This window comes from Phycisphaerales bacterium (assembly GCA_020852515.1).
Lineage (GTDB): Bacteria > Planctomycetota > Phycisphaerae > Phycisphaerales > UBA5793 > UBA5793.
On the sequence record JADZAS010000035.1, the window covers coordinates 1 to 100991 of the forward strand.

Consider the following 100991-nt stretch of genomic DNA (forward strand, 5'->3'; position numbering starts at 1 on the left):
CCCGATTCGGCCTGGCGTGGCGGTTTCGGTCGCGCGGCCTGAATCGCCCGTAAGTCTCGCCCTGCCGCGTTCTTGCGCGTTGTTGCGCCTTCTTGCAGGTTGTGGCGGTTTCGGTGGTCCGGTTACGCGTTGCCTCGCCTGTTGATGCCGTGGCAGTGCTCGACCTGGCGGATGCGCGGTTGCGCGGGCTGGCGATGTCCTTTGCCAGGTCGGCCGGCTGCACGCCAGTCGCATCTCTTCCCGAGGACTGTCAGCGGGCGGCTGTCTGGATCACCGACGGAGCTGACGATCTCGCGGCGAGGGTGGAAGCATTCGTCGCCGAGCGAGGCAACCGCCGCGTCTTTCTGCTGGCCGATGACGATCCCGGCGTCGAGGGCGTGTGCACGTGCAAACTGACCGGGCCGCGCGGATTGGCAACCCAGATTCGGCGATTCATTTCCGAACTGGGCGCCGCGCCGGAGGTGCTCGCCCCGTCGGCGTAGCGAGGCGCCGTCACTCCGGTCCCGACTTGCCCGTGCGAAGATCCATCATCTGAACCCTCGTCTGAGGCAGTGCCTGCGGGTGCTCGCGCTGGAGATATTCGATCAGCCTCTCGCGCACATCCACGCGGAGATCCCATGCGCGCGAGGCGCTCGACGCGCTGACGAGCGCTCTCATCTCGACGGCGGATTCAGTGGCATCGGTCACCTGCAGCACGCAGACCCGCTTGTCCCACTTGGGGTGCTGCTCCACGATCCGCTTCAGTTCGTCGCGCACGGCGGCGAAAGGCACGCTGTAGTCGGCGTAGATGAACACGGTGCCGAGAATGTCGGCAGTGCGACGGGTCCAGTTCTGGAACGACTCCGAAATGAATTTCGTAAACGGGCAAATGAGCCGGCGATCGTCCCAGATGCGCACGACCACATAGGTGGTGGTGATCTCCTCGATGCGCCCCCACTCCCCGTCCACGATGACTACGTCATCGATGTTGATGGGCTGAGTGAGGGCGAGTTGCACGCCCGCGATGATGTTCTCCAGCACGGGCCGGGCGGCGAAGCCGACGATGATCCCCGCAATGCCCGCCGACGCCAGCAGGCTGGTGCCCAGTTCGCGCACGCGAGGGAAGGTCATCAGAGCGAGGCCGATCCCGATGATGGCAATCAGCACGACCAGCACGCGCGAGATGACGTTGATCTGCGTGTGCATCCGCCGGGCGGTGTAGTTGTCCGGGACCGTGACATCGTAGTGGCTGTTGATGAGTTCCGCCGAGGCGCGCACGAGTGCGATCACGAGCCACGCTACGTTGAGAATGAGCAGAAGACTCATGATGTGGCGCAGAAGCACGCTCTCGGACAGCACCACGACGCTGGGCAGCACGAACTGAGTCGCGAGCAGCGGAAACAGTACGCGCGAAGGCCGGCTCAGCCGCCGCACGAATGACTGATCCATCGCGGTGTCGGTGCGCCTGGCCACGCGCCGCAGGATCCAGAACAGCACGAGATGGATCATCAGACCGATCGCCACGGCGACGACGATCTTGAGCCACTCCTCCCACGGCACGTCCTCGAGGCGGCCAAGAAAGTCCGTCATTGGCTCCGCTTTCACTGTCACTGTGCCGATCACTGCAAACCTCCCCCTTCCTGAATGGACCTTCGGGCAAGCCCGACGGCTGCAGCCATGGCGATGGACGCGGTGCAGCCGGCAGCCGCGGGCGTTCACCGCTGCCCACTGAGATCCAGCGCCGTGTTGATCAGTGCGAGGTGCGAGTAGGCCTGAGGCGTGTTGCCCAGCGCGCGACCGGTGCGCGGATCGTACTGCTCGCTGAGCATTCCCGTCGGCCCGGCGAGTTCGCACAACTCGTTGAACAATGCCTCCGCCTCGTCGCGCCGGTCCACGCGGATCAGCGACTGAATGTACCACGCGAGGCAGATGTGAAACCCGCCTTCAAACCCCGGCAAGCCGTCATCGGCCCTGTAGCGGTAGATCGTCGGACCTTCTTTGAGCCCTGATCCGACGGCCTCGATCGTCGAGAGAAACCGTTCATCGCCGGGCGCGAGCAGACCGGACAGTCCGACGAAGAGAGACGCGGCGTCGAGGTCGCAGTCGTCATACGCTGCCGTAAACGCCTTCACCGAAGGCTTGTAGCCGTGCTCGAGTACGTCGGCGGCGATCCAGTCGCGCAGTTGCCTCCACTCGGGCATGTCGCGTTCGAGCAACTGGTCGGCGATGGCGATAGCGCGGTCGACCGTCAGCCAGCACATGACTTTTGAGTGCACGTGGTGTCGCCGCGGACGGCGGATTTCCCAGATGCCGTGGTCCGGCGCATCCCAGCGGCGCTGCACGGCCGTGACCATCGCTTCGACCAGCCTCCAGTGCTCGATTGAGAGAGGCGCTTCGGCTTCCATGAGCATGGCGACCAGTTCGACGATCGGACCGAAGACGTCCAACTGCACCTGCCGCGAAGCCGCGTTACCCACGCGCACCGGGCGGCTGCCCAGGTAGCCTGAGAGTTCGGCGATCTCGGCTTCGGCGCCGAGTTCCTGTCCGTTGAGAGAATACAGCGGTTGCAATCGCTCGGGCGACTCGCGTTCGTGCACCACGCCGCACATCCAGTTGAGAAAGCCCATTGCCTCGTCGAGGCTGCCCAATCGCACCAGCGCGGCCGCGGACATCGCTGCATCGCGAATCCAGCAGTAGCGATAGTCCCAGTTGCGCACTCCGCCGATGTGCTCGGGCAGACTCGTGGTGGCGGCGGCGAGAATGGCGCCCGTCGGGCCGTGACACAGCGCCTTGAGCACCAGCGCGCTGCGCTGCACCATGTCGGTTCGCTCCGGCGGAAGCCGCAGCCGATCGGCCCATGCCGACCAGAAACGGTGCGTGAGCTGCAGCCGATCGATCACCTGGATGCGATCATCGCGCAGGCGCCCTGAGCCGTGGCGCAATTCGAGGACGAGCGGCTGGCCGGCGACGAGCGTTACGCGGGCCGTGGCCGTCTGATGAATGCCCTCTCGCTCGATCTGCCACTGAACGTTGTGTGAGCGAAGCACGATAGGATCGAGCGTACCTTCGACCTCGAGTCCGCCATCGCGCCGGCGCAGTTGCGTGTCGATGCGGCCGAAGTCGAGCCGGGGCGAGAAGGTGATGACCGCTTCTCCCTCTCCTTCGAGGATGCGAACGAGATCGGCGCGGCCGGGTCGCTGGTTGGGCCGGCCCGCAGAGCAGTCGAACCAGTCGGTCACTCGCATGTGTTTCCAGCGGGTCTGGAGGACCATGGACGCGCCGTCGTATTCCTGTTCGACCGGCGCGCTGCTGTCGCCCGGTTCGACGCTGAAGTAGCCGGCGGTGGGTCCGCCGAGCAGCTCGGCGAAGATCGGCGATGCATCGGCGCGCGGGGCGCAGAGCCAGGTGATTCGGGCGCACCTGGTGACCAGCGCGATGGCGCGCTGGTCGGAAAGCAGCGAGTGCTCTTCGATGGGCGCGGCCTGCGCGCCTTCCAGCCACTTGGCGCGCAACTCCCCCAGATGCGCCAGAATGCGCGCTACCTCTTCAGGTCCCTCCACGCGAAACGGCGCGATGGACTCACCCGGGCCCACCTTGATCGCCAGATCCGGGCCGCGCAGGCGCGAGAAGGCGTCCTCGTCCGTCAGGTCATCGCCGAAAAAGACCGTCGCCGAGGCGCCGCAGCGATGTCGCACGACATCGAGCGCATCGCCCTTGTTCGTCGTCACGACACTCAACTCCACGACTTTCTTGCCGTGCCGCGTCACGACGCCCTCGATCGAGCCGGGCCCGGAGCGCACAGCCGAGAGGGCGCGTTCGGCGTCTTCGGCGGTGGCCTGGCGGTAGTGCAGAGCGACTCCGGCGGGCTTCTGCTCGATCATGAGCCCGCTGGCCGAACTGGCGATGTCCGACAGATCGCGCGCGATCCGATCGCGCAGGGCAATGGCTTCACCGGGCAGCGCGGTGGCGTAATTGAGATCAAATTCGCTGCCGTGGCTGCCGACGAGATGAACATCTTCAGGCGGGCCGGTGAGCGAGGCCAGATCGGCCAACGCGCGGCCGGAGATCACGGCCACGTGGGTCTGCGCCAGGCCCGAGAGCAGCCGCAGCGCGACAATCGCTTCGCGATACGGCCGAGCCTGTCCCGGATCATCCACGATCGGTGCGATCGTGCCATCGTAATCACTGGCCACGAGGAGGATGGGCACCGTGGCGATCTCGGCGAGTCGATCGTCAAGCGTCGTCATACGGTCAGTGCCTCGAAGAACTCCCGGGCCCATGCATAGACGTCGTGCCGCCGGACGGTGCGGCGCAGCGCCCGGATGCGCTGCCGCTGCCTTGCGGGCGGCATATTCAGTGCGGTTTCGAGCGCCAACTGCATCCCGACGTCGTCATGCGGATTGACGAGCAGCGCCGACTGCAGCTCGCGCGCCGCCCCGGTGAATTCGCTGAGCAGCAGCACGCCAGTGTCGTTGATGCGCGTGGCTATGTACTCCTTGGCCACGAGGTTCATGCCGTCGCGCAGCGGCGTGACCACCATCACGTCAGCGGCGACGTAGAGCGAGGCCAGTTCCTCAACCGGCAGGCTCCGGTAGAGGTAGTGGACCGGCGTCAGGCCGAGTTCGCCGAACTCCCCGTTGATCTGGCCGATGACTTCCTCAATGCGCGCCCGGATATCGCGGTAGGCCTCCACCCGTTCGCGGCTCGGCACGCCGACCTGGACGAAGACGCATTGGGCGGGATCGGCGCGCTTGGACCGCAGCAGTTCCTGGAAAGCGCGCAGGCGCAACTCGATGCCCTTGGTGTAATCCATGCGATCGACGCCGAGGATGATGCGCCGCGCGCCGCCGAGTTTGGCCCGAAACTGGCTCGCCCGGTCCTGCACTGCCGGCTGGCGGGCCAGCGATTCGAAGCGATTGAAATCGATCGAAATCGGAAAGGCTCGCGCGCGGATGAGCCGGCCCTCGAACTGCAGATCGGTGCCCCGCCCAGTCGCGGGCGTGAAGCGGCGGCAGAGGCGGCAGAAGTTCTGCGCTCCAGTCGCCGTCTGAAAACCGACGACGTCGGCGCCGAGCAGCCCGCGGAGCAGTTCCGCGCGCCGCGGCAGTTGTGCGAACAGTTCCTGCGGCGGAAACGGAATGTGCAGAAAAAAACCGATGCGCACCTCCGGCCGCCGCTCGCGAATCATCGCCGGCACGAGTTGCAAGTGGTAGTCGTGCACCCACACGATGCCGCCTCGACTGACGCGTTCCGCCGCCGCGTGCGCAAAGCGCCGATTCACCTCGACGAATGTGGCCCACCACTCCCGCCGAAACTCGGGCGGGCGAATCGCATCGTGGTAGAGCGGCCAGAGCGTGCGATTGGAGAAGCCGTCGTAGTAGGCTTCGAGTTCTTCCTCGGTGATATGAATGGGCACGTTGTGGATGCCGTTGTGTTCGAAGGCTTCTTTCGGTGCGTCCGGCGCGCCGGCCCAGCCGATCCACATGCTCTCTCGGTTGCGCAGAATCGGCGTCATCGCCGAGACGAGCCCGCCCGGGCTGCTTTCCCACACGGCTTGCCCGTCGCGCTCGGTTCGATGCACCGGCAGCCTGTTGGAAAGAATGACGATGTCGCTCGTCTCAGTCTGGCGCTCGGCCAGAACGATGGCGTGATCCGCCTGCACGACGGGATCTGGCGGCGAGCCGATCGAGACGGGCCGCCTGGCTGTGGGCGGTGCAGCCGGCGGACTCGATGCTTCACTTCCGGCAGTCATGCTTGACTCGATCTCTCAACTGCTGATTCCTGGTGACCGGCCGGCGAGAAGGTGCCGCGCCCCGGCGCCTGCTCCCGCTGGGGCACGATAGGCCCCTTCAGATGCGAGTGTGGATGAAATGCACTCGACCCGGCCATTCGGGGTTCTTCATCCCGTTTTCCAGTCAGAACTTCAACGCGGCGAAGCGCATTGAGCGTGAGAAACGCGAGCACCGTCACGAACATCGCATTGCTGTAGAAGCCGGCGCCGGCTGAAATGCCCACCGCCGCTATCACCCAGAGGCCCGCCGCTGTGGTCAGCCCGCGGACGCGCCCGCCGGACTGAATGATCGCGCCCGCGCCGAGAAAGCCGACGCCGCCGATGATGGCGGCCATAATGCGCACGGCGTCGCCGGTCGCATCCTGGGCATTTCCCAGCGTCATGAACATCTGCATGGCAATGAGAGTGAAGCCCGCCGACCCAAGCGCCACCATGATGTGCGTCCGCAGGCCAGCATCCCTGCCTTTAGACTCCCGATCCCAACCGATTAGTGCGCCGCACGCCACGGCCAGAAGCAAGCGCAGGGCTTCCTCAAGGAGCGTGACGTCCAGATCGATCGAGTCAAATCTCTCCATTGGATCAACCGTAGGCCGAGGCGCCCGCTGCACTCGTCACGGCTGGACGCGCAGGAACGCGAGTGTGGGTGCCCAGGGGGGCTGTCCCCAAGGCGCAGTGCGCGCATCCATGTAGGACGCGCGCACTGCGCACTTGAAGCGAGAAGAAAACGGTTCGCGGACAGCTCGATCAGCGGATAGCGGATCAGATGCCGCCGTCGTCGAGATCATCGACAGCGTCATCGATGGCCTCTCCCGCGTCTTCGGCGGCTTCATCGATCTCTTCGCCCGCGTTCTCCGCCGGCCCCTCCTCGCAGCCGACCATCTGGGCCCCTGCGCCGACGAAGAGTGCGGCCAGAACGATTGTCATCAAATAGCGCCAGGTACTGGTGCGCATGGTGATACCTCCTTTAAAGCTGCAGCTTTTCAGTCTGCAGCGTCCTGAACTGCTTCGCCGGCGGCCTCTACGTCCTGGCCGGCGCCTTCCATGGTGTTGCAACCAACCAGAATGACGACGTAGAGCATGGTCATGAACGAAACGGCGACGAGGCGAATGTGTCTTCGCAACATCTTTCAATCCTCCTGAAAAGGCGCAGGCTTGGGCCGACGGCCCGCCTGCGCGGCTGAATCGCCCGTTTCCCGGGCCGATTCGGAATACGGTCTCCAACCTCCCGGCCGAAGACCGCGTCCACTCCGCCGCCGCTGGGCTGCTGACGCGGGCAAGGCGGAGTATGGGTCATCTCGCGATGACCTTTGATTAGTACCGGACCCGCATGAGCGCGTGCTGAAATGCGCATTAAAAGTGTTTCATAGCTGCGGCTTCCCGCAACCCGTAGCGACCGCGGGGGGCGCGCTGCCAAGGGACCCCGGAGATCGTTCGACAAGATGAACAGGTTTTCATGGTAAACTCAGTCGTAATTCACCTGACGCCGGTAGAGTGAATTGCCGGTACCGGATAGAGACATTCCCCGGCAGCCGGGTTGCCCCAGACAGGAGATGCAAATGACGACCGCACCAGCCCGAACCAGTCCACCTGACGGCGTCTCCGCGCACCACGACCATTCGGCCTTTCGTGATCTGCGCGATGACGTGAGCCGGCTCGGCGATGACGCCAGACGCGGCGCGGGTGAGGCCGCGCACGCCGGCCTTCACGCGGCGCGACAGGGAGCCCTCCACGCAATCGAGGCAGGCGAACGAGCCGTAAGCACCGCGCGGAGCGCGCATCAGAAGATGGTTCAGTTCGTCGCTTCGAACCCCGCGACGTCGGTTCTCATCGCGGTCGGAGTCGGCGCCTTGGTGGCAAGGCTAATTCCGAGAGAGTAGTGTATGGATTGCCGGCGACTGCCGCGAAGCAGGCGTTGGCTGGCTGCGTTTCACCACCGGCCCGCCAGGCCCGCCTCGCCGGGAGAGAACGAGAGACGACTGGTCGCATCCATTCTTGAACAGTGCCCGAATGCACGATCGATGTCTGTGAAACCGTGCAATAATTAAACGCCCCATGCCGGAACATCCAGCATGCGATCGGCGGAAGGAGGAACGCGTGAGCCAGGTGAGTGCAAGACCAAACGGCACGATTGCGAGAGCATCCGCCAAGGTGCATCGGGTTCTGATCGTTGATGACCATCCGATGCTGCGGCGAGGTCTCACGGAATTGATTTCGCACGAACCCCATCTCGGCGTGTGCGGCGAGGCGTACGACCTCGCATCGACGCTCGAACAGGTGAAGGCGACCAAGCCGGATCTGCTCATCATCGACATCGCGCTCAAGGACACCAACGGCATCGAAGTCGTCAAGCAGATCAAGGCGCAGCACCCGACGCTGCGCATGCTCGTGTGCTCGATGCACGATGAGATGCTCTTTGCCGAGCGGTCGCTTCGGGCCGGGGCGATGGGCTACATCAGCAAGGAGCGGGCTCTGGAAGACGTCATCGTCGCCATTCGCACGGTTCTGAGCGACAAGATCTTCCTGAGCGAGCGCATGTCCGACCATCTGCTGCACCGCGTGCAGGGCGGCGACTCGAAACTGGGCCAGTCCCCCATCGATCGGCTCACCGACCGCGAACTCGAAGTCTTCGAACTCATCGGCAACGGCCAGAGCACGAACGAAATCGCGACGCGGCTGAGCCTCAGCCCCAAAACGGTCGATGCCCATCGACAGAAGATCAAGCGGCGCCTCGACATCGCGACGACCAATGAACTGACGCAGTATGCCGTCAAGTGGGTGCTTGAGCAGACACAAGGCATCAAGTAGCCGCCGCTTGCGGCAAATGTCCTATCCGTGCGCGGGCGATTTACGCTCGCGCACAGGTGAAAACTGCCCAGAGTGTCGGGGCTTCCAGCGCCCGATACTTTACGGTCAGTGCAGCCTCATCCTGGCGAACTGGCGCTAAACGCACCCTCGATCGGGCGGGTCTGTGGTAATTGCTCCGCAGACCCGCTCTCCTCTTTTGGATCCGGCGATTCAACTCACAGGCGCAGCAGCAGGCGGCTGGGCTCCGCCACGGTGTCGCGCACGCGATTGAGGAAGAGCACGGCTTCCCGGCCGTCCACAAGCCGGTGGTCGTACGTCAGCGCGAGGTACATCATCGGGCGAATGACCACCGCGCCATCCACGGCGACCGGACGATCCTGGATGGTGTGCATCCCGAGAATGCCCGTCTGAGGCGGATTGAGTATCGGCGTCGAGAGCAGCGAGCCGAAGACGCCGCCGTTGGTGATCGTAAACGTGCCGCCCGTCAATTCGTCGATGGTCAATTCCCTGCTGCGCGCCCGCACCGCGAAGTCGGCGATGTGACGCTCGATGTCGGCCAGGCTGAGTCGCCACACGTTGCGCAGCACGGGCGTCACGAGGCCGGCATCGGTGCTGATGGCGATGGCAATGTCGATGTAGTCGCGGTAGACGACATCCTGGCCGTCGATCATGGCGTTGAATCGCGGAAACTCGCGCAGCGCCTCCACCGACGCCCGCACAAACAGCGACATGAACCCGAGTCGGACGCCGTGCACCTGCTCGAACTGCTCGCCCCACTTGCTCCTCAGACTCAACACGGCTGTCATGTCGACTTCGTTGAACGTGGTCAACATCGCCGAGGTCTGCGACGCCTCGACGAGGCGCTGAGCGATGCGGCGGCGGATCGGCGAGAGGCGCTCGCGCCGCTCCCCGCGGGCATCTGGCCGGTGCGCCGCAGCGGTCGGCGCCGGAGCCGGAGCCTGTTCCCGCGGCTCGCGCTTCAGTTCGGCGCGGCTCTCCTGCGTGCGATTCGACTCGTCATCGCCGTCTTCGGATTCGTCGTGCCGCGCTGCCTGCGGACCGTTGCGCCGCGCGCCATTCTTCTGCTGCGGCTGCTCAGATTGTTCCGGCTGCGCTTCTTCAGAGGATGCCTGGTTCGAGGCCTTCTCCTTCGAGGCGGTCTGCGGCGCTCGCCGCGAAGCGGGAGCATCGGCTTGACGCCCCTTCGCCGGCGCGCCGTCTGAGTCCGACAACCGCGCGATCACATCGCCGACCCTGGCCGTCTCCCCTTCGCGCACCACGATTTCGCCAAGCACTCCGGAAGCCGGCGATGGAATCTCGAGCGAAACCTTGTCCGTTTCGATCTCCACGATGCTCTCATCGCGCTCGACCTGCTCGCCCTCGGCGATCAGCCAGCGCGAGATGGTTGCTTCGCTCACGGATTCGCCGATCTCAGGCACTTTGATGTCAGTAGGCATTGGTGCTTCCTTTGATTCGGTCATGCCCCTCGCCGGCATCAGTCGATTGCGAGGGCGCGATGGATCAACTGGTCCTGCTCAAGACGGTGGCTGCTGGCCGATCCCGTGGCGGGGCTGGCCGACGCACAGCGGGCGATGAGGCCCATGTCGAAGCGGCCGAAGAGTCGCGGCCCATGCCGGGCGCGCATGAAGCGCCAGGCGCCCATGTTCTCCGGCTCCTCCTGCACCCACTTGAGCGGCGTGCCATCCGGAACGTGTCGCAGGACTGCTTCGAGTTCGTCCTGCGGAAACGGGTACAGTTGCTCAAGGCGGACGATGGCGATGGCATCGTCAAGCGAGCGCTGCTGTCGATTTTCGAGCAGCTCGTAGTAGACCTTGCCCGAGCACAGCAGCACGCGAGGAAACTGCCGCCCGCGCGCCTGCAACTGCGGGTCCCCAAGAACCGGCTGAAATGCGCCGCCCGCGCATTGGGCAAGCTCCGAGACAGCGCGCGGATGCCTCAGCAGGCTCTTGGGCGTGAGCACGACGAGCGGCTTGCGCCACCTGCGCCGAACCTGCCGGCGAAGCAGGTGAAAGTACTGCGCCGGCGTCGTCGGCTGGGTAACTTGGATGTTGTCCTCCGCGGCCAGCAGCAGGAAGCGCTCAAGCCGGGCGCTCGAATGCTCCGGCCCCGAACCTTCGAAACCGTGCGGCAGAAGCAGCACGAGGCCGTTGAGACGCTCCCACTTGTCTTCAGCGCTGGCGAGGAACTGATCGATGATCACCTGCGCCGCGTTGGCGAAGTCGCCGTACTGCGCTTCCCAGGCGATCAGTGCATCAGGATGCTCCAGCGCGTAGCCGAACTCGTACGCGAGCGGCGCTGCTTCGCTCAATGGCGAGTTGATCAGCTCCAGGCGCGCCTGCGACCCGTCGAGGTGTTGCAGCGGGGTGTGAGGCGCGCCCGTGTCGGCGTCAAACCACGTGAGGTGCCGCTGGCCGAAGGTGCCGCGGACCGTATCCTGCCCGCTCAAGCGGATCGGCACACCCTCCAGGCTCAGACTGCCCAGCGCCAAGGCCTCGGCCGCCGCCCAGTCGAGCGGCGTGCGCTGCTCAGCCATCGCGCGGCGCCTCTCCAGCCCGTGCGCAATTTTCCGATTGAGGCGAAAGCCCTCCGGCACGGCGCTGAGCACCTGCAGAATCGATTGCAGGCGCTGCAGTGGCGCTGCGGTCTCGACGCGATCGGCGTCCGCCGCCCGGCCGCCAAAGTACGTTCCGCTGAGCGCGACGCCATCGTCATCTTTCATGCTCCCGCCGCAGATCTTCGCCTCGGCAAGACGCTGCTCGTAGTGCTCGTGCAGTTCATGTTCGATCGACTCTGCAGCGTCGCCCGCCCCACCGTGCTGCTCGAGGAAGATCTCGCGCACGGTCGGATGGGCGCGAATGCGGCGGTACATCTGCGGCTGTGTGAACGCTGGTTCGTCGATCTCGTTGTGGCCCAGCCGGCGGTAGCAGCACAGGTCGATGGCCACGTCGCGCCCGAAGCGCTCGCGATAGGACATAGCGATCAAGCCGGCCCGCACGACGGCGAGCGGGTCATCGCCATTGACGTGCAGCACGGGGATGTCGAAACCAAGCATGAGATCAGTGCAGTAGCGCGTGGAGCGGGCCTCGCTGGGCGTTGTCGTGAATCCGATCTGGTTGTTGATGACGATGTGGATTGCTCCGCCGATGGCGTAGCCCCGCAGCGCGGCGAGATTGAGCGCCTCAGCCACAACGCCTTCGCCAATCACCGCCGCGTCGCCGTGGATGAGCACGCAGCAGGCGTTGCGTCCGCGCTCGCGAGCCGCGCGCGTGCGCCCCATGGCGACGGGATTGACGAATTCCAGATGGCTGGGGTTGAAACACAACGACAGTCGCACGTCGGCGCCACTTTCCGCTCGCCACGTGCCGCACGCGCCAAGGTGATACTTGACGTCGCCACCACCGATATGCGCAGAAGGGTCTTCGTCGAGCAGTTCATGGAAGATGAGCGCGAGGTCCTTGCCGATGATGTTGGCCAGGACGTTGAGCCGGCCGCGATGCGCCATGCCCAGAAATAGTTGGTCGATGCCCTCATCGCCGGCCCGTTCGATCATGCTCGAAAGCAGTGGGATGAGGGCGTCGGCGCCTTCGAGCGAAAAGGTCTTGGCACCGATGAACCGCTTGCGCACGAACTGCTCGAACATCTCCGCGCCAGTCAGGTCGCGCAGGATGCGGCTGCGCAGCGCTTTATCGAGCAGCGGCGCCGGTTGCTGCTCGAGCGCTTCGGCAAACCACTCCCGCCGCTGGTGGTCGGCCAGGTGCATGAATTCCGCGCCCGTAGTTGAGCAATAGGTTCGATGCAGGCGAGCGAGCCAGGAGCCGATGGTCCATCGCTGGTTGCGGCCGCCCCAGCGCATGCCAACGCTCGTGTATCGGTCGCGCTCGGCCATGCCTTGCGTCGCCGCATCGATCTCTGGCGATCCGGGCGGCTCCATTTCCAGAGGATTAATCGCGGCTCGCAGGTGCCCATAGCGGCGAAAGGCCTCAAGGGCGCGCTCAAGCCGCACGGCCGCGACGCTATCACCTGCGTCACCCGCGCCAATGAGCCGCGGTGCGATTCGCTCCACCGGGGGCTCCACATACGACAGGCTGGAGAGATTCAAGCGGTCGGCAACATCAGGGTGCGACATACGCCGCGGCGACGTTGCGTCGACAGGTTCACGTGGGGCGGCAACGGCATCGCGCCTGTGACCATCGCGTTTCACCGGCGCTCTCCTCATCTCCCGAGGCGAGCAAACACAATGGCGGCCTTCAGGCCGATGGACAGAGTGAGCAGCAGAATGGCGCTGAGCATGGCCGGTGCCGAGCCTGCGCCAGCATGCGTCAGCGAAAGCGTGGCCGTGGCCGCCGCGGCAAACATGATCAGCATCGCTCCCGCAGCCAGGGCCATCCGTCTGTGACCGCAGGACGCAAACAAACCATCGCGCTGCTCGGGCGGTATGAAATTGGGATCGTCAAGCGCATCGCAACGGCGCGGCTCGACGACGCAGGCGCTCTGCAGGCCCAGGCCGTCAGCCCGGCGCAGCGCATCCTCAACGGAGAGCGCGTCGATGGGCAGGATCGTCTCCACTCCCGCACCCTGCTCGATTCCGTGCACTTCGTAGAGCGGCATGCAACGCCTCAATTGAACGTGACCTCATCATGACGGTACATGGATGGCGCGTGAAGGCGATGAGGAGTTTGCTCCCGCCCCGGCTGGCAACTGCCTCACGGGATCAACCGCCTCACCGCGCGAGAAAATCGGCGGCGGTGAACAGGATCAGGATCACCAGCCAGAAGACCCCGCCGAGCGCGAAGAGGATGACCACGGGCGTGCTCGATCGCAGGTGCATGAAGACCCACGCGACGAGCAACGCCTTGGCAATGGCAATAGCCAGTGCGACGACGATGTTCGCGGCTCCCAGTTGCACGATCGCCACGCCGACCGTGAGGCCCAGCAGCACGAGCAACGCGGCGAAGATGCCCAGGTACCGGCGAACGGCATGGTCGGCGTGATCGTTCATCAGCTGCGATCGATCAGATAGAGGAGCGGAAAGAGAAAGATCCAGACGAGGTCCACGAAGTGCCAGTACAGGCCGAACATCTCGACCAGCGTCGCATGCCGCGCCACCTGGCGGGTTCGCCACAGGATGATCACCATCACCCACATGATGAGCAGCCCAGCGGCCATGTGGATCGCGTGCAGACCGGTCATCGAGACGTAGAGGATAAAGAACTGCTCGAATCCACGGTTCGCCTCGGGCGGCGCAACGAAGTGCGGTCCCGGCCAGAGGTGCTCGTGTACTTTGTGCGCGTACTCGTAGCCCTTGATCGCGAGGAACGCCAGGCCCAGTACGCTCGTAGCGAGCAGCCAGCCGATCGTCGGCCGGCGCAGTCCCTTCTCAACCCCGTGCACCGCCAACGCCATGGTGAGGCTGCTCGTGAGCAGCAGACCCGTGTTCAACGTGCCCAGCACGAGATCGAGATGCCGGCTGGCCTCGTGAAAGCCCTGCGGCTCGACGAGGCGGTAGACGGTCCTGGCGAAGCAGCAGCAGGATCGCGGAGATGAGCGTTCCCGCGTGCCCGATGCCGATCCACCAGACAAAGTTGATGATCGCAAAGCCCCATGCAACGGGAATGTCGATGCCCCACACGCCCACACCCACGGCCAGCAGATAGGAGATGGAGCCGATGAGCATCATCGTCAGCAAAAATGACACCGCAAAGCCCAGCAGCCAGAGCCAGTCCACCGGCCGCGTGAGCACGATCGAACTGATCTTGTCCGTGACCGAGGCATACGTCATGCCCGGGCGGATGACGCGCGATCCGCTGCGCCGCGGCTTGGCGGGCGGCAGGGGAGCCGGACTCGGTTGGAACTGCGGTTCACCGGCCATTTTCGCCGCCCGTCTGTCCAACTGAGTTTGGATTGCGGACGCGCGCCAGGTACGTCGTGCGCGGCCGCGTGTTGAGTTCCTCCAGCAGCGCGTAATCGTGCGGCTGCGCCTTGGTCCGGCTCACCGCGCTGTTCTGGTCGCGCAGATTGCCGAAGATAATCGCCTGCGTCGGGCACACGGCTTGGCACGCCGTTACGACTTCACCGTCGCGAATGCTCCGATTGTCCTTGCGCGCTTCGATCTCCGCGGAGCGGATGCGCTGCACGCAGTAGGTGCACTTCTCCATCACGCCTCGGCTGCGCACGGAGACATTGGGGTTGTGGCGCATCGCCGCGAGTGAATCGTCCCAGTCGTTGTAGAGCAGAAAGTTGAAGCGGTGCAGGGCCCAGTTCGCATCTTCGAGTTCGGCCAGGCTGCGCCAGAACTGCGGGGCTTCGTGCGCCGCAGCCGCGTCCGCGTGCTCGCCGCATTCGTGCCGGCGCAGCACAGGAAGATGAATGCTTGGCCCTGTCATCGGTGGCACGCTGAACAGTTGGTCAGGCCCTGCGTTTGCACGCCGTTGCGCTCCATGAGGCCGGTCGCGGTTGGCGTTTCGATATTGCGGCTCCAGTCCATGTCGAACGTCGCGCCAACGGGCCGCAGCGAAGGCGCTGGATGGCGGTGGCAAGCGAGGCACCAGTCCATGTTGAGCGACTCGGCCTTGGCCGTCAGCGGCATCCGGTCGAGCTGCCCATGACAGGTGCTGCAGCCGATGCCTTTGCTGACGTGGATGCTGTGGTTGAAGTAGACGTAGTCGGGCAGGTCGTGCACGCGCGCCCACTGCAGCGGAATGCCCGTAGCGAAGCTCTCTCGCACCGGCGCGAGCATCGGGCTGTCGGCCCAGATCTGCGAGTGGCAGTGCATGCAGCGCTCGGTCGCGGGCACGCCGGCAAACGCCTCATCTTCGACGGTCGAGTGGCAGTAGCGGCAGTCGATGCCGATCTCCTGCACGTGGTGCGCGTGGCTGAAGGGCACGGGCTGGGACAGCGCCACGCCGACGAGCGTGTTAATCGGCGAGCGCTCCACGAGCAGCACCGAAGAAAGCGCGAGCAGCGCCAGGATCACGAGCAGCCCGAGGCCCGCACGCACAAGACTGTTGGCGCTCGGATGGAAGATTTGTCCCATGACACGCTGTTTTGTTGCTCATGTGGATTGCCACGACGGGGCCCGGCGCTCCCATCCAGTAATCGAGTGTTGCAAACGAAAGCCGTCATCGGGGGCGAAGACTGCCCGGCGGTCGATGCGTATATCACTCGCGCGCCTAGGTATTGACCGCAGCGCGGCACGACTGGCACCCGCGGGACGCAGCCGGCCGCCGCGCGGGCAAATCCTCAGCGAGTCCTGAGCCAATCACCCTGCGGCCGACGGGCATCCATCCCCTGCCGCCGGCCTCGGGCGCCTCACTAGCATCGCCGGTTGGATCAGGGAGATCTGCCGATGGAAGCGCGCGATGCAGGCACTCCGCCCGGCTGGGATTACAACCCGGCGAAATGGTCGCAGCGGCTGCCCATCATCGTCCTGGCGCTGGTCGGCTTTGCCATTGCCACCTACCTGGCGCTGTGGCAGTATGGCGTGGTCGAGCGCGTGTGGGAGCCGTTCTTCGGCAACGGCACGCGCCGCATTCTGAGTTCCAAACTCTCGTATGTGCTTCCCATCTCGGATGCGGCACTGGGCGCGCTGGGCTATCTCGCCGACGCCATCGCTGGCGTCATCGGCGGCATCGATCGCTGGCGCTCCATGCCCTGGATCGTCGTTACTTTTGCCATCCTCGTCGGACCGCTGGGAGTCATCAGCATCGGGCTGGTCATCGCGCAGCCGGTGATGTACGACTCGTGGTGCACGTTGTGCCTCGCATCGCCCGCGGTGTCGGTCGCCATGATGGCCCCGGCGATGGATGAGGCGCTCGCGAGCCTGCAGCATCTCACGCGCGTGCGTGCGCAGCCCGGCGTGTCAGCCTGGAGAGCGTTCTGGGGAATGCAGCAGCGCCCCGCTACGGAAGGGAGCGTCATCGGATGATCGCGCAACTGGTCCAGGTCGCTTTGGGTCTCTGGCTCATGGCCGCGCCGGCGGTGCTCGGCATGACCGATCCCGCGGCAACCAATTACCACATCATCGGCCCCATTATCGCCGCAGTGGGTGGCGTGGCCGCGGGCGAGTGCACTCGAAGCGTGCGGTTCTGGAATCTGCCCCGGGCCCTCTGGCTGCTCGCTTCGCCGCTTCTCATGCCAACGCCCGAGGCCGTGGTGATCAACTCGCTTGCGACGGGCGGCGCGAGCCTCGCCCTCTGCTTCGTGCGCGGCCGCGTGAAGTGTCAATACGGCGGCGGGTGGATGGCCCTGCTGCGCCACCGCGACCAACCGCTTCCATCCAACCGCTGAGAGCCGCGCTGGTCGCAAGATCGGATCCCATGAACGTCATCGGAGACCGCGAACAGATTGTGATCGTCACCGGCAGCAGTGGCCTTCTTGGCACCGCGGTGATCGACGCTCTGCGCAAGCGCGTGCAGGTGGTCGGCTTCGATCGCGACGGCCAGCCGCAACCGCCGCCCGAAGTCGAATGCGTTTGCGTCGATCTCACCAGCGACAAGAGCGTGCAGCGCGGGCTTGACCGCGTGCGCTACGCCTACGGCCACCGGATCGCCGCGGTTGTCCATCTCGCGGCCTACTACGACTTCTCCGGCGAGCCGAGTGATCTCTATGAGAAGGTCACTGTGCGCGGCACGGAGCGCCTGCTTCGGTTCCTACAACCGTTCGACGTCGATCGCTTCATTTTCTCGAGCACCATGCTCGTGCACAAGCCCACGGAGCCGGGCGAGCCGATCAATGAGCAGTCGCCGCTGCTGCCCCGGTGGGACTATCCCAAGTCAAAGGTCAAAACGGAACACGTCATTGAAGCACAGCGGCGGCGCATTCCGGCGGCGATTCTGCGCATTGCCGGCGTCTACACCGACTGGTGCCAGTCGATCCCGATCGCACACCAGATCGACCGCATCGTTCAGCGCAAGTTGACAAGTCACGTCTACCCGGGCGACACCTCGCACGGCCAGTCGTTCGTCCACCTCGATGACGTCGTGAAGGCCATCGACCTCACCATCGAACACCGCCGAATGCTTGACGACTCCGAGACGCTGCTCATCGGCGAACCCGAGACGCTCAGTTACGATTGCCTGCAGCGCCACCTCGCGCAATTGATCCACAGCGAGTCGGACTGGACCACCCGCCCCATTCCCAAGGCGGTCGCGCGAACGGGGTCCTGGATTCACAACGAAATTCCGGGGATCGAAGATCCGTTCATCAAGCCGTGGATGATCGACATGGCCGACGATCATTACGAACTGGACATCGGCCGCGCCCGAGAGCGCCTCGGCTGGTCGCCGCAGCGCCATCTGAGCGACACACTGCCGCAGATGGTGCGGCGGCTCAAGGCCGAGCCGCAGCGGTGGTACGAGCGGAACCACCTGCCGCTGCCTTCGCGCATTGAGCGGGACGCGCCGGCCCGGCCGGACGTCGCGGCGCCCTTTAACCTCGACTGACGAGCAGCGCGCTTCCGACCTCCCCGCCGGTCTGGGTGAAGTGCTGATGGGGCGATCAGGGAGGATCAGAGAGTCAGGGCAGACGGTTGCCCGGCGAAGAGTTGTGCTGCTGAAACTAAATTTGACGGTGCGCGACGGGTAGCCGTCTGGTTGACGGCGCCGCGCCGCTGGCCGTTGGCTCTCTTGGGCGGACGGTCATTCGAACTTGTCGAGATCGCGGCCGAATCCCGGCTGCGCATGAGCAGAAAGGAGGCGTGCCGTGCTCGGATGGGCCCTTACATTTCTGGTGGTTGCACTGCTCGCGGGTCTGCTGGGCTTCTGGGGCGTAGCGGGCGTCGCTGCGACAGTCGCCAAGATCCTCTTTGTCGTGTTCCTGGTGTTGTTCGTCGTGAGTTTGCTGGCTCAGGCATTTCGGGGGCAGCATCCGCCGGCTTGATCGGCGCTGCTCCCGCGCGAGCCACACTCTTCGCTCGAGCAGCCACACGCTTCAGCGTCGAGGCTGCTTGCGAAGCCTACACGCTCCACGACCTTCGGGTTGTGGAGCGTTGCTTTTGGGTGCCGGCGCTGAGGTGCTGCGCGATGAAAAACTTCAAAATGTTGCGCAGAAACCTCTCGACCGCGGCCGCCTGGCGGTCAACTTCGAGTAGTATGCATGGCTGAGCGGTTGCAGCCGAACTGCAACGCAGCGCCGCCACGGCCGCGGCGCTTGCCGTACGGCGGAGTGTCCCCGCCTGACCAGCCTCGATGTCGGCCGCGTCTTCTCAGGCTGCCCAGTTTATCACGAGTACGCGAACCCGCGCGCACGCGGCCATGATTTGCAGCCCGGCTGCACAAGCAGCCGACTGTTGTGTGGCAGTTGCGCTGCGCAACCATGATGTTGAGCCGGCTGAATCACGTCGATCGGCCATACTGTCCCGTCCCGCCAGAGCAAGAGGAGGCAACGCATGTTTTCGAGGATCTCGATGGTCAAGACGATTGCAGCCGCAGTAGGCGTGGTGTTCACCCCGCAACTGCTGGCGCAGGGTCCACCCGAACCGGTGGCGATTCCCGCCGAAGCCGGCAGCGCCCAAGGCCATGGAACGACCGGGGAGGTGGTGTACAACGTGACCTACAGCGACGCCTATCCGCGATTCATGGGCCAGTACATTCCGGGGTACATCGACGATCTGCACCTCACGCGCGCTGGAAACCTGGTCTGCTTCACGATCTCAGTCTTCAACGCATCCGCCAATCCCTCGTTCTACGGCACGTCAGGAACGTACGTTCCAGTCGACGCTCTCGTGCAGTTCTACAGCGCGCCCCCGGTCGCGGGCGTGGGCTTCCCGGGCGGCAGTCTGCTCGCCGAGTATCACGTCGAGATTCCGCCTCCGCTGGATGCTTTCGGTACGGTGTGGACGATCACGACCGATCTGACCACGCCTGTTCCAGTGCCGCAGGACATCTGGGTGAGTGTCACCACTCCGCTGGCGCGCAACGGACTTTACAGTTACGCCGGCCCAGTCTTTCTGGGCGCGCCCGCAACGCCTGATGTGGGTTCGACGGTTGCCGGCATCTGGGCCGGTGTTGGATACTACTCCTTCATTGCCGTGGATTACTCCCAAGCCATCACCATCCGCCTCGCGGAAGCGAATCAGCCGCCGGTCATCACCTGCGGCACCGCAGCGGTGCTCTGGTCGCCTAACCACGAGTTCGTAGACATCAGCAGTTCGCTCTTCAGCGTTGCTGATCCCGACACGCCCGCCGAGAACCTCACGGTCGATGTCATGGTCGTCTCGGATGAAACTGAGATTCCCGAAACCGGAGACGGCACGGGCAAGCACGCGCCCGACTTCAAGACCCAACTGGCCAGCGGCGCGAGCGGATTCTTCCTTCGTTCCGAGCGCCAGGGACCGGGCGACGGCCGCGTCTACCTCGTCATCGTGACCGCCAGCGACGGCGTGAACACCGTGACCTGCGTATGCGTGGCCGCCGTTACGCCGCACGACGAAACGACGGAGTCGATGCTGCAGGCGCTGATGGAAGCGGATGACCGCGCCGCAGCACTTCAGGCGGACATCGATCTCGTCGGCCTGGGCAGCGTGAATCTCGCCGCCCACGGCCTCTCACAACACGGCGTCAGCGGCCAGTTGGGTCCCAAGCAATAGACGCTTCGCCCAATCGAACGCTCGTCATCCGATGAATCCACAGCCGACGCCTGCAGCAACATGCTGCGGGCGTCGCGCTTTGTGCAGCACACTGCAGTCATTGGGTGCGCAGCGGCGGGCCTCCGGGGCTTTCGGGATCGAAGCGAGCCACGGGGCCATATCGCTTGCACTGCGAGATTCCATCCTCGCGCTGCGCTTCGGTCAGAAAAGTCTCGCTGGAGGCAAGCAGCGAGTCGGCGAGCGTCTGCAGATCGAAGTAGAGCCAGCCGCGCGCCGTCTCGAGGCGCTGGTAGCGGTCGTCGATGGGTGAACACTGACGGCAGTCTTCGACCGCCGCGGCGGCGGTTTCTCTGGTGCGGAACATCACGCTCTGAAGCAGCCGATGCCCTTTCGGAGAAAACAGCGTGAAGAAGAACTTGCCTCGGATAGTGGAATAGAGGTGGTAACTGGGCATCCAGAATTACCATACGCCACATGACCACGGCGCGACGGGAGAAACCTAATTTACCTCGGGGGAACACCAGCGGTCGAGACGGCCTGACGCGGATGGCTGCGGCGCAAAGTCCACCGGCATCAGCAGATCCATGATGCGCCACGCCGCCCATCATCCTGACGCATCTTCGATCACACGATCCACCGGACTTCTTCGCCCGCCGACTGCATCCGCCGCGGCGTGTCACTTCCACGAGCCCAGGTTCTCCCCAACGCCGAACGGCGCAGTCTCAGCGTTTCAACCACCGAGGCTTGGCAACCAGCCGATCCTCGCCAGCAGACCGGCCAGGCCCGCCGCGCCGGTAGCCACAGAGCCGCACCACGCCGCCGCGACGGCTCTACGATTGCCGCGACATGCACCTGCCGCCACAACTGGAACGCTCGACCGCGGCGGCTTCGCGCAGCCGCCTGAGGCGCCTGATTGCCGGCGTCACCTGCGCCTGTACGTTCGCCGCAGCGACGATCGCACTGGGCGCATCATCGGATGCAGCCGGGGCGCCGCCGGCACTCTGGCTCCGCCTGGTGGGAAGACTGCATCCGCTGGTGGTTCACTTCCCGATAGCGCTGTTACTCACGGCGGTGATGCTCGAAGTCTTCCGATTGGTGCGCCGCAAGCCGCGACCCTCTCCAACTGCATTGACGTGCCTGGGATTCGGGGTTGCCTTTGCCGCCGCGGCGATCGCCTCCGGACTGGCCAATGAGCAGTTCGAGTCGCACGGCCGAGCCTTGGCGCCGGCCATCGATCGCCACCAGGTGCCCGGCATTGCGGCCGGCGCGATTGGCGGAGCGGCGCTGCTGATTGGGCGCATCAATCTCAAGAGCGCGCGGCGCGGCTGGCGCGCGGCGTACGTCTTGTCGCTGGTGCTCACCGCGGCGGCGATCGGCGTGACCGGACACCTCGGCGGCTCGCTCGTCTACGGCGATGATTATCTCACGAGCCTGCTGCGGCCCGAAGCGCGCGAGCCGGAGACGAGCGATCGCGCGAGCGAGGCTCAAAGAGCCACAGATCCAACGAGCACCGCGCCCGATTCGGCATCCGACCCGGCCGGGGCCGGCGTGTTCTTCAACCCGGATGTCGTCGCGATCACCACCGAGCGATGCGCCGACTGCCACGGCCCGACGAAGCAGCGCGGCGGCTTGCGCCTCGACCACTATGACGGCCTCTTCGGCGAAGACGAGGCGCTCTGGGTCGTGCAGCCGTTCGATCCGGAACGCAGCGAACTCCTCCGCCGCGTTCGACTGCCCGAAGGCGACGACGACGCCATGCCGCCCAAGGGTGAGCGGCTGAGCAGTCAACAGATCGCACTGATCGAGACGTGGATCGCACAAGGCGCACCCGAAGCCGCACCGGCGGCGCCCTCGATCGAACCCCGAGCGGATGAGCAGGTCAGGGCTGACGAAACGCCCGGCGACAGCGCCGATGGCTTCACCGTTCCCGCGCCCACTGACGTACCATGGAATCAGATCATTGCGACCGACCCTGCGCGGCTGGCGGCGGCGCTTGATGCGATCACCAGCCGCGGCGGCGCTGCGACACGCATTCAGCAGGGCAGCGACGCCGTCGATGTGAATCTCAGCGTCGTCGGCGAATCGATTTCGGATGCCGATCTTGATCTGCTCTCTGACTTGCGCGAGACGCTCGTGTGGCTGAATCTGGGCGGCACGTCGATCACTGATGTAGGGTTGGCGAGACTCGCGGCGTTTTCGCAACTTCGCCGGCTGCACCTTGAGCGCACGGCTGTCACCGATGCCGGGCTGGTTTCCATCGCCGCGATCCCCCGGCTGGAGTACCTCAACCTGTACGGCACGACCGTTACCGACGCCGGTCTCGAGTCGCTTGTCGCCTGCACAACACTTCGCGAACTTTACCTGTGGCAGACGAGCGCAACCGCCGAGGGCGTTGCGGCGTTCGCCGCCGCCCGGCCCGACGTCGCGGTTTGGGCACCTTTCAGCAGCACGTCGGACGCAGGCGGCGCAGCGCCCGTGGACAGACCGTGAAGCGTCAACACCTTTCGCGGCAAGGAGCAGCAGATGAAGCAATGGCGTGAGTGTGCGACGAGCCGGCGAGGCCTGCTCAAGTCCGCCGCGGCGGGTGCGGCCGGGCTGCTGGCCGCGCCGTATGTCCGGGCCGCGTGCAAGTCGGGCATGTTCAATCCGATCCTCGGCGAAGGCGAGCACACCTACGAAGCCATCCACGACTGGCTCGTACCGCCAGCCGGTCTCAAGTGGGGCGACACGCACGGCCTGTGCCAGGACAAGGCCGGCCGAATCTACGTTGCGCACACGGTGCACCCCACGAGCGACTCATCCGACGCCGTCGTGGTCTACGACCCCGAGGGCAGGTGCATCACCTCCTGGGGCGCGGCGTTCCGCAACGGGGCGCATGGCCTCGACCTGCGCGAAGAAGACGGCGACGAGTATCTCTATCACTGCGATATCAACCGCCGCCTGGTCGTCAAGACCTCGCTGGGCGGCGAGGTGCTCTGGGAGAAGAGCGTTCCGCTCGAATCGCAGAAGTATGAGTCCGTCAACCAGTGGCGGCCGACCAACGTCGCGTTCGCGCCCAACGGCGACTTCTACGTCGGCGACGGGTACGGTTCGAGTTACATCCATCAGTACAACATCAAGGGCGAATACCTCCGCACCATCGGCTCGCCCGGCAATCAAGCCGGCCAATTGAGTTGCCCGCACGGCCTGTGGGTTGACGGCCGCTCCGCCACGCCGCGCCTGCTTGTGGCCGATCGCGGAAATCGGCGCCTCCAGTACTTCTCTCTCGACGGGCAGCCGCAGGAGATCATCACGCAGGGCATCCGCCAGCCATGCCACTTCAAGACGCGCGGGCAACTGCTGCTCGTTCCAGATCTCGACAGTGTGATCATGATCCTCGACGCGGGCAACAAGGTGGTAGCCCAACTCGGCGATGGATTCCCTTCGAACCTGCGCGGCGCGCCGCGCGAGCAGTTCATCCCCGGAAAGTTCATTCACCCGCACGACGCCATCTGGCTGGCCAACGGCGACATCCTGGTGGCGGAGTGGGTGCCCATCGGCCGCATCACGTTGCTGCGAAAGGTGTAATCGCCACCCTTTTCGCGACATTGCGTCGGAAAACTAGCGGCTTCGAGGCTGCAATGCACTTGAGATCCAGTACACTGTGGCACATGGCTGATGGGAAGCAACGTCGTGCGTTTGCTCCAGGCTGGCAACTGCTGGCCATCGCGGCTGTCGGTGCGGCGTCGCTTGGCGCCATCGCGGTTACGACCGGCAGCGCTGCGCCCTCTGCCGCACTGGTCGATGGGGACGGCGTCGATCCCGCCCGCGATAGCGACCGCGTTGACTTCAACCGCGACATCCGCCCCATCATCTCAAACAACTGCTACGCCTGTCACGGCCCGGATGGCGAAGCGCGTCAGGCCGGTCTGCGCTTTGACCTTCCGTCCGGACCCATCACGCCGAGCAAAGACGGCAAGGTGGCGATCGTGCCCGGGCACCCTGAGCAGAGCGAGATGTACGCTCGCCTCACCGCTGCCGATCCCGACGAGCGCATGCCGCCGGCCGACTCGGGCAAGGCGCTGAGCCCGGCTCAGATCGAACTGATCCGAAAGTGGATCGAACAGGGCGGCCGCTATGAGCAGCACTGGTCGTTTGCGGCACCCGTGCGCCCGCAACTGCCGGCGGTAAGCCGGTCCGACTGGCCGCGCAACGCGATCGACGCGTTCATCTTGAATCGACTCGATGCGGAAGGGCTCGCGCCCTCACCCGAGGCAGAAAAGGCGCGCCTGCTTCGGCGGGTCACGCTTGATCTGACCGGTCTCCCGCCGACGCTGGAAGAACTCGATGCATTCCTTGCCGACGAATCTCCCGATGCCTACGAGCGGGCAGTCGATCGATTGCTTGCCTCGCCGCGCTATGGCGAGCACATGGCCCGCTACTGGCTCGACGCAGCGCGCTACGGCGACACGCACGGCCTGCACCTCGACAACTACCGCGAGATGTGGCGATGGCGCGACTGGGTCATCAGCGCCTTCAACTCCAACAAGCCCTTTGACAAATTCACCATCGAGCAACTCGCCGGCGACCTGCTCCCTGAACCGACGCTCGATCAACTCATCGCCACCGGATTCAACCGCAACCACGTTACGACGAACGAAGGCGGCGCCATCGCCGACGAGTACCTCGTCCATTACGCCATCGACCGGGTGGAAACGACCTCCACCGTCTGGATGGGTCTGACGGCCGGATGCGCAGCCTGCCACGATCACAAGTTCGATCCGATCTCGCAGAAGGAGTTCTACGAGCTTTTCGCGTTCTTCAACAACGTCGATGAAACGGGACTGGATGGAAATCAGAAGGATCCTGCCCCGGTCCTCAAGGCGCCGACACCTCAACAGCAGGCTCGCCTCGATGAGCTGTCCGCCACCGTCGCGGCGCTGGAGGAGAGAATCGCCGCGCCCGACCCAGCCATCGACGCCGCGCAGGCGCAGTGGGAATCGACACTTCGCGAGCAGGTGATCGGCTGGTGGAGCGCCTGGACGCCGGCGCAGTCGATCTCGACGGGCGGCAGTGCGCTGACAGTCCTCGATGATGGTTCCATCCTCGCCGGCGGCGCCAGTCCCACCACGGATGACTACATCCTCATCGGCGATACTGATCTCACTGACATCTGGCTCGTGCGCCTCGAAGCGCTTACGCATCCCTCGCTGCCGTTCGGCGGACCCGGCCGGGCGGAGAACGCCAACTTTGTGCTCAGCGAGTTTGAACTCGTCGCCGTGTCGAAGCGCGATCCGACGCAGTCTCAGCACGTGAAGTTCCGCCGGGCCCTGGCGGACCATTCCCAACTGCAGGGCGGCTTTCCCATAGACAAAGCCATCGACGGCGTCACCGATGACAACTCCGGCTGGGCCGTGGCCGGCTACGAGCGGCGCGAAGATCGCACCGCGGTTTTCCTCGCCGACCAGCCGTTCGGCTACGAAGGCGGCAGCGAACTGCGATTCATTCTGCGGCACGAGACGGCATTCGCCCAACATTCGATCGGCCGCGCGCGCCTGGCGCTGAGCAACTCTGCAGCACTCGCCCAGCGCCTCGACGAGCCGACGCTGTCGAACTGGCATGAAGCCGGGCCCTTCCAGGCCGATGAGCCGACGCAGGAGGCGGCGGTGGCGGCGGTGGCGGCGGTATTTGAACCCGAACTCGACCCGGCAGCCATCGACCTGACCGACACCTACGCGGGCGGCGTGATTCAGTGGATCGAGCGGCCCGAGTACGCGGATGGAGCGATCAACGCGCTGGCGGAGGTCGATTACGCGGCGACGTATCTGCACCGCACGATCACTTCGCCCACCGCGCGCCGCGTGACCGTCTCGCTCGGAAGCGACGACGCTTGCGTTCTCTGGGTGAACGGCCGGAAGGTTTTCGAGCAGTTGATGCCGCGCTCAGCCGCGCCGGACCAGGATCTGGTGCAGGTGCAACTCGAGCCGGGCGTGAATCACATCCTGCTCAAGGTGATCGATTTCGCCGGCGGCTTTGCATTTTACTTCAACCTCCCAGGCGGCGACGATGACTTTCAGGCGACGCTGGCGCTGCAGACGCTGGCGATCGAGCCGGCGCAGCGCACGCCGCAGCAGGCTGAAGCCCTGCGCACCATTTTCCGCAGGCAGTATTCGCGGGCCAGTCGGGCGCTCTTTGACGATCTTGATGGCGCGCGGGCTGAACGCGCCACATACGAGGCGACGATCCCCACGACGCTCATCATGCGAGAGCGCACGGAGCGGCGAGCGACGCACGTGCTCTATCGCGGCAACTACGACCAGCCAAAGGACGCTGTGGAGCCCGGCGTGCCCGCCTGCCTGCCTCCCTTGCCTGCCGATGCGCCGGCGGATCGCCTGGCGCTGGCGCGCTGGCTCGTGAGCCCGCAGCATCCACTCACGGCGCGCGTGACGGTCAATCGCCTCTGGCAGCGCGTCTTCGGCGAAGGACTGGTGCAGACGAGTGAAGATTTCGGCTCGCAGGGCTCTCCCCCCACTCACCCGGAGCTGCTCGACTGGCTGGCGGTCGAGTTCATGCAGTCCGGCTGGGATGTGAAGCACCTGATGCGCCTGATCGTGACCAGCGCGACGTATCGCCAGAATTCGCGCATCACGCCCGAGCAGCTCGCGGCCGATCCGCGCAATCATTTCTACAGTCGCGGGCCGCGCTTTCGCATGGATGCAGAGATGATCCGGGACTTTGCACTGGCCACGAGCGGCCTGTTCGTGGAAGAGATCGGCGGCCCGAGCGTCAAGCCGTATCAGCCCGACGGGCTCTGGGAGGCGGTTGCGTATCCGGACAGTGACACCCGGGCCTTTACGAAGGATGAGGGGCCCGCGCAGTACCGCCGCAGCCTGTACACCTTCTGGAAGCGCACCCAGCCGCCGCCCAACCTGGCCGCGTTCGACGCTCCGACGCGCGAGTCCTGCACCGTTCGCCGCGCGCGGACCAACACGCCGCTGCAGATGCTCGCGTTGATGAACGACCCGCAGTTCGTCGAGGCGTCGCGCGTTTTCGCGGCGCGGATCATGAAGCACGGCGGCACATCGGCGACGGACCGTATCGCCTGGGCGTTTCGCCTGGCGACGGCCAGGGACGCACGCGCAGACGAGATCGCCGCGCTGACGCGGGTCTACGAAGATCAACTGACTGTCTTTACGACCGAACCTGACAGAGCGGCCGCGCTGCTGGGCGTGGGCGATGCGCCGGTTGACGCCGATCTCGATCCATCGCAACTGGCCGCGTGGACGACGGTGGCCAACATTCTCCTTTCGCTCGACGAGGCCATTACCAAGGGTTGAGACCACACATGGATCCGCGACACGAACAGTTGCTGATGATCAACCGCCGACAGTTCTTCGGCCGCGCTGCATCGGGCATCGGCGGAATCGCGCTGGCCTCGCTGCTCAACCCGCGACTTCTTGCCGATACGCCTGGCGCCGCGGGCGGCACGCTCGGCGCGCCGCACTTCGCCCCCACCGCCAAGCGCATCATCTATCTCTTCCAGTCAGGCGCTCCGTCGCAACTCGATCTCTTCGACCATAAACCGAAGATGGCCGAACTCTTCGACGCCGATCTGCCCGACTCGGTGCGCATGGGTCAGCGCATCACGACCATGACCTCCGGCCAGGCTCGCTTTCCAGTCGCGCCGAGCATCTTCCAGTTCAGCAGGCACGGCCAGTCCGGCGCCATCGCGAGCGAACTCATCCCGCACATGGCGTCGATCGTCGATGACATTACCGTCATCCGCTCGCTGCACACCGAAGCCATCAACCACGACCCCGCGATCACCTTTATCCAGACCGGCGCCCAGCAGCCCGGCCGGCCCAGCATGGGCGCGTGGCTCAGTTACGGCCTGGGAACGGAGAATCAGAACCTGCCCGCCTTTGTCGTGCTCATCTCCGAAGGCAGCGCCGTACGGCCGTCGCAGGCGCTTTTCTCGCGCCTCTGGGGAACCGGCTTCCTGCCCTCCGAGCACCAGGGCGTGCAGTTCCGCTCGAGCGGCGATCCGGTGCTCTATCTGAGCAATCCGCCGGGCATCGACGGGCAGTCGCGCCGCTCCATGCTCGACGCGCTGGCCCGACTCAACCTGAAACAGCACGAAGAGTTCGGCGATCCCGAAACGCTCGCGCGCATCGCCGCCGCCGAACTCGCCTACCGCATGCAGACCTCCACGCCGGAACTGACCGACCTCTCCGACGAACCCGATGAGACCTTTCACCTCTACGGGCAAGATGCCCGCACGCCGGGCACCTACGCCGCCAACTGCGTGCTCGCCCGCCGCATGGCCGAGCGCGGCGTGCGCTTCATCCAGTTGTACCACCGGGGCTGGGACCAGCACGACAACCTGCCGCGCGACATCCGGCTGCAGTGCAAGGACGTGGACCAGGCCTCCGCCGCACTCGTCAAGGACCTCAAGCGGCGCGGCATGCTCGACGACACGCTCGTGATCTGGGGCGGGGAGTTCGGCCGCACCATCTACTGCCAGGGCGAACTGAGCCAATCCAACTACGGCCGCGACCACCACCCTCGCTGCTTCACCGTCTGGATGGCCGGCGGCGGCATCAAGGCCGGCCTGACCTATGGCACGACCGACGACTTCTCCTACAACATCATCGACAAGCCCGTTCACGTCCACGACCTCAACGCCACGATCCTGCGCTGCATGGGCATCGACCACGAACGCCTCACCTACCGCTTCCAGGGCCGCGACTTCCGCCTCACCGACGTGCACGGCAAGGTCGTGCGCGACCTCCTCGCCTGAGCGTGCGGGGTTGCGCCTCTTCATCCCTATCATGCGCCCGTGTCCGAAGAGCGCATCAACCACGTTCCGGTCCTGCTCAGCGAAGTGCTGAGGGTGCTGAGCCCGCAGCCGGGCGAGACGCTGGTGGACCTCACCATCGGGCGGGGCGGCCACAGTGAAGCGATCGCGCGGCTGCTGGGGGCCGGCGGCCGCGTGATCGGCTTCGACCTCGATCCGGCAAACGCCGCGTTTTCGCGCGAGCGCATCGGCGCGTCGGGCTGCCCCGTTCAGACGCAACATGCCAGTTTCGTCGATGCCCCGGTCATCCTGGCCGCGGCTGGAGGGCTGGTCGCGGACATGGTCCTGGCCGATCTTGGCTTCTCCTCCAGCCAGATGGACGATCCCGCTCGCGGCTTTTCGTTTCGCGCCGACGGCCCGCTGGACATGCGGCTGGATCCGACCGCCGCCGTCACCGCCTCGGACCTGGTCAACCACGCATCCGAACGTGAACTGGCGGATCTGATCTACCGCTACGGCGAGGAGCCGCTGTCGCGAAAAATCGCCCGCGAGATTGTCGTGATTCGAGGCGACCATCCGATAGAAAGCACGTTGCACCTTGCCGAAGTGGTGCGCAAGGCGTACGGGCCGCGTGCCCGACAATCCCGAATGCACCCGGCGACGAAGACGTTCATGGCCCTGCGGATTGCCGTGAACGACGAACTTGGCCGCCTCGAATCGCTGTGGGATGAACTCGAGCGCACCATCGACGCAGCCCGCGGGGGCGGTGGGTGGCTCCGTGTCGGAGCCCGTCTCGCTTTCATCAGCTTTCATTCACTGGAGGATCGCATCATCAAGCATCGAATGGCGGCGCTGACCAAGCGCGGCCTCGCCGAACGAATCACCCGCAAGCCGATCATCGCGACCGAGGAGGAAACGGAACTGAATCCTCGAGCCAGGTCGGCTAAACTGCGAGCCATTCGAATCGCCCCGATGACCTGATGGATTGACGGCACGTCAGCCCGGTTCGGAGTGCTCCGGGGAACCACGCGGAAGGAATCCACGACGACGCAAGACGCTCGGCATGGAGTTGGCTCAGCGCACATGACACGCGAAAACAAACTGGCTTTGATCGTTGGATTCAGTCTCCTGCTCGTGGTGGCGGTGCTGCTGGCCGACCACCTCTCGCCAGCCCAGCAGGATCGGCTGGCCACGCTCGACCCACCCGTCGGCGACGGCCCCACCATCAATCTCCCCGCCGGGCAGGGGGCGCATCGGCAGTTCGGCCGCGCCGAGAACGACGAGCCGCTCAGCCCCGATCGCCGCACCATCCTGATCGACCCACCCACCACGGCGATGAACACCGACCTGAATGCCAGCGATGCGGGCAGCGGCGGCGACGATGCCATCGCCCGCATCAGCGAGTTCGAACGCGACTCGCTCGTTGGACCGGGCTTCGGCAGCCAGATCAGCCGCGAGAGCGAACAACCGGAAGCGATCCAGATGGGCGCCCCCGTCCTGCCCCCAGGCAGCGAGCTGCAGCAGCCAGTCGATCGTGGCGACGCCACGCCCTACACCGTTCGCGATCGCGACACGCTTTACGGCCTGTGCAAGAAGTTCTACGGCGACGGTTCGCTCTACGACAAGCTCGCCCGCTTCAACAGCGACATCGTCCCGGCCAACAGCCGACTCCGCACCGGCATGACGCTTTGGATTCCTTCCCGTAGCGCGCTCGACGGTCGCGCTGAACCTGCACTGGAGCGGGCGACCCAACCGGTTGCCGAATCCACGACCACCGTCAAGACGATCAACTACACGATCAAAGAGAACGACCGGCTGTGGGATCTCGCGGCGCACTACCTGGGTAAGGGACACCGCTACAAGGAGATCGTCGCGCTCAACCGTGACGTGATCACCAACGAAAACGTCCTGCCGATCGGCAAGACGATTCGTATTCCGGTGCGATAACACAGCGGACGTTGCAGGCCCGCAAAAGCCGCCGCGCACATTCATCGCGCGGCAAGTCGCTGGACGATGTAAAGGCGAATGGCAATCGTCGCCAAACTTGCCGCGTGCGTGGTCATCGCCGGCGGCACGTCGTGCGGCCTGCTGGTCATCCGCCAGCATCGCATCGACGCCGCCAACCAGATGTCCATCACCCACCGCCGCCTGCTTGCCCACGAGCAGCGCTCGTGGAAACTGCGAGTGGCGATTCACGAGCGGCTGAGGCAGGACCGCGTCGCCGCGCTCGCCGCGGCGCTCGAAAGCGAGACGGGCGAGCCCCTCGTGCCCCTTCTGCTTGAAGAGTGCGACCTCGTCGAACTCGACACCGGCCGAACCGCCCCCGCCAGCGCGGCCTCGCAGCCGGATGTCTCGCCGCTGGTCGCTCAGACCCCCTGAAGAGCCCAGACCCGATGACCATGAACCACGAGCACGACTCGCAACGGCGGCGCTTCGGCCTGGCGCTCAACCTCCTGCTCGGCTGTCTCACACTCGCGTTCGCGGCGGTGCTGGGCCGGGTGACGCAGTTGCAGATGCTGCCCAGTCGCAATCTCCTCGAGCACGCGCCGCCGACGAGTTCGATCCGCCCGGAGATGGCCAACCGCGGCGACGTGCTCGACCGCCGGGGCCGCGTACTGGCCACGAGTTGCGTAGGCTATCGCCTCTTCGTCGATCCTCAGGAAGTCCAGGATCCGTACACCATCGGCATCGACATCGCCCGTCTGCTCGGCCGCGACCCGGTGGCGCTGGACGCCAAGGTGAACGAGCGGCTCGACAAGCGCTATGCCGTACTCATCGACCTGCTCACCGACGCAGAAGTGGAGGCGATCCAGACCGCGAACCTGAAGGGTGTCGGTCTTGAGCCCGTGCTGGTTCGCCACCGGCCGTACGGCGATCTCGCCGCGCCGCTCATCGGCAAGGTCGGCACGGGACACATCGGTCTGACCGGTATCGAAGCGATCTTCAACGAAACGCTGACCGGCGCGCCGGGTCGTCTGCGCTACCTTCGCGATGTGCGGCGGCGGGCGATGTGGGTCGACGCCGACGGCCACGAGCCCGCCAGCGACGGCCACACGGTGCGCCTCACGATCGACGTCGAGATGCAGCGCATCGTTGAAGAGGAGATCCGCGCCGGGGTCGAATCCGTCAATGCCGCCGGCGGCCGGGCGGTCGTGTTCGATCCGCACAGCGGCGAAATCCTGGCGCTGACCGACATCCTCCGCGACCGGCCGGGCTACGGCCCCTTTACTGATGATCCGCTGCGCAAGGCCGATCTGAGCATGGGTCGGATGCGCTGCGTCACCGACCCCTATGAGCCGGGCTCGACGTTCAAGTCCTTCGTCTGGACTCGCGCAACCGAACTGGGCCTCGTCGAACTTGATGAAGTCTTCAACACGCACAACGGCGCGTACCGCACCGACTTCGGCCGCATCATCCACGACGCCTATCCCTATCCCGAACTCTCGTGGGAAGGCGTGATGATCAAGTCGAGCAACATCGGCATGGCCCAGGTCGCCATGCGCCTGACGCATCGGCAGTTGCAGCAGTGCGTGAGCGACTTCGGCTTCGGCCGGCCGACCGGTAGCGGACTGCCCGCAGAGACCGCCGGGATCGTCACGGCACCGGCCAAGTGGACGAAATACACGCAGACCAGCGTGGCGATGGGGCACGAAATCGCCGTCACGCCGCTGCAGATGGTTCGGGCCTTCTCGGCCTTCTGCCGCGACGGCTCCATGCCGCCCATCCAGTTCGTCGTGGCGGCCGAAAACGTGCCCATCACCCCCTACGTCACGCAGCAGCCGATGCTGGAATCCACCGCGCTGACGGCGCGCCGCACGATGCGCAAGGTCATGACCGACGGCAGCGGCCGCAAGGCCAACGAAGTGGCGCACTACCGCATGTTCGGCAAGTCGGGCACGGCTGAACTTCCCAAGCCCGGCGGCTATCACAAGAACCGCTACGTCATCAGCTTCATCGCCGGCGCCCCCTTGGACAATCCGCGCCTCGTCGTGCTGTGCGTCATCGAAGACCCCGACCGCAGCCTGGGCCACTTCGGCGGCGCGATCTGCGGCCCGATCGCGGCGACGATGATGAACCGCTGCCTCGAATACCTCGGCGTGCCCAGCGATCTCGCGCTGGACGAACCGGCTCGCGACTGACGGCGAAGCGGCCTGCCAGGGTTATTCTGGAGGTTGCGGAACCAGATTGCCAGATCAGGTCAGTTTCCCTGCCTGCTCGCCCCGCCGATCTGGTATCCTTGGCCAGAGAGGGAAATCCGGAACACAACCGGTGAAGGAGGCGCACCATGATCCGCCAGACGACCGCACTTCTGGTCCTCGCTTCCTGCTGCGCCGCACCGGCGCTGGCCCAGCCCTGGTGCCTGACGACGTCGTTCGAGAGTAATAGCGCCTGGGCCGGCAACATGTTCGACATCGAACCCAGGCGCGATCTCGATCTGACGCGATGGCAGATCAATACCTCCGGCACCGATCTCGTCACCGTGGAGATCTACTGGCGCGAGGGGAGTTATCTCGGCTACGAAAATGATCCGTCTGCTTGGACGCTGCTGGGCAGCGCGACCACCCAGGGCCAGGGGCGCGACTACCCCACGAGCGTCAACGTCGGGAATCTGCTGGTATACGAAGGTCGCACCTACGGCATCTACGTTCACTTGGCGTCGTATTCGTACGACGTTCAGAGCCTCCGCTGGGTGCGCGGCGAGCCGACTGTCTTCGAGAACAATGATCTCAAACTCACAACCGGCGTCGGCATGCGCTTTCCGGCGTTCACGGGAGAGCCGTTCGAGAACAACATGTGGAGCGGCACGGTGTGCTACGAAGATCCGCGGCCGCACATCGAGGTCGATGGATTCTGTCCCGGTCGATTGGCTCTCACGTGGGACCGCTGCGCGCCTGACCGGTGGGCGGGTGTGTGTTACGCGCGCAATCGTGGCACGTTCATCATTCCCGGCCCGTGTTCAGGCACGCAACTCGATCTCGGCACTGACCATCTGCAACTGGTGCGGTCGTTCGACACCGGACCTCAAGGCGAAGGCCGGCTGTTCATTCGCGTGCCGCCGGAGGAGTGCGGCGGCTACGTGCAGATCATCGTCATTGGCAGCCCGTGTGAGACGAGCAACGTCGTGCAGTTGCCGCAGTAGTCGCGCCCCGCTTCAGTCGCTCCAGCTCACGGGAACTGATGCACCACGTGGTTCGACGTGCGGCAGGCGCTGGGCTGCACGGCTTGAAGGTGAATGGCGCGACCTGACGCGGCGGCCGGGACGAACCGGCTCATCTCCGCGAGCCCATTGCCATCCGCCACCACTGAGCCGGCGATGATCGGCTGGCTCAGTTCGAGCTGCACGCCCGGACAATTCGGCACATTCGCCGACCCGGCGCTGAACGAGTACACGAAGTAGATTCGCGCGCCGGGATCGGCGGCGGTCGCGCTGAGGGTGTTGTTCGCACCGGCGGTGCCGGGCACGGGAGCGCCAACCTGGAGCAGGTTCAGCGCACGATACGCGTCGATGATTCCAAAGCCGTGGACGTAAAGCGGATCGAACGTGCCGTTGGCGATGAAGTAGTCGCCCGATGCGAACAGCGCCTCGCGCAACTGGTCCACCGACCAGTTCGGCCTCGCGCTGGTGAGGCAGGCCACCACGCCGGCGATCTGCGGCGTCGAGACCGAAGTGCCCGCCGACTCGGAGTAACTTGTATCGCTGTCGGGTGACACGCTGATGACCTGCGTGCCGCGCGCCAGCACTTCGGGCTTGTTGCGCCCGTCGGCGGTCGGGCCGTCGGATGAAAAACCCGCGATCTCGCCCGTCGGCTCGACAGCGCCGCAGGTGATGACCTGGAACGCATCCGCCGGCGCGCCGAGGTGCGACGTGGCGGGATTCTGATCGTGGCCCGAGTTGCCCGCGGCGTTGCAGCAGTGCACGCCGTTGGCCGTGGCCATGTTCACGCCGATCGTGCACACCGCGGTCTGCCCGTCGAGGTCTTCCTGCGTGTACCAGTCGATGTAGATGAGAGAAGCCGTGGCCATGTCGCCGCCGTTGGCTTCGATGAACTCAAGCCCGGCGACGTAGTAATCCTCTTCGACCGGCGTCTCACTCGTGATGTCCTCGGTCTTGCAGAGGATGAACGACGCGTCGTACGCAGCGCCGACGTACTCGCCCGGCAGGTAGGCGCCGAGCGTGCCGAGGATGATCGTGCCGTGCGTGTGCTGATCCGGATGATCGCCGCCCTCGGGCGCCGTGTTGGGATCATCATTCACGAAGTCGTATTCGGCGATGACCTGCAGCGGATGATTCGGATCGTTGAACGCATCATGCGTGCGGCGAAAGCCGGTATCGAGAACGCCGATGCGGATTCCCTGGCCGGTGTACCCGGCTTCGTGGAGTTGAATGAGGTTGATCTGCGTGAGTTGTTCCTCCGAGCGCCCGTAGAACCCGGCCGTGCGCTGCCCCTGCCCTGCTTCGCCCAGGGGATTGATCTCCGGCAGCGGCTCGATGCGCCGCGATCGCGCCACCGGCTGCGTGCGCTCGACGAACGGCAGTTGGCTGATCGCCGCGAGTTGCTCCGCGGTCGCTTCGACGCTCACCGCGTTGACCCATCTGGAGGTGACGCGGACGCGCGCGCCCGTCGCCTTCACCGCCTGCACGTACGAATCCACGACGGGCAGATCGCTCTCGTCGAACAGGCCGGGCAGCGTTCTCCGGGCCCGCCGCCGAGAGATCGTGTGCGGGTCGGCGGCCGACTCGACAGCCGCCAGCGCCGACTGCAACGCGGCCGGTGATTCGATTCCCTTGTCGGCAAAGAGAACCCACTGCACTGATGTCGATGTCTCAACAGCGGCGATCGGCGCAGACGTTTGACCGGGGCAATTCAGAGCGCAATGACACGCAGCGACGGCGGCGAGCAGGCAATGGCACAGACGCATTCGGATCTCCCTCCCGAGGTGGCGCATCGGCGCACCGGATCACGGACGACACTATCCATAATTCTAATCGACTTTCGCTGAATTGACAAGAAAACCAGCCGGAACCAGCGCCGAAAGCGACTCTTCACTTCTCCCCGCCGCTCCTGGCCGGTCCGATTACGTCGCCCGCGTCAGCCGGCGGTACTTGATCCGATGCGGCTGGTCGGCGTCGGCGCCCATGCGGCGGTGGTAGTCCGCCTCGTAGGCGGTGTAGTTGCCGTCGAACCAGTGCACCTCGCTGTCGCCTTCGAACGCGAGGATGTGCGTGGCGATGCGGTCTAGGAACCAGCGGTCGTGGCTGATGACCACCGCGCAGCCGGCAAACGACTCGAGCGCCTCTTCGAGCGCGCGAAGCGTGTTCACGTCGAGATCGTTCGTCGGCTCATCGAGCAGGATGACGTTGGCGCCGCTCTTGAGCATTCGCGCGAGATGCACGCGATTCCGCTCGCCGCCGGAAAGGCTGTCCACGCGCTTCTGCTGATCCTGGCCCGTGAAGCCGAAGCGGGCGACGTAGGCGCGGCTGTTGACGGTGAGCGATCCGAGTTTGAGTTCATCGTCGCCGTCGCTGATCGCTTCCCAGACGTTCTTTCCCGCGGGCAGCGAATCGCGGCTCTGCTCGACGTAGGCAAGCTTGACGCTCGGCCCGATGCGGATCGAGCCGCCGTCGGGCTTCTCGCTGCCGGTGATCATGCGAAAGAGCGTGGTCTTGCCCGCCCCGTTGGGTCCGATGATGCCGACGATCCCGCCGGGCGGCAGCGAGAACGAGAGATCGTCGATGAGCAGCCGGTCGCCGTAGGCCTTGGTCAGGTGATCGGCCTCGATGACCAGATTGCCCAGGCGCGGCCCCGGCGGAATGAAAATCTCGATCTGGCTGGCGCGTTCCTTCACATCCTCGCTGAGCATCGACTCGTAGCGGCTCACGCGCGCTTTGCTCCGCGCCTGGCGGCCCTGCGGGCTCTTGCGCACCCAGTCGAGTTCTCGCTTCAGCGCCTTCTGGCGGTTGCTTTCCTGCTTCTCTTCCACCGCCAGCCGCGCCTGCTTCTGCTCGAGCCAGGAGGAGTAATTGCCTTTCCAGGGAATGCCCTCGCCCCGATCCAGTTCGAGGATCCACCCTGCCACGTTGTCGAGAAAGTATCGATCGTGCGTGACGGCGATGACGGTGCCTTCGTAACGCCGCAGGTGTTGTTCGAGCCAGCCCACGCTCTCGGCGTCGAGGTGGTTCGTCGGTTCGTCGAGCAGGAGAATGTCGGGCTTGCGCAGCAGCAGTCGCACGAGCGCCACGCGTCGCTTCTCGCCGCCGGAGAGCACGCTCACGGGCGACTCGGGCGGCGGGCACCGCAGCGCGTCCATCGCCATTTCGAGTTGCTTGTCGATGTCCCACGCGTTGAGATGATCGATGCGCTCCTGAACCTCCCCCTGCCTGGCGAGCAGCCGATCCATCTCATCCGGATCGAGATCTTCGCCAAAGCGGTCGCTGATGCGCTCGAACTCGGCGAGCAGATCGAGGCTCTCTTTCGCGCCTTGCCGCACCACGTCGATGACCGTGCCCGTCTCATCGACCAGCGGCTCCTGCTCGAGATGGCCGATGGTGTACCCCGGAGCCGCGGCGACCTGGCCGTCGAAGCTGGTGTCGACCCCCGCAAGAATGCGCAGCAGCGAACTCTTTCCCGAGCCGTTCAGACCGAGAACGCCGATCTTCGCGCCGTAGAAGTAGGACAGGTAGATGTCCTTGAGCACCTGCTTGCGGTCGTAACTCTTGCTCACGCCGATCATCGAGTAGATGATCTTTTCGGATTCGGCTTTCGAGGAAGACGCCATTGATTTACCCGTGCGGTTGGAGATGCGTGCAGCGGCAATGGTAGCGACGCCGCTGCCGCGCGCAAAGTCACTGCGTGACGAGCGGCCACCTGGCGACGCTCTGATGCGCTGCGCCCTGCGGGCGCAACACGCTCTTGACGAGGTGGAACTCGCGCACATTAAAGGCTCCGGGCATGGCGGCTCGCTCGCCGAACCCGCGCCAGGCCGGACGCTGCAGGGGCTCGCCGCCGCCGCCCCACTTGAACCGCGCCAGCGTCAGGTGCGGCCAGAAACGCTCGCCGGGCTCCTGCCGCGCCGGTCGGGCAAAGCGCTGCGCCAGCCGCCGCTGCAGTTCGAGCAGATCCGCGGGACCATCGGTTTCCATGGCGATCAGCCGCGGTCGCCCGCGCCGGGTGCTGCGCGGCAGCGTGATGATCTCGCGCGGCGTCAGCACGAACCCGCCCAATCCCTTCTTGGCCCGATCGATGCTTTCAATCGTCTCGCTCAGCGCCCGCGGGGGCACGTTGCCCAGGAAGTGCACCGTCAGATGCACCTGCTCGGCCGGGACGAACTGCGCGCCGGCCCCCTCGTATGCGGCCGCGTGCTCGTCGAGGTGGTCGCGCGCCACGCGGAGCATCTGCTCGGCGATCTCCGGCGGCGGATAGATCGCCACAAACAGCCGCAGCCCCTTGCCGCTGCCGCGGCGCGTGCTGCGCCGGCGCCGGGATGGATCACGCGGCTCGGCCATGGCGTGAATGATAGTGACGCCCACTCGTTTCGATCGCGCGGCGGCAACTCAGAGCGAAATCGCAGTGTGCTGCTCGTCGCTGATCTCGCCGATGGCCTGGAACATCCGATCGGCCCCAGCGAGAATCGCCGACGCTTCGTCTTCGGAGAACGAAACGGCGTTGACGCGGCTGCGGAACGCCGCCCAGGTCGGGCGCTGCTCTTCGCCGTATGGGTCGAGATACGACAGCCCGTTGGCGGTTTCAACGCCCCAGGCCCGCTGCAGCGCCTTGGCGATGAAGCGGTTGCCGTTCATGCTGCCTTCGAGCACGTACAGTGCGCCGATGAGCGCCAGATCGCCGGTATCGCTCCATCGCCCGAGTTCATCGAGCAGTGCCGCGGTGGCCGGCAGCGGCGCGACCGCGTGTGGCTCGAGGCCGAGAGCGACCAGGTCTTGGCGGAGATTCTCCGAATGCCGGGCCAGCGACTGCCAGGCGACGGCGAACGCCGCATGACCGCCGCGCTCCAGTTGCGCATCGAGGCACGACTCGAGACAATCATGAACCAGCAGCAACTGGCCCATGTAGGCGGCGAAAGCGGCGCGCGGCAAGGTGCCGGCGCCGAGTTGTTTCTGCAGCGGGCGCGATTCCGCCTGCTTGTGCAGTTCGGCGGTGCCGCTCCGCAGCCGGTCCATAATGCCTGCTTGCGCGTTCATCAACGCTCCTTTTCAGTCGGACAGCGCCGCGCCAGCGGCGCCGACGTATCAGCCGGACGCCTCAGCGAGCCCGAGCACCACAGCCCCGGCCACAGCCAGCCAGACCAGCCCCTTGATAAAGAAGAACAGAAAACTCACTGTGGCCAGTCGACCAATCCACTTGGAAGAACTCATCAGCGGCCTTTCGACGCTTTCGTCGGCTGAAACGGCTCCACCTGCGGATGGTAGGACCGGACCCGCCCCATCCACAGGTGAAGCCGCTGAATTACAAGGTGTGCCGGGTCAGTTGAGTACGAGTTGCGGACCGTCGTAAAGCACATTCTCTGACGAGCCTATCCGCAGAATCTGCCGCTCGTTGGCAAAGTCGCAGTCGGACGTGATCACGAAGTTGATGCGCCGCGTGCGAGCCCACGACTGAAGGATGTTCTGCGGGATGTTGCGGGGGATCTGGAAGGTGATCGTCGAGCCGGGACCGTTGGCGGCCCGGCTGTCGTCGCCCACGATCCGGTTGTTCTCGCCCCCGACGGGATGCGGCCCCACGCCGAAGACAAACGTGCTCTCATCAAACGAGTCGGAGAGCAGGCGGAGGTAGACGTCGTTGGTGGTGGGATCGTAGTTCGTGTCGGGCGCGACGGTGATGGTCACGGTGGCGCCGTTCCAGCGGTAGTTGCCGGGCACATCGCTCAGATCCCAAGAGGCAAAGCCGTAGGAGAAGTAGTCCTGCGAAAAGAGCGAACCGGGATATCCCGTCGGATTGAGTTCGTGTGTGCCATCGCCCCAGACGCGAATGACGGGGTCGCTGCCGGGGTTGGCCGAGTGCCGGTAGACCCAGACATCATCGGTGGCGATGCCGACGTTGAACTGCGCCACGGCCGCAGAGGACGCCACGGCGAGCGTAAGGGCGGCCGAGCAGAATACGAGCGGACGATTCATAGCGGATCTCCCAATCTGGCGCCGCACTGCGGCAAGCCGGTCACAGCCCCCGGCTCATCGCGAACGGGGCTCGTGAGGCGCGGCGTGACGCGGTTCGGCGGACGGCGAAACGGTGAGTCTGCCGCCGGTTGCGACGAGCGCTACGATTGTTGAGACTCAATCTCAATAGTCAACGCAATCTCTCCGGATCAGGGAAACCACCCCGAGAATGCTACGTAACATATGTAATTAAAGATACTTATGGAATCAGACCGAAGTGGACCGCCATATCAGGGATTTGACCCCGTTGCCGGGATTCTGCCGATGAGTACGATGTGTTCTCAATTACAGCCGCGATCTCGAAAGGAGTTCGTCATGGCTGCAAAGGCTAATCTCACTCGGCCGCCTCGATCCCTCCCGCAACGAATCGCCGTCGGCTTTACGCTGATCGAACTGCTCGTGGTCATCAGCATCATCGCCCTGCTCGTCGGTCTGCTCTTGCCGGCGCTTTCGCGCGCCCGCACCACGGCCCGTTCGCTCAATGGCATCGCCGCCATCCGGCAGTTGCAGATGGCCTACTACGTCTACGCCGACGACTTCAAGGGTAATCTCCTGCCGGGTTACGGCGACTCGTTCGTGGCGTATGACCGCGAGCATCGCCGCCTCACCCCGCCGGTGTCGAACCGCTATCCCTGGCGCCTCATCAAGTACCTAGACTGGAACTGGAAGAGCCTCTACTACGACCGCGAGCCCGCCACCGACACCTACGAGCGCAGCGTCTTCCCGCGCTTCGGGCTCAACAGCCGCTTCCTCGGCGGCGACACGCGGTACTACGGCTTTGACGGCAACGCCACGCATCGCTGGGGGCCGTTCTACGCTCGCAGGATCGAAGACTGCCGCACGCCTGATCGCATGATCGTCTTCACCGACTCGGTGTACAGCGCGCAGGGTCAGCGCTTCGATCCTGTCAACGGCGACGGCTATTTCGAAATCCACTCGCCCTTCTTCACCGAACGCGAGTGGGACCTGGATGATCCTGTCTCGGCTGCCGACGTCGGCTACGTCGCGGCACGATGGGCCGGCAAGGTCAGCGTCACCTTCATGGACAACCACAGCGAATCGCGCACGCTCGAGAGTCTCGATGACATGCGCCTCTGGGCGCCGCTGGCCCGCACGAAGGATTACCTCATCACCGACGGCCTGCGCTAAAGCTCTAACGCCTCTGGCGCAACTTCGGATTCAGCGTGTATTTCCCCACGATTTCGGCCTCGGCGAGTACGTGCCCCTGCATCGCCTTGAGCACGTCGGGCCCGCCGAAGCCGTCTTCCACTTCAAGCCGAGCGACATCGAGCGCGAAGAGTTTGAAGTGATAGTGATGCATCCGCTCGTCATTCCACGGCGGCGCCGGGCCGTCGTAGCCGCGGTAGGCTCCGCCCATCTGCTCGTCTCCGGCGAACCAGTCGGTGTAGTTCGTCACACCCTGCCGTGAGCCCGCCGGCCCCTTCGGGTTCTTCTTGCCGCCCGGCGTCACGCCGTCGCTGCTGGCACCGGCGGCGATGCCGCGGCAACTGGTCGGAATATCTATCACGATCCAGTGATAGAAGTCGGTGCGGGGCAGCGTTGCCGGAACGCTTCGCCCTTCTTTGTTCACGTCCGTGCCGACGCTGGGCACATCAGGATCGACGCAAAGAAGAACGAGCGACCTCGCCCCGCTGGGCACGTCGCTCCAGGAGAGTTTCGGGTTGCGGTTGGGACCCAGCGCGACGTGGCTCTTGCTGTCGGGCACGCAGAAGGCGAATTCATCGGGCATCGCCTGCATGTGGGTGAACGATTCGCTGGTGATCTTCATGGCCGATCCTCTCCAACTGAAAAGCGCAGCGGGTTCTCTTTCGAGCGTACCCGCTGCACTGCAAAGGTAAAGAGGTCTTGTCAAATCAGGGAGTTGGACCCTGCACCCAACGGCTCAGCCGCCGCCCGATTGTGGCTGCGGCTGCTCGGGTTCGTCAACTGGGGCCGGAGATGAACCCGGCTGGCCGGGCGCCGCGGGCGCGCTCTGGGCGCCGCGGTCCGCCGCGGGCCAAGGTGACGGGGGTTGTCCCGCCGCGCCGGGAGCGGCAGGCGCAGCGCCGGGAGCGGCGGGCGCAGCGCCGGTCGAAACTCCACTCCCGCCTGAAAATGCCCCGGCCCGACCCGCGCCCCCCGCAGCCGAAGGCGTCTGGGCGGCGCCAGGCGACAGCGGCGACCAGGTTGAAGGCGCGGTGCCCTGTCCGATCCCCGCGGGTGCGGAGCGGTAGTACCGGCTCGTCGCGTCGGAACGCCTCCACCCCATGCCGCCGGGCACCGCCGCCTGCTCGGTGGCGCTGTCTTCGAGTTGCGCGAGGATCCACTCAATGGGCTGATGGAAGCGCGAGGGCGCTTTGACGAACATCTTGCCACCGACGATCTGAAGACTGCCCAGATCGCCGCCGTTCACGCTCCACGAATAGGGCTGGACGTATTCGACGACCAGCGACTCGAGCCGTGTCGCGGCCTCGTCTTCGTCCTGCGTGGTCTGCCAGAGGAGGTCGAGAATCGGCCGCACGTCGAAAGACGCGAGCACGATCTCCCTGCGATCAAACTCATCATCGGTTGAGATTTCGAGAATCGAACCCGACGCGCGCCAGGCGAATGGCTCTCGCGCGTGCTCGGCGACGATCTTGAGGATGCTCGACACCGGCTGCTGTTTGCTCAGCGAGAGCGTGATTTCCTCCTGCAGATCGACGCCGTGATCCTCGAGCGCGTGCCTGTCGAGCACGAGGTCGAGGCCGGCGCTGGCGCTGAGGAATCCGAGCACGTCGATGAGAGGCTGGCCCTGGAAGTCGACCTTCACTCGCTTGTCATCAAGCACCGGTGTTGCATCGCGAGGGGCGGTCGGGGCGGCCTGGAAGACGGCCACGCGCGATGGTCCGGCCTGCGGGTTGCCCATGAACACCGTCGCGGTTGCGACGCCAATGGCGCCGAAGGCAAGCACTGCTGCATTCATAATGATTCTCCTGGTTCGTGATCTGGAAGCATGGCTGAATCGTCGGGCCAGGTCGGCCACTTCGCCCAGTTCTCCGATCGCGGTGCGGATGGCTTCCGCTTCGCTTCGGCCGGTGATCATGAGATCGCGCACGCGCTCGCGCAGGTGCGCTTCGATTTCATCGCGGATCGCGTCCGCCTGCCGGCCCGCCACATCGAGCAGGCGCACGAGCACGGCGAGCCACGAGTCGATCGCATCGCGCTCCGGCTCGTGCACTGCGGCTGGAGGTGATTGTGTGTCGACGACGCTCACGTCGCGGCCTCCTCGTCGGCAGCGACGTGAGGCGGAAGGAACGCCTCGATCATCGATTGAAACGCGCGCAGCGCACTGGCCCGCTGACTCAGCCGACGACGGCCTCGGGCGGTGATCTGGTACCACTTGCGCTTGCGACCGGCGCTGCTTTCACCGGCGCGATCGCTGCGGACCGTCTCCCATGTGGACTCGATCAGCCGCGCGGCCTCGAGTTCGTGCAGCAGCGGATAGAGCACCCCGGCCGTGAGGCGGATCGCATCGTCGCTGCGGCTGGCCACGCGCTTGATGATGGCATAACCGTACAGCGGCTCTTCGTTGAGCACGCTCAGTACGACGATCTCCAGCGACTCGCGTTGGGGTTTGACCTTCGAGGACACGGGGCAGGTTCCTTCAGTTGCGGCGTGGTCTGCGGGAACGGCGCGCCGCCGGAGTTCACTCAACAGTCTCGGCTTCCGCAACAAATATATCACGTACAGATATATCGGCAAGCACAAAAACCGGATTCTGCGAGAAATGTGTCTGAAAGGCGTTGACATCGCAGCCGCGACGCGGGTACGCTGTATTGATTGATCGTTCAACTAAGTCCTGGTCAGGCCGCAGCACGCCCCATGACACCCAAGTCCGACACCCGCGAACGCATCCTTGACGCCGCCCGGCAACTGTTCCTCTCCCAGGGATACGCGGCCACGGGCGTGGCGCAGATCCTCAAGGCCGCCGAGGCCAACAGCGGCAGCCTCTACTACTTCTTCCCCACCAAGGAAGACCTTCTGCTGGCCGTTCTTGAGTGGTACAAGCAGAACCTCTGGCCGGAAGTCATCGACCCCGTCTACAACCGCGTTACCGACCCGATCGAGCGGATCTTCGGCGTGCTCCACGGATATCGACAGATGCTCATCTTCACCGAGTGCCGGCTCGGCTGCCCGATCGGCAACCTCGCGCTCGAACTCGCCGACACTCATCCCGCGGCCCGGCAGATGATCGCCGACAACTTCACCGGCTGGCGCAACGCGATTCGCCTCTCGGTCGAGGCGGCTCTCGATCGTCTGCCCGAGGACACCGATCCCGAAGCGCTGGCGTCGTTCATACTCACTGTGATGGAAGGCGGCATGATGCAGGCCAAGGCGTACAAAAACCTTGAGCCTTTCGAAACCGCGGTCGCTCAACTGCGCGACTATTTCGACCGGCTTCTCGCGGATGGGACGAACTGGGCCGCGCCGAGGCGCAGCCCCGAAACGCCGCGCACCCAAGGGAAATCGCCCGACACCGATCAAACCGCATCGGGCCGCGATGGTCGCGACCGAACCAACTGACCGCTGCTCAAGGCTTGAGGGAATCGTGATGACAATCGACTTTGCAGGGATCAACTACTGGGCGGTGCTCGTCGCGGCCCTGACGACATTTCTGCTCGGCGGACTCTGGTACACCGCGCTCTTCGGCCGCCAGCGCATCGCGCTGCTCGGCTGGGATGAGCAGAAGCTCGCGCAAGTGCAGAAGCGCATGCCGCCGCCCGTTTTCTTCTCGATCATGATCGTCGCTTATTTGCTCACGGCTTTCGTCTTCGCCATCATCGCCGGCGCAGCGGGCGCAGACACGCTGGGTGAGGGCTTGCTCCTGGGATTGCTCGTCTGGGCGGGCTTTGCGCTGGCCATCGGCGTTACCGGGCACATCTCCTTCGACCACCGCCACGGCATCTTCGGCATCGACGTCCTGTTTCAACTCGTCTTCCTTCTGCTCATGGGCGCCATCATCGGCGCCTGGCAATGACATTGCTCACCGCTCAACTTCCTTTTGCCAACTGGAGACCACGCCCATGTTCGCCCGCCTCTCTGCTGCCGTTTCGCTCGGCTTCATTTTTGCTTTCTGCCCCGCGGCCGTCGCGCAGCCTGAAAGCGCTCCGGGCAACCGCACGCTCGAGTGGAACGCCGAGATCGATGCGCCGCTGGCGCAGGTGTGGGATGCCTTCACGACCGAGGACGGCATCGAATCGTGGATGACGCCGCTGGCCGAGGTCGATCTGCGCATCGGCGGCTCGATCAAGACGAACTACAACCCGCAAGGCACGATCGGAGATGAAACGACCATTGTGCACCGCATCCTCAGCCTCGAGCCGCAGCGCATGCTCTCCTCGCGCGTCGAGAAGTCCCCGTCCGGTTTCCCGCACGCAAAAGTGCTCGAGCAGGCGTGGGGCGTGTGGTATTTCGAGCCGCTCGGCGCCAACCGCACGCACATCCGCCTCGTCAGCGCGGGCTGGGGCAGCGGGTCTGACTGGGACGCCGCCGAGACCTTCTTCCAGGCAGGCAACGAGTGGACGCTGAACCAACTCAAGGAGAAATTCGCCGCCGCCGCAGGCAACGCGGCCAGCCCGGATGCCACGCTGGACATCGCGCGCCGACTGCTTGGCGGCGAGTGGATCGCTTCGCAGCCCAACGAGAGCGGCGAAACCTTTCGCGTCCGCAACACGTTCATCGACGGGCCCGACGGGCGGAGTTTCAGCGTCCGCGGCTGGGTCGGCGGCGATGATGGCATGTTCGAGCATGGCCAAGGGCAGATCTGGATCGAGCCCGGCCAAAACGAAGTGCGATTCCAGAACATCAACGAGCAGGGCCACGTCGCGCGCGGAGCCATCACCAGCCCCAAGGCCGACACGCTCGAGTGGGACTGGCACGCCCGGGCTGACGCCGGCCCCGGCCAGCGCTACCGCGTCACCATGCACTTCACGGGTCCCGACGCCTACACCTTCCGGCTCGAGCATCTCGAAGAAAACGGCTCATACCGCCAATTGATTGAGTTGCCCTTCACTCGCGTGCGCGAGTCGTCCGAAGCGCGTGAGAAGCCGGCACCTGGCGGCGGGCGGTGAGGAGGCACGGCAACGACAGCCCAGCGGCGAGGCGGTTGGTGTCTTATCGCCCGACCCGATCACTTCACCCTGAAATTCTGCGGATTTGAGCCGGCAGGCCTTTCGGGAGGGGCAACTTCCGTGTAACATCTGTACAGCCTCGCCTCTTGAAGGGAAAGCGGTGCGGCCGGTTCAGCGGACTGGCGCTTCTGCAGACAGACGAGCCGGGCGATGTCTCGCCCTCGTACACCCGGAGGAAATCATGACAGCATCCAGTCGAGCTGAGGTCCAAGGGCCGTTGCTTCTGCTTTCACTTTATCTCACGTTCGCGCTCGTGACGCCGGCTCTGGGACAAGACTACCGGTACGCGATGTTTCTCATGGATAGCGCGCCGCGCAGGTCATCGGTCGCAAATGGAATTAACAGCTTTGGAGCTGTGGTTGGGTACTTCATCGATGAGCAGACCTACATGCGAGCGTCTCTCTGGCGCGAAGGAATTCTATCTGATCTGGACCCGCAAGCGCCGTGTTGCAGCAACTTTGCAGCCGCAATCAACGACAACGGAGACATCGTTGGACAGCGCAGCGAAGAAGGTGCGGTACTGTGGCTCGCGAACGGCCAGCGGATTCAACTGGGGTCGCTCGGCGGCCGCTGGCTCGCCCAGCCGTACGACATCAACAACAACCGCCAGGTTGTTGGTGAGTCTTCAGCTCCGCCTGATGATTATCCACATCCGTTCATCTGGCAGGATGGTGTGATGCGAGATCTGGGTACGTTTGGTGGGCCACGAGGTACGGCGCACGCGATCAACGACTCTGGGTCGGTCGTGGGAACGGCGGAGATTCCCGGCACGGACAATCGCCCGTTCCTGTGGGAAGGCGGCGATCTGATTCAACTGGACATGTTGCCCGAAGGAAACAACGGCGTCGCGACCGACATCAATGATGCAGGGCTGATCGTCGGAGGTTTGGAAGCGGAGAGCCATTTTTGGTACGCCGTCAAGTGGGTGGATCAACAGCTTGTGGTAATACACGACGAATCAATGGCATGGCAGAGCAGCGCCAGCGCCGTCAACAACCATGGCGTGATCGTCGGGTCCATGACCCTAGACTCGGACGCCATCGTCGGTTACGTCATGGAAGACGAACACATGGTCGATCTGAATTCGTTAATTCCACCAGCGGCGCGACGCGAAATCGGGAGCGCCGTTGACATAAATGACTACGGCGCCATTATCGGCCTCACGAAGGGTGATCCGGCGCGCGGTGTGATTCTCCACCCCGTGACCACCTCATTCACACTTGAGCCACCCGTCCCGGGCTCGGCCGGCGTTGAGAACGTGTTGATCGCCAACGGAGTGACTCCCGGAGCTCGCGTCGTATTCGTCGCGTCGCGATTTGGCGGAGGAACGGTCATCCCGGGGTGCGGCGTGGCGAGTGGCGCGATTCTCCAACTGGACAAGCCGATGATTGTCGGCTTGGCCGTGGCCAACCAATGGGGCATCGCGTCCATCTCCCGGACGGTCCCGCAGAGTACGGAGGATGTTCGGATCGTCTTCCAAGCGGCGATTCCCAGCGAATGCAAGATCAGCCAGGTGCTGAGTCACCAGTTCTACTGAGGACGTTCGATTCAGTACCTAGGCCGAGTTGCGGAGCCGCGCGCACCCAGCGCTTTCGGCCGACGGGTAGCGATTGCACTTGCACCACGCACGCGCCACCGCCGGGCTTCGCTCGGACCTGCAGGCCGGGCCTACATGAGCCGGTGCCGCCCGATCACCCGATGATCCGCCGGCCAGGTTGCCGATACCCCGAATGAACACCACTTATGGCTGCTGCGGTCAGGCTCTGACCAGGTTCGTGGGCCACCCGTGCACCGGGCCCGGCCGACGGATCAAGGGGTGATCCGAAGCGCCAAACCGGAAACGGATGGTAGCCTCGGCCCGCTCACCGTACAATTGGGGCATGTCCGAACGGAGCCGAACTCCCGTCAACGTGGAAGAAGACAGCGAGCGTAGTCGCGTCCGCGCCCTGATCATCATCCGCGGCGTGTTCCTCATCATGCTCGTCACGGTTGTCATGCTCAGCCTGCTGCGCGGCGGGTCAGGTTCTTCGGACGACGAGACGACGGCGACTTTCGTACAGTATTGGTGGCTGCCACTGCTCGTGGCCCTTTTTCTGGGCAGCGCTGCCATCACGGTCGACGCGCTCACGCCCCACAAGAAACTCTCCGGGATGACGGGAGCGCTGTTCGGCCTGATCGCCGGGCTGCTTGCGACCGTCGCCATCAGTTGGATCCTTGAACTCCTTCTCGAAGCGCACGACTTCCAACCTGGTGAAGCGGGCAGTCGCATCCTCGTGGCCATCAAGGCCGCGTTCGGCATCACGCTGTGCTATCTCGGCGTGTCGGTCGTGTACAGCACGCAGGATGAGTTCCGCCTGGTCATCCCCTACGTCGAGTTCAGCAAGCAGTTGCGCGGCACGCGGCCGCTCATTCTCGACACCTCCGCCATCATCGACGGCCGCATCTTCGACGTGGGCCTGACTGGCTTTCTGCTCGCTCCGGTCATCATCCCCCGCTTTGTCATCGAGGAACTCCAGACGCTCAGCGACTCAAGCGACAGGTTGAAACGGAACCGGGGCCGGCGCGGCCTGGACATGGTGCGCAAGCTCCAGAACAACCCGCACATCGATCTTTCCGTGGTCGAGGCGCACGTGCCGGGCATGGGCGTGGACCAGATGCTGCTCGAGGTCGCCCGCGAGTACCGCGCGCACCTCGTCACGACCGATTTCAATCTCAACAAAGTCGCCGCGATCGATGATGTGAAGGTGCTCAACATTAACGATCTGGCCAACGCGGTGCGAACCGCCGCCGTGCCCGGCGAGCGCCTGTCGATCCAGATTGTCAAGCGCGGCGAAGGCAAGTCCCAGGGCGTCGGCTACCTCGACGACGGCACCATGGTCGTCGTCGAGCACTCCGCGGACCTGATCGGCCACCGCGTCGAGTGCTCGGTCACGAGTTCGATCCAGACCTCCGCCGGGCGGATGATCTTCGGCGACCGCATCGGAGAAGGCGTGGTCGTGGGGGACGAGCCCGACCAAGCCGCGTCGCCCGACCCAGCGACCGAAACGTCCGAGAGTAGCGGCGATGAGAACGGCTGGCCGGCCGAGGCCGCCACGCCGGCTTCCACGCGAATCGAGCCGGTCGGCAACCGACCTGACCGTCCCCGGCGCCCTCCCGGGGCTTCCGGACGCAATCCACGCCGAGGTTGAACGTCCGAAGTATCCCCGAGCGGTCAAACCGGCTCTGCGAAATCCGTTTCAGGGAACATTTCCATGCGTCTTTCGATTAGCTAACGGGGTATTCATGCGCACAGCTTCTCCCTTGAAGAACCTGCTTCGGTTTCGGCTTGTTGCCGTATTGGCGGTGGCCGCGGCGTCTGCCTCGCCGGCCATCGCTCGACACGACCCGGGGTACATCGGGCTCGACCTCGGCACGCTCGGCGGCGAGATGAGCATCGCGCTGGGCATCAACAAGAACAACGAGGTCGTCGGCGCCGCACAGACCGCCAACGGCGACTGGCACGCCTTCCTCTGGGTCGACGGGCAGATGACCGACCTCGGCCTGCTGCCCGGCTTCGATGAAGGCTTCGCCCACGGGCTCAACGCTACTCGACAAGTTGTAGGCCGCATGCAAACGGCGGACGGTCTGAGTTCGCGGGCCTTCGCCTGGAATGCCGGGCAACGGATGGATCTTGGAACGCTCGGGGGGGACAGCGCGCGGGCCTACGGCATCAATGACTCTCGCCATGCGGTCGGGAGCTCACAACTCACAAACGGCCAGTGGCGGGCCTTTGTCTGGCGCGATAACGCGATGACCGACCTCGGCGCCCTGCCCGGCCACACCGCCAGTGCCGCGATGCATATCAACGACTCGGAACTCATCGCCGGCTGGTCCGAAGATGGCGAGAGCAATCGCCTGGCCGTGTACTGGTCCAACGACCAGATCCACGAGATCGGCACCCTCGGCGGCCTGCACGCCGAGGCCACGTCGAGCAATCGCAACGGCGTGATCGTGGGTTTTGGCGACACGGGCGACGAAGTCGTCCACCCGTTCATGTGGGAAAACAACGTGATGACTGACCTGGGCGCCTTTCCCGTCGGCGGCGACGCGCGCGCCTTTTCGATCAACATTCTGCGCGAAGCCGTCGGCGAGGCGTATCTGCCGGCCGCGGGCGAGTATCAGGCGGTCCTCTGGAAACCGGGCAGAACGATCCAGAACATCAACACGCTCCTGCCGCCGCTCTCGGGATGGGACACGCTCAACTCCGCCACGGGCATCAGCGACTCGGGCCACATCTGCGGCACCGGTCGGACGACCGAAGGCCAGACGCACGCCTTTCTGCTGGTTCCCAAACTCGGCCTGGCCAACCCGATCCCCGGGCGCGCCGGCGAGATCAACACTTTCGACGTGGCCGGCGCCCTGCCCTTGGCGATGGTGCACGTGATTTACGGTTTCCAGTACGGATCCACGCCCGTTCCCGGGTGCGCGGGCGTGAACTTTGGCATCCGCTCCCCAACGCTGCTGAGGAGTATCCGGGCGGATGAAACGGGCCACGCTCTGTTTGACGTCATGGTGCCTCGCGCAGCGCGAAATCGCGGCGTGCTCTTCCAGGCGCTAGAGGGCGGCTCGTGCGAACTGAGCAGCATTCTGATCTGGACATTCTTCTGACGATTCATGCCGCGCGAGCGCGGTCGATGGCGGCGATTGCACTTTCAGTAGAGCAAAGTTGAGCACGGCTCAAGAGGAGTTGGCGATGAAGAGCGTGATGAAGATGATGGTTGCTGCCGCGCTCGGCGCGGCGATGTGCACGGCGGCGGCGAGCGCCGATGTCTGGTACTTCGACACCTACCTGACCGGCGACCAGCACAACCCGCCCACCGGCAGCCAGGGCACGGGCCACTGCATCATGAAATACGATGACGTGACCAACCTGCTGGACATCGATCTCTACATCGAAGGTTTCCTGCCCGAGAATCTGCTCTACGCCCACCTCCACCAGGGTCGGGCCGGCTTTTACGGCGATATGATCGCCCACCTCGGCCACGGACACATGTTTATGCCGGACGGCAACGGGCTCCGCCGCATCGCCACGGGCATCCCCATCGACGAGATGTACGAAGACGACATCATCAGCGAGGGCGCCTACGTCAACGTCCACACCGTCCAGTTCGAAGCCGGCGAGATCCGCAGCCAGACCACCGTCGTCCCGCGCCTGAGCACGACCGCGCTGGCGCGGGGCCAGCGGGCCACCTTCGACGTGCTCCACGCCCAAGCCAACGAGCGCATCTACTTCCTCTACAGCATGACCGGCCTGGGCGCTGGTCCGTCCATTCCTGCCCTCGGGGGGATGACGCTCGACATTCTCACGCCCGTCAACGTGATCGGCAGCGCGGTTTCCAACCAGCAGGGCCACGCCGCGATGACAGTGCTGATCCCCGCCAATGCTCCCTCGCGAGAGCTTGTCCTCCAGGCGGTGATTCGGCGCGGCGTCGATGGAGCGGATTCCGTGAAATCCAATACGATTTCAACTGCTATTCTGCCGTAGGGTCTTTGTTGGGAATGTATTTGGAGTTCGCCGGGTTCTTCTTTTTCGTGGTGTGGTTGAACTTGGAAGCGGACGCCGGCCGTCCCGAGAGGGGCTGGCCCGGCGAATGGTTCACCCCTCCGGCATCTTGGGCGCCTCGTCATTTGGAGAATCAGCATGTTAAGGTCGTTTGTTTGCCAAGGCGCGGCGATGCTTGGGGTGGCCGCCGCACTTGCGGGTACTCCCGCGCTTGCCCAGTTTGACGCTCAAAACGTCACGCTGCTCAAGTTCATGCCGCTGTCATCGTTCCCGAGCAATCCCGATTCCGGCAACGACTGCTGGGGCTACGTCTCGCCATCCGGCCGGGAATACGCGCTCATGGGACTGAGCGGCGCCTTGGCCGTCGTCGAGATCACCGACCCGATCAATCCCGTACTGGTCGCCGAGATCCCTCACAACAGCAGCCTCTGGGGTGACGTCAAGGTCTATCGCGACCACTGCTATTTCAGCAACGAAACTGGCGGCGGCATCCAGGTCATCAGCCTTGCCGACGTGGACAACGGCAACGTCACGCTCGTGCGCAGCCTGACGCACAACGGCTTGTCGAGAACCCACAACGTCCACGTGGACGAAGTGAGCGGGTTCCTCTATCTGTGCGGCGCCAACATCAACAACGGCAGCCTGGTCATCTACGACCTCACCGACCCGTCCAATCCGGTTCTGGCCGGCCAGTTCGCCGGACCGTACTGCCACGACGTTCAGGTCGTCACCTACGACTCGGGTCCCTATGCGGGCCGGCAGATCGCCTTCTGCTCCAACGGTCAGACCGCGTTTGACATCGTCGATGTCACGAACAAGTCCAACATGTTCCGCGTCGGCCGCAACGTGTATCCCGGCCTGAACTACTGCCATCAGGGCTGGCTCAGCGAAGATCGCAATTTCTTCTTCCTCGACGATGAACTCGACGAGCAGAACGGCTACACCAACACGACGCTCACGCGCGTCTTTGACGTCAGCGACATTACCAACCCCACGCTCGTGACGACGTTCACTTCGGGCCGGCCGGCGATCGACCACAACCTGTATGTGAACGGCAACTTCATCTTCGAAGCGAACTATCGCAGCGGCCTGCGCATCTTCGACGCCACCGATCCGATGGACGTGGTGCAGACCGGGTGGTTCGACACGTACCCCGGCGACGACGCCGCCTCGTTCGATGGCGCGTGGAGCACGTACCCCTACTTCCCCAGCGGTACGGTCATCATCAGCGACATCACCCGCGGCCTGTTTATCGTCGATGTGACCGCCTCGCAGGCCAGCCTCACCTTCACGTATCCCAACGGGCTGCCTGAGACAATCCAGCCCAGCGGTGGCACCACCCTGCGCGTGGACGTCTCAAGCCGCGGCTCGGACCCGCGCGCCGACACGGGCGTGCTTCACTTCAACGACGGCAGCGGCTGGGTGGACATTCCCATGGGCATCCTCGGGCCGAACTCCTACCAGGCCACCTTCCCCGCGTCGCCGTGCGGCAGCATGGTTGAGTTCTACGTCAGCTCCGAAACCACCCGCGGGCAGGTTGTCAACGATCCCACCGGCGCGCCCGCTGAGACCTACCCGACTTTCAGCGCCAACGCGCTCAACACGCTCGTCAGCGACAACTTTGAAACCAACAACGGCTGGACCGTCGTCAACCAGAGCGTCACCGACGGCGCCTGGGCGCGCGGCGTGCCGGCCGGAAACGGCGGCCGCGGCGATCCGACGACCGACTCCGACGGCTCGGGCAGTTGCTGGGTCACCGGTCTGGGCAACAACCAGGACCTCGACGGCGGGCCGACGACCCTCACCTCCCCCGTCTTCGACCTCAGCGGCGAGTCCAGCGTCCTGCTCGTCTACGACCGCTGGTTCTACAACGACGACAGCAGTGACTTCCTCGTCACCGAAGTATCCAACAACGGCGGCAGCAACTGGACCGTCATGCGCACCCTCGGCCACGAGCCGGGTTGGCGCACCGAGACACTGACGGTTACCGAGTACCTCCCGCTCACCAGCCAGATGCGCTTCCGCTTCAGTTCATCGGACAATCCCAACAACTCAGTGACCGAAGCCGGCATCGACGCATTCAAACTCATCTCCGTGGATTGCGGCATGGGTGGAGGCCTCACGCTCACGCTCACCGGCACCTGCCGCAATCAGGGCGGCGGGCTCTTCGGCTGGACCAACGCCGACCCCAACGTCGCCCTCGCCCTCGTCTTCGCCCGCAACACCGGCTCGTTCGTCGTTCCCGGCGGGCCGTGCGCCGGCACGGTGCTCGGCCTGGGCACGAACCAGTTGCAGATCGCCCGGCAGTTCAACTCCGGCGCCGGCGCGGGCAACTTCAACGCCACTCTGCCCAACGGCGCGTGCGGCGGCTACTTCCAGCTCGTCCAGACGACCGACTGCGAAACCAGCAACGTCGTCCAGGCGCCCAACTGATTTCCGCGTTCTCCTGAGTGACGCAGAGGCCCCGCACCGACAGGTGCGGGGCCTCTTTTGTTTCGACTGCACTGAACGCAAAGCACGGGATCGATCGCCCGGAGCCGGCGTTCCCGTACAATCGACTATGGCAACGGCCGCGCGGGCTGTCCTGTTGATTCGGAGTTTGCCGTGATCGATAGGTGTACATACCGACGGGAGCGGCTCGCTGGCCGCAGGTTGCGCGCTTTGCGGTATCTCGCCGCTCTGGCGGCTGTCGCTTCCTGCCTGCTTCCCTCCGCTTGCAAGCGCGCTTCGGCTCCGCCGGCCATCCCGCTGGTCGATGCCATCCTCACGCGCGACTCCGCCGCAGTTCAGGCGCATCTCGCCGCAGGCAGCGATGTGAACGCCGCCACTGCGAACGGCGTCACGCCGCTTGTCGCCGCCGCGTCGTCGGGCCAACCGGAAACAATCAAATCACTGCTTGCCGCAGGCGCGGACATCAACGCACGCGGGCCATATGGCCGTACGCCGCTCATCGTCGCGATTCAGGCCGAGCAGACGCAGGCTGCACTGCTGCTCATCGAGCAGCCCGGCGTCAATCTCGAAGCGCGGGAGGAGCACGGAAGCACCGCTCTGGTCGAAGCCGTCGCCATGCGGCTGCGTGATGTGGTCGAGTCGCTCGAGGAGCACGGCGCCGACGTCAATGCGCCCGGACCTGTGGGCCGCACGGCGCTGCACGTTGCAGCGATGCAGCACGACCCCGAACTGATCGTGTGGCTGCTTGCGCACGGCGCCGATGCACAGGCCGTCGATGACTCCGGCGCGGGTGTGCTCGCGTATGTGCCGATCCTCCCGATGCCGCGCAGCGCCGAGGGAGCAGACGATGTCGTGGCGAGTTTCAACGCGCTGCTTGAGGCTGGCTGCGATGTGAACGCCGCCGACCAGGCGGGCCACACGCCGCTGCACAACGCGATGCTGTACGCCGATCCGTGGGTGATCGAATGGCTGCTCGGCGCCGGCGCCGATCCGCTCAGGCAGGCAAGCAACGGCTTGAGCCCGGTCGCGTACCTCGCGGTGTCGGACCAAGGGCCGCCGCGCTCGCATGAGCAGTTGCAGACCATCATCCAGATGTTCCGCGACGCCGGCGTGACGGACGAGTCGATCATCGATGCCCGAGGTACGAGCTTGGCGCGCCTGATCGAATGGGTGGAAATGCGGAAGTGAGGCGGGCTCCGCGATGATGCGCCACTGGAACTTCACTTCGACGCTGCTCTGGACGCTGCCTCTGCTGCTGCTGAGCAATGCCGGGTGGTCACTGTGGGCCTCCACGCGCCCGATTATGCTTCCCGGCACCAACGTGCGCAGAAACGAGAGCCTTCTCGCTGGACATGGCGACGCCATCCTCATGCACCGCTACAAATCCGCGCTCGAGACGATGACGCTGTGCCGTGCGAAGCCAATCGACGGCCATCGCCTGGCCGTGCTCGATGCGGCACCGCGATGGCTCGCCGAGGAGGAAGAGCGCGCCCAGCTGGATTACACGGGCGAGTGCTTCATGATCATCCGCCGCGAATTCGGCTGGCCGGCGCCGCTGCTGTGGTACGCGATGCACTGGCACGGCGACTTCACCGGCCTCGTGCCCGGCACCGGCGTGCCTCGCGAAGATCCCGACATGCTTGCGCAGTCGTTTCCACTACGGCCGATCTGGACCGGGCAACTCGCTTCCCTGACGATTCTGTTTTTCATCGCGCTGGGCTGTCGATGGGTGCTCAGCTGGGCTCGAGGCTCGATCCGCCGCCTGCGCCGTCTCTGCTCCGCATGCGGATACAACCTCCACGGCAACACCAGCGGCGTCTGCCCGGAATGCGGCGTGCCGTGGTCGGCAATGCGCGCCTCTTAACTCGCTTCGCCGCCAGCCCGCGACGGCTCAGCCGTTCGGGCGACGAGGTAGAAGCGGCCGATGGCGACCTCGAACGCCTTGCCGCCTTCCGGTTGCATTCGATACGTGCCTTCCATCGTACCCCAGTCTGTCTTGAGCAGGCAGTGGCTGGCGTATTCGAAGGACTCGCCGGGATCGAGCACCGGCTGCTGCCCCACGACGCCTTCGCCGTGCACTTCTTCCAGGCGGCCCGTGGCGTCCACGATGATCCAGTGCCGCGACGAGAGGCGCACGCGGCGAGCGCTTTCATTGGTGATGCTGATGCGATAGGCAAAGACGAACTTGCGATCGTTTCGCGATGAATGGCCCGGCATGAACGCAGGCACGACGCGCACCCGAATGCCGTGCGTGAGAGTCTCCGAGCCATAGCGGCTGCCCGGGCTCGTTTCGCTCGTTCGCTGCGCGAGATTCATCGACATGATCCGTCCTTCTCCCACCGTGCACCACGCATCCGTGCGGGGTCAAACCGTAGCCGCGCTGCGGCTGGAATTCACTACCGCCGACGTCCGAAGCGGTGATTGCCGCGCCGCGGCCGCCGCGGTCAGAAGACCTCCTCGAAAAACGACCGCATCTGCCTCCAGGACCGCTGATCCGCCGCGGGGTCGTAGGCGGCGCCGGGGATGTTCATGGCATCAACGCTTCGGGTCGTGAAGGCGTGTTTGGCGCCGCTGTAAACAACGAGCTGCCAGTCCACATTGGTGTCCTTGAGCGCCTCGGTGAACCGGCGGATGTCCTCCATCGACACGAGCGTGTCGGCGGCGCCGTGCAGGATGAGCAGCGGCGCCTGCGTGCGGGCGGCGTCGCCCTCCTGCGCCGGCAGCGGGTTGCCGTGGAAACTGACGACCCCGGCCAGATCAGCCCCGCTGTAGGCCAGTTCGACGGCGATCGTGCCACCGAAGCAGTAGCCGATGGCCGCCACCTGGTCGGGATCGACCTCGGGTTGTTCGGTGAGGACCTTGAGACCAGCCGCGGCGCGGCTGCGGGCGAGATCGCGATCCGCATAGAACGGCGCGGCCCACTGGGCGGCCTCATTCGGGTCGCTCGTGATCTTCCCCGTGCCGTACATGTCCAGCGCAAAGGCCGCGTAGCCCAGCCCCGCCAGCTCGCGGGCGCGGGCTTTTTCATCTTCGCCCAGCCCCCACCAGGCGTGGACGATCAGCACCGCCGCCCGGGGCCGGGAGACCGAGTCGTCCCATGCGAAATATCCCTGCAGTTCCACCTCGCCGTCGGTGTAGGTGATCTCGCGCGTCTCGATGCTCGCATCCGCCCCTGCGGCCGCAATCGAAACGGCGAACGCGGCGACAAGGATGAACAGCGGCTGGGTAAAGTGCATGCGCCTGCTCCTGCTCGGATATGTGCTGGTCCAAGTCAATCATGCAGGCCCGGGGACACGGGTCAAGACAGCAATTTGCCGACTCGGCCAACGGCAAGTTGGACCTTTTCCGGGCTCGCGATATCCTCACCACTTGTGTCAGCGCGCTGCGCCGCAACGACTTGCCGCGCGCGTCGCAGGATCCGCATCTTCCTTCCAGCTGCGAAAGCGCGATCATGAGCATCCTCGTTTCCGGCGACACCAAAGTCATCTGCCAGGGAATCACCGGCGCTGCCGGCGCCACCCACACCAAGGGCAGTCTCGCATACGGCACTAAGATGGTCGGCGGCGTGACTCCGGGCAAGGGGGGCACGAAAGACCCCAACGGGCTGCCGATCTTCAACACCGTCGCCGACGCCGTCGCGGCCACCGGCGCGGACGCCACCATGATCTTCGTCCCGCCACCATTCGCCGGTGACGCCGTCATCGAGGCCGCGGCGGCGGGCATCCGCGTCATCTGCTGCATCACCGAAGGTATCCCCACCGCGGACATGATCCGCACCAAGGCGCTACTGCGCGACTACCCCGGCTCGCATCTCATCGGGCCGAATTGCCCCGGCGTCATCACGCCGGGCAAGCGCATCTCCGGCGAGGGGGCCGGCGCGAAATTCAGCGGCGGCTGCAAGATCGGCATCATGCCCGGCTACATCCACATGCACCGCGCCGACGCGAAGACCGGCAAGGCCGTGGGCATCATCTCGCGCTCCGGCACGCTCACCTACGAAGCCGTGTGGCAGTGCTCGAGCCGCGGCGTAGGGCAGAGCACCTGCGTGGGCATCGGCGGCGACCCGGTCAAGGGACTCAACTTCATAGAGCTGCTGAGCATCTTCAACAGCGACGCCGATACTGATGGCGTGCTGATGATCGGCGAGATTGGGGGCAGCGACGAAACCGAAGCCGGCCACTGGATTCGCAAACACATGACCAAGCCCGTCGCGGCGTTCATCGCCGGCCAGACCGCCCCCAAGGGCAAGCGCATGGGCCACGCCGGCGCAATCATCGGCGGTGCTGACGACACCGCCGCAGCCAAGATCAAGTCCCTCAAGGCCGACGGCGTGACGGTGGCCCCCAGCCCCGCCGACATGGGGACCGCCATGTGTCAGGCGCTTGGCCTGAACTGACTCGCTGCAGCGATCGATGCAGGCAACGTCACTCCGGCTCAGGCAAGAAGATCCGCAGAAAACGGCGGATCTGGACTAACGCCAGATTGCGAATCCCTCCGCGTGCTCTGCGATGTCTTGCGGTGAATCTGCAGTCGGCAGTGAGCTTGCACTCTGCCGTGCTGTCGCCTCGGTCATGCGCGGATTGGAAGTGCCACCCGCGTGATCCGGTGCAACAACTGATCCGATGCAAAAAGAATCCCGCCCCGCGCAAGGCGCGGGGCGGGCGTTTCTCGTGACTGCAATTCACTGCGCCATTTGGCGCGGTGCATGAGGCGGCCGATCAGGGATCGACCCAGGTGTCAATGATGTCCGAAACACGACCGTTGCGCTCGGCTGCCTGGAACCAGACATAGAAGCGACGGGGGACGCTGGGCACCGGAAGGTTGTTCCAGTTCACGTTGCCGTTGCTGTCGCTGGTCTTGATGCCGCCGGCACGAATCGGGTTGGCGATGCCCAAGGTGACGTTGAGTTCGGACACGAACGTCTGGCCAAGTCCGGAGATACTGTAGTACACGGCGCAGTCAGTGCTCGGTGCGGCATCGGTGATATTGAAGGTCACCTGTCCGCCGCCGTTGAGCGGAATCGGGGTGATGGCGAGCGTGAGAGGACCGCCGATGCCGCTCATGGCGTTCTTGAGGTTCACGCGGCCGTAGCCGTAGATGGTGTCCACGCCCGTTGCCCCGATGTCGGTGCACGAGTTCTTGAGCAGTTCTTCGACCTGATCAGGCGTGATCCCCGGGTTGTTCGAGAAGATCATCGCGCCCACGCCGGCGGCGATGGGGCAGGCCATGGACGTGCCGCTGAGAATGGCGTAGCTGCTGTTGTGGCTGTTCCAGGTCGAGAAGATGTTGTCGCCCGGCGCAAAGAGATCGACGTAGACGCCGTAGTTTGAGAATGAAGCGCGGACGTCGTTGCTCGTCGTCGCCCCGACGATGATCACGTCATCGGCGTCGCGGTTCGGACTGGGCATGTTGCGGCTCTCGTTGCCGGCCGCCCAGAAGAGCAGTCCGCCGAGGTTCTTGACGGTCGTACCGGTCGTCCGGACCGACGCGCTGTCGGCGCCGCTGTAGCTCACGCTTGAGCACTTGTCGCCGCTCTGGGCGGCCTTGATGGCGGCCGAGGTAAGCGTCGAGAAGTTGGCGCCTCCGTTGCTCGATTCGCTGACGCGGAGGATGCGGTGGCCGAGGCTCCAACCCACACCGAGGCCGCCGCGCGAGTTGTTGCCGTTGGCCGCGGCGCAGCCGCTGGTGTGGGTGCCGTGGCCGTTGATGTCCTGGACGTTGCCGCCCTGGCTCTCCCACTGACTACGGACGGCGTTCCAGCCGTCGGCGCGATGCTGCGCGAATTCTTCGTGAGCGGTGCGCAGACCGGTGTCGCAAATGCCCACGCGCGTGGACGAGTTGCCGGTGTGCACGTCCCAGCCCGCGTAGCTCTCCATCTTGGTGTGATGCCACTGGCTGCCGCGACTCGGGTCATTGGGATTGAGTTGCGGATAGCAGATCCAGTCGGGCTGAATGTACTCGAAGTTTCCCGTGGCCATCAGGGTCTGAGCCGCCTGATTCTCAGTGACGCCCTCGGGGAGCTGGAACACGTACTCGTCGTTGAGATCGATGTACTTGTTGACGACGAAGTTGTTCAGAATCAGATTGCGGGCGGCGGCGTTCTTGCCGGCGTCGTTCTGCACCGGCCGTGCAATCATTGCGCCGCTGAATTCGAGCGATCCCGGTCGCTCAACAAACTCCACGGCCTGCGCCTGGCCACCGGTACGGTTGTCGCTGGCCGCGGCGGACGACACCACGGCGCCACATGCCGCGATGGCCCCAATCACGTAACTGCTCATCCTCATTCTGGTCATCACGAAAAACACTCCTTTTTGAGAATCCGGACCGCCCACTTCTACCCGCCGTCGAACGGGCTGGTGGCGTTGTAGAAAAAGCCCCTGTAACCATACACCAAACCGGCGGGATGGCGCGCGTATTCCTCACTTTCGCCCGAAAAGTGGACCGACGCCGACCCACTCTTCTAAGCCGATTACCCAGTTTCGCAGTCTCCCAGCCCGCATCGTGCCGTCTCAGGGGCTGGTAACCCTCACTCAGCGGCTATCATGGCGTCAGGGGATGGTCGGCGGACCTCCCGCCGCGGAGGTTTCCGGATGCCGGGATTGATCGAGCACACCCAGCGGTACCGACCCATTCATGAGTTCCTCTCGGGCGAACTGCAGGCTGTCAACGAGATTATCCGTCGGCAACTGGCCAGCGATCTGCCGGCCGTAAACGAGTTGTGCCGCCACGTCGCCCGCTATCAGGGCAAGATGCTGCGCCCGACCCTCACCCTGCTTTGCGGGCTTGCCGGCGGCAGCGAAGCATCGGCGGGCCACCTCTTGCCGCGCCACACCGTACGCGTGCTCGCCGCGGTGACCGAGATCATCCACATGGCAACGCTCGTGCACGATGACGTGCTCGACGATTCCCAGATGCGCCGCAGCGCCGCCACGGTCAACCACCTGCGCGGCAACGAGATGGCCGTTCTGCTGGGCGATTACCTCATCTCCAATGCCTTTCACCTCTGCTCGACGCTGGACCGGCCCGAAATCAGCCGGCGCATCGGCGAAACGACCAACGAACTCTGCTCCGGCGAGTTGCTTCAGGTTCATCACCGTGAAGACTGGTCGATCGACCAGGCGACCTACTTCGCCATCGTCGAGCGCAAAACCGCTTCGCTCATCAGCCTGTGCTGCCGGCTGGGCGCGGAGGAGGCCGGCGCCGATACACCTCTGGCCGAGGCGCTGGCGCTCTACGGCAGCCGGCTGGGTGTTGCCTTTCAGATTCAGGATGATCTTCTCGATCTCATCGGCGAAGAGCGCATCGTTGGAAAATCGCTCGGCCGCGACCTCGAGAAGGGCAAACTCACCCTGCCGATGATCCACTTCTTCGACGCCGCCGCGCCGGACCAGCGCCTGGCCATGCTCGAAGCGCTCGCGGAGGCGCGAGAGGACGACTGGACGGCGCGGGTGCGGTCGTTGCTGCTGGCCAGCCGAGCGGTCGATTCCGCCCACCGCGTCGCCGCCGGGCTGGTCGAAGAGGCTCGCGGACAGCTGGCCGCCGCCCCCGAATCGGCCGCCCGGCAACTGCTCGACGACCTGGCGCTGGCGGTCATCTCGCGCACCTCCTGACGGCAAGGCGAGGCCGACCGTTGAGCCGAAAAAAAACAGGAGAGACTCGCTCCGGAATGGAATACCCCCCGGCCGGCGGAGGTTTGGAGTTGTGACCCCGACGAACTCTCTTCTGACCCCCACGAGGCCCGGCGTTCGGCTCTGCTGATCGTCGGGCATTCTTTTTGGCCTCGCTTTGCGACGAGCGCAAAAACGGCGGCGCCCGGAGAAACCGGGCGCCGCAGGACATGTAACGAATTGTCACCGCACCGAGCGGCTCGATGCGGAGTTATGGACCCACGCGAACGACGTTGCTCGTCGCACAAGCGATGGTCTCAATCATCTGCAGATACCCGTTGCAGACCGAGTTCTGGCCGACGTTGCCGGAGATCGAGCCGTTGCCGCTGCCGCTGTTGGTCGTCTGCACGAGTTGAAGCTGCTGCGACCCGAGGCCGAGCGTGGTGCCGGCGCAGGGGCCGCCAGGAATGACCGTGCTGCCGGTGTTGAGGGCAAAGACGAGTCCCAGCGTCACGTTCTGCGGGGCGTCGGACCAGTTGACGCTGACTTCACCGGGGCAGGCGCCGCTGGTGGCGATGCGCATGCCGCCGCTGAAGCCGTCGATCCCCGTCGCCACCAGCGCGAAGGCGGCATCGACCTGCGGCGTGTCGAGGTAGGCGTCTTCGTTGATCTCGGATGCGATCACTTCGATGGTCCAGGTGCCCGCGGCCGGCGCCTCAATCAACACGTTCTCGACCGTGTCGATCGTGTTCGCATTGCCTCCCGAGGTAGACCAGTTGCCGCTGGTCAGCCCGTTGTTGCCCCAGTACACGGTGTTGTCGGGCGCGGTGACCTTGAGCGACAGGTCGTTGATGCGCGCGACTGGTCCGGCGGGATTGCCCATGAGATCGCTATAGGACATCGTGACGCGCAGCGGCCCGCCGCCCTGCCCGACCGTGACCTGATACTGCGCGCTCTGCAGTTGCTCGAGCACGTCCGCCTCATCGACGATCAGCATCGTGTCGCGGTTGTTGTAGAGATACGTCAGATCCGGCATGCCCCAGCCCTGGTTGAAGCGAGTGAAATCCCCGCCGCTGTAAGGCACGGCGCAGTTGACCATCAGGGCCTTGGCGGTGGCCATGGCGGGTCTGCTGTCAAAGACGTCGGAACCGCCGCCAAAGCCGGGGAAGACCCCTTCGTGCCACATCTGGAAGAGCAGGCCGAAGTGGCCGGCCACGATGGGCGTGGCGCCGCTCGTTCCGCCGAAGCTCGTGGTGTAGCTCGTGTCGCTGCTGCTGCTGGTGGTGAAGATCTGGTCGTAGAAGTGGGTCAATTCGGGCTTGATGCGACCATCCGCCGCCGGGCCGGTGCTGCCGCCACGGCCCCAGGAATCGTCTGCCTTGCTCAGCGTATTGCGGTGGTAGACCCCGCCGACCGAGACGATGTTCTTGGCCCACGCCTGCGGGCGCGAGTCCGGGCTGCCCGCGTTGCTCTGCGACTGGCAGATGATCAGGTCGTTGATGAACGAGATGTCATCCATCTCGGCTGAGATCGTGGTGTACGAGCGAGTGCGGTTGTTGCCCCACGAATTGCTCTGGAAGACGGCCCGGTACGGCCCGTTTGGATCAACGAGTTCCGCGGTGAGGCCGTAGCGATTCTGACTTTGATTGAGCACGAGGTCATAGTCGCAGAAGATCTTGCCGTCGGCGTCGGGGATCATGCCGGTGGCTTGCGCGTTGCCGGCGCCGGAGGCGAAGACGATGCCGAAGGTGGATGTGCCGTGGCTGGCGTCGCCGCTGTTCTGCGAGTGAACGATGACCTGGCCTTCGAACTGCTGGTGGCTGGCGCGGACGCCGCCGTCCATGACCTCGGCCCGGACACCCTGGCCGGTGAAGCCCAGCGTGGATTCAAGGAACGTGCCGCCGCCGATCTGGCGGGCGATGTCCATGTCATCTTCCTGAACGCCCTGCTCATCGACGTAGAGCACTTCGTTCATGCGGAGCACCTGCGCGAGTTGCTCGGCGTTGAGCGTGGCGCGGATGCGGAAGCCCTGCGGAATGGTCTGGTTGACCACGCCGCCAATGGCCGCGATTCGATTCGCGACGGCGGCCTGCGGCGCCGGGCCGCGACGGGTCATCATGATGCTGTATTCCACGGCGCCGTTGCCGCCCTGGCCCACATCTGCCCCGAGCACGGCCGTTTCGTCACGACCCGCATTGCCAGCGTCCGCGCCTGCAGCCGCCTGCGCTGACTCAGCAGGGAACAACTCGCCGATGAGCGCCGGATCGAGTTTGTACGCCGGGTGCAGCGCGCCGACCCAGCGAACGAACGGCATCTCCTTCACCGCGTCCGCCGCTTCGCCTTCCATCTCGACGACGAACGACTGATCCGCGACGAACTTGAGCAGGCAAGCGCCCGCGTCGGCCATCGCTGCGCGATACGCTTCGATCATCTGCGTCTGGAACTGCACGATGTAGAGTTGGTTATCGGCGTCGGACCGAAGCGCCTGCGGCACCTCGGGCTCAAACGCCAGCGGGTCGAACGACGCGTACTTGAGCCGCACCGTGGGGCGAACGGGCTGCTGGGTCGCGATGCTGCACCCGTCGAGGCTGATTGAATAGGTCGGCACGGCCCGGCCGTCCTCCTCCACCTCGTCCCACAGGTTGATCACCACATCCGAGCCGGGAACGGCGAGCGAACGGATTCGCCCGGATTCCACCGTCGCCCGTTCAGTCGAATCGGCCGCAAAGCCAAAGCCGCAGGCCAGCGGCAACAGAAGCCCCACCGACAGCAGTCGGCTGGTCGTCCACGTCATCCTCGTTCCCATTTCAGGTCTCCAGATAGTGATGTTGAGCCAACGCGACGGTCACGCGCTCGACGCCCTCACGCCGTCCCCCTCGCCTGGCCGGATCGAGAGCCGATCCATAAGTTCCAAGATACCAGAAAACCGGCGAGGACGCAACTCGATTCCATCGAATCTCAGTTTTATCGCTCCGTTTGAATCGCCGGCGCCACGCCGACGGCTCGCGCGGCCGCCACTTTCACCTGCCGTCCAATGAAAAACCCCCGCGGGAGCGTCCCGCGGGGGTTGGAGCGTCAATCAAACTCGCTCATTCGATATCCTGCTCGACAACATTGGACTTGCGCTGGTACTCGGCCGCCTGCACCCAGACGTGCCGCCCCTGCGATCCATTCGGGATGCGCTTGCGCAGCAGGGCATAGCCGTTTTGGTCGGCGGTGCGGATGCCCGCCTGGGCCGGGTTAGCGAGGTCCACGGTCACGTCGAGTTGCGGGATGTACGTGCTGCCCGTGCCGGCCACGCTGTACAGGAAGACGACCACCTCGCCCGGCGTCGCGGCAAACACTTCGGCATCGCCCTGCACGCCGGCCACCCAGCGCGACAGTTGCAACCGCATCGGGATCTCGCCGATGCCCGAGGCGACGAGAGCGTAAGTCGCATCAACCTGCGGCGTGGGGAGGTAGCCGTCCTCGTTGATTTCCGAGGCGATCACTTCGATCGTCCACGTGCCGGCCATCGGCAGTTCAACGAAGACGTTCTCGACGGTGTCAACAGTGTTGGCGCTTCCGCCCGGCGGCGTGAACATGTTGCCGAGCATGTCGTGGTTGCCCCAGTACACCGTGTTGTCGGGCGCCGTGACCTTGAGCGACAGATCGTTGATGCGCGCCTGCTGAGCCGCGGGGTTGCCCATCGGATCGGGGAAGACCATCGTCACCTTCAGCGCCGGCGAGCCGGGGCTGACATCGACCTGGTAACTCTGCGACTGCGTCTCCTGCAACTGCACATCCTGGTTGACGATGAGCATGCGGTTGGCGTGATCGAAAAGGTAGAACAGATCCGCCATGCCCCATCCCTGCTTGACGCGGGCGTGGTCATGGTTGGTGCCGGTGAACTCGTACTGCATGGCGGTGTTGATCATCAGCGCTTTGGCCGTCGCCATTGCCGGCCGGTCTTCAAAGACCGTGTTGCCGCCGCCAAACCCCGGGAAAGTGCTCTCATGCCACATCTGGAACATGAGCCCGAAGTGCCCGGCCGTGATCGGCGTGGCGCCGCTCGTGCCGCCGAACGACGACGTGTAGCACGTGTCGCAACTCGACGAGACCGTGAAGATGTTATCGTAGAAGTGCGTGAGATCAGGTTTGATGCGACCATCGGCCGCGGGCCCGATACTTCCGCCGCCGCTCCAGGCATCGTCGTCCTTAGTGAGCGTGTTGCGGTGGTACACTCCGCCGACCGAGACGATGTTCTTCGCCCACGCCTGCGGGCGCGAATCCTGATTGCCCGCGTTGCTCTGCGACTGGCAGATCAAGATGTCCGTGTTGAAGAGGATGTCGTCCATCTCTGCCGAGATCGTCGTGTACAACCGCGTGCGAGCATCGCCCCACGAGTTGCTCTGGAACACGGCTCGATAAGGGCCGTTCGGATCAACCAGGCGCTGCGTGTGCACGTACCGGTTCGGCGAAGGGCTCCACGTGGCCATGATCTTGGCCTCGGCATCGGGAAGCATGCCGGTGGCCTGCGCGTTGCCGCGGCCCGAGCCGTAGACGATGCCCGAAGTCGACGTGCCGTGGCTGCCGCTTGCGGAAGACCCGTGCCAGAGTGTGGGCGGATTCTGGAAGTCCTGGTGGCTGCTCCGCTGACCGTCATCCATGACCTCGCAGCGCACGCCCTGGCCGGTAAAGCCGAGCGTATCGCGGATCATGTTTGCCCCGCCGATCTCGCGGGCGATGTCCATGTCCAGCCCCTTCTCGCCGGGGATGTCCATGAAGAGCACTTCGTCCATGCGGAGCACGGACGCGACCTGGTCGGGAGTCAGCGTGGCGAGGATGCGATAGCCTTCGGGAATCTGCTGGTGCACGACGCCGCCCATCGCGGCGATGCGCTGGGCCACCGCGTTTTGCGGCACCGGACCGCGCCGAGTCATCATAATGCTGTATTCGACGCCGTCGGCCTGGCCCGCTTCGACTCCGAGCACACCCGCGCCGCCCTGGCCCTCGTTACCACCTGCAGCGCCGCCGCCCTGCCCGTAGTCGGGCGGAAAGAGTTCCGCGAGCAGCGCCGGATCCGTCTTGTACGCCGGGTGCATCGCGCCAACCCAGCGAACGAAGGGCATCTCCTTCACAGCTTCCGCGACTTCGCCGGGCATTTCCACGACGAACGACTGGTCCGCCACGAACTTGAGCAGCGATGCGCCCGCATCGGCCATCGCCTGGCGATAGGCGTCGATCGTCTGCGTCTGGAACTGCACAAGGTAGAGTCTGCTGTCCGCTGCCGCGCGAAGCGCCTCAGGCACCTGCGGCTCAGCGACGAGCGGATCAAACGAGCCACAGAGCAGGCGAATGGTCGGCGCCACCGGACGCCGCACGTTCTCAGCCTTGCCGTCGAGGCTGATGGAGTAAAACGGCGTGCGTCGCCCCGTCTCATCAATCTCGTCCCACAGTCGAACGACTGCATCGGAGCCGGGAACCTCGATGGCGACCACCGCCGCACCTTCATCGCCGATCGCCGTTTCGACGCCATCCGCAGCCAGGCCGAAGGCGCCGGCCAGCGGCAGGAGCAGGCCGACGGACAGAAATCGTGCCCGCATCCACAGTACCTTGGTCCCCATGATTCACTCCCATTCTGCTGTTCAACAAGACGGGCCGCGGCGCCAATGGAGCGCCGCCGCCGCTGACTGAGCGTCAGTCGATCGCCCGCACGCTACGAGCGATCCCACGCAAAGATGTGCGCAGAATACAGCGCATTGCCTCTCGGCACAAGTCTAACCTGAATGAAAACTTCGCTATTCCGTCGAATCGTCGGCGAAAGTGAGAAAATGGGCGCTTCGGGCGAGGCCGTACGAGTCATCACCTCGACGCCGCACCGTCGATTCAGACTCTCGGACCTGCCGCCCGCACGTCGGCCGGCAGGTCGTAGTTTGCGTCATTCTCGCGGAACCGTCGCGCCAGTTCAAGCGCCTTGGCGTCGTAGGCCGCCTTGTCCTTCCACGTGCTTCGCGGGTGCAGTACGTCGTTGGGCACGCCCTTGACGGACTCGGGAATCGCCAGGCCGAACACTTTGTCGGGCGCAAACTGCCCGATGCCCAGCGTCCCATCGAGGATCGAGGAAACCATCGCGCGCGTATAGGCGAGCTTGAAGCGGCTGCCGATGCCATACGGCCCGCCCGACCAGCCCGTGTTGAGCAGCCACACGGAAGTGCCGTGCGTGTCGATGCGCTCCGCGAGCATGTCGGCGTACACCTTTGGCGGGCGCGGAAGGAACGGCCCGCCGAAGCACGGGCTGAAGTTCGGCTGCGGCTCGGTCACCCCCGCTTCCGTCCCCGCCAGTTTCGAGGTGTACCCGTTAACGAAGTAATACATCGCCTGCTCGCGCGTCAGTTTCGACACCGGCGGCAGCACGCCGAACGCGTCGGCCGTGAGAAAGATCACGTTCTTGGGATGGCCGCACACTGAGGGCAGTTGCGCGTTGGGGATGAACTCAACAGGATAAGTCACGCGCGTGTTCTCGGTCAGCGAGCCGTCGTCGTAGTCAGGCCGGCGGCGATCATCGAGCACGACATTCTCGAGCACTGAGCCGAAGCGGATGGCGTTCCAGATCTGCGGCTCGCCTTCCTCGGACAGGCGGATGCACTTGGCGTAGCAGCCGCCCTCGAAGTTGAACACGCCCGTTTCCGACCAGCCGTGCTCGTCGTCGCCGATGAGCCGCCGCTCAGGATCGGCAGAGAGCGTCGTCTTGCCGGTGCCCGACAAGCCAAAGAAGAGAGCGACGTTGCTCGGATCGCTCGAGGCCACGTTCGCCGAGCAATGCATCGGGAACACGCCCCGCGCCGGCAGGTCGTAGTTCATCGCGTAGAAGATGCTCTTCTTGATTTCGCCGGCGTAGTGCGTGCCGAAGATGAGCACGATGCGGCGTTCGAGCGACTGCAGAATCCCCACCGGGCCGTTCAGCCCCAGGTCCTGCCAGTCATCCACCTGCATGTTGCACACGTTGATGATCGTCCAGTCCGCCTTGATTGACGCGGCGTGGCGATCATCGGCGGGCGGAATGAACAACGTGCGGGCAAAGAGGCTGTGCCACGCCTGCTCCGTGATGACGCGAACGTTGAGCCGATTCTGCGGATCGGCGCCGGCGCTGCCACGAAACTCGAAGACATCCTCGCGCTGCTGGAGGTAATCAGTCGCGCGGGCGAGCAGTTCGTCAAAGTGATGCGGCGCCATCGGCCGGTTGACCTTGCCCCACCAGATCGAATCGTGGATGCCCGGCGTGTCCTCGAGGAACTTATCGTTGGGGCTGCGGCCCGTGCGGCTGCCGGTGAGGCAGTTGATCGCGCCGTTGGCCGCGAGCGTCCCTTCGCCTCGCCGGATCGCTTCCTCGATGAGGCGCGCGGGCGGAAGATTCAGATGGACCGTGACGCCGGTGAGTTGGCTGGGGAATCGGGTCATCGTGGGCATGGTGGCTGCCTCTCTCCATGTGGAATCGACCGCGCGATGCGCACAGGGCACGACCCGCAGTCTCGAAATGGCCTGAAGGATAGGCCAGCGGGCGCGGATCGTCGGTGGCCGCGGGCGAGCAACGAGGCGGCGCACGGGGCGTTTCACCGCAATTGAGGCCCATCCCCGACGGGATTCCACCCCGCCGTAGCGATTCTCATTGACCGTTCTTCGGCGCGATGCTACCTTTTTGTTCGACCTCGCGCGACTGAAGGGCCCCATCCGGGTCAGACTCGCGCGTCGATGGCGATCGTAGCTCAGCTGGTTAGAGCACCTGGTTGTGGTCCAGGGGGTCGGGGGTTCGAGTCCCCTCGATCGCCCTTTTTCAATCGAGACGTTACACGGGGCGCGGGCTCTTGGCGCCGCCCCACCTCCCCCCTGCTCTCGCGCTGCCACAGCGCGACGTCGGGCCGACGCCTCGAGGCTTGATGAATCGCCCGCGCGGTCTTTAATCGCCCATGCCCGTCGCACTCATCACCGGCGCCAGTAGCGGAATCGGCCGCGAAACCGCCTTTCAGCTCGCGCGCCTCGGCTACGAACTCGCGCTGATCGCACGCGGCGGCGAGCGCCTCGAAGTCGTCGGCGATCAGTGCTCCGAACTCGGCGCTGGCGATGTGCTCATCCGCGGCACCGATGTCGCCGTCCCGGCCGACGTTCTGGCGATGGTCGATGCTGCCGTCGAAGCTTTCGGCCGCATCGACGTCCTCATCAATAACGCGGGCCTGGCCGAGCTGCAGCCCTTGGGCCAACTCGATCTCGGCCACCTTGAGGCAGCGTTCGCCGTCAACGCCATAGGGCCGGCCCTGGCCATGAACGCGGCGTGGCCGATTATGCTCAGGCAGCGCGGCGGACGCATCGTCAACGTGAGCACGCTCGGGACCAAAGAACCTTTCCCCGGCTTCTTTGCCTACGCCGGGGCCAAGGCCGCGCTCAACTCATTCACGCGCTCAGTCGCCGTGGAAGGCCGGCCGCACGGCATTCGCGCATTCACCGTGGCGCCCGGAGCCGTGGAGACGCCGATGCTGCGATCGTTGTTCGATGAACAGGCCATCGGAGCCGACTTGACTCTCCCTGCCGGCGAAGTGGCTCGCGTCATCGTGGAGTGCGCCACGGGCCGGCGCGATGAGCAAAGCGGCGAAGTCATCTGGCTCAGCCGAACCTGATCGGACGAGGCAGTGAACCTACCCGCGCGAGCGCAGCCGCCCGTCGGCCACCCCTGGCCCCGGCTCGCCGGCCAGCTTCACGAAGCCGCGGAGCCGCGACGAACCCGCCAGTCGATCCAAGTCCGCCTCCTGACGACCGGCGGAGGCCCGGAGGACTGATTCCGCCTCTTGACGAAGCCGATGATGGGCCTATCGTCAATGCTGCGGCATCCAGTCGGGCGACCCCCGCACCGAAGCCGCTCAAAAACCCATTCCTCGGTAGCTCAGTTGGTAGAGCGAGCGGCTGTTAACCGCTAGGTCACTGGTTCGAGCCCAGTCCGGGGAGTTCACGACGCCGCCGCGAGTTTTCGGCGGCGTTCTTGTTGACAAAACGGGCTCTCGGGTTGGCTGTTTGGCAGGTCGCGCAAAGTGGCGTGATTCCAAAGACTTGCGCCGCCTGTGTCCAAAGCCCCGCGCTCTCTTTTCCGAAACGCGGCATCGGCACCCCGATCCAAACCCCGGGGGTTCGGATCGTCAAATCGACCCCAACCCTCTCAAACTCTCACCCTCTCTGGTTGACAGGCACGTTATTTAACAGCAGGGTTCGGATCGGACCCCGAGGCGAACGCGAAACGCCGATTGTCGTGCAGGTCATGTCGCGCGGCTAATTGTCATCGCGCTTCTTCTGTTCCGGGAACAGTACGAAGCGCGTCGGTAGGAAGGGGTTGCCGTCATAGCGGATCACGCCGGCGTGTCCGTCCAGAAACCCCATCGAGTAGGCATCGGTGGTGCCGTGGTGGTTCAGATTCGGAGTGGTGCGGAAGACGGCGTGGAAGTTTCCCGGCTCGTCGAGGTAAGCCACGAACTGCGATGCGATCTGCAACCTCGCGCGGGCGAAGGCTCGAACGCCCGTGGGCCAGTTCATGGGCTCGGCCACGTCGTTGTAGAAGAAGGCGTGCCATGGATACCAGGTGCCGTTGAACGCGTAGGACGTACCCACGAGCAGGTAGGCGCTTGTTCCGTGGGTAGGTTCGGGTTCGCTGAAGTCTTCGGTGAGGTTGAAGGAGCGATCATCCGGACACTCGAACACCGGGAAATTGAATTGCATTAGATCGAGGAAATCGCGACGCGGCGTGCGCGCATCACCGCGGGGAAGATCGGGATGGACGTACCGGTTGAGCGGCCGCTCATACGGCAGGTAGAGGTGCTCCCAGGCGCTCTCTGCCCGGGTGGTATACCGCCCGCCGTGACTGTAATTGTCGAGGAGGGCGTGGCCGCGGGGGACGAGAATCGGCATGACGTCGTTGTGCTCGTCGAGGTAGAGGCAGTTCGCCACGAGAATCTGGCTCAGGTTGCTGAGGCAGCCTGCCTGACGCGCCGCACTCCGCGCCTTGGAGAGTGCTGGCAGCAGGAGCGCGATGAGCAGCGCGATCAACGAGACGACGACGAGCAGTTCGATCAGGGTAAAGCCCGGCAAGAGTGACCGCCGCGCATGTCCAAGGTCACGAGCATTCGCAGCGGCGGGTCCTGAGGCTGATTGACGAACATGGCCGCGGCTCATGTGCTTCTCTTCCCGGCAGTGAGCGACGCAGGTCAGAGGCGGGGCCGGCGATGGGTACCAACGGGATCGACGCCGATCCTATTCCGCAATTGGGATTGTGTGGAGTCCGGGACTCCTCGATTCAACCGAAGTCACGGCCGGCCCCAGAATGCGAGCGGAGCGACGCGGGGCAATAAAGAGAGTTCTCTCCGGTTTGATGCGCGCTCGCAGGGCTACAATCGGCACGTTTCCCGTGCGACGCACCTCTTCCCAATCTCTGTTCTGGATCTGCCTGCTGGTCATTGGGCTCGGGGCCTCGGTGCTGCGCACCGGCCTGGTGCTCTGCTCGGATGTACATGGCGGCAGTCGCATCGAATGGGGTTGCCAGAAGACCGTCGAAGGGGAATGCCAGCCCCTTGGTGCGGCGCGTGGCAGCAAGACAGCAGACGACGAGGATCCTTGCGGGCCGCATCCCTGTGAGGACATTCCACTTGAAGAGGATGTCGCGTCGGCGCGCATTGCTCCCCGCGCGGACGCACCACCGATTCTGCTTCCCCTGCACGCTGCCAGGCTTGAATTCAGCGCGGTTGAGATTCGCTGTGACGAGCGCGCGGAAATGCGTTCCGTGTCAACTCGTCCACCTGACATCGCCGCGCGCCTGCGAACTGTCATCCTCCTCGTTTAGCTCGCGAGTCCGCTTCGCATGCCCCGTCGCGGTGACTGCCGCGAGGTGGCCCGGGCGTTGGCGCATCTTCTTCACAATGTCGGCTGCGCCTCCGCGCCATTGATCTCTTTCAATGTGCCTGATCGAGGACCGTCATGATCATTCGTTCGCTCACCGGACGGCGGTCGAACCGCTTCCTTTGCTGCTGTGTCTTTGCAGCAACTGCGCCATTCTTCTCAGGGGGTTGTCAAACATCGCCGCCGCCTGATCCCGAGGCGGAAGCGGCCATCACTGAGGCCGTCAACCTGGACGTCGCCATCGAATTCCGGACCGAAGGCGGGCCGCTGGATGAATCGGAATCAGCCGACACACTATCGATCGGCGAGGCGGTGCAGCGCGCCGTGAGCACCGATCCAGGACTTCAGGCCGCGCTGGCGCGCGTTCGAATTGCCTTGGCCGATTCCGACCAGGCGCGGCTCCTTCCCAACCCTGTTCTCAACATCGTGCTCAAGTGGGGCGCCGGGACGACCGTTGTGGAGGCATCGCTGGCGCAGGACTTCATCGCCGCTCTCCAGATTCCGCGTCGATCCAGTGCTGCGGACAACCGGCTGATGAAAGCAGCGGCGGATGCCGTGACGGTCGCACTGGATTCCGCTGCGGAAGTGCAGGAAGCGTATGTGGAGGCGCAAGCGACTGATCGGCTGATCCCGATCCTCGAGACTCGCCTGGGCCTGCTCCGGAAGATCGAATCGGTGGCGCGCGACCGGCTTGAAGCTGGCGAAGGCATCCGCGGCGACCTGACGACGCTTGAAGCGCAGCGTGTGGAACTGGAAGTGGAGATCGCCGACGCACAGTTGCAACAACGCCAGCAGCGGCTACGACTGGCGAGGCTCGTCGGCGAGCCATCAGGGGCGGCTGCATGGGTGCTGGATTCGTGGACTGCTCCAGCGCCTCGCACCGAGATCGAATCGCGGTGGGTCGAGGTGGCGCTGGCGCATCGCCCTGAGATTCAGGCCATCGGGTGGCAACTCTCAGCGCTGGGCGACGAACAGGCCTTGGCGCGCCTTTTCCCCTGGGAGGGCGCCGAAGCGGGGATTGAGGTTGAACGGGATGGGGAGTGGATCGCCGGACCCGCGGTCGCGCTTCCGATGCCTGTCTTTGACATGGGACAGGCGCGCCGGGCCCGCCTCAGTGCCGAGCAGATCGAAGCGCGGCACGACCTCACCCTCGCAAGACGAATGGTCGTCGAAGAGGTGCGCAGCGCCTACGAGGCGCTCGCCGCCAACGCCGCCAACCTTGATCGCATTCGCGGCGAACTGATCCCGCTTCAAGTGCAGCGCCGTCAGCAGGCGGAAGATGTCTACCGGGCAGGGCAGACGGATGTCACGCCGCTATTTCTCGCCGAACAGGAACTCCGCTCGACGCAGGCGAGAGCGATCGAGATTGAACGGCAAACCGCGATCGCACTGATCCGTCTGCAGCGCGCCGTCGGCGGATCTGGTGTTGTCAGGGCGACCGGTGTGAGCGCCGAATCACGCACCACTGAGTCAGCGGCCGCGCTGCAGAACCAATAGAGGAATTCGGGCGAGTGCCGCCCGCCGGAGAGCATCATGAAGTCGAAGCGTTCAACCAATGCCCGTTCCATGTCCCATGTCGTCGCGGTCGTCGTCTTCTTTTGTGCTGTCTGCATCGCGGGATGCGATCGATCCAGCCACTCCGAGGGTGACGGCCACGATCACGGGGAATCGACGGCTGGCGATCAGCATGCGCCGCACGACAGCGGACATGGGCACGATCACGGCTCACCGAGCGTCGGCACCCCCGAGCAGGCAACGGATGAAGGAGATGAACATGCCCACTCAGCAGCGGAAGAGGGAGCACACCTCGATGAGGTCACTCTCGCCGCCGACGCGGTTGATCGCTATGGCATCACGATCGCGCGGGCTCAGACCAGAATTCTCGAGCACACGTTCGTCGCCCCGGCGCGCGTAGGTTTCAACATCGAGGCGATGGCGCACGTCGGTTCACCGCTTTCCGGCCGAGCGGTGGAGATCAAAGTCCGGTTAGGCAGCCTCGTCAGCGAGGGAGATGACCTGGTCATCGTCGAGAGTCCGGAGTTGGGGCAGGCACAGAGCGACTTTCTGATCAAGCGCGCGGCAGCGCAAGCCGCTGTTCCAGCGGTGGAGCTAGCGAAAACCGCATGGGATAGAGCGCTCGGCCTGTACGAGAAGTCCGAGGGTATTGCGCTGACGGAAGTCCAGCGTCGCGAGGGCGAATACAAGGCGGCTCTGGCGGTTCAGCAGTCCGCGCAGGCAGCGGCGACCGCCGCGGAGAACTACCTTCACATTCTCGGAATGAAGCAGCGAGAGGTGGAGGCGCTCATTCTGAGCGGCGAAATCGATCCCCGGTTCACCATTCATGCGCCGCTGGCCGGACAGGTTGTCGAGCGCGAGGTCACACTCGGTGAGCTCGTCAGCCCGGATCGCGAGAAGCTCCTCGTCATCGCCGACACTCGGGTGCTCTGGGTTCTCGCCGATGTGCCCGAAGCGCGCGTGCATGAGGTTCAGGTCGGTGCGAGGGCGTGGGTCACGGTCGGAACTGTCGGCAGTCAGGCCTACGAGGGGCAGGTGGCATTCATTTCGCCCCTGGTCGATCCAACGACGCGGACGGCGCAGGTTCGGATTGAAGTGCCGGCGTCTGAGGTTGCCCTCAAGCCCGGCATGTTCGCGCAGGTCGAGATCGTCTCGACGGGAAGCGGCGGCGAAATGCCCGCCGCCGTGATCGCAGTCCCCGAGGAAGCCATCCAGGTTGTCGAAGGCGGCCCGGCGGTGTTCGTCCCGGTCGAGGGTGAAGCGAACACCTTCGCTAAGCGCGCGGTGAGCATTGGCCGGACCGTCGGCGGACTGGTGCCGATTCACTCGGGCCTCGCGGATGGTGAGTCGTTCGTTGCCTCCGGGAGTTTCATCCTCAAGGCTGAGTTGGGCAAGGGAAGCGCCGCCCACGAGCACTGATCGTTCCGAGCCTTTCCGCCATGACTTATTCTCATCTCTACTGACCGCCGCCATCGGAGTCGCTGCCCATGCTCGAATCCATCCTCCACTTTTCGATCAAGAACCGCTGGCTGATCGTTCTGCTCACCACAGTCGTCGCGGCGATCGGCGTGTTCTCGCTCAAGCGGCTTCCTATCGATGCCGTCCCAGACATCACGAACAATCAGGTGCAGATCAACGCGGTGGCGCCCTCGCTCTCGCCCATTGAGGTGGAGAAGCAGGTCACGTTTCCCATTGAAAACGCTCTGGCGGGAATCCCCGGGTTGCAGTCGACCCGGTCGCTGTCTCGCAACGGCTTCTCACAGGTGACTGCGGTCTTTGACGATGCGATTAACATTTACTTTGCGCGTCAGCAGGTGACCGAACGGCTTGGAGAAGCCAAGGAATCATTACCCAAGGGCGTCGAGCCGATCATGGGCCCGATCGCCACGGGCCTGGGCGAAGTCTACATGTGGACCATCGCCTACGAGCATCCGCACGGTGTAGGCGCGACGATCTCCGACGGGAAACCCGGTTGGCAGAGTGACGGATCCTACCTCACACCGGAGGGGCGGCGCCTCACGAATGATCTGGAGCGATCTTCCTATCTGCGCGAGGTTCAGGACTGGATCATTCGCCCGCAACTCAAGAGCGTAAAGCACGTCGCGGGGGTTGATGCCATCGGCGGATACGTGAAGCAATACCACGTCCAGCCCGATCCCATGAAACTGGTCTCGTATGGTCTGAGTTTCGCCGAAGTCATCGAAGCGATCGAGAGGAACAACGTCTCGACGGGCGCCGGTTACGTTGAGCACAAAGGCGAGTCGTATCTGGTGCGCGCCACGGGCCGTATTGAAAACATCGAGCAGTTGGAGTCCATCGTCGTCGGCACGCGCAACGGCGTCCCGATCTACATTCGCGATGTCGCTGTGCCCGGCGGCGTCGCGATCGGGCGGGAACTGCGGACCGGTTCGGCAAGCGAGAACGGCGAAGAGGTTGTCGTCGGTACGGCGATCATGCTCATCGGCGCCAACAGCCGAACCGTTGCGGCGGCGGTCGATGCAAAGATGACCGAGGTCAGTCGCAGTCTCCCGCCGGGAATCGTCGTTCAACCGGTTCTCAATCGCACCAAGCTCGTCGACGCGACGATCCACACGGTTCAGAAGAACCTGCTGGAGGGCGCCGTTCTGGTCATCATCGTGCTGCTCCTGCTCCTGGGAAACTTCCGCGCCGCGATCATCTGCGCGCTCGCGATTCCGCTCTCGATGCTCATGGCCGCCACCGGCATGGTCCAGAACGATGTGAGCGGCAACCTGATGTCCCTCGGCGCCATCGACTTCGGACTCATCGTCGATGGCGCGGTCATCATTGTCGAGAACTGCCTTCGTCGCCTGGCCGAACGGCAGCATCACGAAGGTCGATTGCTTACGCTTCAGGAGCGCCTCCACGAGGTCATGGTGGCTGCGAAAGAGATGATTCAGCCATCGGTATACGGGCAGGCAATCATCATCACCGTCTATGTTCCGATTCTCGCTCTGACGGGAGTCGAGGGCAAGATGTTTCAGCCGATGGCGCTCACCGTCATCTTCGCCCTCGTGAGCGCCTTCATCCTGTCTCTGACCTTCGTGCCTGCGATGGTGGCCATCCTCATCTGCGGGCGAGTGCAGGAGAAGGAGATGTTTCTCATTCGATGGGCCAAGGCCGCATACGGGCCGGTTCTGGGCGCGGCGATTCGGCTTCGCTGGATCGTTGCTGTGGCGGCGGTCGTGGCGTTCGCCGCGTCAGCCATCCTCTTCACGCGTTTGGGCCAGGAGTTCGTGCCCACCCTGGATGAGAAGGACATCGCGATGCACGCGATGCGCATTCCGTCAACCTCGCTCACCCAATCACAGGCCATGCAATTCGATGTCGAGCGTGTCGTTTCACAGTTCCCCGAGGTTGCATTCGTTTTTTCCAAGACCGGTACCGCCGAGATGGCGACCGACCCGATGCCGCCGAACGTCTCCGATACCTTCATCATCTTCAAGCCTGAGGATCAATGGCGATCCGAGGCGGAGCTCGATCGCCTCATCGGCGAGCGACTGGCGGCAGGAGGCGCGGCCGATTCACACAACGCCCAAGCCGGAGAAGATGAGGGAGAGCACGAAGAGGTCCGGCTTGAGGGACATAAGGGCAAACTTCAACGACTCCTTGATCTCACCCTCCAGGCGGTTCCGGGCAACAACTACGAATTCACGCAGCCGATTCAGATGCGCTTCAATGAGTTGATCTCCGGCGTGCGCGGTGACATCGCCGTGAAGGTCTATGGCGACGATTTCGACCGGATGCGGGAGACGGCGCAGGCGATACTCGAGGCGCTTCAGTCGGTCCCGGGTGCTGCGGACGCCAAGGTCGAACAGACCGAGGGACTCCCGGTCATGACCGTTGACATCGACCGGTCGGCCATCGCCCGTTACGGATTGAGCGTGGCTGATGTGCAGGCTGTTGTCGCTGTGGCGATGGGCGGCGCCGAAGCGGGACTGGTGTTCGAGGGCGATCGTCGATTCGATCTGGTGGTGCGCTTGCCCGATGCGATCCGCGGCCGCATCGACATCCTCGAGCGCCTGCCGATCCCGCTTCCGGGCGGTCCGGAAGCGCTGCAGACCGTGCAGCTCGCCAGCGCTACGGCCGGACTGAATGGCGTGACCCAGGAGGAGATGGGCTTCATTCCGTTGGGCGATGTCGCCATGATCGAGGTGGCGGAGGGAACGAACCAGATCAGTCGCGAGAACGGCAAGCGCCGCATCGTTGTGCAGTGCAATGTCCGTGGCCGCGACTTGGGCTCGTTCGTCAGGGAGGCACAGGCCAAGGTTGCGAATGTGCCCCTTCCTTCAGGCGGTTGGCTTGATTGGGGCGGGCAGTATGAAAACCTGGTTGCGGCCAAGCAGCGGCTGAGCATCGTGGTCCCGATCTGCTTCTTCCTGATTTTCCTACTGCTGTTCTCGACCTTCAAAAGCGTGAAATACGCGCTGCTTGTCTTCAGTGCTGTGCCGCTCGGGCTGACCGGCGGCATCCTGGCCCTCTGGCTTCGAGGCATGCCATTCTCGATCTCCGCTGCGGTCGGATTCATCGCTCTCTCCGGCGTGGCAGTGCTCAATGGGCTCGTCATGGTCACGTTCATCAATCAACTCCGCGAGGAAGGCCTCGATCGTGATGCGGCCATCGTGCGAGGTTGTCTCACGCGATTGCGCCCCGTTCTCATGACTGCCCTTGTCGCGTCGCTCGGGTTCGTCCCCATGGCGCTGGCGACGAGCACGGGCGCCGAAGTTCAGAGGCCCCTGGCAACCGTGGTGATTGGCGGCCTGACTTCCAGCACGCTCCTCACACTACTTGTTCTTCCAGCCCTCTATCGAATCTTCACTGGATGGGATCCGACCGGCCATCCCTTGCCGGTGACACAGCCCTGGGAGGATCCGCACCGCGGGCCGCTCGAGGTGCAGTCGTCCCAAGGCGGTTCAGCGGGTTCGGGCGAAGTGAAACGCAGGTAGGCCAATTGGCCTCGGCATTCCGACCGGCACGATGTCAAAGCGCAGATCCAATCGCAGGCGACGCAAGCGCCGCCAACGGCCCTCACGATCACCGGACGCACATGATCGTCCGCGATTCTCGCAGGTATTCATCGTCGTCGTGACAGCCGTTGCGGTCGACGTGGCTTGGGGCGCCTGGGTGATTCGGGAGTTTCGCAGGTTCGGACACCTCCACCTCAATCCGGTCAGCCTCACCTTCAGCGCATTCTTCACCGCGTGGGCGGCCTGGCTGGTGTGGCGCCGGTTCCACCATGATGCGTGAGGTGAATCGAGGCATCCGAGACGACTGCGGATTCGGCGCCGAGGCACATCAGCGCGCAGTTCTCCCCACGCTTTGCGTAGTTAACCAGTAGCGGGCCGCACGGCCTGCCGAGCCGAGCGACTCGGACGCTGTCGTCCGTTCCCCGCCAAGGAAGCGTGCCGATGTATCTGCGCGAGAATGATCCTGTCGAACTGACGGCCGGGGAGCGGCTCGACGAGATTGCCGGTATTCTGGCCGCCGGTGTGCTCACGATGCAGCGCCGGAGCACCACTTTGGCCGCCCGATCCGAGGCCACAGTTTGCTCTTCGACATGCCTTGACCCTTCGCGATGCTCCGACACTCATCGTCCCACTGGTTTACGCGGCCGAGAGCCGCGGGAAGGAGGTGACGCATGGGTTTGAACGTGGGCAGATTGCTCGCCAAACTGGAGAACATGACCGGCACAGAACTGCGCCGCCGGTACGCCGAGGTGTTCGACGAGGAATCACGCTCGGGCAACCGGCAATGGCTGATCCGCCGCATCGCATGGCGGATGCAGGCGATTGAGGAGGGCGACCTCCCCGAACGGGCGCGGCAGCGGGCGATGGAGATCGCCAACGACGCCGACCTGCGGGTCCACGCACCGACGCGCAGCGCCATTGTTGGCTCGATCTCGCCCCGAGCGGCGGGCCGCACCGTTACCGCTTCGGCATCCGCCGGGGGCGATGGTTTGCCGATGCCCGGCGCCTGGCTGACGCGCGAGTACAAAGGCCGAATGATCCGCGTGCGGGTGCTGATGCGAGGCTTTGAATACGAAGGCGAGACCTACCGCTCGCTCTCTGCGATCGCCAAGGTCGTCACGGGCGCCCACTGGAACGGCAACCTCTTCTTCGGCGTCGGCTCGCCGACGAAGAATCGCGGCAAGGCGGTGCAGGCATGAGCCAGCGCGCCAAGTCCAGGCCGGTCAACCGCTGCGCCATCTACACCCGCAAGTCCAGCGAGGAAGGGCTCGAGCAGGAGTTCAACAGCCTCGATGCCCAGCGCGAGGCGGGCGAAGCCTACGTCAAGAGCCAGACGGCGGAGGGCTGGACCTGCCTCCCCGACCGCTACGACGACGGCGGCTACACCGGCGGCAACATGGAGCGGCCCGCCCTCCAGCGCCTCATGAAGGACATCGAGGCTGGCCGCGTGGACACGGTCGTGGTCTACAAGGTTGATCGCCTCAGCCGGTCCTTGCTCGACTTCGCGCGGATGATGCAGGTGTTCGAGAGCCGCAGCGTGTCGTTCGTGAGCGTGACGCAGTCGTTCAACACCAGCGACTCGATGGGTCGGCTCATGCTCAACGTGCTGCTCTCGTTCGCCCAGTTCGAGCGCGAGATTATCAGCGAGCGCACTCGCGACAAAATGGCCGCCGCACGCCGCAAGGGCAAATGGGTGGGTGGACGACCCATTCTCGGCTACGACGTCGATCCCAATGGGTTCCGCCTGGTCATCAACGAACCGGAAGCCAAACGCGTCCGCGCCATCTTCGAGTTGTACCTCAAGCACGAATCGCTCATCCCGACGGTGCGGGCGCTCAACGAGCGCGGCTGGCTGACCAAGCAGTGGACCTCGCGCAAGGGCAAGGCGCTCGGCGGCCGCCCGTTCGAGAAGGGCAGCCTCTACGCACTGCTCACCAACGTCGCGTACCTCGGCAAGATCAGGTTCAAGGACGAACTCTACGAAGGCGAGCACCAGGGCATCATCGATGCCGACGTGTGGCAGAAGGCGCAGCACCTGCTCACCCGCAACGGTCGCACCGGCGGCTCGATCGTGCGCAACAAGTACGGCGCGATCCTGAAGGGACTACTCCACTGCACCGCGTGCCGGCGGACGATGGGCCATTCTTATTCGTGCAAGAAGGGCCGCGTCGCCTATCGCTACTACGTGTGCAACGGCGCGGCCAGACGCGGCTGGGATTCGTGCCCGTCGAAATCCATCCCGGCCGCGGAGATCGAGCGCATCGTCGTCGATCAGGTGCGAGCGATCGGAAAGAACCGGAGGCTCATCGAAGCCACGCTCCGCCACGCTCGCCAGAAGACCGACGACGCCAGAGGAGAACTGCTCAAGGAGCAGACGGCCCTGGACCGCCAGATGAGGCGACATCACGCCGAGGTGGGCAAACTCGCGGCCGACGCGGCAAACCGCAACGGCGGTACGGCAGCGCGCCTCGGCGACCTGCATGAGCGCATCCGCAGTGGCGAGGAGCGGCTGGCGCAGATCCGCAGTGATATTCAGGCGCAGGAAGCGAATCGCATCGACGAGAACGCGGTGCGCCAGGCGCTGACGGAGTTCGATGCGGTGTGGGAGAACCTCGCGCCCAAGGAGCAGGCCCGCGTGCTGCGCCTGCTGATCGAGCGCGTCGAGTACGACGGCGCGAAAGGAAAGGTGGCGATCACGTTCAGACCCGGCGGACCCACGGCGCCGGCCGGCGCCGGCAACCATGAGGAGGCGGCATGACAACGAGCGGCGCGATGAAAGTCGAGATCGACGTGCAGTTCGATCGCGGGCGGCGCGGGCGCAAGCGCGCGACAACCGGCGAATTAAAGCCGGACTCCACGCCAGCGACCCGTGGCCGGCTGCCGCGCGTGACGAAACTGATGGCCCTTGCGATCCGCTTCGAGCGCCTCGTCCAGACTGGCGAGGTGGCCAGCTACGCCGAACTCGGTCGCCTCGGCCACGTCACGCGGGCTCGCATGACCCAGATAATGGCGTTCCTTCACCTCGCCCCTGACATTCAGGACGCGCTGCTGAATCTGCCGCCGGTCGAGCGGGGACGGGATCCGATTACCGAACGGCACATTCGGCCAGTTTTGGCGAATTTGGATTGGGTAGTTCAGCGGAAGCGATGGAATTGTATCAAGCCTAACTCATTGTTGAATAACGCTTTACGCTGACACAACCAAAGGCTGCGGCAGGGAATTCTGACTTGCGCTTGACCGCGGATTCCAAGTGTCGTATTTTCGATCACAAGACGGCAAAGTTAGCCGGTTGAATCAATCGTTCGGAATCGGGATGGTCTGCAGCACCGAGCAAGTGGCGTGAGAATTCAAGGAGCACTGAAATGGAAGAGACTTCGCCTGCCACCCACACCGAAGCGCAAGTGAACGGCGCAGAAGCGAGCGAACCGACTGATGAGAGCAATCGCGATTCGAAGGCGGTTGATCGCAAGCACGGCAAGAGTTTCGTCTACATCGGGCTGAAGGACTGCGATGATGCGCTTCGGAAGATCGATCCGCACGAGAAGCAGATGTCGATCGGTGGTTTTGCGAGAGCGCTCGGGCACGCGGCGCCTAAGGGGCGGTTCAACCACAAGCTCGACGCGATGGAGCGATTCATGTTGATCGAGAAGGACGCGGAGAGCGTCCGTCTCACCAATCTGGCCATCGACATGCTCTACGGCGGAAGTGAAACGGCGAAGTCCAGGGCTCGCGCGACAGCATTCCTCTCCTACCCAGAATTCAAGCGAGTTTTCGTCGAGTGCCCAAAGGGTCAGGACAACGAGCGTGCACACATCGAGGACTACGTGACTGCGAAACTCGGCATCGTGAATGATGTCGCACGCTTCATCCGGCTGTTCCTGGAGTCGGCGCATTTCGCGGGACTACTCGAGGGCGCTCCGAATCCAAGCGCGAAGACGTTTCGCCTGCGCGTCGCTCCAGCGACGGCGGGCATGGGCTCCGAGGCAACCTCGCCGAGTGCATCGCCGCATGATGACTACTCGCCGCTTCCCATCGAGGATGTCGAAGCGTGCCTCGAGTCGGTCGGACTGAGCGAGTACGGCAGTCGAAGCGAGGTACGTCAGCGCAGCGTTGGCAATATCAAGTTGGAGGTGAACGAGGGCAGAATCACCGTCACGGTGGATCGCCCTGTGCGCATCGTGATTAGAACGAACAATGCGTTGGCGGAGTTGCAGCAGATTTCGGCGTCCATGCAGGCCAAAGGGCTCAAGGCGTGATGGCCACCGCAACCACGAAAGCCGCCCGCTCCAGAGGCACTGAAGCAGGCGGGCTCAGTCATGCTCCCGAGGCGACGCAGAGCGGCCCAACGGGAGGCCGGGCGGAACCCGACTCAGGCTGGCGCCTGAGCGTAGAGCGGGGACCGCTCAGCGACAAGGGGGCTTTGCCCTGAATGAAGGAGACAGGTGTGCACAGCATCAATCTCAAAGGTCCATCGTCTAATTGAGTGACGATTCAGCACGTGTTTTGGAGCGCGGCTGAGACTCCGCATCGCACTTGATGCGGGAATTCTCGTTCGACGCACCAGGCTCGTTCAGTTGCTGCTGATCGTTGATGGGTGATGTGGTTTTGAGCCGTCATCAGCGCGGTAGCTGCGCGCACCGATGGCTCTGCAAACCTATGGGTGGCCCCCGCTCGCCGGCAGTTCTCATCGACTGCTTCCGTGGCGGCAGGCTCCGCATGGGTGGGATGGAGTCCGATGAACAAGCCCTCGTTCAGCGACCCGATTGATCCCGCGGTTCAACGGTACATTGAGACCGTTGCCTTGAAGTACAGCCGCCTTCACCGGCTCCCTTCGGCGAGTGCAGAAGATCTTGCCCAGATTCTGGCAATCAAGTATCTGCACCTTCGTGCCACTTGTGATCCTTCCAAGTTGGCCAACTGGAAATTCCTGCAGCGTGCTCTGGGAAATACGTGCCACTCCTACTGGCGCTACCTCAACGCCAAGACGCGATGGCCAACGACGCGCATGCAGTCGCTGAACGCCACGACCAGGGATGGTCGTGGCCGTCTTGTCGCTCTGGACCGAACACTGCTCGACCCCTCAAGCGCCGACGAACCCAGGCGCCATGACCTTCGCCGAAAGATGAAGGACATCGGCAGGCGTCACCCGGCGGTCGAGCGACTTCTTGAGTGGGTGGAGCACACCAGCCGAAGCCCAATGCCGTCGCAACTGGAGGCTGTGGCAAAGGCGTGCGGATTTCGCAGCGGCGATGAGATGCGCCAGTTCTTCGAAGAAGAGGGTCTCCGCGACCTGCTGTGAAGCGCGCGCGGTTCCGCGCGCACTTTGCGTATTTAGAAGACAGTGACACCTGAAAACGCCGGAGGACTCACTATGGCGCTGCAAGCCTACCGCTACGAGTTTGACGATTCTGTCATCTTCTTCGAGGTGCTCTCCGTGCTCGATGAGGCGATCGTCAACGCCGAGAGCATCCACGGAACTGAGCGAGTACGCCTCGACGCCAGGTTCGCCGACGACACGGCTCGCGGCGTATTGGTCATTGACGCCACCACCGAGGTCGGCCAGACGCTGAACCAGTTGTTCGTCGGTCTGTTGCGCCGGGAGTTCGGCGACACCGCATTCACCATCTCTCGCTGCCGGTCCGACATGCCTCGCCACAAGGGCAGGCGCTCCGGTCGGCGCCGGTTGCCCCGCCATCTGACGGCGCGGAAAGGGTGAGATGAAGCGAGGCCGCGCAGCCAAGGCGAACCAGCGGTCAGGGACAGGAATGCCCGTAGAAGTGCTCGCGGACATGCGCAGGGAGCGGACTGCGCCCCCCATTGGCGAGCACGACGCCGACCTGCCCGGCTGCTTTGTGGAGCAGGCGCAGCTGGAGTGCGATGAGTTCTGGCGGGAATGGCGGAGACTCCAGCGGTCGGCGACGGACCGGGTGCCGGTGCTGCTCATGAGGCGGCGGCGCTCGCGCCTGCTGATGGTGATCGCTGCGGAGGATATTCCCTGCCTGGTCGCGGCCATCCGCATGGTGCAGGAGCGGCCGGACTGATGGAACCCGTGACACAGAACGGCGCATTGGTCCACGACGGCATGAGCCGGCTCGACGCCGCCCGCGCCTACACGGCCCGTGGTTATCGCTGCGTGCCGATCCCGCTGCGCAAGAAGGGGCCGGTCGATGCCGGGTGGCCGGACTTGCGTCTCGATGACGCCGACCTGCCGCAGCACTTCAGCGGCCGCGGCAATATCGGGCTGCTGCTGGGCGGTCCAAGCGGCGGACTCACCGACGTCGATCTCGATTGCGCGGCAGCGAGAGAACTAGCGCCTCAATACCTGCCGCCGACGCTCGCAATCACCGGCCGCGCCAGCGCGCCCAACTCGCATTGGTGGTACCGATGCCCGGGCGCGGTGACCAGAAAGCACTACTTTCCCGGCACGAAGAAGATGATTGCCGAGATCCGCAGCACCGGGTGCCAGACCGTAGTCGGGCCGAGCATCCATCCGTCGGGCGAGGCGTACGAGTGGCTGACTGGTGAGCCTGCGAGAGTCGAGCATGACGTGCTCTCCAAGGCGGTCGAGGCCTTGGCCGCTGCGGTGATTGCGCAAACTGGTGAGAAGGCACCCTCGCCCGCGCAACCTGCGCCCCGTCGTGCTGCCGTTGCCTCCGACGACTCACTTCTCCGCCGCGCCGCGGCGTATCTCGATGCCATGCCACCAGCCATTTCGGGACAGGGCGGCCATGATTCGACCTATGCCGCCGCAACTGTTTTGGTGCATGGCTTCGGCCTCGATCCGGAGATGGCGCTGCAACTGCTGCTCGAACGCTACAACCCGCGCTGTCAACCGCCGTGGACGGAGAGGGAACTGAGACACAAGGTGGAAGACGCAGCGACCAAGCCGCATGAGTTGCCGTACGGCTGGCTGCGGGATGCGCCGCGGCAGGTCGCGCCGGACCGCGCGCACTCCGACGCCGGCTGCACACCCAACGGCAGCGTAAGAGGCGAGGGCCTGCGCACCGAGCCTGACGAGTCGGAAGCAAGTCCCGAGATGCCCGGAGAAGGTGCGGGACTGGTCCCCCTCGGTCAGCGCGACCCCGAATCCGGGCGGCTCGTTCTTTCGCCCAGGCGCACCCTGCCCACTGCCGAGGCGTTCGTCCGCGAGTTTCACCAGCACGCCGAGGGCCGCACGGTACACGCCTACGGCGGACTGATCATGCTTTGGCGCGACAACCGCTATAGCCAGGTCGAAGATGAATACCTCAAGCACGTGCTCCAGCCGTGGTTGCACAAGGCGCTGCGCTACGTGTACAACAAACAGACGAAGTTGATGGAGTTTGCGGACTTCGAATCCAACCCCACATCGGTCAAGCAAGCCCTCGACAGCATCCGTACGCACGTCCATCTGCCTGCCTCGACGATCTCGCCATCATGGCTCGACCGCCGCAGCGATCGGCTTCCGGCACTGGAGATTTTGCCGTGCAAGTCGCTGAGTGTGCACATCCCGACCGGGTGCATCCTCGCGCCGACGCCGGCGCTCTTCACGATCAACGCGCTCGATTTCGACTACGAACCCGATCCCGAGCCGCCCGAGCGGTGGATCAAGTTCATGGAGCAACTGTTCGGTGATGACCTCGAATCGATGGAACTGCTCCAGGAGTGGATGGGATACTGCCTCACGAGCGACACCTCCCAACAGAAGATGCTACTACTCGTCGGACCTCGCCGCTCAGGCAAGGGGACGATCGGACGCATCCTCCGTCACATGATTGGTCACGGCAACGTCGTCGGGCCGACAACGAGCGGGCTCGCCGGCAACTTCGGACTGCAACCCCTGATCGGCAAATCTCTCGCGATCGTCAGCGATGCCCGCTTCGGCGGTGAGAACATCAGCATCGTGGTCGAGCGACTGCTGTGCATCTCGGGCGAGGACACGCTCAGCGTTGATCGCAAGTTCCTCGGCTCCATCAGCATGAAGCTCCCGACGAGGTTCATGTTCCTCACGAACGAACTGCCGCGTCTCAACGACGCCAGCACCGCGCTGGCCGGTCGATTCCTCGTGCTGAGGCTGACCAACTCCTTCTATGGCCAGGAAGACCCGACGCTCACCGATCAACTCAGCACCGAATTGCCGGGCATCCTGCTGTGGGCCATCGAAGGTTGGAAGCGACTCAACGCACGCGGCCGGTTCGTGCAGCCGGAAAGCGTCGCCGACGCCATCCGCGATCTCGAGGACCTCGCGTCGCCGGTCGGCGCCTTCGTCCGCGAGTGCTGCACCGTCGCACCCGGTTGCCGCGCATGGGTGGATGACCTCTACAAAGCGTGGCAGGGGTGGTGCGAGCGCGACGGCCGCCACGTCGTCAGCAGCAAGATGTCATTTGGCCGAGACCTGGCGGCCGCCGTTCCGGGGATCACGCGGCGTCGTGGTGCCGGCGATGTCCCGTTCTACGAGGGAATCAGCCTCGAAGGGAGTGTTCAGTGAAGCACGCCACCGCCGCTTACCGCTGCACACCGTCACGACGGTCGCCACTGTACTCAACATCGTGCCGCGCGCGCACACGCGCGCCCGCGCGCACGCGTGCGCTTAATAGGGACCGTCGTGACGGTCTTCGACGGTGCGCGACGGTGGCACCCCCCGGTATAGGTACTTCCCAGCAAATGGCGTGCCACGAGGCCCGCGGGAACAGCCGCCAAAGTAGAGAGACAGATGATAACGCGGACCTGTCCGACTTTTTGGATTGGCGCGCGGTTGGGAGGACGGCGACATGAGCGCAAGTACCGACGACACATTGATTTGCCGCCTGGCGGGCGAGTTGTGGGCGGTATTCGCGCCGTGGCGCGGACCTTGGGGAGGCGGCGGCGCAGCGGCGGCGTACCTGGCGCGGCGATCATTCCGGTCCGGCGCGGGTCTGCGCTGGCGGCATCAGGGGCGCGATCGAGATGAGCGCGATGAGAATGTCGAGGCGCTCGGGCGACTGGAGAGGCGCGGGCTGCTGACGCGCCGCGTCGAGAAGACGAAGGTGATCGCGACGAGGCTGCTCGACGCCGGAATCGAGCGGGCGTGCTCGCTGGCCGGCGCGCCATGCTGGTCCGATGGCCGGGAGGTGTGTCAGCGGCTCGCGGGTCTCGATGACGAGCGGGCCACGATGACGCACCTCGGCACCCGATGGGTTGCCGAGTGGGCTCTGGCCAGCACGCCGCCGTTCTGGGCCGCTTGCGGCAACGACGAGACCGGGCGCGCCAATCGCCGTCTGCTGTCGGAACTTGAGGAGCGGGCGATTCCCGCGCTGATCCGCGGCTGGCTGCTGAGCGGGGCCGATCTTGACGGCCGGGTGTGGTACAGCCTCACTGCCGCCGGCCGCGCGGCGCTGACGGAAGCGCCGGCCGACGCGCCGCCGACCATCGACGCCGATGCCGATTGCGCGCTGGCGTGGCGCGAGGGGGCGCACGCGATGCAGGTGCGGCTCGCTGCAGCCGCGCGTTCGGAGCGCGAGATCGGCCTGCTGCCGTTGCCGGCCCACGGCGGGCCGATCGTGGGCGGCGACGTTCGCCCACGTGGCGATGTGCCCACGACAGGCGGCCGGAACTACGCCGCTGCGGCACATCTCAGCACACGGGCCAACGTGGGCGGCGACATGGCGGCCACCGGGGCGGCGGAATCGCGCCCGGGCCGCAAACCCACCAGCACAAGGAGAACGGACTCATGAACGCGTTCAAGGTCGAACTGCGGCCGCTGGCCGATATCAAGCCCTACGAGAAGAACCCTCGGCTCAATGACGACGCCGTAGACGCTGTGGCCAACAGCATCACGACATTCGGCTGGCGGCAGCCGATCGTGGTCGATGGCGACGGCGTCATCATCTGCGGGCATACGCGCTGGAAGGCCGCGGAGCGCCTCGGCCTCGAGAAGGTTCCGATCCACATCGCAACCGATCTGTCGCCCGAGCAGGTGCGCGCGTACCGCATCGCAGACAACAAGTCGGCCGAACTGGCCGAGTGGAACATGGAATTGCTGCCGATCGAGATGGCCGAACTGCAGGGCGCCGGCTTCGACTGGTCGTCGCTCGGATTCAGCGCGGACGATCTGGCGAAGTTGTTCGACCCGGGTGTGCGCGACGGGCTCACCGATCCCGATGCGATCCCTGAGCCGCCCGATGAGCCGATCACAAAGCGCGGCGACCTTTGGATTCTCGGTGAGCACCGATTGCTGTGCGGCGACAGCGCGAGCGCGGCCGATGTCGATCGACTGCTCGACGGCCAGCCAATTCACCTCGTGAACACCGACCCGCCGTACAACGTCAAAGTCGAGCCGAGATCGAACAACGCGATCGCCGCGGGCAACTCGTCGTTCACGGCCTCGAAGAAGAAGCGGCGCACCCATCACCAGTCGTTCGATGTCGCGCGCCAGGGCGAGAAGCGCCGGACCACGCGCAAGATGCGAGCGAAGGACAGGCCGCTTGAAAACGACTTCGTGAGCGATGAAGCGTTCGAGGAGATGCTCGATGCGTGGTTCGGCAACATGGCGCGCGTGCTCATTCCCGGCGGCGGCTTCTACATCTGGGGAGGCTACGCCAACCTCGGCAACTACCCGGGCCCACTGAAGCGCGCGGGGCTGTACTTCAGCCAGGCGATCATCTGGGACAAACAGCACCCGGTTCTCACTCGAAAAGACTACATGGGAGCGTTCGAGGTATGTTTCTACGGTTGGAAACTCGGCGCCGCACACCGCTTCTACGGCCCCAACAACGTGCCCGACCTGTGGCACATCAAGAAGATCCCGCCGAACCAGATGGAGCATTTGACGGCCAAGCCTGCTGAACTCGCCGTGCGCGCGATGCAGTACTCGTCGAAGGCCGGTGAGAATGTTCTCGACCTCTTCGGAGGATCGGGCTCGACTCTGATCGCCGCCGAGCAGACGCAGCGGCGCGCGTTCCTGATGGAAATCGACCCGGCCTACGCAGATCTGATCTGCGACAGGTTCCAGCGATTCACCGGCAGGCCCGCCGTGCTGGAGCGCACCGGAAAGTCACCTATTCCGATGAAACCACGCGAGGAGAAGATGCGGTGAACCACTTCCGTCGTCTCAACGGCGCTTGTTGTTCGATGGCTTCAACGCATCGATCAGAAATGACTCCAGCGCCGGCGCCATGTAGTGCTGCTTCGGCAGCACGATCGACAGGACGATGTCGTCATCGACGAACATCGATGTTTCGACGGGGCCGCGGCGCCCTCCCGGGAAGAGCCACTGGAACAGGCGCGTTCCCGTGTCACACATTGACATCCCCACGTACCGCACCGCCTGACCAGTCGAGTCGAAGATGCAGTAGACGCCAGGGTGCTTCTCGAACCTGCGCCAGCAGTCTGCCTGGCGATCAGAGGGATTGCGCAGTTCGCTCACGCTGTGCAGGTGGAACTCCGCGGCAATGGAGTGCTGATTCGTGAAGTCAGTGATCTTGGTGATGGTGTCGGCGAGTTTCTCGAGCATGCACGGTTTCCGGTGCTTGAAGACTTCATTGTTGCGCGGCATTCCAGATTGCCGCATCCGCTCGCGCGACTGGAATGGCAGCCAACTTCGCCGCCCTCTCCACGAGGTACAGCGCCTCAACCTCACCGACTTGTCGCCCAATTGCGCTGGACACGTAGCGACAAACGTGAACGTCGGGCTTGACGGTGTCGGCACCGAAGAGCATACGGAGGTACTGAAACCCGGCGAGGCCAAAGCCGCGAACACCGACGGCGAGGTAGTCGCCGGGCCGCGCCCATGTGCCCCATGCTCGGAGCCGCTGCTCCTCATCAGGGGCGGGGAACTGTTGCTGGATGTCGACGACGTAATCCGTGACGCCCAGCAATGTGGCGGCGCGCCTGGCATCATTCGTTTGCAGCGAGTGACTGAGGAATGCACCGGGTGTTGCATGCGACAGCATCAGGTTGCGCAGACCGGCGCAATCCTGGATTCCAGGATGGGCCTGTCGAAAGGCGCGCACCCGCGGTTCGACGACTGTTCTGTATGGGCGATTGAGCGAGAGCACGCAGTCGATCACCTTGATCGGCGGCGGCACGTCCCAGGTTTCCTGCGGCGCATTTTGACATCCGTCAAAGTCTCTGCGAAGTGCGTCGGCCAGGGAGCGGGCATCATCCTCACGCATGATCGAAGCCTAGGCGGCACTACGATCCAAGGGTGCATCCGGAGACACAGCCCCGGCGACGGCCGAGGCTGTGAACGACGCGGAGGTTGGCCGGCGCTATTCGCCCGCCTCCTCCGGCCCCTTCTCGCGCAGCGCGTGGTATTCGATCATCGCGTCGAGCCAGGTGTCGTCGGTGGCGGCGACGTGCTTGCGTTCGCGGCCGGGCACGATGCACGACCGCTCCTTGAGGAACGCGACGGCCGTGGCCACCTGCGACCACGGCGGCATCTTCGACTCGTCGCCGCCCCCGACCTTGCTGCGGATCTCTTCCATCGTGAACGCGGCGCTGCCCATCAGGTCGATCGCGTGGGCGACCTCTTCGAACACCGCCCGCGTGCAGGCATGCTCGTACGGCTGGCCGCGTCTGGGCACGACGCGGCGCAGCAGCGCGCCGCTGGCCGCGTCCACGGCGAACGATTCACCGGGCCCGCCGGCAGGCCTTCGCGTGGCCGCGTTGACGGCATCGCTGAGGGCTTCCCACTCCTCGACGGTGACCATCTGGTCGGCGCGGGCTTCGAGCAGGCGCTGGGCCGCGAGCAGCACCTGGAGCAGGGCGTTGATCTCATGGCTGCTGGTCATGATCATCACCTCCTTCCCGCCGCAGCGCCGGGGGCGTGTACACGTTCAGGCAGGTGGCGCAGCGGACGCGCTGCCCGTCGTCGATCCAGATCAGGTTGTCAACGTGGCGCTCGCCACAGCGCGGGCAGGCGTCCTCCGGCTCGACGAGATGTTGTTGGTGTTCCGCCGTCATGGCCCCACCTCCCCGCGCGATTCGCTCAGATCGAAGATCGCCACCACCGCGAGCAGGCCGACCAGCAGCGCTGTGCGCTCGTCGAACCCGGCAAGGTCGCCCGCGGCGCAGGTGCGAATGAGCGCGGCCTTCTCGGCGGCGGGCATGGCGGTCAGGGTGTCGCGCATCGTGGCGCGGGTCTGGTCGGCATGGGCGAGCAGTCGTTGGACTTGCGGGTCCATCGATCACGCTCCTTTCCGAGCCGTGAACCGGCCCTTGTCGGCTTTGATGAACCGCGCTTCCTTGCCCTTGGCTTTGATCTCGCGGATCATCGCGGCGTAGAGCGTCGCATGCGGCGTGGCGCCGTTGGTCTTCCAGCCTGCCGCGATGGCGCGCTCGGCGATGGTCTTCGCGTCGAGCGGCTCTTTCGCCCGCCCCAGGACCTGCGCGGCGGCGTCGAGGCCACTCAAGCCCTCGCGCTTCTTGCGCGGCTTCGCGTCGGCCTTGCCGCCGGCCGTCTTCTTCGTCGTCTCGCCGCGTGCCTTGGGCGCGCCGCGGTCGGGCGGCATGGTGATGCCGATCTGCGCCGGCGACTTGCCGGTGAGCTGCTTGATGCTCTGTTTGATGTGGAAGACACCGGTGACGGTGCCGACCGCATCCACCTCGCGGCATCCGGTCTTCTCATCGACGGCCGAGGTCGCCGGCGCCCGATAGAGCAGCGGCGTGCGGCCATCGACGCGGAAGAACAGTTCGTACAACTTTCCGTTCTTCTTCCAGCACACGTGGTTGCGGCTGGTGGGCAGGCTCTCGACCTGCTTGGCGATCTCGGCGTACTGGTCCTTGTTGACGAGCGCGATGCGCGGCGGCGTGCGCCGGCCCTTGCGCTTCTCGGTCGGCGGCGCTTCGGCCGTCGTCTTCGAAGTCGTCTCCGGCGTGCCTTGCTGCGCCGCGGCCTGCTGGGCCTTCTTCACCCAGCGCGACCGCTCTTTGCCCATGACGATCTCGGTCTTCATGACCAGGCCCTTGGCTGCGGCCTTGGCATCGCGCTCGGAGATGCGCTGGGCGTCTCTATCAACAACGCGGCCCCCGGGTTTCACGCCGGAGGCCTGCTTGGCATCCTTGTTGTCGGTCGCCTTCGGCGGCGGCCCGGCTTCGGCTCGAAGCCGCTGGGCGGACTTGATCCTCACCTTCTTCTTCGTCTCGAGGTTGGTCGCCTCCCAGCCGCCATTTCGATTCTCGGCGTCGATGCGCACCTTGGCGATCTTGCCGCTCACCTTCGCGGTGTACGTGCTTCCGATCTGGACTTCGTTCTTCTTCATGGTGCTGCTCCTTTCGTTGATGCAGCGGTTGGTGGAAACGTCTCACCGTCACTCGACGGCGAGTTCTTCGATGACTGCAAAGTTCGGCGAGACCGACCAGCGCGGCCGGCCCGACCCGTCGGTCGCGATGATGCGGCTGTTGACGTTGCACGCGTCGGCGAAGGCGTCGAACATGCGGGCCGTGGCGCGTCGTGCGGCGGCGACGATGCCCTCGGACGTGCCGTCGTGGCTGGCGACGAGGTGGCCCAGGACGACGCCGTCGCGGTCGCACGCCTCGCGGATGACGACGTTGGGCGCGCCGGCGCCGTTGCGGCGGGCGGTGCGATTTCGCTCAATCTGAATGGCGCTGGTCTTCATGATGCTCTTCTCTCACTTGCCGCTGGGCACCGGCGTGATCTCGATCTTGCGTCCGCAGGCGGGGCAGACGGCCTTGGTCGGCCGCGCCGACTGGCGGCCCGCCTCGTAGGCGCGCTCGAGCGCCTCCTTCACGCACCACACCGCGGTGTCGTGGAAGTCGAGGCGGTCGCTGTTGCGGGTGGCCAAGGTCTCAAGGCCCAGGACCTCGCGGGCGATGGTGTTCAACGTGTTGTCGCGTGTCGTGCTCATGGTGATTCCGTTTCGTCTGGTGTTGGTCGTTCAGCAGCCGGCGACGCGCTCGATCTCGAGGCGCACCGCGTGGATTTCGGAGTTGGTGCAGCGCGGCCGGCCGTGGCGATCGGCCCCGTAGATGGCCTTGGCCGTCGCCATCGCGGCGGCCCAGCGCTCGTCGTCGCCGCTGTGGCGCGAGAGTTCGAGGCAGGTCTCGCCGAACAGAATCTGCGCGCCGTAGTCGGCGTCGCGGATCTCGACATCGCCTCGCTCGCCCTTGATGGTGATCTGCTTGATGGTCATGGTCGTGGTCCTTTCCCGCGTGGTGGCGGTTGGCGGTGCGTTTCAGATCGTGGTGATGTGGGCGACGAACATGCAGGCTCGCACGACCGCGTCGAGTTCGCCGCGCTGGCCGGCGCTCAGTTCGTCGAACTTCTTCTCGAAGATGCGCTCGGCCAGGGCCCGCCGCGTGCTGTCGATGTCGATGGCTTCAAAGCTGTACGTCGGTGCGTAGTTGTCGCTCACCGCGACGTTGGCGCGGCCGGCCTTGTAGGCGCTGATGCCCAGTTCGATGTTGAGCGCCGCGTTGGCCCGCACCTGCTTCTGGACCGATTCAACTCGGATGGCGATGCTCTCGACGCGCGTGCCTGCGTGGATGACCGGCTCCTTGCCCATCGCGTGGTCGCGATCCCAGAAGGCGAGGATCTCGGCGTCGGTGTAGCCCTTGGCCCGCAGGTAGCGCAGGTCGGTCTCGCTGAACATCGCGTGTTCGCGGATTCGTTTGGCGTGGTCGCTCTCGCTGGTTCTCGTGGTCATGTTGATGCGTCCTTTCGCGTTGTTTGGCGGGCGGCGTGTTCCGCCTCGCGTTGCACACATGAGGGCATGAACCGCGCGCACATGCAAGGGGAATTGCCGAGGATTCGAGCAGGATTCGCAGATTGTGCACAACTGGGCATGAGTGTGGGGAACCTCTCCGCCGGCAGCGCGCGATGTGCTAGGCATCTGCTAGGAATGGCCGAACATCGCGCCGTGTTGGCCCACGTTGGGCCGCGTTCGTACATGGGCCGACGCCTCGCATCGAGCAACCCGGGCGCGCCGTGGGCCACGGAGGGCCGCCGTGTCGACGCCGCGTGATGAACAACCCCAGCGCGCCGCCGGGCTGAATCCCGCCGCTCTATCGTTGACCGACACGGCGCGCACATTGACGCGCGTCGGCGGCCGGCCGATCAGCGAGGCGATGATCGAGCGCGACATCGACGAGGGCGCGCCGACCAACGCCGACGGCACGATCAACCTGGTTCATTTCGCCGCGTGGCTCGTGCGCGACATGGCCGAGAGCGCCAGCGCCAATGGAGGCAGTCGTGGCGATTGACCCGCGCCAACTCAAGCCGGCCGAACTCTGCCGCCTGCTCAACTCGACTCCATTGGGCGAGGTCATCAGCGAGCGGCAACTCCACCGGCATCGCACCCGCGCCGGGTATCGCATCGGCGACGGCAAGACCGTCGATCTGCTGCGCTACACCGCGTGGCTGGTGATCGAGCGGCACGCGCGCCTGGCCGGTGAAGACGCCGCCGCGGATGATGCGTTTGACGAGAATGCCGACGCCGCGCGCACCCGCCACCTGCCCGAGTCCTTCACCGGCCGGGACATCGACGCCCTGCCCGAGATCGTCAATCCCGGCCGCAAGGAGGCCTGCCGCCGCAACTTCCGCCTGTTCTGCGAGACCTACTTCCCGCAGACCTTCCACCTGGCGTGGTCGCCGGATCACCTCAAGGTCATCGCCCGCATCGAACAGGCGGTTCTCGAGGGCGGCCTCTTCGCGATGGCCATGCCGCGCGGCAGCGGCAAGACCAGCCTCTGCGAGATCGCCTGTCTCTGGGCGCTCCTGTATGGTCACCGCGAGTTCGTCTCCCTCATCGGATCCGATGAAGAGCACGCCGGCCAGATGCTCGAATCCATCAAGGCCGAACTGGAGAACAGCGAAGCGCTCCTGCACGACTTCCCCGAGGCGTGCTTCCCCATCCACTGCCTCGACGGCATCCACCAGCGCGCCGCCGGCCAACTCTTCGAAGGCAGCCAGACCCACATCGGCTGGACGGCGCACGAGATCGTCCTGCCGACGGTGCCAGGCTCGCTGCCCTCGGGCGGCATCATCCGCGTTGCCGGGATCACCGGCCGCATCCGCGGCATGAAGTACAAGCGGCCCGATGGCCGCAGCGTCCGCCCCTCGCTCGTGCTCATCGACGATCCGCAGACGGACGAATCGGCGCGGTCGCCCTCGCAATGCGCCACGCGCGAGCGCATCCTCGCCGGCGCCATCCTCGGCCTGGCCGGCCCGGGCAAGAAGATCGCCGGTCTGATGACACTCACCGTGGTGCGACCGGACGATCTGGCCGACCGCCTGCTCGATCGCGACAAGCACCCGCAGTGGCAGGGGCAGCGCACGAAGATGGTGTACTCCTTCCCGACCCGCGAGCAGTTGTGGGCGGAGTACGCGCGACTGCGGGCCGAGGGGCTGCGCGCCGACGAGGGAATCACCCGCGCGACGACTTTCTACGGCGAACATCGCGACGAGATGGATGAGGGGGCCGAGGTCGCGTGGCCGGACCGCTTCAATCACGATGAACTCAGCGCGATTCAGCACGCGATGAATCTGCGGCTCCAGGATGAGGCCGCATTCTGGGCCGAGTACCAGAACGAACCGCTCCCCGAGAGCACCGCGCTCGACGAGGACCTGCTCACCGCAGAACAGATCGGCGCCAAGTTGAGCGGCCACGAGCGCGGCGAGGTGCCCATCGGCTCCTCGCTGCTGACCATGTTCATCGACGTGCAGGCCAAGGCGCTCTTCTGGCTCATTGTTGCTTGGGAGGAGGATTTCACGGGCAATGTGATCGACTACGGCACCGAACCGGACCAGAAGGACCCCCACACGTACTTCACCCTCCGCGACATCCGCCGCACTCTCGCGGCCGCTTCACCACACGCCGGTCTCGAAGGGGCGGTCTACGCCGGCCTTGAGCGACTGACCGACTCCATGGTCGGCCGCGAATGGAAACGCGACGACGGCGCGATGGTGCGCATCGACCGGTGCCTGATTGACGCGAACTGGGGCCAGTCGTCGGATGTCGTCTACCAGTTCTGCCGCCAGAGCCGCCATGCGAACCTGATCATGCCCAGCCACGGCCGGTACGTCGGCGCTTCGAGCATCCCCTTCAGCGAGTACAAACGCAAGCGCGGCGACCGCGTCGGCCTGAACTGGCGCATCCCCGTCATCACCGGCAAGCGCGCCGTGCGCCACGTCGTGTTCGACACGAACTACTGGAAGTCGTTCGTGCAGGCGCGCCTGGCCGTGCCGATGGGCGATCCCGGGTGCCTGGCGCTGTTCGGGCGCACGGGCGGCGCGTCGAACCGCACGGCGACCAATCATCAACTCCTCGCCGAGCACCTGACCAGCGAGTACCGCGTGAAAACGCAGGGCCGCGGCCGGACCGTCGATGAGTGGAAACTCCGCGTGGATGGCTTGGACAATCACTGGCTCGACTGCCTCGTGGGCTGCGCCGTCGCCGCGTCGATGCAGGGCGCTGTGCTGTATGGCACGGATGTGCAGCCGGCCCCGCGCCGACGCATTCGCCTCTCCGACCTCCAGGGAGGACGGCGGCGATGAGTGAAGCGACCACGAGATCGAAGCGAGAACCCGAGCCGCGTGGGATTCTGTGTCCGAGGTGCGGCTGCGGGCATTTCGAAGTCGTCTACACCCGGCGGATTCCGGGTGGTGCGATTCGCAGGCGGCGGGAGTGCCGGTACTGCGGGCGAAGGGTGACGACCGTTGAGCGGCTCCAGTGTACCTAGACTCCCTTGGCGGAGACGTGCCCATGAAGCCGATAGAATCGCGAGTCGTGCAACGCAAACCGCCTCCCAGCTTCGAAGTACGTCTTGTCGGCGCTAACCTGCGGCCGTGGTCTGTGCCGATGCGCGCGCTCAGCAGGACTCTTCAGGCGGTCCAGCGACTCATCGATGGCGATCAGCCTGAGGCTGCAGGGGAGGGAGAGGCGCCGCAAGGATCCGATCAGCCACCAGGTTCACTACACTTGCTATCTGTGACATCGGGGTCCGCGAAGTATGGCGTCGCAGCGGATGATTCAGATGTGGCGATTACAGCGCTACGTCTTGCCGGAGGCGCAATTGATGCACCCGGGACCGCCGACTGGACTCAGACTCTGCTCTCAGCAATCGAGGACCTTAGTGGTGTAGCCAGGACTCTTGGTTGTGTCATTGAGTTTCGCCACCCTGGTAAGTCCGGCACAGTGTTGGCAACGATCGGGCCGGAGACTTTTCAGGCTGTCTCATCGACGGCATTCGTGACGGGTGAGTCCTCGGTGATCGGAAAGGTCGAGCGAGTTGGAGGCGCCACGGAGATGCATTGCGGCCTGCGCGTCCCGTCGCAGCCTGATCGGATGGTGATTTGCCGTGTCGACAACGCCGACCTTGTTCGAGAGCTTGGAAAATTCGTGTATCAATCCGTGATTGTGAGCGGCCCGGTCACGTGGCTTCGCGCGGGATGGCGCATCCGCCATGTTCACGTCAGATCGGTTTCTCCAGCGAAGCGAGCTTCCGTTCAGGAAACCCTCGCGGAGATGCGGCGTATCGGGGGAAGCGACTGGGCGCGGATTGATGATCCCGATCAGTTCATCATGGAGATGCGCAACCGTTGACGAAGCCGCCACCCATCGTTGCCGTAGACTCGATGATTCTGGCGTGGTCGCTACGCGAAGACGGAAGCGAGGATCAAAGGTCACGCACGCAGTGGCTTTTCGACCAGTTTGAGGAGGAGCAGTGCCAGATCATCGTTCCGACTGTGGTCCTTGCAGAGTTCCTTGTCCCGCTGTCCGAACAGCGCCGTACCGAGATGTTGGGAGCAATGAGTGGTTCCTTTTTGCTCGCTCCCTTCGATGTTCGATGTGCGGCGATTGCGGCATCCCTCATTCCGAGTGCGCTCGACGGGCGGAAGAAGGGCGAAGCGAATAGCCGCCATAGCGTCAAGGTGGACGCCATGTTGGTGGCGACCGCCAAAGTGTGGAACGCCGGCAGAGTATACAGCAACGACACAAAGTGCAGAGAACTCGCTCAGCGCCTTGGTCTGGTTTCGCATGATCTGCCGAAGCAGCCAAGCAATCTATTTGGATACACGGACAAAGGCGTTCGCAAGCAGCAGCGTCGTATGCGAAAACCGGGTCGTCAGAGGCCCAAAGCCAAGTAGACGGTCTACCCGTGTAACGACTTCGCAGCCACCCCTCCCCATCCGCAGCCTCTGAGCGTTTCATCCGTCGGTAACTGACGGATGAACCATGTACTTCCACCTCTGGACAACCCTGGCCAGCTCGTGATCGAGTTGCGCTTTGTCCCTGCGCTGGACCGTGAAGACGCGGTGCAGGAGGCGTGGGTGGCGCACCTGGAGGGGCGTCCCGTTTCCACTGCCGTGAACACGTATGCCCAGCGGCAACGGCGGTATCGCAAACGCATGGCAATTCTCATCGACATGTACGAGGACAAGGGATGGCTGAGACCGACATCGAGCAGGCGATCAACCAGAGCGCCCAAGGCCCCGCCAAAGCAAGCGGCGACTCGGGCAGCGTCGAGCAGCACGGCCTCGCCGAGCAGATCGAAGCCGACCGCTACCTCGAAAGCAAGAAGGCGAGCCGGGGCAAAGGGCTCAAAGTGAAGTTCGTGCAACTGGAGCCGCCGGGCACGGCGTGATGATGCTCAAACGTCTCGTTTCATCGTGGTTCAGCGGAAAGACGCCGGCGCCGTCCACGTCATCGCGCCCGCCGGTGCGGATCGTCCGCGCCAAATTCGACTCGGCCCAGACCACGACCGACAACCGCCGCCACTGGGCCAACGCCGACGGCCTGTCGCCCAACGCGGCACTCTCGTCCGAGGTCCGGCGCATCCTGCGCAACCGGGCCCGCTACGAAGTGGCCAACAACTCGTACGCGCGCGGAATCGTGCTGACCCTGGCCAACGACACGATCGGCACGGGTCCTCGCCTCCAGATGCTCACCGGCGACACGAAGGCCAACGACATCATCGAAAGGTCGTTCGAGCAGTGGTCGCGGGCGATCGACTTGCCCGAGAAGTTGCGCACCATGCGGCTGGCCCGTGCCGAGAGCGGCGAGGTATTCGGCATTCTCACCAGCAACCCGGCCGTCGAGGCGCCGGTCCAACTCGATCTGCGGCTCGTTGAACCCGACCAGGTGACGAGTCCGCCGGGCCGACTGCTTCGCATCGGTGAGGCGGACGGCATCACCTTCGACTCATTCGGCAATCCGGTCGCCTACACCGTGCTGCGCCGCCATCCCGGTGACGGCGGGATGTTTGGCTTTTCGGGCGAGTTCGACACCGTGCCCGCCGCATCGGTGGTTCACTACTACCGCGTCGATCGGCCGGGCCAGTGGCGCGGCATTCCGGACATCACACCGGCGCTTCCGTTGTTCGCTCAACTGCGGCGCTACACACTCGCCGTGATCGCCGCGGCCGAGACTGCGGCGGACTTCGCAGCCGTCATCTACACCGACGCCCCTCCCAACGGTGAAGCGGAATCCCTCGAACCGATGGACATCGTCGAACTCGAGAAGCGTCTGGCCACGGTCCTGCCCGGCGGCTGGAAGTTGGGCCAGGTCCATGCCGAGCAGCCCGCGACGACCTACGCCGAGTTCAAACGCGAGATCCTCAACGAGATCGCGCGTTGCCTCAACATGCCCTTCAACGTCGCGGCCGGGAACTCCAGCGGGTACAACTACGCCTCCGGCCGGCTCGACCACCAGACCTACTACAAATCCATCCGCGTCGAGCAGAACCACCTCCAGACGGCGGTCCTCG

Annotated in this window: 90 protein-coding genes, 2 tRNA genes, 1 other RNA gene and 1 pseudogene; 54 read left to right on the top strand and 40 right to left on the bottom strand. The window is 64.7% G+C overall.

Going from position 1 to position 100991, the window contains the following annotated elements:
• Nucleotides 1-113: 113 nt before the first annotated feature.
• Nucleotides 114-482, top strand: coding sequence for a hypothetical protein (locus IT430_19265; protein MCC6910080.1), 369 nt, complete (start codon nucleotides 114-116; stop codon nucleotides 480-482).
• 10 nt (nucleotides 483-492) lie between these two features.
• Here the strand turns inward: IT430_19265 and IT430_19270 are convergent, their stop codons facing one another.
• The 6 genes from IT430_19270 to IT430_19295 all read right to left on the bottom strand — a co-directional run bounded on the left by IT430_19270 (nucleotide 493) and on the right by IT430_19295 (nucleotide 6894).
• Nucleotides 493-1569, bottom strand: coding sequence for a mechanosensitive ion channel (locus tag IT430_19270; protein ID MCC6910081.1), 1077 nt, complete (start codon nucleotides 1567-1569; stop codon nucleotides 493-495).
• A 125-nt stretch (nucleotides 1570-1694) separates the two neighbouring features.
• Nucleotides 1695-4226 carry a trehalose-phosphatase gene (otsB, locus tag IT430_19275; GenBank protein ID MCC6910082.1) on the bottom strand — a complete coding sequence of 844 codons (2532 nt, stop codon included), beginning with the start codon at nucleotides 4224-4226 and terminating at the stop codon, nucleotides 1695-1697.
• Nucleotides 4223-5731 (bottom strand): trehalose-6-phosphate synthase, encoded by a 1509-nt coding sequence (locus tag IT430_19280; GenBank protein MCC6910083.1) that lies wholly within the window; start codon nucleotides 5729-5731, stop codon nucleotides 4223-4225. Before IT430_19280 ends, otsB begins: the two co-directional genes overlap by 4 nt.
• Nucleotides 5728-6345, bottom strand: coding sequence for an MgtC/SapB family protein (locus tag IT430_19285; protein MCC6910084.1), 618 nt, complete (start codon nucleotides 6343-6345; stop codon nucleotides 5728-5730). Before IT430_19285 ends, IT430_19280 begins: the two co-directional genes overlap by 4 nt.
• Before the next feature lie 184 nt (nucleotides 6346-6529).
• The gene (locus tag IT430_19290) at nucleotides 6530-6721 is read right to left on the bottom strand and encodes a hypothetical protein (GenBank protein MCC6910085.1); all 192 of its coding nucleotides are present in this window, start codon (nucleotides 6719-6721) and stop codon (nucleotides 6530-6532) included.
• Nucleotides 6722-6750: 29 nt separating this feature from the next.
• Nucleotides 6751-6894: an entericidin A/B family lipoprotein gene (locus IT430_19295; GenBank protein MCC6910086.1), complete on the bottom strand. Its 144-nt coding sequence runs from the start codon at nucleotides 6892-6894 to the stop codon at nucleotides 6751-6753.
• Between the two features lie 970 nt (nucleotides 6895-7864).
• Here IT430_19295 and IT430_19300 point away from each other — a divergent pair.
• Entirely contained in the window at nucleotides 7865-8575 is a 711-nt protein-coding gene (locus IT430_19300) for a response regulator transcription factor (protein MCC6910087.1), read from the top strand.
• A 215-nt stretch (nucleotides 8576-8790) separates the two neighbouring features.
• Here the strand turns inward: IT430_19300 and odhB are convergent, their stop codons facing one another.
• The 5 genes from odhB to IT430_19325 all read right to left on the bottom strand — a co-directional run bounded on the left by odhB (nucleotide 8791) and on the right by IT430_19325 (nucleotide 14191).
• Nucleotides 8791-10032: a 2-oxoglutarate dehydrogenase complex dihydrolipoyllysine-residue succinyltransferase gene (gene odhB, locus IT430_19305; protein ID MCC6910088.1), complete on the bottom strand. Its 1242-nt coding sequence runs from the start codon at nucleotides 10030-10032 to the stop codon at nucleotides 8791-8793.
• Nucleotides 10033-10070: 38 nt separating this feature from the next.
• Nucleotides 10071-12659, bottom strand: a complete 2589-nt coding sequence (locus tag IT430_19310) for a 2-oxoglutarate dehydrogenase E1 component (GenBank protein MCC6910089.1) — start codon at nucleotides 12657-12659, stop codon at nucleotides 10071-10073.
• A 149-nt stretch (nucleotides 12660-12808) separates the two neighbouring features.
• A complete protein-coding gene (locus tag IT430_19315) occupies nucleotides 12809-13204 on the bottom strand; it encodes a hypothetical protein (protein MCC6910090.1) in 396 nt (131 codons plus the stop codon).
• A gap of 112 nt (nucleotides 13205-13316) precedes the next feature.
• Nucleotides 13317-13595 (bottom strand): cytochrome C oxidase subunit IV family protein, encoded by a 279-nt coding sequence (locus IT430_19320; protein MCC6910091.1) that lies wholly within the window; start codon nucleotides 13593-13595, stop codon nucleotides 13317-13319.
• A complete protein-coding gene (locus tag IT430_19325; GenBank protein ID MCC6910092.1) occupies nucleotides 13595-14191 on the bottom strand; it encodes a cytochrome c oxidase subunit 3 in 597 nt (198 codons plus the stop codon). The genes IT430_19320 and IT430_19325 overlap by 1 nt, the downstream gene beginning before the upstream one ends.
• A 71-nt stretch (nucleotides 14192-14262) precedes the next feature.
• Here IT430_19325 and IT430_19330 point away from each other — a divergent pair, with 71 nt between their 5' ends.
• Nucleotides 14263-14490, top strand: coding sequence for a hypothetical protein (locus tag IT430_19330; GenBank protein ID MCC6910093.1), 228 nt, complete (start codon nucleotides 14263-14265; stop codon nucleotides 14488-14490).
• Here IT430_19330 and IT430_19335 read toward each other — a convergent pair.
• Both IT430_19335 and IT430_19340 read right to left on the bottom strand, forming a co-directional pair.
• On the bottom strand, nucleotides 14455-14979 hold the full coding sequence (locus tag IT430_19335) for a hypothetical protein (GenBank protein ID MCC6910094.1): 525 nt from the start codon (nucleotides 14977-14979) through the stop codon (nucleotides 14455-14457). The two genes, IT430_19330 and IT430_19335, sit on opposite strands and share 36 nt — an antisense overlap.
• A complete protein-coding gene (locus IT430_19340; GenBank protein ID MCC6910095.1) occupies nucleotides 14976-15629 on the bottom strand; it encodes a cytochrome c3 family protein in 654 nt (217 codons plus the stop codon). The genes IT430_19335 and IT430_19340 overlap by 4 nt, the downstream gene beginning before the upstream one ends.
• A 291-nt stretch (nucleotides 15630-15920) precedes the next feature.
• Between IT430_19340 and IT430_19345 the strand changes: the two genes are divergently transcribed.
• From IT430_19345 to IT430_19365, 5 genes are all read left to right on the top strand, one after another.
• On the top strand, nucleotides 15921-16520 hold the full coding sequence (locus IT430_19345; GenBank protein ID MCC6910096.1) for a vitamin K epoxide reductase family protein: 600 nt from the start codon (nucleotides 15921-15923) through the stop codon (nucleotides 16518-16520).
• Nucleotides 16517-16882, top strand: coding sequence for a hypothetical protein (locus IT430_19350; protein MCC6910097.1), 366 nt, complete (start codon nucleotides 16517-16519; stop codon nucleotides 16880-16882). The genes IT430_19345 and IT430_19350 overlap by 4 nt, the downstream gene beginning before the upstream one ends.
• A 29-nt stretch (nucleotides 16883-16911) precedes the next feature.
• The gene (locus IT430_19355) at nucleotides 16912-18036 is read left to right on the top strand and encodes an NAD(P)-dependent oxidoreductase (protein MCC6910098.1); all 1125 of its coding nucleotides are present in this window, start codon (nucleotides 16912-16914) and stop codon (nucleotides 18034-18036) included.
• A gap of 259 nt (nucleotides 18037-18295) precedes the next feature.
• Nucleotides 18296-18472, top strand: coding sequence for a DUF1328 domain-containing protein (locus tag IT430_19360; protein MCC6910099.1), 177 nt, complete (start codon nucleotides 18296-18298; stop codon nucleotides 18470-18472).
• 508 nt (nucleotides 18473-18980) lie between these two features.
• The gene (locus IT430_19365; GenBank protein MCC6910100.1) at nucleotides 18981-20180 is read left to right on the top strand and encodes a hypothetical protein; all 1200 of its coding nucleotides are present in this window, start codon (nucleotides 18981-18983) and stop codon (nucleotides 20178-20180) included.
• Nucleotides 20181-20277: 97 nt separating this feature from the next.
• Here IT430_19365 and IT430_19370 read toward each other — a convergent pair whose 3' ends face one another.
• On the bottom strand, nucleotides 20278-20634 hold the full coding sequence (locus IT430_19370; protein MCC6910101.1) for a hypothetical protein: 357 nt from the start codon (nucleotides 20632-20634) through the stop codon (nucleotides 20278-20280).
• 392 nt (nucleotides 20635-21026) lie between these two features.
• Here IT430_19370 and IT430_19375 point away from each other — a divergent pair, with 392 nt between their 5' ends.
• From IT430_19375 to IT430_19415, 9 genes are all read left to right on the top strand, one after another.
• A complete protein-coding gene (locus IT430_19375) occupies nucleotides 21027-22670 on the top strand; it encodes a hypothetical protein (GenBank protein MCC6910102.1) in 1644 nt (547 codons plus the stop codon).
• 33 nt (nucleotides 22671-22703) lie between these two features.
• Entirely contained in the window at nucleotides 22704-23747 is a 1044-nt protein-coding gene (locus IT430_19380) for a hypothetical protein (protein ID MCC6910103.1), read from the top strand.
• 83 nt (nucleotides 23748-23830) lie between these two features.
• Complete coding sequence (locus IT430_19385; protein MCC6910104.1) at nucleotides 23831-27496, top strand: PSD1 domain-containing protein; 3666 nt, start codon at nucleotides 23831-23833, stop codon at nucleotides 27494-27496.
• Between the two features lie 8 nt (nucleotides 27497-27504).
• Nucleotides 27505-28959, top strand: coding sequence for a DUF1501 domain-containing protein (locus IT430_19390; protein ID MCC6910105.1), 1455 nt, complete (start codon nucleotides 27505-27507; stop codon nucleotides 28957-28959).
• Between the two features lie 39 nt (nucleotides 28960-28998).
• Nucleotides 28999-29937: a 16S rRNA (cytosine(1402)-N(4))-methyltransferase RsmH gene (gene rsmH / locus IT430_19395; GenBank protein MCC6910106.1), complete on the top strand. Its 939-nt coding sequence runs from the start codon at nucleotides 28999-29001 to the stop codon at nucleotides 29935-29937.
• 102 nt (nucleotides 29938-30039) lie between these two features.
• Nucleotides 30040-30903 (top strand): LysM peptidoglycan-binding domain-containing protein, encoded by an 864-nt coding sequence (locus IT430_19400; protein ID MCC6910107.1) that lies wholly within the window; start codon nucleotides 30040-30042, stop codon nucleotides 30901-30903.
• Nucleotides 30904-30981: 78 nt separating this feature from the next.
• Complete coding sequence (locus IT430_19405) at nucleotides 30982-31335, top strand: hypothetical protein (protein MCC6910108.1); 354 nt, start codon at nucleotides 30982-30984, stop codon at nucleotides 31333-31335.
• A gap of 14 nt (nucleotides 31336-31349) precedes the next feature.
• On the top strand, nucleotides 31350-33095 hold the full coding sequence (locus IT430_19410) for a penicillin-binding protein 2 (GenBank protein MCC6910109.1): 1746 nt from the start codon (nucleotides 31350-31352) through the stop codon (nucleotides 33093-33095).
• A gap of 146 nt (nucleotides 33096-33241) precedes the next feature.
• Complete coding sequence (locus tag IT430_19415) at nucleotides 33242-34096, top strand: hypothetical protein (protein ID MCC6910110.1); 855 nt, start codon at nucleotides 33242-33244, stop codon at nucleotides 34094-34096.
• A 26-nt stretch (nucleotides 34097-34122) separates the two neighbouring features.
• Here IT430_19415 and IT430_19420 read toward each other — a convergent pair whose 3' ends face one another.
• From IT430_19420 to IT430_19440, 5 genes are all read right to left on the bottom strand, one after another.
• A complete protein-coding gene (locus IT430_19420; protein ID MCC6910111.1) occupies nucleotides 34123-35769 on the bottom strand; it encodes a S8 family serine peptidase in 1647 nt (548 codons plus the stop codon).
• Between the two features lie 264 nt (nucleotides 35770-36033).
• A complete protein-coding gene (gene ettA, locus IT430_19425; GenBank protein MCC6910112.1) occupies nucleotides 36034-37734 on the bottom strand; it encodes an energy-dependent translational throttle protein EttA in 1701 nt (566 codons plus the stop codon).
• Nucleotides 37735-37801: 67 nt separating this feature from the next.
• Nucleotides 37802-38461, bottom strand: a complete 660-nt coding sequence (gene thpR / locus IT430_19430; GenBank protein ID MCC6910113.1) for an RNA 2',3'-cyclic phosphodiesterase — start codon at nucleotides 38459-38461, stop codon at nucleotides 37802-37804.
• Between the two features lie 48 nt (nucleotides 38462-38509).
• Entirely contained in the window at nucleotides 38510-39154 is a 645-nt protein-coding gene (locus IT430_19435) for a biliverdin-producing heme oxygenase (GenBank protein MCC6910114.1), read from the bottom strand.
• Between the two features lie 282 nt (nucleotides 39155-39436).
• Nucleotides 39437-40087, bottom strand: coding sequence for a hypothetical protein (locus tag IT430_19440; protein MCC6910115.1), 651 nt, complete (start codon nucleotides 40085-40087; stop codon nucleotides 39437-39439).
• 354 nt (nucleotides 40088-40441) lie between these two features.
• On the opposite strand from IT430_19440, the pseudogene IT430_19445 reads away from it, so the two are divergent.
• Nucleotides 40442-40606, top strand: a pseudogene (locus tag IT430_19445) (prepilin-type N-terminal cleavage/methylation domain-containing protein).
• A gap of 673 nt (nucleotides 40607-41279) precedes the next feature.
• Here the strand turns inward: IT430_19445 and IT430_19450 are convergent.
• The 3 genes from IT430_19450 to IT430_19460 all read right to left on the bottom strand — a co-directional run bounded on the left by IT430_19450 (nucleotide 41280) and on the right by IT430_19460 (nucleotide 43756).
• On the bottom strand, nucleotides 41280-41915 hold the full coding sequence (locus tag IT430_19450) for a YbhB/YbcL family Raf kinase inhibitor-like protein (GenBank protein MCC6910116.1): 636 nt from the start codon (nucleotides 41913-41915) through the stop codon (nucleotides 41280-41282).
• 114 nt (nucleotides 41916-42029) lie between these two features.
• Complete coding sequence (locus IT430_19455) at nucleotides 42030-43379, bottom strand: hypothetical protein (GenBank protein ID MCC6910117.1); 1350 nt, start codon at nucleotides 43377-43379, stop codon at nucleotides 42030-42032.
• Nucleotides 43376-43756: a helix-turn-helix transcriptional regulator gene (locus IT430_19460; GenBank protein ID MCC6910118.1), complete on the bottom strand. Its 381-nt coding sequence runs from the start codon at nucleotides 43754-43756 to the stop codon at nucleotides 43376-43378. Before IT430_19460 ends, IT430_19455 begins: the two co-directional genes overlap by 4 nt.
• Before the next feature lie 231 nt (nucleotides 43757-43987).
• Here IT430_19460 and IT430_19465 point away from each other — a divergent pair, with 231 nt between their 5' ends.
• The 4 genes from IT430_19465 to IT430_19480 all read left to right on the top strand — a co-directional run bounded on the left by IT430_19465 (nucleotide 43988) and on the right by IT430_19480 (nucleotide 47833).
• Nucleotides 43988-44689 (top strand): TetR/AcrR family transcriptional regulator, encoded by a 702-nt coding sequence (locus tag IT430_19465; GenBank protein MCC6910119.1) that lies wholly within the window; start codon nucleotides 43988-43990, stop codon nucleotides 44687-44689.
• A 25-nt stretch (nucleotides 44690-44714) separates the two neighbouring features.
• Complete coding sequence (locus IT430_19470; GenBank protein ID MCC6910120.1) at nucleotides 44715-45143, top strand: DUF1761 domain-containing protein; 429 nt, start codon at nucleotides 44715-44717, stop codon at nucleotides 45141-45143.
• 46 nt (nucleotides 45144-45189) lie between these two features.
• Nucleotides 45190-46236 (top strand): SRPBCC domain-containing protein, encoded by a 1047-nt coding sequence (locus IT430_19475; protein MCC6910121.1) that lies wholly within the window; start codon nucleotides 45190-45192, stop codon nucleotides 46234-46236.
• A gap of 358 nt (nucleotides 46237-46594) precedes the next feature.
• Nucleotides 46595-47833, top strand: coding sequence for a hypothetical protein (locus IT430_19480; protein ID MCC6910122.1), 1239 nt, complete (start codon nucleotides 46595-46597; stop codon nucleotides 47831-47833).
• Between the two features lie 168 nt (nucleotides 47834-48001).
• Here IT430_19480 and ffs read toward each other — a convergent pair.
• Nucleotides 48002-48099, bottom strand: an RNA gene (gene ffs, locus IT430_19485) — signal recognition particle sRNA small type.
• 77 nt (nucleotides 48100-48176) lie between these two features.
• On the opposite strand from ffs, the gene IT430_19490 reads away from it, so the two are divergent.
• The 6 genes from IT430_19490 to IT430_19515 all read left to right on the top strand — a co-directional run bounded on the left by IT430_19490 (nucleotide 48177) and on the right by IT430_19515 (nucleotide 56153).
• Entirely contained in the window at nucleotides 48177-49484 is a 1308-nt protein-coding gene (locus tag IT430_19490; GenBank protein ID MCC6910123.1) for a hypothetical protein, read from the top strand.
• A 94-nt stretch (nucleotides 49485-49578) separates the two neighbouring features.
• Nucleotides 49579-50943 carry a hypothetical protein gene (locus IT430_19495; protein ID MCC6910124.1) on the top strand — a complete coding sequence of 455 codons (1365 nt, stop codon included), beginning with the start codon at nucleotides 49579-49581 and terminating at the stop codon, nucleotides 50941-50943.
• Nucleotides 50944-51028: 85 nt separating this feature from the next.
• Nucleotides 51029-51820, top strand: coding sequence for a CHRD domain-containing protein (locus IT430_19500; protein ID MCC6910125.1), 792 nt, complete (start codon nucleotides 51029-51031; stop codon nucleotides 51818-51820).
• 189 nt (nucleotides 51821-52009) lie between these two features.
• Nucleotides 52010-54271, top strand: a complete 2262-nt coding sequence (locus IT430_19505; protein ID MCC6910126.1) for a choice-of-anchor B family protein — start codon at nucleotides 52010-52012, stop codon at nucleotides 54269-54271.
• 228 nt (nucleotides 54272-54499) lie between these two features.
• Nucleotides 54500-55477, top strand: coding sequence for an ankyrin repeat domain-containing protein (locus IT430_19510; protein ID MCC6910127.1), 978 nt, complete (start codon nucleotides 54500-54502; stop codon nucleotides 55475-55477).
• 13 nt (nucleotides 55478-55490) lie between these two features.
• Complete coding sequence (locus tag IT430_19515) at nucleotides 55491-56153, top strand: hypothetical protein (GenBank protein ID MCC6910128.1); 663 nt, start codon at nucleotides 55491-55493, stop codon at nucleotides 56151-56153.
• Here IT430_19515 and apaG read toward each other — a convergent pair.
• Together apaG and IT430_19525 are read right to left on the bottom strand one after the other, a co-directional pair.
• On the bottom strand, nucleotides 56150-56605 hold the full coding sequence (gene apaG, locus IT430_19520) for a Co2+/Mg2+ efflux protein ApaG (protein MCC6910129.1): 456 nt from the start codon (nucleotides 56603-56605) through the stop codon (nucleotides 56150-56152). The two genes, IT430_19515 and apaG, sit on opposite strands and share 4 nt — an antisense overlap.
• A 128-nt stretch (nucleotides 56606-56733) precedes the next feature.
• On the bottom strand, nucleotides 56734-57525 hold the full coding sequence (locus IT430_19525) for a dienelactone hydrolase family protein (GenBank protein MCC6910130.1): 792 nt from the start codon (nucleotides 57523-57525) through the stop codon (nucleotides 56734-56736).
• Nucleotides 57526-57740: 215 nt separating this feature from the next.
• Here IT430_19525 and sucD point away from each other — a divergent pair, with 215 nt between their 5' ends.
• Nucleotides 57741-58685: a succinate--CoA ligase subunit alpha gene (gene sucD, locus IT430_19530; GenBank protein ID MCC6910131.1), complete on the top strand. Its 945-nt coding sequence runs from the start codon at nucleotides 57741-57743 to the stop codon at nucleotides 58683-58685.
• Nucleotides 58686-59007: 322 nt separating this feature from the next.
• Here the strand turns inward: sucD and IT430_19535 are convergent, their stop codons facing one another.
• On the bottom strand, nucleotides 59008-60585 hold the full coding sequence (locus IT430_19535; protein MCC6910132.1) for a S8 family serine peptidase: 1578 nt from the start codon (nucleotides 60583-60585) through the stop codon (nucleotides 59008-59010).
• 294 nt (nucleotides 60586-60879) lie between these two features.
• Here IT430_19535 and IT430_19540 point away from each other — a divergent pair, with 294 nt between their 5' ends.
• Nucleotides 60880-61899: a polyprenyl synthetase family protein gene (locus tag IT430_19540; protein ID MCC6910133.1), complete on the top strand. Its 1020-nt coding sequence runs from the start codon at nucleotides 60880-60882 to the stop codon at nucleotides 61897-61899.
• Between the two features lie 268 nt (nucleotides 61900-62167).
• Here the strand turns inward: IT430_19540 and IT430_19545 are convergent, their stop codons facing one another.
• From IT430_19545 to pckA, 3 genes are all read right to left on the bottom strand, one after another.
• Nucleotides 62168-64702 (bottom strand): S8 family serine peptidase, encoded by a 2535-nt coding sequence (locus tag IT430_19545; protein ID MCC6910134.1) that lies wholly within the window; start codon nucleotides 64700-64702, stop codon nucleotides 62168-62170.
• Nucleotides 64703-64985: 283 nt separating this feature from the next.
• On the bottom strand, nucleotides 64986-67502 hold the full coding sequence (locus tag IT430_19550; GenBank protein MCC6910135.1) for a S8 family serine peptidase: 2517 nt from the start codon (nucleotides 67500-67502) through the stop codon (nucleotides 64986-64988).
• A 262-nt stretch (nucleotides 67503-67764) separates the two neighbouring features.
• The gene (gene pckA, locus IT430_19555; protein ID MCC6910136.1) at nucleotides 67765-69345 is read right to left on the bottom strand and encodes a phosphoenolpyruvate carboxykinase (ATP); all 1581 of its coding nucleotides are present in this window, start codon (nucleotides 69343-69345) and stop codon (nucleotides 67765-67767) included.
• A 285-nt stretch (nucleotides 69346-69630) separates the two neighbouring features.
• On the opposite strand from pckA, the gene IT430_19560 reads away from it, so the two are divergent.
• The 3 genes from IT430_19560 (at nucleotide 69631) to IT430_19570 (ending at nucleotide 70872) form a co-directional block, all read left to right on the top strand.
• Nucleotides 69631-69704, top strand: a tRNA-His gene (locus tag IT430_19560).
• A gap of 138 nt (nucleotides 69705-69842) precedes the next feature.
• Nucleotides 69843-70547 (top strand): SDR family oxidoreductase, encoded by a 705-nt coding sequence (locus IT430_19565; GenBank protein ID MCC6910137.1) that lies wholly within the window; start codon nucleotides 69843-69845, stop codon nucleotides 70545-70547.
• 252 nt (nucleotides 70548-70799) lie between these two features.
• Nucleotides 70800-70872: transfer RNA gene (locus IT430_19570), tRNA-Asn, on the top strand.
• A gap of 318 nt (nucleotides 70873-71190) precedes the next feature.
• On the opposite strand, the gene IT430_19575 is transcribed toward IT430_19570, so the two are convergent.
• Entirely contained in the window at nucleotides 71191-72087 is an 897-nt protein-coding gene (locus IT430_19575) for a prepilin-type N-terminal cleavage/methylation domain-containing protein (protein ID MCC6910138.1), read from the bottom strand.
• A gap of 232 nt (nucleotides 72088-72319) precedes the next feature.
• Between IT430_19575 and IT430_19580 the strand changes: the two genes are divergently transcribed.
• From IT430_19580 to IT430_19650, 15 genes are all read left to right on the top strand, one after another.
• Entirely contained in the window at nucleotides 72320-72751 is a 432-nt protein-coding gene (locus tag IT430_19580; protein MCC6910139.1) for a hypothetical protein, read from the top strand.
• Between the two features lie 134 nt (nucleotides 72752-72885).
• Entirely contained in the window at nucleotides 72886-74304 is a 1419-nt protein-coding gene (locus IT430_19585) for a TolC family protein (protein ID MCC6910140.1), read from the top strand.
• Between the two features lie 36 nt (nucleotides 74305-74340).
• Nucleotides 74341-75741 carry an efflux RND transporter periplasmic adaptor subunit gene (locus IT430_19590; protein MCC6910141.1) on the top strand — a complete coding sequence of 467 codons (1401 nt, stop codon included), beginning with the start codon at nucleotides 74341-74343 and terminating at the stop codon, nucleotides 75739-75741.
• Nucleotides 75742-75809: 68 nt separating this feature from the next.
• Entirely contained in the window at nucleotides 75810-79286 is a 3477-nt protein-coding gene (locus IT430_19595; protein ID MCC6910142.1) for a CusA/CzcA family heavy metal efflux RND transporter, read from the top strand.
• 139 nt (nucleotides 79287-79425) lie between these two features.
• Nucleotides 79426-79587, top strand: coding sequence for a hypothetical protein (locus IT430_19600; protein MCC6910143.1), 162 nt, complete (start codon nucleotides 79426-79428; stop codon nucleotides 79585-79587).
• Between the two features lie 391 nt (nucleotides 79588-79978).
• Nucleotides 79979-80506, top strand: coding sequence for a DUF2924 domain-containing protein (locus IT430_19605; GenBank protein MCC6910144.1), 528 nt, complete (start codon nucleotides 79979-79981; stop codon nucleotides 80504-80506).
• Nucleotides 80503-82065 carry a recombinase family protein gene (locus IT430_19610; GenBank protein ID MCC6910145.1) on the top strand — a complete coding sequence of 521 codons (1563 nt, stop codon included), beginning with the start codon at nucleotides 80503-80505 and terminating at the stop codon, nucleotides 82063-82065. The genes IT430_19605 and IT430_19610 overlap by 4 nt, the downstream gene beginning before the upstream one ends.
• Nucleotides 82062-82502 carry a hypothetical protein gene (locus tag IT430_19615; protein ID MCC6910146.1) on the top strand — a complete coding sequence of 147 codons (441 nt, stop codon included), beginning with the start codon at nucleotides 82062-82064 and terminating at the stop codon, nucleotides 82500-82502. Before IT430_19610 ends, IT430_19615 begins: the two co-directional genes overlap by 4 nt.
• Nucleotides 82503-82669: 167 nt before the next feature.
• Nucleotides 82670-83563 carry a hypothetical protein gene (locus IT430_19620; protein MCC6910147.1) on the top strand — a complete coding sequence of 298 codons (894 nt, stop codon included), beginning with the start codon at nucleotides 82670-82672 and terminating at the stop codon, nucleotides 83561-83563.
• 653 nt (nucleotides 83564-84216) lie between these two features.
• Nucleotides 84217-84606 carry a hypothetical protein gene (locus IT430_19625; protein MCC6910148.1) on the top strand — a complete coding sequence of 130 codons (390 nt, stop codon included), beginning with the start codon at nucleotides 84217-84219 and terminating at the stop codon, nucleotides 84604-84606.
• A 72-nt stretch (nucleotides 84607-84678) separates the two neighbouring features.
• A complete protein-coding gene (locus tag IT430_19630; GenBank protein MCC6910149.1) occupies nucleotides 84679-85023 on the top strand; it encodes a hypothetical protein in 345 nt (114 codons plus the stop codon).
• A 73-nt stretch (nucleotides 85024-85096) separates the two neighbouring features.
• Nucleotides 85097-85348, top strand: a complete 252-nt coding sequence (locus IT430_19635) for a hypothetical protein (GenBank protein ID MCC6910150.1) — start codon at nucleotides 85097-85099, stop codon at nucleotides 85346-85348.
• Nucleotides 85349-85356: 8 nt separating this feature from the next.
• Nucleotides 85357-87774, top strand: a complete 2418-nt coding sequence (locus IT430_19640) for a bifunctional DNA primase/polymerase (protein ID MCC6910151.1) — start codon at nucleotides 85357-85359, stop codon at nucleotides 87772-87774.
• A 283-nt stretch (nucleotides 87775-88057) separates the two neighbouring features.
• Entirely contained in the window at nucleotides 88058-88999 is a 942-nt protein-coding gene (locus tag IT430_19645) for a hypothetical protein (GenBank protein MCC6910152.1), read from the top strand.
• Entirely contained in the window at nucleotides 88996-90360 is a 1365-nt protein-coding gene (locus IT430_19650; GenBank protein MCC6910153.1) for a ParB N-terminal domain-containing protein, read from the top strand. The genes IT430_19645 and IT430_19650 overlap by 4 nt, the downstream gene beginning before the upstream one ends.
• Nucleotides 90361-90375: 15 nt before the next feature.
• On the opposite strand, the gene IT430_19655 is transcribed toward IT430_19650, so the two are convergent.
• From IT430_19655 to IT430_19700, 10 genes are all read right to left on the bottom strand, one after another.
• Nucleotides 90376-90777: a hypothetical protein gene (locus tag IT430_19655; protein MCC6910154.1), complete on the bottom strand. Its 402-nt coding sequence runs from the start codon at nucleotides 90775-90777 to the stop codon at nucleotides 90376-90378.
• 25 nt (nucleotides 90778-90802) lie between these two features.
• Nucleotides 90803-91438 (bottom strand): hypothetical protein, encoded by a 636-nt coding sequence (locus tag IT430_19660; protein ID MCC6910155.1) that lies wholly within the window; start codon nucleotides 91436-91438, stop codon nucleotides 90803-90805.
• 96 nt (nucleotides 91439-91534) lie between these two features.
• Nucleotides 91535-92056 (bottom strand): hypothetical protein, encoded by a 522-nt coding sequence (locus IT430_19665; protein MCC6910156.1) that lies wholly within the window; start codon nucleotides 92054-92056, stop codon nucleotides 91535-91537.
• The gene (locus tag IT430_19670; GenBank protein MCC6910157.1) at nucleotides 92040-92228 is read right to left on the bottom strand and encodes a hypothetical protein; all 189 of its coding nucleotides are present in this window, start codon (nucleotides 92226-92228) and stop codon (nucleotides 92040-92042) included. Before IT430_19670 ends, IT430_19665 begins: the two co-directional genes overlap by 17 nt.
• The gene (locus IT430_19675; GenBank protein MCC6910158.1) at nucleotides 92225-92449 is read right to left on the bottom strand and encodes a hypothetical protein; all 225 of its coding nucleotides are present in this window, start codon (nucleotides 92447-92449) and stop codon (nucleotides 92225-92227) included. Before IT430_19675 ends, IT430_19670 begins: the two co-directional genes overlap by 4 nt.
• A 3-nt stretch (nucleotides 92450-92452) precedes the next feature.
• Nucleotides 92453-93526, bottom strand: a complete 1074-nt coding sequence (locus tag IT430_19680; protein ID MCC6910159.1) for a winged helix-turn-helix domain-containing protein — start codon at nucleotides 93524-93526, stop codon at nucleotides 92453-92455.
• Nucleotides 93527-93574: 48 nt separating this feature from the next.
• A complete protein-coding gene (locus IT430_19685) occupies nucleotides 93575-93883 on the bottom strand; it encodes a hypothetical protein (protein ID MCC6910160.1) in 309 nt (102 codons plus the stop codon).
• 12 nt (nucleotides 93884-93895) lie between these two features.
• Entirely contained in the window at nucleotides 93896-94132 is a 237-nt protein-coding gene (locus IT430_19690; protein MCC6910161.1) for a hypothetical protein, read from the bottom strand.
• A gap of 30 nt (nucleotides 94133-94162) precedes the next feature.
• Nucleotides 94163-94417, bottom strand: a complete 255-nt coding sequence (locus IT430_19695) for a hypothetical protein (GenBank protein MCC6910162.1) — start codon at nucleotides 94415-94417, stop codon at nucleotides 94163-94165.
• Between the two features lie 42 nt (nucleotides 94418-94459).
• Nucleotides 94460-94930, bottom strand: coding sequence for a hypothetical protein (locus tag IT430_19700; protein ID MCC6910163.1), 471 nt, complete (start codon nucleotides 94928-94930; stop codon nucleotides 94460-94462).
• Nucleotides 94931-95231: 301 nt separating this feature from the next.
• On the opposite strand from IT430_19700, the gene IT430_19705 reads away from it, so the two are divergent.
• The 6 genes from IT430_19705 to IT430_19730 form a co-directional block, all read left to right on the top strand.
• Entirely contained in the window at nucleotides 95232-95486 is a 255-nt protein-coding gene (locus tag IT430_19705) for a hypothetical protein (protein MCC6910164.1), read from the top strand.
• Nucleotides 95476-97779 (top strand): phage terminase large subunit family protein, encoded by a 2304-nt coding sequence (locus tag IT430_19710; GenBank protein ID MCC6910165.1) that lies wholly within the window; start codon nucleotides 95476-95478, stop codon nucleotides 97777-97779. The genes IT430_19705 and IT430_19710 overlap by 11 nt, the downstream gene beginning before the upstream one ends.
• Nucleotides 97780-98260: 481 nt before the next feature.
• Nucleotides 98261-98827 carry a hypothetical protein gene (locus tag IT430_19715; protein ID MCC6910166.1) on the top strand — a complete coding sequence of 189 codons (567 nt, stop codon included), beginning with the start codon at nucleotides 98261-98263 and terminating at the stop codon, nucleotides 98825-98827.
• Complete coding sequence (locus tag IT430_19720) at nucleotides 98824-99372, top strand: type II toxin-antitoxin system VapC family toxin (GenBank protein ID MCC6910167.1); 549 nt, start codon at nucleotides 98824-98826, stop codon at nucleotides 99370-99372. The genes IT430_19715 and IT430_19720 overlap by 4 nt, the downstream gene beginning before the upstream one ends.
• A 296-nt stretch (nucleotides 99373-99668) precedes the next feature.
• Nucleotides 99669-99869, top strand: a complete 201-nt coding sequence (locus IT430_19725; protein MCC6910168.1) for a hypothetical protein — start codon at nucleotides 99669-99671, stop codon at nucleotides 99867-99869.
• A partial coding sequence (locus IT430_19730) for a phage portal protein (GenBank protein MCC6910169.1) occupies nucleotides 99869-100991 on the top strand: 1123 nt, incomplete at its 3' end. The genes IT430_19725 and IT430_19730, both read left to right, overlap by 1 nt.

Bases quoted from the DNA above. Each gene is read 5' to 3' on its own strand.
- IT430_19315 (MCC6910090.1), bottom strand. From the start codon at position 13,204: ATGCCGCTCTACGAAGTGCACGGAATCGAGCAGGGTGCGGGAGTGGAG.
- IT430_19495 (MCC6910124.1), top strand. From the start codon at position 49,579: ATGCGCACAGCTTCTCCCTTGAAGAACCTGCTTCGGTTTCGGCTTGTT.
- IT430_19725 (MCC6910168.1), top strand. From the start codon at position 99,669: ATGGCTGAGACCGACATCGAGCAGGCGATCAACCAGAGCGCCCAAGGC.
- IT430_19320 (MCC6910091.1), bottom strand. From the start codon at position 13,595: ATGAACGATCACGCCGACCATGCCGTTCGCCGGTACCTGGGCATCTTC.
- IT430_19590 (MCC6910141.1), top strand. From the start codon at position 74,341: ATGAAGTCGAAGCGTTCAACCAATGCCCGTTCCATGTCCCATGTCGTC.
- IT430_19685 (MCC6910160.1), bottom strand. From the start codon at position 93,883: ATGAAGACCAGCGCCATTCAGATTGAGCGAAATCGCACCGCCCGCCGC.
- IT430_19385 (MCC6910104.1), top strand. From the start codon at position 23,831: ATGGCTGATGGGAAGCAACGTCGTGCGTTTGCTCCAGGCTGGCAACTG.
- IT430_19370 (MCC6910101.1), bottom strand. From the start codon at position 20,634: ATGCCCAGTTACCACCTCTATTCCACTATCCGAGGCAAGTTCTTCTTC.
- IT430_19630 (MCC6910149.1), top strand. From the start codon at position 84,679: ATGGCGCTGCAAGCCTACCGCTACGAGTTTGACGATTCTGTCATCTTC.
- IT430_19645 (MCC6910152.1), top strand. From the start codon at position 88,058: ATGAGCGCAAGTACCGACGACACATTGATTTGCCGCCTGGCGGGCGAG.
- IT430_19615 (MCC6910146.1), top strand. From the start codon at position 82,062: ATGACAACGAGCGGCGCGATGAAAGTCGAGATCGACGTGCAGTTCGAT.
- IT430_19295 (MCC6910086.1), bottom strand. From the start codon at position 6,894: ATGTTGCGAAGACACATTCGCCTCGTCGCCGTTTCGTTCATGACCATG.
- IT430_19665 (MCC6910156.1), bottom strand. From the start codon at position 92,056: ATGACCAGCAGCCATGAGATCAACGCCCTGCTCCAGGTGCTGCTCGCG.
- IT430_19660 (MCC6910155.1), bottom strand. From the start codon at position 91,438: ATGCGTGAGGATGATGCCCGCTCCCTGGCCGACGCACTTCGCAGAGAC.
- IT430_19610 (MCC6910145.1), top strand. From the start codon at position 80,503: ATGAGCCAGCGCGCCAAGTCCAGGCCGGTCAACCGCTGCGCCATCTAC.
- IT430_19450 (MCC6910116.1), bottom strand. From the start codon at position 41,915: ATGAAGATCACCAGCGAATCGTTCACCCACATGCAGGCGATGCCCGAT.
- otsB (MCC6910082.1), bottom strand. From the start codon at position 4,226: ATGACGACGCTTGACGATCGACTCGCCGAGATCGCCACGGTGCCCATC.
- thpR (MCC6910113.1), bottom strand. From the start codon at position 38,461: ATGGCCGAGCCGCGTGATCCATCCCGGCGCCGGCGCAGCACGCGCCGC.
- IT430_19375 (MCC6910102.1), top strand. From the start codon at position 21,027: ATGCACCTGCCGCCACAACTGGAACGCTCGACCGCGGCGGCTTCGCGC.
- IT430_19365 (MCC6910100.1), top strand. From the start codon at position 18,981: ATGTTTTCGAGGATCTCGATGGTCAAGACGATTGCAGCCGCAGTAGGC.
- IT430_19355 (MCC6910098.1), top strand. From the start codon at position 16,912: ATGAACGTCATCGGAGACCGCGAACAGATTGTGATCGTCACCGGCAGC.
- IT430_19390 (MCC6910105.1), top strand. From the start codon at position 27,505: ATGGATCCGCGACACGAACAGTTGCTGATGATCAACCGCCGACAGTTC.
- IT430_19680 (MCC6910159.1), bottom strand. From the start codon at position 93,526: ATGAAGAAGAACGAAGTCCAGATCGGAAGCACGTACACCGCGAAGGTG.
- IT430_19620 (MCC6910147.1), top strand. From the start codon at position 82,670: ATGGAAGAGACTTCGCCTGCCACCCACACCGAAGCGCAAGTGAACGGC.
- IT430_19410 (MCC6910109.1), top strand. From the start codon at position 31,350: ATGACCATGAACCACGAGCACGACTCGCAACGGCGGCGCTTCGGCCTG.
- IT430_19635 (MCC6910150.1), top strand. From the start codon at position 85,097: ATGCGCAGGGAGCGGACTGCGCCCCCCATTGGCGAGCACGACGCCGAC.
- sucD (MCC6910131.1), top strand. From the start codon at position 57,741: ATGAGCATCCTCGTTTCCGGCGACACCAAAGTCATCTGCCAGGGAATC.
- IT430_19350 (MCC6910097.1), top strand. From the start codon at position 16,517: ATGATCGCGCAACTGGTCCAGGTCGCTTTGGGTCTCTGGCTCATGGCC.
- IT430_19515 (MCC6910128.1), top strand. From the start codon at position 55,491: ATGATGCGCCACTGGAACTTCACTTCGACGCTGCTCTGGACGCTGCCT.
- IT430_19330 (MCC6910093.1), top strand. From the start codon at position 14,263: ATGAGCATCATCGTCAGCAAAAATGACACCGCAAAGCCCAGCAGCCAG.
- IT430_19290 (MCC6910085.1), bottom strand. From the start codon at position 6,721: ATGCGCACCAGTACCTGGCGCTATTTGATGACAATCGTTCTGGCCGCA.
- apaG (MCC6910129.1), bottom strand. From the start codon at position 56,605: ATGAATCTCGCGCAGCGAACGAGCGAAACGAGCCCGGGCAGCCGCTAT.
- IT430_19435 (MCC6910114.1), bottom strand. From the start codon at position 39,154: ATGAACGCGCAAGCAGGCATTATGGACCGGCTGCGGAGCGGCACCGCC.
- IT430_19700 (MCC6910163.1), bottom strand. From the start codon at position 94,930: ATGACCACGAGAACCAGCGAGAGCGACCACGCCAAACGAATCCGCGAA.
- IT430_19475 (MCC6910121.1), top strand. From the start codon at position 45,190: ATGTTCGCCCGCCTCTCTGCTGCCGTTTCGCTCGGCTTCATTTTTGCT.
- IT430_19335 (MCC6910094.1), bottom strand. From the start codon at position 14,979: ATGACAGGGCCAAGCATTCATCTTCCTGTGCTGCGCCGGCACGAATGC.
- IT430_19595 (MCC6910142.1), top strand. From the start codon at position 75,810: ATGCTCGAATCCATCCTCCACTTTTCGATCAAGAACCGCTGGCTGATC.
- IT430_19605 (MCC6910144.1), top strand. From the start codon at position 79,979: ATGGGTTTGAACGTGGGCAGATTGCTCGCCAAACTGGAGAACATGACC.
- IT430_19545 (MCC6910134.1), bottom strand. From the start codon at position 64,702: ATGGGAACGAGGATGACGTGGACGACCAGCCGACTGCTGTCGGTGGGG.
- IT430_19415 (MCC6910110.1), top strand. From the start codon at position 33,242: ATGATCCGCCAGACGACCGCACTTCTGGTCCTCGCTTCCTGCTGCGCC.
- IT430_19440 (MCC6910115.1), bottom strand. From the start codon at position 40,087: ATGAATCGTCCGCTCGTATTCTGCTCGGCCGCCCTTACGCTCGCCGTG.
- IT430_19465 (MCC6910119.1), top strand. From the start codon at position 43,988: ATGACACCCAAGTCCGACACCCGCGAACGCATCCTTGACGCCGCCCGG.
- IT430_19285 (MCC6910084.1), bottom strand. From the start codon at position 6,345: ATGGAGAGATTTGACTCGATCGATCTGGACGTCACGCTCCTTGAGGAA.
- IT430_19500 (MCC6910125.1), top strand. From the start codon at position 51,029: ATGAAGAGCGTGATGAAGATGATGGTTGCTGCCGCGCTCGGCGCGGCG.
- IT430_19675 (MCC6910158.1), bottom strand. From the start codon at position 92,449: ATGGACCCGCAAGTCCAACGACTGCTCGCCCATGCCGACCAGACCCGC.
- IT430_19585 (MCC6910140.1), top strand. From the start codon at position 72,886: ATGATCATTCGTTCGCTCACCGGACGGCGGTCGAACCGCTTCCTTTGC.
- IT430_19550 (MCC6910135.1), bottom strand. From the start codon at position 67,502: ATGGGGACCAAGGTACTGTGGATGCGGGCACGATTTCTGTCCGTCGGC.
- IT430_19565 (MCC6910137.1), top strand. From the start codon at position 69,843: ATGCCCGTCGCACTCATCACCGGCGCCAGTAGCGGAATCGGCCGCGAA.
- IT430_19280 (MCC6910083.1), bottom strand. From the start codon at position 5,731: ATGACTGCCGGAAGTGAAGCATCGAGTCCGCCGGCTGCACCGCCCACA.
- IT430_19380 (MCC6910103.1), top strand. From the start codon at position 22,704: ATGAAGCAATGGCGTGAGTGTGCGACGAGCCGGCGAGGCCTGCTCAAG.
- IT430_19270 (MCC6910081.1), bottom strand. From the start codon at position 1,569: ATGACGGACTTTCTTGGCCGCCTCGAGGACGTGCCGTGGGAGGAGTGG.
- IT430_19405 (MCC6910108.1), top strand. From the start codon at position 30,982: ATGGCAATCGTCGCCAAACTTGCCGCGTGCGTGGTCATCGCCGGCGGC.
- IT430_19340 (MCC6910095.1), bottom strand. From the start codon at position 15,629: ATGGGACAAATCTTCCATCCGAGCGCCAACAGTCTTGTGCGTGCGGGC.
- IT430_19575 (MCC6910138.1), bottom strand. From the start codon at position 72,087: ATGAGCCGCGGCCATGTTCGTCAATCAGCCTCAGGACCCGCCGCTGCG.
- IT430_19525 (MCC6910130.1), bottom strand. From the start codon at position 57,525: ATGCACTTTACCCAGCCGCTGTTCATCCTTGTCGCCGCGTTCGCCGTT.
- pckA (MCC6910136.1), bottom strand. From the start codon at position 69,345: ATGCCCACGATGACCCGATTCCCCAGCCAACTCACCGGCGTCACGGTC.
- IT430_19490 (MCC6910123.1), top strand. From the start codon at position 48,177: ATGTCCGAACGGAGCCGAACTCCCGTCAACGTGGAAGAAGACAGCGAG.
- IT430_19690 (MCC6910161.1), bottom strand. From the start codon at position 94,132: ATGAGCACGACACGCGACAACACGTTGAACACCATCGCCCGCGAGGTC.
- odhB (MCC6910088.1), bottom strand. From the start codon at position 10,032: ATGCCTACTGACATCAAAGTGCCTGAGATCGGCGAATCCGTGAGCGAA.
- ettA (MCC6910112.1), bottom strand. From the start codon at position 37,734: ATGGCGTCTTCCTCGAAAGCCGAATCCGAAAAGATCATCTACTCGATG.
- IT430_19695 (MCC6910162.1), bottom strand. From the start codon at position 94,417: ATGACCATCAAGCAGATCACCATCAAGGGCGAGCGAGGCGATGTCGAG.
- IT430_19480 (MCC6910122.1), top strand. From the start codon at position 46,595: ATGGATAGCGCGCCGCGCAGGTCATCGGTCGCAAATGGAATTAACAGC.
- IT430_19670 (MCC6910157.1), bottom strand. From the start codon at position 92,228: ATGACGGCGGAACACCAACAACATCTCGTCGAGCCGGAGGACGCCTGC.
- IT430_19655 (MCC6910154.1), bottom strand. From the start codon at position 90,777: ATGCTCGAGAAACTCGCCGACACCATCACCAAGATCACTGACTTCACG.
- IT430_19650 (MCC6910153.1), top strand. From the start codon at position 88,996: ATGAACGCGTTCAAGGTCGAACTGCGGCCGCTGGCCGATATCAAGCCC.
- IT430_19505 (MCC6910126.1), top strand. From the start codon at position 52,010: ATGCTTGGGGTGGCCGCCGCACTTGCGGGTACTCCCGCGCTTGCCCAG.
- IT430_19400 (MCC6910107.1), top strand. From the start codon at position 30,040: ATGACACGCGAAAACAAACTGGCTTTGATCGTTGGATTCAGTCTCCTG.
- IT430_19540 (MCC6910133.1), top strand. From the start codon at position 60,880: ATGCCGGGATTGATCGAGCACACCCAGCGGTACCGACCCATTCATGAG.